Here is a 109,715-nt window from a genome sequence, read left to right as displayed (position 1 = left end):
AGGATCGCGTCGCGCCGGCGCGCCAGCGGGTCGGCGGCGTCGCCCTCCCCCTCGCTCTCGGCGAGCGCGTCGGCGAGGTCGCGCACCAGCGCCTTCACGTCGGGCCGGCCGAGCGCCGCGGGCGTCTCGCGCACGCAGACGGCGCCCGCCCCGAAGCTCTCGAGCGCGAGCCCGACGCTCTCCAGCGCCTCCGCGGCGTCGGCGAGGCGGGCCGCGTCCGCGGGGTCGAGCTCGACGATCTCGGGGATCAGCAGCATCTGCCGAGCGATTCCGGCCCCGGTGCGCTCGCGCTTGAGCCGCTCGTAGACGAGGCGCTCGTGGGCGGCGTGCATGTCGACGAGGACGATTCCGTCGCGGGTCTGGGCGAGGATGTAGGTCTCGTGCAGCTGCGCGCGGGCCGCGCCGAGAGGGTGGTCCTCCCGATCGCCCTCCACCTCGCCCGGGACGGGCGCGTCCGGCTCGCGCCACGCGGCGCGCGCGTCGGCCGAAGGCGTCATCCCGGCGAAGGCGGCCTGCGCCGTCGGCGCGCCGTAGCCGGCCTGGCCCGCCTCGGCGAAGCCTTCGGGCGCCTGCCACGAGCGGTCGAGCGGAAGCGGGCGCGGCGCGGGGGGGCGCGTCCAGGCGTGGACGCTCGCGCCGGAATGCGGGCGCAGGGCCGCGAGCGTACGGTCGGCCACCGTGGTCGAGGCGCGGTGGCCGGCGCGCGCCAGCGCCTCCCGGATCGCCGAGACGACCAGCGCCCGTACGAGGCCCGGATCGCGGAAGCGCACCTCGGTCTTGGCCGGATGGACGTTGACGTCGACGGTCGCCGGATCGCAGGCGATGAAGAGCGCGAGCGCCGGATGCCGGTCGGACGCCATGACGTCGGCATAGGCCCCGCGCACCGCGCCGAGCAGCAGCTTGTCGCGCACCGGTCGTCCGTTGACGACGAAATGGATCGCCTGGCCCGTGCCACGATGATAGGTCGGCAGGCCGACGAGGCCCGACAGCGCGAAGCCCTCCCGCGCCGCCTCGACCGGCGCCGCGTTCTCGGCGAAGTCGCGGCCGATCACCCGGGCGAGCCGCCGGGCGAGGCCCTCCGGGCCGTCGGGCTCCGGCGGGCAGGACAGGCCGGCGACGCCGTCCCCCGTGAGCGAGAAGCGGATCTGCGGATGGGCCACGGCCAGGCGCTTGACCACGTCCGCGACGGCGAGGGCCTCGGCGCGATCGGACTTGAGGAACTTGAGCCGGGCCGGCGTCGCCGCGAACAGGTCGCGGACCTCGACGCGCGTGCCCTGCGCGCCGGGCGCGGGGCGGATCGCGCCCTTGGCGCCGGCGTCGACCACGATCTCGAGCCCGCTCGGCGCGCTCGCCGCGCGTGTGGTGATCGTGAGCCGGCTCACCGCGCCGATCGAGGGCAACGCCTCGCCGCGAAAGCCGAGCGTCGCGATGGCCATCAGGTCGCCGTCGGGCAGCTTCGAGGTGGCGTGGCGCTCGATCGCGAGCGCGAGATCCGCCTCCGACATGCCCCGCCCGTCGTCGGTGACGCGGACGAGCCGGCGCCCGCCGGCCTCGATCTCGACCGCGATCGCCCGCGCGCCGGCATCGATGGCGTTCTCGACGAGCTCCTTCACCGCCGCGGCGGGACGCTCCACCACCTCGCCCGCGGCGATGCGGTCGACCAGCACGGGATCGAGCCGCCGCACGGCGGCGGGGGGCGGGGGCGTGTCGGATCTGAGCGCGTCGGCTGCCGGCATGAGGTGATTCGCTCCGTCCGCGCATCGTAAGGCCGCGGACGGGGCGGGACCAAGGCCGCCGCGCGGGAATCCGCACCATCGTCCACACGCGGCTCACGCGCGGCGGCAGCGCGGCTTCACCTTTCTTCACACACCCCGCGACTCCGCTTCACGTCGCTCCCCCATGGTCTCTCCATCGCAGCCGACACGCTGCAGACCCCCACGGGAGACGACACCATGACCAAAGAGACCGACGCCCCGACCCCGAAGACCCCCCGCTCGCGCCTGTCGCGCACGCTCCTCGCCGGGACCGTCGCGGTCCTGGGCCTGGGCGCGATCGGCGCCGGGCTCGTCGCCGCGCAGGACGCCGCCCCGATGCTCCAGCGCGCCGCGATGGGCGCGGGGCCGATGCACGGCGCCATGAGCGCGGGCCCGGGCGAGGGCCCGCGGGGCGGCATGATGCACGAGGCCCGCTTCGGAGAAGGGCGCGAGCACGGCGGCCGCATGGCCGCGTTCATGCAGTGGCGGCTCGAGCGCACGCTGGAGGACGTCGACGCCAGCCCCGAGCAGATCGAGCGCGTCAAGGCCATCGCCGAGGAGGCGCGGGCCGACATCGCACCGATGATCGGCGAGTTCCGCGGCACCCGCGAGGCGCTCGCCGAGATCCTCGGCGCCGAGACGCTCGATCGCGCCGCGGCGGAGACGCTGCGCGCCGAGCGGGTCGCCACGATGGAGGCGGTCTCCGCCCGCGGCCTCGAGGCGATGCTCGACGCCGCCGCCGTGCTCACGCCCGAGCAGCGGGCGGAGCTCGCCGAGGAGATGGGCGAGCACCGTCGCGGCTGGGGCCGCTGGTGATAGGATGACCGGCGCGCGCGGCGAGCCCGCGCGCGCCGACCCGCCGAGGAGAGAAGACCCCATGGTCAACGCGCACATGCCCGACGAGGTGCTGATCGTGGATGACGACACCCGGCTGTCGGGCATGCTGCGCGACTATCTCGCCGGCAACGGCTTTTCCGCCCGCGCCGAGGCCACCGGCGCCGGCGGCCTCGCCGCTCTCGCCCGGAAGGCCCCCGCCGTCGTCGTGCTCGACGTGATGCTGCCCGATCTCGACGGCTTCGAGATCCTGCGGCGCATCCGCGCCGCCTCCGACGTGCCGGTGGTGATGCTCACCGCCAAGGGCGACGAGCTCGACCGGATCGTCGGGCTCGAGATCGGCGCCGACGATTACGTGCCCAAGCCCTTCAACCCGCGCGAGCTCCTCGCGCGGATCAAGGCCGTGCTGCGCCGGCGCGGCGGCGGGATCGGCGCCCCCGCCGGCCCGGCGCCCCTGCGCTTCGGCCGGCTCGAGATCGACCGCGGGGCGCGGCAGGTGCGCGTCGACGGGACGGAGCGCGGCCTCACCTCCTACCAGTTCGACCTTCTCGTCGCGCTCGCCGAGAACGCCGGCCGCGTGCTCTCCCGCGACCAGCTGATGGATCTCGTCCGCGGGGCGGAGCTCGAGGCCTTCGACCGCTCCATCGACGTCCACGTCTCGCGCATCCGCGCCGCCATCGAGGACGACCCGAAGCATCCGCGCCGGATCATCACCGTGCGCGGGGCGGGCTACGTCTTCGCCCGCGTGCAGGACGAGGGCGCCTGATGGCCCCCCGCGTCCGCCTGCCCCGGGGCCTGAGCCTGTTCTGGAAGATCTACCTCACCGTCGTCGCCGCGGTGGTGATCGTCGCGATCGCGGTCGCCGTCGTGTTCCGCATCGCCAACGCCAACGAGGCGGGCCCCTGGGCCGAGCGCGGGCGCACCTTCTTCGCGCGCACGCTGCCCGCGGAGAATCCGGGCCCGACGCTGGAACGGCTCGCCGGCGCGCTCGGCGCCGATCTCGCCCTCGTCGGCCCCGACGGGCGCATCCTCGCCGGCGATCCGCGCCTTCCGGGCCAGCGGCGCGCCTTCGTCTTCACCCTGCCCGACGGCCGCGTGGTCCACGCCCGCTTCGGCCGCGACGATCCCGACGGCGATCCTCACGACGACGACCGCAACCCGCTGGTCCCCATCGCGATCGTCGCGATCCTGATCGCGCTCGTGGCCTATCCCGTGGTGCGCCACCTGACCCGCCGTCTGGAGCGGCTGCGGAGCGGCGTCGAGGCCTGGGGCGCAGGCGACCTTTCCGCCCGCGTCGGGCTTTCCGGCGCCGACGAGGTCGCGGCCGTGGCGAAGAGCTTCGACGCGGCGGCCGAGACGGTCGAGCGCCTCGTGCGCGCGCACGCCTCCCTCCTCGCCAACGCCAGCCACGAGCTGCGCTCGCCGCTGGCGCGCCTGCGCATGGCGATCGACCTCTACGAGGCGGCGCCGCGGCCGGACCTCAAGCGCGAGATCGTGACGAGCCTCGGCGAGCTCGACGCGCTGGTGGAGGAGATCCTGCTCGCGAGCCGGCTCGACCATGTCGGCGGGCTCGACCGGACGGAGCCCGTGGATCTCCTGGCGCTGGCGGCGGAGGAGGGCGCGGCGGTCGATGCGGCCGTGACGGGGGCGCCGGCCGAATTGATCGGCGATCCCCGTCTCCTGCGCCGGCTCGTGCGCAATCTCTTTCAGAACGCCGCCCGCCACGGCGCCCCGCCGATCGAGGCCGAGGTCGCGCCGCGCGCCGGCGGCGGCGCGACGATCCGGGTTCGCGATCACGGGCCGGGCCTGCCGGACGGTGAGGCCGAGCGGGTGTTCGAGGCCTTCTACCGTCCCGCGGGCCGCTCGGAGGCGGCGGGCGGCTGGGGTCTGGGATTGTCGCTGGTGCGCCAGATCGCGCGGCGGCACGGGGGGGAGGCGCTCTATACGCGGGCGGAGGGCAATGGGGCCTGCTTCGTCGCGGAGCTGCCGGGAGTCCCCGAAGGGGACGCGATGCGCGGTCGATGAGATCTGCGGCTCGGGAACGTCGTCCCGGGATGCGCGTGAGCGCTGAGACCAGTCCGTGATGCGAAATGCGATGGATGAAAGGCAACCGGCCCGAACGGCCGTGGGTGTCGTGAAAAAACGGTCAGGCGAACATGTAGCCGAGGTAGCGCTTGGAATCGATCGGGTCGTAGCCCAGCCGACCGCGCAGCTTCTTGCGCAGCTTCGAGATGTGGCTCTCCACCACGGCCTCGTCGACGTTCTCGTTGAAGACGCCGTAGACGGCCGAGAAGATCTGCTCGCGCTGGACGCGCTTGCCCTTGTTCTTGAAGAGGTACTCGAGGATCCGGCGCTCGCGCCGGGGCAGGGTCAGCACCTCGCCGGCGACGATCGGGTCGCGGCCGTCGAAGAAGACCTGCATGTCGTGCTCGCCCCTGGCGGCCTCGGGCTCCGGCGCGCGCACGACGACGCGGCGGTTGAAGGCCCCGACCCGGGCCATGATCTCCTTCACGTGCACCGGCTTGCGCACGACGTCGTCGACGCCGGCGGCGAAGAGCCCGAGCGTCTGCTCGAGGCAATGGGTGTCGTTCATGGCGATCACGGGCGCCCGGCAGCGGCTCTTGACCATCCGCGGCAGGGTCTCGCGCTCGCGGCAATCCCCGATGAGGATGGCCTCGACGGCGCCGAGATCCTCCTCGGCCGCGCCCGAAATCCACTCGTTGAAGTCCTCCGGCCCGAACCCGACGGCCGACACGCCTTCGCGGTCGAAGCCGGATCGATAGCCGGTCGTGACCAGCTCTCGTTCGTCGACGATGATGTACACGGTTAGCACCCCCGTTTCACGGTACATCTATGGGTATGTCCGTAGCAGCCTGGGAGCAACGGCTAAGTCCATGATCGCGGAAGGCAATCATTAATAAAGTCAAGGGGCTCTTACCCCGTAAAGATCAAAGATGAATTCAATTTAGCGGCGATTCACGGGTGCGAGAAACACTCTGTTAGGCTGCCCGCAAGCGCGGATAATTCGAGTCGAATACGACGAAGCCCGGGCTGGTGACGGCCCGGGCTCGGCACTCGGGGACGCCGGGATCAGCCCTCGCGGACCTGCTCCGGGCTGACGAAATTGAATTCCTCCACCATCAGCTCGCGCACCACGTCCTGGCCGATGCGGGCGTTCACCGCCCCGGTCAGCTCGCCCAGGAAGGCGCGCATGTCGAAGGCGCGCAGGTTCGCGAAATCGATGCTCTCGTCGGCGAACAGGCGCTGGAAGGTCTCGTCGAGGATGAAGCTCTCCGGCGGCACGCGCAGGGTGCGCAGGTCCTCGGAATCGATCGTATAGACGAACTGCGCCATCACGTAGCCGGTGATGGCGCCCTCGCGCAGGATCGGCACGGAGATCGGCCGGGTCTTCTCGTAGGAGACCCCGCGAAAATAGGTCGGCTCGGCAGACGCCTCGGCGAGGCGCTGCGCGCGCCAGTCCGCCGTCAGGTGCGAGGACACGAACACGATGGCGCACAGCCACAGGCCCGCGACGAGCAGGCGGGTCATCGCGCGGCGCTCCGGATGCGGGCGCCCGCGGTATAGGTGCCGTCGTGATCGCGCGCCTCGATGGCCCCGGCGATGGTGCCGGCGATCTCGCGCACGGCCTCCAGATGCGTGGTGACGACGGCCTGGTTGCGCGCGATCGCCCCGCGCAGGCGCTCGAGCCTAAGGCGGAGCGCCTCGGACACGGTCTGCTCGGCGAGCGGCCGCGCGGCGCGGGTGAACTCGAGCAGGCACAGGCTCTTGCGGCGGTTGAGCTCCTTCAGCTCGGCGGTGGAGAGGCGCCCGAGCGCGGCCGTCTCGTGCGCGAGCACGCCCTCCAGCCGGTCGATGGCGGCGATCATCGCGCTCGCGTCGCCATAGGCCGGGTTCAGCGGGGCGGGCTCGGGGAGCGCGACGAGGGCGGTCGTCGGCGGCGCGTCCGGCGCGGGCGCGTCTGACGGATCGAGGTCGGTGGCGAATTCGGTCATGATCGTCCTTGCGTCAGATGCGGTAGAAGCCGGTGAAGTAGCCGCCGCGGGCGTCCTCGGCGGCGGCCTGCGAGGCGTGCTCCGGCCACAGCGTCGCCTTGGCGGCGTTCACCTGGTCGAGCTGGGGATGGGCCGCGGCCACGGCCTGGGCGACGCCGATCCCGCCGGCGCGGGCGAGCTCGGCGCCGATCTCCTGGGCGAGGAAGCCCTTCCAGATCGAGCCGGCGGAGCCGTCGCCGTAGAGCGCCGGCGCGTCCGGCATCAGGGTCTCGACCACCTGGCCGAGGAGCTGCGCCTCGAACTGGACGGCGGGGCTGTCCTGCGCCGGCGCGGGGCGCGCCGCGGGAAGCTCCGCCGCGGGAAGATCCGGCCCGACGCCGATCGGGCGCGGCGGCGGGGCGCCGACCGTCTCGAGATTGGCGAGCCGCACCCGCGCCCGGTCCGGATCGAAGGGCGGCAGCGGGGCCGCCGGGGCGGCCGGCGGGGCCGAGACCTCGGCCACGGCGGCGCCGAAGCCGTCCGTGTCGCGGCCGCGCGACTCGGCGATCTCGCGCAGCCGCTCGGTGGCGGCGGCGAGCTTCGTCGGGTCGGCGGCGCGGGCCACCTCGAGAACGATGTCTGAGGGCGGGCTGATCGTCACGGCTCTGGTCCTCCTCGGCCCAACGGGTCAACTGCGGATCATCGGCGAGGAGGCTAGCGCGAGGCGCTTACGCCAGGCTTGCGCCTAGAGCGGGCCGGGCTCGGCGGCGTCGCGGGCGAGCATGGCCTCGAGGATCTCGAGATCCGCGCGGCGGCGGCGCTCCTCCTCGGCGCGGCGCGCCGCGTCGGCGAGAAGCGCCTCGGCGGCCTTCTCGCGGCGCGCCTCCGCGCGCACGGCCTCGCCCTGGCGTTCGATCGCTCCCTCCAGGCTGCGTCGCTGGCGCCCGAGGCTGTCCAGCCGCTTCGCCGCCTGGGCCACGAAGAGCCCGTGCAGGGCCGAGCCCTCGCCCATGGCCGCGAGCGTCTGCGCCTCGGCCTCCGCGACGGCGCGGGCGCGCCGATGGAAATCGGCGAGCTTCCACTCCTCCAGCCGGCGCTTCTGCGCCTGCACGGCGGCGATGCGGGAGAGCGCTTTCGCGCGCGCGCGGGCGTCGGTCATGGCGCGGCCTTCGGTGGCGCAGGTGCGGTGTCATCCCCGGCCGGAAGTCGCGAAGCGACCGGAGGGGAAGGGGACCCAGCACGACATCTTCGGGGCGAAGCCCCGGCGCTCGGCGGCGTCCAGCCGCCTGGTCGGCGGCGAAGGCGCGCCTTCGGCGCACTGTCTTGCGCTGGGTCCCCTTCCCGGAAACGCCTGGCGGCGTTTCCGCCGGGGATGACGGACGTGCCTGTCGCCATCCCCGTCACCCCGTCCTCAGCCAGTCCGCGAAGCCGGCGACGAAGAGGGCCAGGAACTCGCCGGCGAGGAAGTAGAACACGATCAGCCCGGCGAAGAGCACCGCCGGCAGGGCGACGAAGTAGATCGGGATCTGCTGGGCGAGCTTGTTCATCACCCCGAGCGCGAAATTCGCGAGGAAGGCGAAGACCACGAACGGGCTCGCGATCCGCAGCGCCAGGAGGAAGGCTTCCCCGATCCGATCGGAGAGGCCGACGAGGGCGAGCCGCGGGTCGAAGCCGGTCAGCAGCGGGATCGTCTCGTAGGAGATCACGAGACCGCGGAAGATCTCCCAATGCAGGTTGGTGATGAACAGGAGCGCGGTGGCCGAGAGCATCACCAGCGAGGAGAGCGGCGGGATCGGCTCCATCTCGTCGATCACGGCGCCCGGCATGGGCGCGAAGCCGATCAGCATGGTGCTGGCGTGCGCCATGGTCTGGAGGGCGAGATAGAAGATGCGTCCGATCACGCCGATCTGCGCCCCGATCAATATCTCGGTGAGGACGAGCGCCAGGAGCCCGGGATTCGAGGCGTTCGCGACCACGGGCAGGATCGTCGGCGTCACCACCGGCGCCAGCGCGAAGGTGGCGCCGAGCACCACGAAGAGCCGCACCTGCGTCGGCACGCGCAGCGAGGCGAAGCCCGGCATCAGCATCAGGCACGCCCCGATGCGGCAGAACACCAGGAACACCGAAAGGATCAGGTCCGGAGAGAGCAGGCTCACCCGATCGTCCCCAGGCTCTCGATATCGACGCCGCGGGGGATCTCGACGTGGCTGAGAACCGGCAGGGTCGGGAACAGCCGCTCGATCACCATGCGCACGTAGGGCCGCGCGTCCGGCGCGGTGACGATCGCGAAGGGCCGGCCCTGCTCGAGGCGCTGCTTGATCGCGGCGGAGGCGGCCTGGCCGAACTCCTCGAGCAGGCGCGGATCGATGTCGAACTCGGCGACCTCCCCCTTGGCGTCGCGCTTGACCGACTGGTGGAAGGCGAGATCCCAGCGATTGCCGAGCCGCAGCACCCGCAGGGAGCCGCCCTCGGTGAGGTCGCCGCAGATCTGCTGGGCCATGCGCATGCGCACGTGCTCGACCACCTGCTCGGAGCGGCGCACGTGCGGCGCGATCTCGGCGATGGCCTCGAGGATGAGGTTGAGGTTGCGGATCGAGACGCGCTCGGCGAGCAGCAGCTTGAGCACGCCCTGCAGCCCCGAATAGGAGATCTGCGAGGGCACGATGTCGTCGATGAGGCGCTTGTACTCGGGGTCCAGCCGGTCGATCAGCGCGCGCATGTCCTTGTAGGAGAGGAGCTGCGGCAGGTTGTTGCGGATCACCTCGGAGAGGTGGGTGAGCAGGACCGAGAGGTTGTCGATGGGCGGGAAGCCCTCGCGCTTGGCCTCGGCCGCGTAGCTCTCGGCGATCCACATGGCGGGCATGCCGAAGGCGGGCTCGCGCGCCTCGTCGCCGGGCACGTCCGGCTTGCCGCCCGACGTGATGACCATCACCTCGCCGATGCGCAAGTCGCTCGCGGCGATGGTGGTGCCGTGGATCTTGATCTCGTAGCCCTTGCGCGGGAGGGTGAGCGAGTCGGTCAGCTTGATCTCGGGGACGACGAAGCCGTACTGCTTGGCGAACTTGCGGCGCATCTTGGAGACGCGGTGCGCCAATTCGCCGTGGGCGGTGAGCAGCTCGGCCGAGAGCTGCTTGCCGAGCACGAGCTCGATCTCGGGCGTGCGCAGCTGCTCCTTCACCGAATCCTTCTGCTCCTCCTCGACGCGCGCCTCCTCCTCGAGCTTCAGCATCTCGCGCTCGACCGCCTCGGCCTTGATCCTGCGCGGGATGGCCCAGGCGCCGAAGGCCAGAACGAGGGCCAGCAGCATCAGGGGGAAGAACGGCAGCCCCGGCGTCACGGCGAGCAGCAGCATGACGCCGCCGGCGACGACGAGCGCACGCGGATAGCCCGAGAGCTGGGTGGTCACCGTCTCCTCGGCCGAGCCGCGGGTGCCGCCCTTCGACACGAGGAGGCCCGCGGCGAGCGAGACGATCAGCGCCGGGATCTGGGTGACGAGGCCGTCGCCGACCGACAGCTTGACGAAGGCGTCCGCGGCGTCCCCGAGCTCCATGCCGTGGCGGGTCGTGCCGATGACGATGCCGCCGAACAGGTTGATGGCGGTGATGATCAGCCCGGCGATGGCGTCGCCGCGCACGAACTTGGAGGCGCCGTCCATGGCGCCGAAGAAGGACGATTCCTCCTCGAGCTCGCGCCGGCGGCGCTGCGCCTCCTTGTCGTCGATCAGCCCGGCCGAGAGGTCGGCGTCGATGGCCATCTGCTTGCCGGGGATGGCGTCGAGGGTGAATCGCGCGCCGACCTCGGCGATGCGGGTCGCGCCCTTGGTGATGACGACGAAGTTCACCGTCACCAGGATGAAGAAGATCACGAGGCCGATGACGAAGTCGCCCGACATCACGAGGCGCGAGAAGCCGTCGATGATGTAGCCCGCCGCCGCGCCGCCCTGGTCGCCATCGGAGAGGATCATCCGCGTCGTCGCGATGTTGAGCGACAGCCGCAGCATGGTGGCGATGAGGAGCACGGTGGGGAAGGCCGAGAACTCGAGCGGCTTCTGGATCCACAGCGCCACCATCAGGATCAGCACCGAGAGCGCGATGGAGAGCGCGAGTCCCATGTCGATCAGGAAGGCGGGGATCGGCAGGAAGAGGATCGTCAGGATGACGACGATGCCGAGCGCGAAGCCGATGTCGCGCAGCCCCCGAGTGTTCGACGGCCCCGCGGCCGCGATCGCTTTCGCCATGGCTGATGCGCCCCGTGATGCGTGATCCGTCACGCAGGATGGGGCCGGGAGCTTGTGCGAGGATGGTGGAGCCTGCCGCTCAGGCCCCGCCGAGCTCGACGATGCGGCCGCGCAGCCGGGCGTTCTCCTCCTCGAGCTGCCGAATCCGGGCCTTCAGCGCATCCTCGGTCGGCGTGGTGCGCGGCGTCAGGGCGGCCGGCGCCCCGGTCGCGCCGGCCTGGCCGGTCGCGTCCAGGAAGGCGACGCCCGCCTCGGCGGCGCGGCGCCAGCGCAGCTCGCAGGCATGCACCACGTTCTTCTGCGGGATCACGAGATCGAATCGCTCGGGCAGGACGATGCCCGCCGAGACGTCGATCTTCGCGCCCGTGTCGGAAATGTTGCGCACGACGCAATCCGCCGTCACCGCGCCGCCGGAATAGCGGATCTGCGCGGACATCAGCGTGCGCCGGCGCGGCGCGCCGCGGTGCTCGTCGACGTGGTGGGTCGCAGTGCTCATGCCGAGACCCTACGCCACGCCCGCTAAGAAACGCTAAATGCAATGCAACACCCGCGCGCAGTCAGGGCTGCGGGGGAGTCTCGCGTGGCCATGTGAAGTCGTCCGCCCGCCCGGGAACGGGGGGCGGGGCCACGCCGTCGGCGAGAACGCGCTCGTTCAGGAGCCGGGTCGCGCGGTCCGTGGGCGGGCGCTCGCGGGCGAGCGCCGCGCCCGGCGTCCGCTCGACGCCGGTGAGGGGCAGGACCGGGCCGACCACGGGCGCCGGAGACACAGGACCCGAAATCCCGTCGCCGCCGGGATCCGCCTCTCGCGACAGCCCGATGCCGGTGAGCCGCGCCACGATCTCGTCGACCGTGAGGTCCTCGAGGTCCACCGCCTCGTCGGCGAGCAGGTCGGCGCCGACGGGCAGGGCCGGCGCGACCTCCGCCGGGCCGCGGCCGATCAGGCGGCGAATCTCCACATCGGCGAAATGGGCCGCCTTGCGCGCGCCCGGCGGCGTGAAGTGGATGCCGTCGCCGGCGCGCAGGCGGCCGATCTGGCCCTCGAGCGTCGGCCCGTTCGGGGCGTAGCGGTTGTCGTCGTCGACGAAGCCCTGCCAGATGTCGACGAAGATCCCATCGGCGCGCTGCACGCGGTTGCGCACGATCTCGTTGAGGGCTTGCAGGTCGGTGGAGAGCCGCGACGAGCTCATCGGCGGCAGCCCCACCCAGACGAGCGGGACGTCTGCCGCATCGAAGCGTGCGAGGATGGCGTCGACGCGCGCGGCGTAGGCCTCCTTCCACGGATCGGTGAGACGGTCGAGCCGCTCACCGTCGACGACGAGATCCTGCCGATCGTTGAGGCCCACCATGACCACGCCGATGTCGAAGGGGTCCTCGCCGGCCAGGAACGGCTCGATCGCGGCCTCCCAATCGTGATAGTCGTCGCGCACGAGGCCCGAGGAGCCGCGGGAGCGGGTGACGACCTCGACCTGCGGCTGGTCCTCGAGGACGGCCGCGAGCCCGTCGCCGAGATTGGTGGCGAGCGAATCGCCGAAGACGACGATGCGCGTCGTCACCTCGACCGGGCCGGCGGGCTCGGCGATCTGCGCCGACGGCGCCGGATCCGCCGCCGCCGGGGCTGCGGGACGCGTCGTCCGGCGCTGGCGCTGGCGCTGCGGGCTCGCTTCCGGTTGTTGCTGGGGTGTGGGCGCCGTGAAGATCTCGAGCCAGATCTGCCGGGCCTCGCCCGTATCCTGCGCCGACGCCGCGACCGGCGCGAGCGCGAGCAGGGCGGCCGCGAGCGCGGAGAGGAGGGATCTGGTCGAGAGTCGTGCGATCATCACCCCGATATGGGCCCTCCCCGGCCCGGATCATCCCCGGCTCAGCGTCCTCTCAGCGCCTGCAGGACGGCGACGTCGGCATAGCCGTCCGGCGTGAGCCCGCGCGAGAGCTGGAAACGGCGCACCGCCTCGCGCGTCATCGAGCCGATCTTGCCGTCCACCGTGCCGTCGTAGAGGCCGAGACCGGCGAGACGCGTCTGCAGCTCCTTGCGCTCGGCGGTGTCGAGCATGCGCTCGCTCCGCGGCCATTCGCCGCGCACGCCGCCGCCGCCGGTGAGGCGCTGGCCGAGCAGCGCCACGCCCATGGCGTAGCTGTCGGAGGAGTTGTAGTCCTTGATCGTGTCGTAATTGCCGGTGACGAGGAAGGCCGGCCCGCGTGCGCCGGCGGGCAGGAACAGGCTCGCCTCGCCGCCGGCCGGCAGCGCGCCTCCGGCCGCCGGGCGCACGCCCGCGGCGGCCCAGGCCGAGAGCGGCATCCGGCGCTGGGCGTAGTCGAAGCCCTGCGGCAGCACCACCTCCAGCCCCCAGACCTCGCCCGGGCGCCAGCCGTGCTCGCGCAGGTAATTGGCGGTGGAGGCGAGCGCGTCGGGGATCGAGCGCCAGATGTCGCGCCGGCCGTCGCCGTCGCCGTCCACCGCATAGCGCATGTAGCTCGTCGGCATGAACTGGGTGTGGCCCATGGCGCCGGCCCAGGAGCCCTTCAGGGCGTCGCGGCCGATCTTGCCTTCCTGAAGGATCTCGAGCGCGGTGAGGAGCTCGGTCTCGAAGAAGTCGCCGCGATGGCGGACATGGGCGAGCGTCGCCAGCGAGCGGATCACGTCCATGTCGCCGGTGAAGCCGCCGAAATTGGTCTCCATGCCCCAGACGCCGAGCACGATCGCCTGCGGCACGCCGTAGGCGCGCTCGACCGAGGAGAGCACCGAGGCGTATTGCGCCCGGGCGCGTTCGCCCAGCCGCACGCGCTCGGCGCCGACGGCGTTGTCGAGGTATTCCCAGATCGGCCGGGTGAACTCCGACTGGCGGCGGGTGAGCTCGATGATGCGCGGGTTGGGGCTCACGCCACGGAACGCCGTGTCGAAGGTGGCGCGCGAGACGCCGCGCGCCTGCGCCTTCGGCCAGAGGCTCTCGACGTAGGACCCGAAGTCGACCTGCGGCACGCCCTCCCGGGGGGCGGCCTGGCTCAGGCTCGCGGTCGACACCCCGATCGTCTCGCCGACCCCGCTCTCGGCGCCGGCCATGGCGCAGCCGCCGAGCGGAAGCAGCGCCGCGACGAGGGCCGCGGCTGCGGGTGAGAGACGACGGGCGCGGGCGGTCTTCGGCATGACGGGGGTCGCTTTCGGGAAGGCATCTTAACCAAGTCGGCACAAAGCGACCAGATCATGGTGAAGATGCGCTTAAGGCCCCGCCCCGGCGGATCACGAGACGACGACGATCTCGGCCTCCTCGCGCCGGGACAGGAGCCGCGCCCCGTTGGGCTCGATCAGGCACAGCTCCTCGAGAACGAGCAGCGCCGGGCGGCCGTCCGGGCGGGTGAAGCCGAGGCTCGGCTCCACCGCGACGACCATCCCGGCGCGTAGCGGCGTCTCGTCGTCGGGATGGATCGACGGCGGCTCGGTGTAGTCCAGCCCGACGCCGTGACCGAAGCGGCCGATCGCGCTCGCCGGGACCTCGAGGGCCGCGGCGACGGCGCGCCACACGTCGCAGGCCCGGGTCCCGGGCCGCAGGGCGGCCATGCCGGCCTCGGTCGCGCGATGCAGGCGCCGGTGCAGGGCGCGGACCGCGTCGGAGGCCGCGCCGATCGCGACGTTGCGGTTGAAGTCGCTCCACGCGCCGCCCGACACGACCCCCGTGTCGAGGCCGACGACGTCGCCGGGGCCCAGCGCACGGTCGATCGGGCCACGGGTGAGACTGTCGTAGCCGCCGGGGCCGCTGCCGATCGCGAGATAGGGGACCGCGTCCGCCCCCGCCGCGAGGCAGGCCTGCTGGAAGCGGCGGTGCAGCCCCCGCTCCGTCCGGGCTGCCGGCTCCGCGAGGAGGTCGGGAAGCCCGTCGTAGGCGGCCTGCGCCGCCGCCGCGGCCGCCGAGATCCGGGCGATCTCGTCGGCGTCCTTGGCCGCGCGGACGTCCCAGATCAGCCGGGCCGCGTCGACGATCTCCATGCCGGCGAGGGCGCAGACGAGCACGCGCATGTCGTCGCTCGTCGTGCCGAGCCGCGTCTCGGGGCCGAGCTCGGCGCCGACGCGCCCGAAGCGACGCGGCAGGCCGCGGATCGCCGCCGCGACGAGGTCGACGCCCTCCGGCCGTCCGATCGCCGGGCTCGGCCAGGATTCGAGCCGGGCGCAGCGACCGTCCAGCTGGAAGTCCGCGCGCCCGAGATCCGGGACGATCGCGATCGGCGCGCCGGCGAGAGGCAGGACCGCGTACCACGGCCGCGTGGGCGCGACCGCGATCGGCGGCGCATGGCCGGTCAGGTACCGAAAATTCGCGATGTTGCTCACCAGGAGAGCGTCGAGCCGGGCGGCGTGCATGGCCGCCTGCAGGCGCGCCCAGCGCGCCTCGCGCGGGTCCGGGCCGCCCGTCGGCGGACCGGCGCCTCCGGCGGTGGCGCTCATGGCGCCTCCCGCGCGGCGATGGCCTGGACCTTGACCTTCGCGCCGAAGGGCAGCCGGGCGGCCTGGTAGACGGTGCGGGCCGGGCGCGCCGCGAACAGCTCCCCGTAGAGCACGTTCACCTCCTTGAGATCGTCCAGATCGGCGAAGGCGATGTCGACGTAGACGATGTCCTCGCGCCCGAAACCCGCCTGCGCGGCGATGCGGAAGACGAGATCGAAGGCGCGCGCCGCCTCCTCGCGCGCCGTTCCGGGCCGGTAGCCGTCGTCGTAGACGGCGAGCTGCCCCGAGATCCAGCAGGTGTTCGCCACCACCACGGCGTTGGAGATCGGGGACGGCGAAGGAGGCACGCCGGGGACGTCGACGATGAACTGGCGGGTCTGCATGGTCACGGCTCGATCACTCCTCGGGGTGGGGGGACGGCGCGAGCGCGAGCGCGCGGTTCTCGTGCGCGACGATCGGCGTCCCGGGCGACATGCGGCGGGTCATCAGCACGCCGTCGAGATGGTCGAGCTCGTGCTGGAGCAGCTCGGACAGGTCGGGCGAGGCGCGCTCGAAGGCGGCTTCCCGGCCGGACAGGTCGCGATAGCGCACGGTCACCGAAGCGCGGCGCAGCACGCGCACCGCGATCTCGGGCAGGCTCATGCAGTCGTCCCAGAGCTCGCGGCGCGCGTCGCTGCGCCAGACGATCTCGGGATCGAGCATCACGGTCTCGACGCCGTCGATGGCGAGCGCCACGATCCGCGACAGGATCCCGACCTGGGGCGCGGCGATGGCGCGGCCCCAGCCGTGCCGCGCGCGAAAGGCGTGGATCGTCGCGAGCATCGCCTCTGCCTGCGCGGCGAGGAGGGCCGGGTCCGCGTCCAGGGGAACGGGGGCGCAGACGCGCTCAAGGCGCGGATCGCCGAAGCGCAGGATCGGCAGCGTCGCGGCGGGTGTGGCGGGGCGCATGGCGGCGCTCGGAGGCGGCGGGGCGTCGGAGGTCATCACGCGCGTCCTTCGCTGACGACGACGAGGGCGCGCGCCGCGCCGGGCAGATCGCGCGCGAGCAGTCCGGCGTAGCCGGCCGCGCCGGAGGGCGTCGTGCGCACGTCCAGCGCCTCGAGCGCGGCGCAGGCGGCCTCGGCCGCCGCGTCGTCGACCTGGGCATAGCGCACGCCGGCCTGGCGCAGCAGGTCCACTGCGAGGATCGACGGCTCCTTGCAGTCGAGGCGCCCCATGCACGAGACCGGGCCCTCGGCGCGGACCGGCCGGCCCGCCGCGGCGCTGGCCGTGAGGCAGGCCGCGGCCCGGGGCTCGACGACCACGATCTCCGGCTGGACGGCCCAGCGTCGCCGAACGGCGTCGGCGACCGCGGCGGCCATGCCCCCGACCCCGGCCTGAAGGAACACGTGCGTCGGCCAGACGCCGGACGCCGCGAAGGCGACGCGCAGCTCCTCGGCCATGACGGAATAGCCCTCCATCACCAGAGCCGGCCGCTCGACGTAGCCGGGCCAGGAGCCGTCGGCGAGGTGGACGGCCCCCGTCTCCGCCTCGTCCGCGATCGCGGCCGCGACGCTCTCCTCGTAGGTCTCCCCGGAGCGGACGACGGCGGCCCCCTTCGCGCGCAGGCGCGCCGCGAAGCTCTCGGGCACGGTCGCCGCGAGGTGGACGCGCGCGGCCGCGCCGAACAGGGCGGCCCCGGCGGCGACCGAGAGGCCGTGATTGCCCGCGGAGGCGCAGACGAAGGTGGTCTCCGCCGCGTGCCGCCGGAACGCCGGCGCGGTCGCGGTCTCCGCGTGCGCCGGCAGGCCGGCGCCGTCGGCCAGGATGCGGAAGACGGCGTAGACGCCGCCGAGAGCCTTGAAGGATCCGAGCCCCATCCGGCCGGTCTCGTCCTTGGCCATGGCCGCGGGGCCGGCCCGGCCCGCGAGCCGGCGCAACGGCGTCGGCCCGTAGGCCGGGCAGGCCGCGAGCAGGCTCAGCGGCACGGTAACGTCCGGTGGGAAGGAGGCTTGCATCATGTCCTCAGAGTAGGGCAGAAACCCGATCGCCGTGTGTCGACTCCTGACGGAAGCCGATCGTAGCGGCGCACGAACGCCACCTATTATGATGCAGGACCCGCACCATGCCCATCTCCCCGAGCGACGCGATCATCCTCGAGGCGCTCCAGGAGAACGCGCGCGTGCGCATCGACGTCCTCGCCGAGCGCACCGGCCTCTCCCCCGCCTCGGTGCAGCGGCGGCTCAGGCGCCTGCGCGAGGGGCGCGTCCTCGTCGGCGAGGTCGGCCTGGTCGACCCCGCCAAGGTGGGCCGCCCGCTCACGCTCGTCGTCATGGTCGAGATGGAGGACGAGCGCGCCGACAAGCTCGACGCCTTCCAGCGCGCGGCCCTGCGCGAGCCGCTGGTGCAGCAATGCTACTACGTCACCGGCGCGGCCGATTTCTGCCTCGTGTGCACGGCGCGGGACATGGCGGACTACGAGGCCATGACGCAGCGGCTGTTCTTCGAGGGCGGCAACGTGCGTCGCTTCACCACCTCGGTCGTGATGCGGCGCGCCAAGGTCGGGCTCGCGGTGCCGGCGGCGCCGAGCCGTGACGCCGCGCCTTTGCGTCCCGCTCGGGGCTGAGGCATTGTCGTCGCGCCGGCGAGCCGGCGCGGCGCGCAACCCCCGCCGACCCCTCGCCGTTACGCCCGAGCTCGGACGGCCGCCCCTCGGCCGCCCGAGACACGGACCGAAGACAGACGAATTGCGAGGTATCCGACGCCATGAAGCGCATCCGTAAGGCCGTCCTGCCCGTCGCCGGTCTCGGCACGCGGTTCCTGCCCGCGACCAAGGCCGTCCCCAAGGAGATGCTGACGGTGGTCGACCGGCCCGTGGTGCAGCACGTCGTCGACGAGGCGCGCGCGGCGGGCATCGAGCACTTCGTCTTCGTCACCGGCCGCAACAAGAGCGCCATCGAGGACCATTTCGACATCGCCTACGAGCTGGAGGCGACGCTGGAGGCCCGCGGCAAGAAGCCGGCGCTGGACGGCCTGAAGGCCGACCTGCCGAAGGCCGGCGCGACGAGCTTCACCCGCCAGCAGGCCCCGCTCGGGCTCGGCCACGCCGTCTGGTGCGCCCGCGAGATCGTCGGCGACGAGCCCTTCGCGGTGATCCTGCCAGACATGCTCTCCAAGGGCTGCATGACGCAGATGCTCGAGGCCTACGAGCGCCACGGCGGCAACATCATCGCCGCCGAGGAGGTGCCGATGGAGGAGACCTCCAAGTACGGCATCCTCTCGGTGAAGCAGGATTACGGCCGGACCTTCGAGATCGCCGGCATGGTGGAGAAGCCGAAGGTGGAGGACGCGCCCTCGAACCTGATGATCTCCGGCCGCTACATCCTCCAGCCCGAGATCTTCGAGATCCTGGAGACGCAGGAGACGGGCGCGGGCGGCGAGATCCAGCTCACCGACGCGATGAAGACGCTGATGGGCCGCCAGGACTTCCACGGCATGCGCTACGACGGCACGACCCACGACACCGGCTCGAAGCTCGGGTTCCTGGTGGCGAACCTCGCCTACGGGCTGGAGGATCCGGAGCTCGCCGACGGGCTGCGCGCCGCGATCGCGGCGCTGACCAAGGGCTGAGCCGGCAGGCGGGCCGGGTCGACGCGGGTCCGGCCCTCGCGCAGCGACAGCCTTTCCCGAAACGCCCGCGCGTTGACAGGCCTCGCGCGCGGCGTCATGGGAGGGGCGCCTCGCGCGCGACGCCCCCCTGCGGCCCGCCCGGGGCGCGCGCGGTGCGGACAGCGAGGCGAGGCCCCATGCCCCGGTTGGTGATGAAGTTCGGCGGCACCTCGGTTGCGGATCTGGAGCGGATCCGCAACGTGGCGCGGCATGTCGAGCGGGAGGTGAAGGCGGGCTACGACGTCGCCGTGGTGGTCTCGGCCATGGCCGGCAAGACCAACGAGCTCGTCGGCTGGTGCCGCGAGGCCTCCGCCATCCACGACGCCCGCGAGTACGACGCCGTGGTCGCCTCCGGCGAGCAGGTGACGTCGGGGCTCCTCGCCATCGTCCTGCAATCCATGGGCGTCCCGGCCCGCTCCTGGCAGGGCTGGCAGATCCCCATCGAGGCCTCCGGCGCGCACGGCGCGGCGCGGATCGAGCGCATCGACGGGTCGAAGATCCTCTCCCATTTCGCCGAGCGCGGCGAGGTCGCGGTGGTGGCCGGCTTCCAGGGCGTGCACGCCCCGACGGGGCGGATCGCGACGCTCGGCCGCGGCGGCTCGGACACGAGCGCGGTGGCGCTCGCCGCGGCGCTCGACGCGGAGCGCTGCGACATCTACACCGACGTGGACGGCGTCTACACCACCGATCCGCGCATCGTCCCGAAGGCGCGGCGCCTCGACAAGGTCTCCTACGAGGAGATGCTCGAGATGGCGAGCCTCGGCGCCAAGGTGCTGCAGGTGCGCTCCGTCGAGCTCGCCATGCTCTACGGCGTGAAGACCTACGTGCGCTCCAGCTTCGACGACCCCGCAGACCCCAAGCCCGGCACGCTGATCTGTGACGAGGAGGACATCGTGGAACAGCAGACCGTCACCGGCATCGCCTATTCCAAGGACGAGGCCCAGATCACGCTGCGGCGTGTGGCGGACACGCCGGGCGTCGCCGCCGCCATCTTCGTGCCCCTGGCCGAGGCCGGCATCAACGTCGACATGATCATCCAGGTCGTCTCCCGCGACCAGACCACGACGGACATCACCTTCACCGTCCCGGCCGGCGACTACGCCCGCGCGAGGTCCCTGCTCGAGGAACGCCAACCGGCGATCGGCTACGAGTCGCTCGCGGGCGCCACCGACGTGGTGAAGGTCTCCGCCATCGGGGTGGGCATGCGCAGCCATGCCGGCGTCGCCGCCAAGGCCTTCAAGGCCTTCGCCGAGAAGGGCATCAACATCCGCGCCATCACCACCTCCGAGATCAAGTTCTCCATGCTGATCGACGCGGCCTACACCGAGCTTGCCGTGCGCACGCTCCACTCGCTATACGGGTTGGACGCGGCCTGAGGACGGACGCGACGAACGCGGCGCGCGCCGATCGCGCGCGCATCGACCCCGCCGGGCCGCGCGCCCGGCCGCCGAAGGAGATGTGGCCCTGCCGATGAGGAGTGCTCCCGGCGGTCCGCGCGTTCTGCTCCGCAAGCTCCGCGAGATCATGGCGGAGCCGATCAGCACGCAGGACCGGCTCGACAAGATCGTGGTTCTGATCGCGGCCAACATGGTGGCCGAGGTGTGCTCGGTCTATGTCCTGCGCGCCGACCAGACCCTCGAGCTCTACGCCACCGAGGGCCTCAACCGCTCCGCCGTCCACCTGACGACGATGCGGGCGGGGGAGGGCCTCGTCGGCCTCATCGCGCGCGAGGCGGAGCCGCTGGCCCTCTCCGACGCGCAGACGCATCCCGCCTTCTCCTACAAGCCGGAGACGGGCGAGGAGATCTATCACGGCTTCCTCGGCGTGCCGATCCTGCGCGCGGGCAACACGCTCGGCGTCCTCGTCGTGCAGAACCGCACGATGCGCACCTACACCGAGGAGGAGATCGAGGCGGCCCAGACCACCGCCATGGTGCTGGCGGAGATGGTCGCCTCGGGCGAATTGCAGGCGCTGGCCCAGCCAGGCGCCGACATCGCGCTGCGCCGGCCGCTGTACCTGCAGGGCGTCTCGCTGGCGGAGGGTGTCGGGCTCGGCCACGTCGTGCTGCACGAGCCGCGCGTCGTCGTGAAGAACCTCATCGCCGAGAACCCCGAGGGCGAGGTCGAGCGGCTCGAGACCGCGATCAAGGCCGTGCGCGCCTCGATCGACGCGCTGATCGAGCGCGGCGACGTCGGCGGCGACGGCGGCGAGCACCGGGAGGTTTTGGAGACCGTGCGCATGTTCGCGCACGACCAGGGCTGGCTGCGCCGCATGCGCGAGGCCGTGCTCACGGGCCTCACCGCCGAGGCCGCCGTGGAGCGTGTCCAGTCCGACACCCGCGCGCGGCTGCTGCGCCAGACCGACCCGTATCTGCGCGAGCGCCTGCACGACCTCGACGACCTCGCCAATCGCCTGCTGCACCAGCTCGTCGGGCGCGATTTCGTCGCCGCCGCCTCGCAGCTGCCGGACAACGCCATCATCGTCGCCCGCTCGATGGGCCCGGCCGCGCTCCTCGACTACGACCGCGCGCGCCTGCGCGGCGTGGTGCTGGAGGAAGGCGGGCCGACGAGCCACGTCGCCATCGTCGCCCGGGCGCTGGGCCTGCCCGCCGTGGGCGAGGTCGAGAACGTCACCTCGCTGGTGGAGCCGGGGGACGCCATCATCGTCGACGGCGTCGCCGGCGAGATCCAGGTGCGCCCGCGGCCCGACGTCGAGTCGGCCTATGCCGAGAAGGCGCGGCTTCGGGCCAAGCGCCAGGAGCAGTACCGCGCCCTGCGCGACGTGCCCTGCGTCACCAAGGACGGCGCGGCCATCGACCTGCAGCTCAATGCCGGCCTCCTGGTCGACCTGCCCCATCTCGAGGAGACCGGCGCCAAGGGCGTCGGCCTGTTCCGCACCGAGATCCAGTTCATGGTGGCCGAGCGCATGCCGTCCACCGCCGAGCAGCAGAAGCTCTATCGCGCCGTCCTCGACCAGATCGGCGACGACATGCCCATCGCCTTCCGCACGCTCGACATCGGGGGGGACAAAATCCTGCCCTACATGTCGCAGATCGAGGAGGAGAACCCGGCGCTGGGCTGGCGGGCGATCCGCATCGGGCTCGACCGGCCGGGGCTCCTGCGCAGCCAGGTGCGGGCGCTGCTCAAGGCGAGCGCCGGGCGCGCCTGCGCGATCATGTTCCCGATGGTGGCGACGGTGGACGAGTTCGTCCGCGCCCGCGACATCGTGCGGCGCGAGATCGCCTATCTCGAGCGCCACGGCCACGACCTGCCGACCCGGACCGAGCTCGGCGTCATGATCGAGGTGCCCTCGCTTCTCTTCGAGATCGCGGAGATCTGCCGGGAGGCGGATTTCGTCTCGGTGGGCTCGAACGACCTGCTGCAGTTCCTCTTCGCCGCCGATCGCGAGAACCGTCAGGTGGCGAACCGCTACGATCCGCTGAGCGTCAACGCGCTGCGCGCGCTCAGGAGCATCGTGACCTCGGCGGCCGACGCCTCCTGCCGCGTCTCCGTCTGCGGCGAGGTGGCGAGCCGGCCGCTCGAGGCGCTCGCGCTGATCGGGCTCGGCTATCGCATCCTGTCCATGTCGCCCGCCGCCATCGGGCCGGTGAAGGCCATGCTGCTCGCCACCGACGCCGGCGCCGTCGCGGAGCTGATCGAGACCGAGCTCGCCCGGGCCGCGCCGGACGCCTCCCTGCGCGCCGCCCTGGCGCAGTTCGCGGAGCGACACGATATCCCGGTCTGACATGACACCGTCGCCTCCGACCGAGCGCCTCGACGCAATCGTCGCGCGCCACGCCATCATCACCGACACGCTCGCGTCCGGCCCGGACGCGGACCGGGTCGTCGCGCTCTCGCGCGAGCTCTCCGAGCTCGACCCGGTGGTGGCGGCGATCGCGGCCTGGCGCGCGGCGCGCGACAACCTCGCCGGGATCGAGGCGCTGATGCGCGATCCCGGCACCGACCCGGAGATGCGCGCACTGGCCGAGGAGGAGCGCGAGGAGGCGCAGGCGCGCCTCGAGGCGGCGGCGAAGGCGCTGCAGCTCATGCTCCTGCCCAAGGACGCCGCCGACGAGAAGAGCGCCATCCTCGAGGTCCGCGCCGGAACCGGCGGCGACGAGGCCGCGCTCTTCGCCGGCGACCTGTTCCGGATGTATGCCCGCTACGCCGAGATCCACGGCTGGCGCGTGAGCGTGATGTCGCAGAGCGAGGGCGCGGTCGGCGGCTTCAAGGAGATCGTCGCCGAGATCGCCGGGCGCGGCGTGTTCGCCAGGCTCAAGTTCGAGAGCGGCGTGCATCGCGTCCAGCGCGTGCCGGAGACGGAAGGCGGCGGGCGCATCCACACCTCCGCGGCCACCGTCGCCGTGCTGCCCGAGGCGGAGGACGTCGATCTCGACCTCGACGAGAGCGCGCTGCGCATCGACACGATGCGCTCCGGCGGCGCCGGCGGCCAGCACGTCAACAAGACCGAATCGGCGGTGCGCATCACCCACGAGCCCACCGGCATCGCGGTGGTGGTGCAGGAGGAGCGCTCGCAGCACAAGAACAAGGCGCGCGCCATGCAGCTCCTGCGGGCCAAGCTCTACGATCTCGAGCGCACCCGCTCCGACGCCGCCCGCGCCGCCGACCGCAAGGCGCAGGTCGGCTCCGGCGATCGCTCGGAGCGCATCCGCACGTACAATTTCCCGCAGGGGCGGGTGACCGACCACCGCATCAACCTGACCCTCTACAAGCTCGACGCGGTTTTGTCCGGAGAGGCGCTGGACGAGCTCGTCGACGCGCTGATCGCCGAGCATCAGGCGGCGCTGCTCGCCGCCGACCAGGAATGATCGCCGCCGGGACCGCTCGCGGCGAGGCGCTCGCCGCCCTGCGACGGGCCTTCGCCGAGGCCGGCCTCGACGAGCCCGCGCTCGACGCGCGCATTCTCCTGACCGAGGCCGCCGGCCTTTCCCAGCACGACCTCCTCGCGCGGCCCGAGGCGCCTCTGAGCGCGCAGGCGGCGACGCGGCTCTCGGGCTTCGCCGCGCGCCGGCTCGCGCGCGAGCCGGTCTGGCGCATCCTCGGCCAGGCCGAGTTCTGGGGGCTGCCCTTCCGGCTCTCCGCCGAGACCCTGGTGCCGCGTCCCGACACCGAGACGCTGGTCGAGACGGCGCTCGCCCTGGCGCCGCGGCCCGACCCGGCGATCCTCGATCTGGGCACGGGGACGGGCTGCGTGCTGATCGCGCTTCTCCACGAGCGGCCGAACGCCCGGGGCGTGGGCATCGATCGCGCGGAGGGCGCCTGCCGCACGGCGCGGGACAACGCCCGTGCCAACGGCGTCGGCGCCCGCGCGGCCTTCCTCGCCGGCGACTGGGCGGCGGCGCTCTCGCCCGGCGCGCGCTTCGACCTCGTGGTCTCGAATCCGCCCTACATCCCGCGCGGCGACATCGCGGGCCTCGCCGAGGAGGTGCGCGCTCACGATCCGGCCCGCGCGCTCGACGGCGGCGCCGACGGGCTCGACGCCTATCGCGCCATCCTCGCGCGTGGCGGGGACCTTCTGGCCGCGGACGGCGTTCTCGCCTTGGAGGTCGGGGCCGAGCAGGCCGACGCCGTGGCGCGGATCGGCGAGCGACAGGGGCTCGTCCCGGCGCGGATCGCGCACGATCTCGCAGGAGTTGCGCGGGTCGTGACCTTCACGGCCGAGAGCGCGGCATGACCCTTGTTTTTGTGTGCGGCGCCCTCAAATAACGCTTGGCGGCGCGCCCCGAAGCGTCTAGGGTGCGGCCGCAATCGAACAGACCCCAGAGCGCTGAACACGCCGAATCGTGCGGATCGCGGCGAAGGGGCGATACGATCGACCGCCAGGACGGGGCGTCACACGGTCCGGCGGGCTCGAAACCCGACATCGAGGACGACGCGCGGCGCCACGGCGCCGAGTCGGCCCGGATGATGACGGAGGCGCGCGCCGACGGCGATCTTTCCCGTCCGCGCGGTTTACGCGCGACGTCGTTTGCACGAGAGGCCAGTAAGGGTCGTAAATCATCCATGAGACCGAACCAGAACAGGCGTATGCGGGGCCGCAGCCGCAACAAGGGCCCCAATCCGCTCACGCGGAGCTACGAGTCGAACGGCCCCGACGTGAAGGTGCGCGGCACCGCCCAGCACGTCGCCGACAAGTACAGCCAGCTGGCGCGCGACGCGCTGGCGAGCGGCGACCCGGTGATGGCCGAGAACTATTTCCAGCACGCCGAGCACTACTACCGCATCATCGCGGCCGCCCAGGAGCAGCTGCGCCAGCAGTACGGCTTCCCGCAGCGCGGCTACGATGACGAATCGGACGAGGGCGAGGACGAGGGCGACTATCGCTCCGGCTCCGACCGGCTCGAGGATCTCGATCCCTCGCTCGCGCCGCAGCCCAGCTTCGGCCGCGGCGACGGTCAGCAGCCGCGTCGCGACGATCGCGGCGGGCGTCCGGACCGCCAGGAGCGTCACGATCGCCAGGACCGTCAGGAGCGGCAGGATCGTCCGGAGCGTCGCGACGATCGTCGCGAGCGCTTCCAGCGCGACCGGCGCGACGGCGGCCCGCGCGAGCAATATGCCCGAGGCGGCGAGCAGGACGGCCGGGGAGGCGACCGCTTCGCCGATCGCGGCGAGGCTCCGCAGCCGCGCGCGGCCGAGCCGCCGCCCGTCGAGGGCCGCGAGCCGCGTCAGGAGCCCCGTCAGGACGTCCGCGAGGAGGGCCGTCGCGAGCGTCCGCGCCGCGAGCGCCGCCGCCCGGAGGCCGAGGACGAGAGCGCCGCGGCGAGCCTGCCGGCCTTCGTGACGCGTCCGACCCCGGTGGCGCAGCCCGCCGCCGAGGACGAGGCGCCCGCGCCGAAGGCGACCCGCACCCGCAAGCCTCGCGCCGCGGAGGCCGAGACGGCCGAGGGCGAGGAGGCCGCGAAGCCCCGCCGCCGCACCCGCCGCAAGGCGCCGGAGCCCGGCTCCGGCGACGCCGAGGCGGCCGAGTGAGACGTCTTTTCGCCAGCTGAAACGAGAAGGGCCGCGCGAGCGGCCCTTTTTCGTGGGTGCGGCCGGGCGCGGACCGCTATTCCAGCCGCTCCCCCGGATAGACGCCCCAGAGCCGGTCCTGCGGCAGGAAGCCCGGGATCTCGGAGCGGCCCGGGCCGTCGGCGACGACGCGGCACCAGTCGCCCGAGCAGCTCTCGACCCCCACGACGACGCCCGGCTCGAGCCGCGCCACCACGGGCGCCTCGCCCGCATCGCGCGCACGCAGGTCGAGCGGCGCGCCGCCGCGCTCCCACGGCGAGACGAGGGCGGTGCGCCGGCCCGACAGGAGCGAGTGCCAGACCCAGCCGTCCTCGCCGTCCGAATCGCGGATGCGCCGCCAATTGTCGAACTCGGCGATGATCTCCACCGGCAAGCCGGCCTTCTCGTAGACCCAGCGGGTGGCGTGGTCCTTCGAGGGGCCGGCGCGCATGTTCACCTTGTCCGTCTTCAGCGAGACGAAGCGCGGCAGCGGCAGGTTGGTCTCGGGACCGATCGTGGTCTGGGCGAGGGCGGCGGTGGACGCCGGGCCGAGAACGCAGGCGGCGATGGCGAGAGCCGCGAGAGAGACGGCGATCCGCGTGGACAAGGTCCAACTCCCGTCGGATTGTGTTTGCCGATGCCTCTGCTAGACAGGCACCGTAGGGTTCTCCGCAGGGGCGCCCTGCGGCCATCCTACGGAGCCGGATCTGGGTTAAGGCCCGGTGAACGGCGCCGCGCGAACCCCGGTTGAGGACAGCGATGCCCACGCGCAAGAAGCCCCTCGTCGTCGTGACCCGCAAGCTGCCAGGCGTCGTCGAGACGCGCATGCGCGAATTGTTCGACACGCGGCTGAACCTCGAGGACGCGCCGATGAGCCAGGCGGACCTCGTCGCGGCGGTGAAGGAGGCCGACGTGCTGGTGCCGACCATCACCGACGAGATCGACGCCGCGATCCTCGCCCAGTCGGGGCCCAACCTGAAGCTGATCGCCAATTTCGGCAACGGCGTCGACAACATCGACGTCGGCGCGGCGCTCTCGCGCGGCATCACCGTCACCAACACGCCGGGCGTCCTCACCGAGGACACGGCGGACATGACGATGGCGCTGATCCTCGCGGTCGCGCGGCGCGTCGCGGAGGGCGCGCGGATCATCCCGGAGGAGCGCTTCGAGGGCTGGTCGCCGACCTGGATGCTGGGCCATCGCATCACCGGCAAGAGGCTGGGCATCATCGGCATGGGCCGCATCGGCACCGCGCTCGCCCGCCGCGCCAAGGCCTTCGGCCTGTCGATCCACTACCACAACCGCCGCCGCGTCCCCGCCGCCCTGGAAGAGGAGCTCGAGGCCACCTATTGGGATTCGCTCGACCAGATGCTGGCGCGGATGGACATCGTCTCGGTCAACTGCCCGCACACGCCGGCGACCTACCACCTGCTCTCGGCCCGGCACCTGCGGCTGATGCGGCCCGAGGCGATCATCGTCAACACCGCCCGCGGCGAGATCATCGACGAGAACGCCATGGCGCGGCTCATCGAGCAGGGCTCCATCGCCGGCGCCGGCCTCGACGTGTTCGAGCACGAGCCGGCGGTGAACCCGCGCCTGATCAAGCTCGCCCGGCAGGGCAAGGTTGTGCTCATGCCGCACATGGGCTCGGCCACCTACGAGGGCCGCGTCGACATGGGCGAGAAGGTGATCGTCAACATCCGCACCTTCATGGACGGCCACCGCCCGCCGGACCGGGTGCTGCCGTCGATGCTGTGAGATAGCCCGGGGGCCTCACGCCCCCACCGCGACCCCCAACGCCTCCCGCACCGCCCCCGCGGCGCGCTCGCCCTCGGCCCAGGCGCCGCCGATCGTGCCCCACAGGGTCGAGGAGGTCGCCTCGCCGGCGAGGAAGACGCGCGCGCCGATCGGCACGCGCAGCACGGCGCGGGCGCCGTGGGCGCCCGGCGGCGCGACGGTCCAGGCGCAGCCGGACCAGGGATCCTCGCCCCAGCGGCTCGCGTGCAGCACGGACAGGCCGGCCGTGGCCGCTCCGCCGAAGCGATCGGTCAGCGCCTCGCGCACGAAGGCGGCCCGGGCCTCCGGCGATCCGAGCCGGCCGACGAGGGCGCCGCCGAGATCGGCGTAGTGCATCGCGCCGCCGTCGAAGTTGGCGAGGAGCCCGAGATTGTCGGCCGCATCGCCGTCGAAGGCCACCGTCGTGTTCGCCGCCTCGCGCAGCGGCCCGCCGGGCCAGGCGAGGACGACGTGCTCGTAGGAGGCCGCGCGCAGCGCGCCGAGCGCGTCGCGGGTCGTGGCCGGCAGCGGCGGATCGAAGACGATGTCGCCGCGGGCGAGCAGGGGCGCGGGCACGGTGACGACCAGCGCCCGGGCCGCGAGCACGCCCCGCGGCGTCTCGACGCGGACGCCCGGGCCGGACCAGTCGACCCGCGTCGCGGGGGTTGCGAGCGCGACGGGCAGGCCGTCGGCCAGGGTCGCGACGAGCGCGCCGTAGCCGCCTTCGACGAAGAGGTCGAGGTCGTCCTGCGCGGCGGCGAAATCGGCGGCGCCGATCGTCTCCAACCCGACGCCGCAGGCGAAGGGACCGTGCGCGAAGGCCACCGCGTCGCGAAACCGTGCGGCCTCCGGCCCGAGCCGATCGAGCGCGGCGGCGCAGGGGACGAGGTCCGCGTCCTCGCCGAGGGCGCAGATCGCGGCGAAGAGGTCGCTCCAGGCGGCGTGGAAGGCCGCCGTCTCGCGCCCGTCGGCCTCGCGGTCGCCGAGGATGAGGCGCGGTTCCTGCGGCGCGTCGAACAGGGCGCGGCCCAGCCGCTTCGCCTCCGTCACGAGGCCGTTGGCGTTGGCGGCATGCAGCCAATGCGCGCCGATGTCGACGGCCTGGCCGCCGAGCGACGCGGTCAGCGCCCGGCCGCCGACACGCTCGCGGGCTTCGATCACGACGACCGAGAGGCCCTGCGCCATCAGGCGCCGGGCCGCGGCGATGCCGGCGGCGCCGGCGCCGATCACCGCCACGTCCGCCGCGCGGGGCGGCGGGGCGAGGCGCGCAGGACGGACCGGGGCGGGCTCTGCCGCCGCCGCCTGCGCGCCGAATTTTCGAGAAGGCATGGAGAGAGGTCCGATTCCCCGCCCGAGCGGGGCCACGCATGCTCATGCGCGCGGCCGCGTGCGCGCGCAAGCGCAAACGCGCGCGACGGTTCAACGCAGCGCGGCCGCGACGGCCTCGCCGACGTATATCTCACGGCGCGCATAGTCTAGCTTCATAATGCGAAGCGTGACGGTTGCCATTCGGGACCATTTGTCCTAGGTTGACGCCGAAACGCGGGTTCGATCGCAGCGTCTATCGGCAGATCCAGGCGCTTGTGTTGCTGTGTGCTCATGCGCACCGTCATCGCGAAACCCTTTACGAAGCTCAGTCGATCCGGGATCGACGCAACGCCCGAGGGCGTATCGGGAGCGGCATGACCGAGAAGATCGTCGTCGAGAACCTCTACAAGATTTTCGGGCCGGATCCGCAGGAGGGCCTGGCGTTGATCCGCCAAGGTCTCGACAAGAACGAGATCTTCGCGCGCACGGGCAATACGGTCGGCGTGCGCGACGCGTCGTTCGGCATCCGTGAGGGCGAGATCTTCGTGATCATGGGCCTCTCCGGCTCCGGCAAGTCCACGATGGTGCGGATGTTCAACCGGCTGATCGAGCCCACCGCAGGATCGATCACGGTCGACGGGCGAGACATCACCAAGCTGGACGCCGCCGGCCTGCGCGAGCTGCGCCGCTCCACCATCTCCATGGTGTTCCAGTCCTTCGCGCTGCTGCCGCACCTCAAGGTCGTCGACAACGTCGCCTTCGGCCTCGATCTCGCCGGCATGGACAAGGAGGCGCGCCACGAGCGCGCCCGCGTGGCGCTGGAGCAGGTGGGGCTCGCCGCCAACGCCGAGAGCTATCCCGACGAGCTCTCGGGCGGCATGCAGCAGCGCGTCGGCCTCGCCCGCGCGCTCGCCGCCGACCCGCCGATCCTCCTGATGGACGAGGCCTTCTCCGCCCTCGACCCGCTGATCCGGACCGAGATGCAGGACGAGCTGATCCGCCTCCAGGAGGAGAACAAGCGCACCATCATCTTTATCAGCCACGATCTCGACGAAGCCATGCGCATCGGCGACCGCATCGCCATCATGGAAGGCGGCGTCGTCGTCCAGGTCGGCACGCCCGACGAGATCCTGAAGAACCCGGCGAACGAGTACGTCCGCTCCTTCTTCCGCGGCGTCGACATCTCCAAGGTGCTCACCGCCGCCGACATCGCCAAGCGCACGCAGGTGACGATCATCGACCGGCCCGAGCACGGCGCCCGCGCGGCGCTCAAGCTCCTCACCGATTTCGACCGCGAGTACGGCTACGTCATCGGCCGCGGCCGGCGCTTCTCCGGGGTGGTCTCCGTGGCGAGCCTCGAGCAGGCCCGCGCCGAGAACGCGACCCTCGACAAGGCGCTTCTCGCCGACGCCGCCACCGTGCGGCCCGAGACGCCGCTGCACGAGCTGATGGGCGTGGTCGCCGGCGCGCCGAACCCGGTCCCCGTCGTCGGCGACGACGGGCGCTTCCACGGCGTGATCTCCCGCACCACCCTCCTCCAGGCCCTCGACAACCTGCCCACCGAGACGGGCGCGACGCCTCCCGCCGCCGAAGGCGCGCCGGGCGAGGCCGCGCCCGAGCCGGTCGCGGCGACGGGGAGCTGACCCCATGCAGATCATGTCCTTCAATCCGCTCTATCCGTTCGAGACCCTCGAGATCCCCTTCGACGACTGGGTCGAGGTCGTCTTCGACTGGGTCTCGGGCGCTCGCCCGGTCTTCCAGGCGATCCGCCAGCCGATCGACTGGGTGCTCGACGGCATGACCGACATCCTGCTGTTCCTGCCGCCCGGCGTGATGATCGTGCTGCTCGCGCTGATCGCCTGGCAGGTGGTCGGCGGGCGGCTCGCCATCGGCACGGCCCTGTCGCTGTTCTTCCTGGGCATCATCGGCGCCTACGAGCAGTCCATGGTGACGCTCGCGCTGGTGCTGACGGCCGTGTTCTTCTGCGCGGTCATCGGCGTGCCGCTCGGCATCCTCGCCGCGCGCTCGGACCGCTTCGAGACGGGCCTGCGCCCCGCGCTCGACACGATGCAGACGACGCCCGCCTTCGTCTACCTGGTGCCGATCGTGGTGCTGTTCGGCATCGGCAACGTGCCCGGCGTGATCGTGACGATCATCTTCGCCGTGCCGCCGCTGATCCGCCTGACCAATCTCGGCATCCGCCAGGTGCCCAAGGACGTGATCGAGGCCGCCAACGCCTTCGGCGCCTCCGGCAGCCAGCTTCTGTTCAAGGTGCAGCTGCCGCTCGCGACGAAGACGATCATGGCCGGCGTCAACCAGTCGCTGATGCTCGCCCTGTCGATGGTCGTGATCGCCTCGATGATCTCGGTGGGCGGGCTCGGCCAGATGGTGCTGCGCGGCATCGGGCGCCTCGACATGGGGCTCGCCGTCATCGGCGGCATCGGCATCGTGGTGCTCGCCATCGTGCTCGACCGCATGACCCAGGCGCTGGCCTCGTCCGAGCGCGAGCGCGGTGGTCGGCGCTTCGTCGAGCGCGGGCCCGTGGGCCTCGTGCGCGGCCTCGCGGCCGGGCGCACGGCGAGCGCGGCGGCCGCGGCCACGCAGCGCAAGGGCTGAACATACGAGATCGAACGCAAGCGTCGGCGGCCACTCTCGGGCGCCGTCGCGCGTCGATGCGGCGCGCGCCGCGCCGTCGGCGACGGTATGCGCCCGCCAGCAGGGGAGGGCTCCGGCCCTCGATCCAGTGAGACAAGCGAGAGGAGACACCATGAGAACGACGACGAAGGCCAGCGCCGTTGCGCTGATCGCCGCGCTCGGGCTTTCCGCCCCCGCCCTGGCGCAGGACGCCGCCATGCCCGGCGAGGGCAGGACCGTCCAGCCCATGACCTCCGGCATCGCCGAGGAGATCTTCCAGCACGTGGTTCTCTTCGAGGGCCTGCGTCAGCTCGGCTACGCGGTCGAGGATCCGCTGGAGGGCGAGTACGCGGTGATGCACGTCGCCATCGGCCAGGGCGACGCCGACTTCACCGGCGTGCATTGGAACCTGCTGCACGAGGAGTTCTTCCAGAACGCCGGCGGCGAGGACAGCATGGTCAAGCTCGGCATGTTCATCGAGGACGTGCTGCAGGGCTACCTGATCGACAAGGCGACCGCCGACGAGCATGGCATCACCAGCCTCGAGCAGCTGCAGGATCCCGAGGTCGCGGCCCTGTTCGACGCAGACGGCGACGGCATGGCCGACCTCACCGGCTGCAATCCCGGCTGGGGCTGCGAGCTGGTGATCGAGCACCAGCTTCCCGAGTACGGTCTCGACGAGACGGTCCGGCACAATCAGGGCAGCTACTTCGCGCTCATCGCGGACACCATCGCCCGCCACGAGCGCGGCGAGCCGATCCTGTACTACACCTGGACGCCGCTGTGGGTCTCCGGCGTGCTGACGCCGGGCGAGGACGTCGAGTGGCTGAACGTGCCCTACACCTCCCTGCCCAACAACCCGGACGCCACAGCCGAGGACACCTCCGCCGGCGGCAAGAATCTCGGCTTCGCGGTCGACGACATCCGGGTGCTCGCCAACCGCGAGTGGGCCGAGGAGAACCCGGCCGCGGCGCGCTTCCTCGAGCTCGCCCAGATCCCGATCAACGACGTCTCGGCCCAGAACCTGCTGATGCGCGACGGCGAGGATTCGATGGAGGACATCGAGCGCCACGCCCAGGAGTGGATCCAGGACAACATCGACGAGTTCAATTCCTGGCTCGAAGAGGCCCGCGCCGCGAGCTGAGCCGCGCGCGAGGCGTGACGAAAATCGAGGGCGGCGCCGGACGGCGCCGCCCTTCTTCGTTCCGGGCTCGGGGAGCCGCCGTCAGCGCGTCGCCGCGACGAAGCCGCCGTCGACGACGATCTCGGTCCCGGTGACGTAGCGGGCCTCGTCGCTGGCGAGGTAGAGGACCGCATGCGCGACGTCCCAGGCGTCGCCCATGAAGCCCATGGGGACCTGCGCGTTGCGGGTCTCGACGAAGCCGTCGTAGTCGCCGCCGGCGTACTTGTCGGCGAGGCGGCGCACCAGCGGCGTGCCGATCAGCCCCGGCACCACCGCGTTGAGCCGCACGCCCTTGGGCGCGTAGAGCACGGCGGTGGCGCGGGTGAACTGCAGGAGCGCCGCCTTCGCCGCGGCGTAGGCGACCTGCGGCTTGCCGATGTAGCGCAGCCCCGCCACGGAGGAGACGCTCACCACGGCGCCCTTGCCCTGGCGCTCCATGGCCGGCAGCACCGCCTTGCAGCACAGGTAGGCGCTCTTGAGGTTGACGTCCATCTGCGCGTCCCAGGTCGCCTCGTCCATCTCGACGGGGCCGCCGGGCTCGGAGCGGCCGACATTGTTGACGAGCACGTCGATGCGGCCGTGACGGGTCAGCACGTCGGCGACGAGCGCGTCGACGGCGGCCTTGTCGGTGACGTCGCAGGCATGGACCTCGATGGAGCCGCCCTCGGCGTCGACGATACGGCGGGTGACCTCGGCCGCCTCGGGATCGCGGTCGCAGCCGACGACATGGGCGCCGCGGCGCGCGAGCAGGGTGGCGACGGCTTGGCCGTTGCCCCAGCCCTCGCCCTTCGAGCCGTCGGCCCGCGAGCCGCAGCCGGTGACGAGGGCGATTCGGTCGGTCAGGTCGAGCATGGCGCGGCGTCTCCTCGCGGCGATCGTCCCGCCGACGTAGCGGGAAAACCGCGCGATGGCGAGACGCCGGCCCGTGCGTCAGCGCGGAGCGCGCTTGGCCAGGATGCGCTGGAGCGTGCGGCGGTGCATGTTGAGGCGGCGCGCCGTCTCGGAGACGTTCCGGCCGCACAGCTCGTAGACGCGCTGGATGTGCTCCCAGCGCACGCGGTCGGCGGACATCGGGTTCTCCGGCGGCTCGGCGCGGGCGCCCGGCCTGGCCTGGAGCGCCGCGTCGATCTCGTCGGCGTCGGCCGGCTTGGCGAGATAGTCGAACGCGCCGAGCTTCACCGCCGTCACGGCGGTTGCGATGTTGCCGTATCCGGTGAGCACCACGCCGCGGGCATCCGGGCGCTTCTCCTTCAGGCGGGTGATGACGTCGAGCCCGTTGCCGTCGTTGAGCCGCATGTCGATCACCGCGAAGGCGGGCGGCGCGCCGTCGACGGCGGCGATGCCGTCGGATACGCTCTCCGCTACGCGGACCTCGTAGCCGCGTTGCTCCATCGCCCGGGCGAGCCGGGTGGAGAAGGGGCGGTCGTCGTCGACGATCAGGAGGCTGCGATCCCCCGTGACCTCGGTGAGAACCTCCGGGCTTTGCGCTTCGACCATCGTCCTCGGTCTCCTTCGTGGGCGAGCCGGACCTGCCCGCCTGTGCGGTCGCGTCGCCGCGTGTTGGGGTGTCGACAGGTAATGTAGGGTGCTCCCTGCGCTTATCCACCGCATGCGGCCCGCTCACGCGGTCGTGATCGCGTTATGCTTGACCGAGTATTCGTCAGGCTCCCGACTCGAAGTCGGCGCGCGACCAGTCCACCCGCGCGATCGCGCCGACCTGCGGCGCCGGACCGTTCGTGAGGGTGAGCTGCGCGCCGGTCCGCTCGATCAGCGTCTTCGCGATGAAGACCCCGAGCCCGTGCCCGGCCGCGCCCTCCTCGGGGCCGCGCTTGTCGTGGCCGCGGGTGGTGACGTAGGGCTCGCCGAGCCGCAGCAGCACGTCCGCCGGAAAGCCCGGGCCGTCGTCGCGGATCTCGATCCAGACCGAGCGCTCGTCCCAGCCGGCCTCGACCGCCACCTCGTCCTCGGCGAAGTCCACCGCGTTGTCGAGGAGGTTGGTGAGCCCGTAGACCAGGCCGGCGTTGCGGCGCACGCGCGGCGGCGGGCCCTCGCCGTTGCGCAGGACGCGGATGCCGATGCCGATGCCGCGCATCGGGTCGACCAGCTCCTCGACGAGGTGCATCAGGGTGATTCGCTCGAGGAACTCGCCGTCCTGCTCCTCGCCGCGCGAGGTGAGCTGCCCGAGGATGCCGCGGCAGCGCTCCACCTGCTCGCGCAGGAGGGTGACGTCCTCGGCGAGCTCGTCGTTGCCGGCGAGGCGCTTGGAGAGCTCCTTGGCGACGAGGGTGATGGTGGCGAGCGGCGTGCCGAGCTCGTGCGCGGCCGCCGCCGCGAGGCCGTCGATCTGCGAGATGTGCTGCTCGCGGGCGAGCACCAGCTCGGTGGCGGCGAGCGCCTGGGCCAGCTGGCGCGCCTCCTCGGCCACGCGCCAGGCGTAGATGCCGGTGAAGCCGGTGCCCAGCAGGATCGCCGCCCACACGCCGAGCACGTAGAGGAACGGCAGGCTCAGCTCCTCGCCCGCCCGCCAGGGGAGCGGCAGGTGGAACAGGGCGAGCGCCGTGGCGCAGGCGACGACGAGGAGCCCCAGCGCCAGCGTCCGCGTGGGCGTGAGCGCGGTGGCCGAGATCAGCACCGGCGCGAGGAAGAGCAGCGAAAACGGGTTCTGCAGGCCGCCGGTGAGGAAGAGCAGGGCCGCGAGCTGGGCGATGTCGAAGGCGAGCAGGAAGGTCGCGGCGTTGTCGGACAGGCGGTGCGAGGCCGGGTAGCGTACCCGTAGGGCGAGGTTGAGCCAGGCCGAGGCCGCGATCAGCACGAAGCTCGCCCCGAAGGGCAGCTGGAAGCCGAGCCCGAAATGCACGCCGGCGACGGCGGCGCTCTGGCCGATGACAGCCAGCCAGCGCAGGCGCACGAGCGTATCGAGGCGCAGGCGCCGCGCGCTTCCGGTCAGGCGTTGGGGTTCGATGGCGGTCACGGTCACGGCACGCACGCTAGCACATGCGGCGTAAGCTAGGGCCGCCGCACGGGCTCGAACAGGCGCGACGACGAACGTCGCGTGCGGCCCGCTCTGTTTCACCGGTTGGAAACGTGTTAATCAGGCTTACGTGTTAGTGCTCTCGACCAATGGCCAAGTTGCCGCGAGACTGCGGAACCTTACTGTGACCGGTCAGGTTCGGAACCAGACCCGAGCACCCGGCTCCGCTCGGCGGAGCCTCCGGCGAACCGGGCGTCGATCGCGAAAGGTGGGCTGAAGATGGACCTCGCTTACTTCTGGTACGAAGCCGGGCACATGATGCTGGCGCCGGCCCGCGCGGCGACCGACGCGACGCGGATCGCGTTCAAGAATCCGGTCAACCCGCTGACGCACACGCCCTACGGCAAGGCGATGGCGGCGGGCTGCGAGCTGTTCGAGCGCGTGACGCGGCGCTACGGCAAGCCGGCCTTCATGCTGGACGAGACGCTCGTCGACGGCGCGCCCACCACGGTCGTGGAGCAGGTCGTTTGGGAGCGGCCCTTCTGCCGCCTGATCCATTTCGACCGCAAGATCCGCGACCCGAATCGTCCGGCGGACCCGAAGGTGCTGATGGTGGCGCCGATGTCGGGCCATTACGCCACGCTCCTGCGCGGCACCGTCGAGGCCTTCCTGCCGAATCACGAGGTCTACATCACGGACTGGACCGACGCGCGCGAGGTGCCGCTCGTCGAGGGGGAGTTCGACCTCGACACCTACATCGACTACGTCGTCGCCATGTGCCGCGCGCTCGGGCCCGACGTGCACGTGATGGCCGTGTGCCAGCCCGCGGTGCCGGTCTTCGCCGCCGTGTCGCTGATGGAGGAGGCGGACGATCCCGCGATCCCGCGCTCGATGACGCTGATGGGCGGCCCGATCGACACCCGCCGCTCGCCGACCGCGGTGAACCTCGTCGCCCAGGAGCGCGGCGTCGACTGGTTCCGGCGCAATTGCATCGTCAAGGTGCCGCCGCCGAACCTCGGGTTCTGGCGCGACGTGTATCCGGGCTTCTATCAGCTCTCCGGCTTCATGGCGATGAATCTCGACCGGCACATCTCCGCCCATTGGGAGATGTTCAACCACCTGGTCGAGGAGGACGGCGATTCGGCCGAGAAGCATCGCGAGTTCTACGACGAGTATCTCGCCGTCATGGACCTGACGGCGGAGTTCTATCTCCAGACCGTCGAGACCGTCTTCGTCGAGCACGCTTTGCCGAAGGGCGAGATGATGCATCGCGAGCGCCGGGTCGACCCCTCCGCCATCCGCCGCTGCGCGATCATGGCGGTGGAGGGCGAGCGCGACGACATTTCCGGCGTCGGCCAGACGCTGGCGGCTCTCGAGCTCGCCTCCAATCTCCCGGACGAGAAGAAGCTCTACCACCTCCAGGAGCGCGTCGGGCATTACGGCGTCTTCAACGGCTCGCGCTTCCGCTCGCAGGTCGCCCCGAGGATCGCGGCGTTCATGCGCGAGCAGGACGAGGCGGCGCGGGTCGCGCGGGGCGGCCGGCGCGCCCAGCGTCCCGCCGCGGCGGCGGGCTGACGCGCCCGCCGCAATTTCGCGACGATCGGGGAGCAGGCGGGAGCGATCCCGCCCGCTGCCGCAGAGGTCCCCCATGCTCACCCGCCGTTCGATCCTCGCGGCCCTTTGCGCCGGCGTCCCCGCCGTGCTCGCCGGGCTTCCCCTCGCGCCGCGCGCCCTGGCGCAGCAGGGCCCGGAAGCGGCGCCCCGTCGCGTGCCGGGCGAGCTCGCCGCCGAGGCGCTGGCGCTTCCGGCGGCCGTTCCGCTGGGAGCCGAGGCCGCGGACGTCGTCTTCCTCGAGTTCTTCGACTACAATTGCCCGGTCTGCCGGGCGACCGCCGCCCATCTCGGGCCGCTGCTCGCCATGGAGAACGTCGGCGTGCGGCTCATGAACTACCCGATCCTCTCCGACGCCTCCCGCGAGGCCGCGGCCATCGCCCTCGGCGTCCTGGCCCATGCCGGGCCGGAGACGTACCGCACCTTCCACGCGACCCTGTTCGAGAGCCGCGGCCTCGTCGACGGTGGGCGGGCGCTCCGGGTCGCCGAGGAGACGGGGCTCGACCCGGACGCGATCGGCCGCGCCGCCGCCCTGCCCGGCGTCGCGCCGGCCCTCGACCACATGGTCCGTCTCGGGCGCGTGATGGGCTTCGACGCGACGCCGACGCTCCTCGTCGGCCCCTGGGCCTACGAGGGCTGGGTGTCGCTCGATCGCAAGCAGCGCATCGTGGCGGATCTGCGGGGCTGACGTGGTCGTGCGGCCCTCCGCCCTGCCGGCCACGCTCGCCGTCGCCGGCGCGGCGGGCCTCTCGCGGGTCCTCGGCTTTCTCCGCGACGTGCTGATCGCGGCGGCGCTCGGGGCGGGACCGGCGGCGGACGCCTTCCTGATCGCGTTGCGCATCCCCAACGTCGCCCGCCGGACCCTCGCCGAGGGCGCGCTCACCGCCGGCTTCGCGCCGCTCTACGCCCGCACCCGCGCGGAGGAAGGCGAGGCGGCGGCGGCGCGGCTCGCGGGCGAGGCGCTCGCCGGGCTCGCGGCTCTGCTCGCCGCGATCGTGGCGCTCGGCATGATCGGGGCGGGGCTCCTCGTCCTCGCCGTCGCGGCCGGCCTCGCCGGGGAGGGCGCGACCCGCGCGCTCGCCGCCGACCTGACCCGGCTCGCGCTTCCGGCCGTCGTCGTCCTCGGCCTGGCCGGCCTCCTCTCCGCCGTGCTCGCCGCCCGCGGCCGCGTCGTCGCGCTGGCGCTCGCGCCGCTCGCGACGAACGCGGTGCTGATCGCGGCCCTGCTGGTCGCGCCGGCGCGGGTGGACGATCCCGCGCGGCTCGCGGCCCTGCTCGCCGCGAGCGTCACGGCGGCCGGCCTCGTCCAGCTCGCCGTCGTGGCGCTGGCCGTGCGCCGCGCCGGCGGCGTCGCGCTGGCGCGCCCGCGGCTCGGACCGCGGCTGCGCGCCGTCCTGCGCCTCGCGGGGCCCGCTCTGGTGACGGTCGGAAGCGTCGAGCTGATCCTGCTGGCGGCGACGCAGGTCGCCTCCTTCACGCCGGGCGCGGTGGCGCGGCTCTACTACGCGGAGCGGCTGGTGCAGCTTCCCCTCGGGCTCGTCGCCGCGGCCGCGACGACGGTGCTGCTGCCGCGGCTGGCCGGCCACGTCCGCGCGGCCGACCTCCGCGCCGCCGCCGCCGCGCAGAACCGCGCGCTCGAGGCGGCCTTCCTGCTCGCCGTCCCCGCCGCCGCGGCGCTGGTCGCCCTCGACGCGACGCTGGTGCGGGCCCTGTTCGCGCGCGGGGCGTTCGGCGAGGCCGAGGTCGCGGCGACGGCGGCGATCCTCTCGGGCGTGGCGCTGGGCCTGCCCGCCGCGGCGGCGGGCAAGATCCTGCTGCAGGGCGGCTTCGCCCGCGAGAGCGCGCGGCCCGGGCTTCTCGCGACCGGGGCCGGGATCGCGGCGACCCTCGCCGCCGGCGCGGCCCTCTCCGCCGCCTTCGGTCCGTTCGGCCTCGGCCTCGGCGTCGCGACGGGGCTCGCGACGCAGGCCGGCGTGCTGGCACTCGGCGCCGCGCGCGCGGAGGGCTGGGCGCCCGACGCGCGCCTCGGCGATCGGCTCGCGCGCATTCTCGCCGCCGCCGCCGTCCTGGCCGCCTGGCTCGTGGCGCTGGACGGCCCGGGACTGGACCAGGCGCTCGGCGCCGTCGGCGCGCTCGCGGCCCTTTGCGTGTCCGGCGGCGCGGTCTACGCGCTGGCGGCCGTCCTGCTCGGCGCGGTGCGGCCGGCGGACCTCGCCGCCTGGCGCGCGGCGCGCTGACGCCGCGGTGACGCGCCCGCGCGCCTCGGCTACACCCTCCTCGAAGCCAGAGCCGGAGCCGCGCCCCGTGAAGATCCTCCTCGTCATCGCCGTCGCCCTCGTCGATGCGGACAACCGCGTCCTCATCGCCCAGCGCCCGGAAGGCAAGGCGCTGGCGGGCCTGTGGGAATTCCCAGGCGGCAAGCTCGAGCCGGGGGAGCGCCCGGAGGCGGCCTTGATCCGCGAGCTGGAGGAGGAGCTCGGCATCGTCACGCAGGAGCCCTGCCTCGCCCCGCTCACCTTCGCGAGCCACGCCTACGAGGACTTCCACCTGCTGATGCCGCTCTACATCTGCCGGCGCTGGCAGGGCTTCGCCCAGGCGCGGGAGCACGCCGCCTTGAAGTGGGTCGCGCCGCGAGCCCTGCGCGACTACCCGATGCCGCCGGCGGACGAGCCCCTTGTCGCGACGCTCATCGACACGCTGCTCTGACGGCGGCGGGGACCACGCGCCGCCGCTGCTTGAAAAGCCCGCCGGCCCGGCGCAAGAGGAAGCATGAGCATCGCCGCCCCGGACCGGGTCGCCCCCGGCGCCGCCTCCTTCGGCTTCGTCGCCGGCCACCTGATCGCCGCGGGCCTCTTCTGGGGATCGGGCTTCCTCTTCATCAAGCTCGTCACCGACGACCTCGCGCCGCTGGCGCTGGCCGCCGTGCGCGCGAGCATCGCCGTCGTGGCGCTCGGCCTCGTCTTCGTGGCGACGCGCCGCTCGCTCGTCCCGCGCGGGCGGGAATGGCGCGACTGGGCGTTTCTGGGCGCCTGCAACAGCCTCGTCCCCAACACGCTCACCGCCTACGCCCTGATCGAGATCGGCGCCGGCCTCGCCGCGATGATCCAGGCCGCCGGGCCGATCATGGTCGCGGTGATGGCGCACGGGCTCTACGCGGAGGAGCGTCTCGACCTGCGGCGCGTTCTCGGCGTCCTCGTCGGCTTCGCGGGGATGGGCCTGCTGATCGGGCCCGCGGCGCTGCCGGGGCTGGAGGGCATGAGCCTGCCGCACGCGCTGGCCATGGTCGCCACCGCCTTCTGCTATTCCGTGGGCGCGCTCTACGTGCGGGCGATCCCGAAGGCCGAGCCGATTCGCCTGGCCTTCGGCCAGCAGGTCTTCGGCGCCGTCCCGGGCCTGCTCCTGGCGATCGTGATCATCGGTCCTGCGAGCCTCGCGCCCGCGGCGCAGTCGCCGCTGCCGCTCCTCGCGCTCGGGATCGTCGCCACCGCCGCGCCGATCTTCCTGTTCATGCGGCTCCTGCGCGCGGCCGGCCCGACCCGCGCCTCGATGGTGGGCTATCTCCAGCCCGTCTTCGCCGCCGGTCTCGGCTGGCTCGTGCTGAACGAGACGATCGGCCTGCGCGAGGCCGCGGGCGGCGTCGTCATCCTGATCGGGGTCGCCCTGGTCACGCTGAAGGCGAGGCCGGCGCGCCCCTGAGCCGCTCGAGCGCCGCGCGGGTGTCGGGCGGGATCGGCGTCGGGCGCTGGCTCTCGCGCGCGACGAAGACGTGGGTGAACCGCCCCGCCGCCGCCGCCTCGTCCGCGCCGGCCTTGAAGATGCCGATGGCGTAGGTCACCGAGCTCGTCCCGAGCCGCGCGACGGCGATGCCCGCCTCGAGCGCGTCGGGAAAGGCGACGCTCTCGAAATAGGCGCAGGACGTCTCCACCACGAGCCCGATGGCCGGGCTCGCGGCGATCTCGAGCAGGCCCTCGTCGACGTACCAGCCGTTCACCGCCGTGTCGAAATAGCTGTAATAGACCACGTTGTTGACGTGGCCGTAGACGTCGTTGTCCATCCAGCGCGTCTGCAGCGGGCGGAAGACGCGGAAGGCGGCGCGGCGGGGACGTTCTGGGCGGGACATGGTCGATCTCACCTCGGGCGATCTCAGCGCCGCGCGCGGGCGGCGGCGGCGCGGGCGATGTCGACGACGAGGCGCTCGGTCAGCGCGTCGGCGAGATCCGCCGCGCGCCGCGTGGCGAGCACGGTCTCCTGGATGCGCGCGAGGAGCCGCAGCAGCGCGTCGGGCGTCCACAGGGCGAGATGACGGGTGACCGCCTGCTCCCGCTTGAAATGGAGGCCGCGCCAGCTCTTCACGGCGACGGCCGGCGGGCTGCCGGACGCGACGTCCATGGCGAGCGGCAGCAGCGTCGTGGCGTGGCCCAAGAGCGGCGTGAGGATGCCGGTGGCGCTCGTGCCCTCCTGGCGCAGGCGCCGCAGCGCCTCGTCCGCCTGGCGGGCCTGGCCCGCGAAGGCCGCATCGGTCACGGCGCTCGCCTGCAGGCCCGAGACGTCCGCGAGAACGGCTTCCAGATCCGCCGCGGTGACGGCGCTCTGCCCGTGACAATAGAGGATCAGCTTGTCGAGCTCGGAGCGGGTGGCGAGGCGGTCGCCGCCCAGGCTCTCCACGAGGATCGCGCGCGTGTCGCGGTCGATGGCGAGCCCCGCCTGCTTCAGCGCGTCGTCGACGACCTGGCCGAGATTGCGCCCCTCGTCGGCGTAGCAGGGAACGGCCAGCGCCCGCGGGGCCTTTTCGCAGAGCGTGCGCAGCGGGGCGGACTTGTTCAGGTCCCCGGCCTCGATCACGACGAGCGCCTCGGCGCTCGGCATGTCGAGCACGGCTTCCACCGCTGGCACGAGGGTCTTCGTCGTCGGACGCACCCAGACGGCCCGACGTCCGCCGAACATCGCGACCGTCCCCGCCTCGTCCGCGAGGCGTCCGGGATCGGCGGCGACGACGTCCCCATCGAGCTTCACCAGCTGGAAGGGATCTTCCGGGTCCTCGACCGACCCGCGCGCTGCGCGCCGGGCGCGCTCGGCGACGAGGCCGGTGTCGGGGCCGTAGACGAGGACGACCGCCACACGCGGGTCGAGACGCGCGAGCGCGCCCTCCGCGTCGGCGGCCTTGACGGCGACCATGCCGGGTCAGGTCCCGGTGGCGAGGGTCGCCGTCGGCGGAGCGCTGCGCAGGGCGAGCGCGACCTGCGTCCGGATATCGTCGGCGAGCACCTTGGCGAGGCGGATCTGCGCGTCGCGCTCGGCGCGGACGGTGGCGAAGCGCTGGACCAGCCGTTCGTAGGTGACCGCGCCCTGGACCGAGCCGCGGTCGATCTCCGTGGCGCCGTCGAGCGTGGCGAGGCGATAGCGCGCCGTCCCGGTGAGCGTGGCGACGCTCGCGCGCAGCGTGGTGGCGTCGACGATCGGTGTCCGCGTGGAGACCACCACGTTCGTCTCGAGCCTGTAGGCTTTCGGCCCTTCCGTCGTGGCCCGGCCGGTCCCGTCGAGCGCGAAGACGAGCTCCTGGCGCAGATGATGCGACAGCACCTCCCCGGTCGGCGCGACCGTCACCGGCTCGACCTGGACGGCGCGCAGCGCGTCCTCGAGCCCGACGCCCGACGCGGTGGGCGCGTAGAGCGGCCTCAGGCAGCCGCCGAGCGGCAGCGCGGCGAGACCTGCGATGCCCGCGAGAACCAGGCGGCGGGTCGGGGCGCGATCATCAGGCGACGACATTGACGATCCTCTGCGGGACGACGATGACCTTGCGCACGGGGCGCCCCTCGATGGCGCGCTGCACGTTCTCGATCGCCAGCGCAGCCGCCTCGATGGCGGCGTTGTCGGCGTCGCGCGGGACGGTAACGTCGGCGCGCTTCTTTCCGTTGACCTGCACCGGCAGCACGATCGTGTCCTCGACGAGGAGATCGCGCTCCAGCGCCGGCCAGGGCGCCTCGGCGACGAGCCCCTCGCGACCGAGCGCGGACCAGCTTTCCTCGGCGAGGTGCGGCATCATCGGCGCGATCAGCTGGACGAGGACGCCGAGCGCCTCGCGCAGCGAAAAGCCGAGATCCGGCGCCGGCGTGTCGCCGCCCTTCGGCGCGGCCGCCGAGATCGCGTTGGCGAGCTCGTAGATCTTGGCCACGGCGACGTTGAAGCGCAGCGCCTCGACCGCCTCCTCCACCGCCGCGAGGGTGCGGTGCGTCGCCTTGCGCAGCGCGAGCGCGTCGTCGCCGAAATCCGCGGGACGCGGCGCGCCCGGCGAATCGAGCGGCGTCTCCTTCACGAGCCGCCAGACGCGCTGGACGAAGCGCGCGGCGCCCTGGACGCCCTCCTCCGTCCAGATCACGTCGCGCTCGGGCGGCGAGTCGGAGAGGACGAACCAGCGCGCGGCGTCGGCGCCGACGCTGTCGAGGATGTGCTCGGGGTCGACCACGTTCTTCTTCGACTTCGACATCTTCTCGATGGAGCCGATCGTGACCGGCTCGCCGGTCTTCACGTGGAACGCCCGGCGCTCGCCCTCGGCGGTCTCGAGGCGCACGTCGATGGGCAGAACCCACTTGCCCGCCTGGTCCTTGTAGGTCTCGTGCACCACCATGCCCTGGGTGAACAGGCCGCGGAAGGGCTCGTCCAGGTTCAGGTGACCCACCTTCCGCATGGCCCGCGTGAAGAAGCGCGAATAGAGCAGGTGCAGGATCGCGTGCTCGATGCCGCCGATATACTGGTCGACCGGGAGCCAGGAATCCGCCTGGGCCGGGTCGGTGGGGCGATCCGTCTCGTGCGGGGCCGTGAACCGGGCGAAGTACCAGGACGAATCGACGAACGTGTCCATCGTGTCCGTCTCGCGGCGGGCCGCAGCGCCGCATTTCGGGCAGGGCACGTCGCGCCAGGTGGGGTGCCGGTCGAGCGGGTTGCCCGGCTTGTCGAAGGCGATGTCCTCCGGCAGCTCGACGGGCAGGCTCTCGCGGGGCGCCGGCACCGTGCCGCAGCTCTCGCAGTGGATGATCGGGATCGGGCAGCCCCAATAGCGCTGGCGCGAGATGCCCCAGTCGCGCAGGCGGAAGTTCACCTTGCGCGTCGCCACCGGGCGTCCGTCGCGGGTCTCGCTCTCGAGCCGGCGCGCGACCTCCTCCTTCGCCTCCGGCACGGAGAGCCCGTCGAGGAAGCGCGAGTTGATCAGCCGGCCGTCGCCGACATAGGCCTCGTCCGCGATCGTGAAGGACGACGGCTCGACGTCGGGCGGGCAGACGACCGCGGTGGCGCCGAGCCCGTACTTGTTGGCGAAGTCGAGGTCGCGCTGGTCGTGGCCCGGGCAGCCGAAGATCGCGCCGGTGCCGTATTCCATCAGGATGAAGTTCGCCACGTAGACCGGAAGCGTCCAGGACGGGTCGAACGGATGCACCGCGCGGATGCCGGTGTCGTAGCCGATCTTCTCGGCCGTCTCGATCGCTTCCGCCGAGGTGCCGATGCGGCGGCATTCCTCGGCGAAGGCCGCGAGGCCGGGATCGCGCGCCGCCGCCGCCTTGGCCAGCGGATGGTCGGGGGCGAGCGCCATGAACTTCGCGCCGAACAGCGTGTCCGGGCGCGTGGTGAAGATCTCGAGCTCGGACGCGTGATCCAGGAGACCTTGGGGCGCCGTCGCCGTATCGAGCGGGAAGCGCACCATCAGGCCTTCCGAGCGGCCGATCCAGTTGCGCTGCATCAGGCGCACCTTCTCCGGCCAGCGGTCGAGCCCATCGATGGCCTGGAGCAGGTCCTCGGAATAGTCGGTGATCCGCAGGAACCACTGGGTGAGCTCGCGCTGCTCGACGAGCGCGCCGGAGCGCCAGCCGCGGCCGTCGATCACCTGCTCGTTGGCGAGCACGGTCTGGTCGACGGGGTCCCAGTTCACCTTCGCCGTCTTGCGGTCGACGAGGCCCGCCTCGAGAAAATCGAGGAACATGGCCTGCTGGTGCTTGTAGTAGGACGGGTCGCAGGTCGCGATCTCGCGCGACCAGTCGAGCGACAGGCCCATGGACTTGAGCTGGTCGCGCATGGTGGCGATGTTCTTGTAGGTCCACTCCTTCGGGTGGACCTTGTTCTCCATCGCCGCGTTCTCGGCCGGCATGCCGAAGGCGTCCCAGCCCATCGGGTGAAGCACGTTGAAGCCCCGCGCGCGCTTGTAGCGCGCCACCACGTCGCCCATGGCGTAGTTCCGCACATGGCCGATATGGATGCGCCCGGACGGGTAGGGAAACATCTCGAGCACGTAGTAGCGGGGGCGAGGTTCGGCTCCGGGATCGTCGTTGCGGGCGCGGAACACGTCGGCGCGCGACCATTCCGCCTGCCATTTCGGCTCGGATTCTTTCGGATTGTAACGCTCGGCCTTCATTGCGGGCTCGATCTGGCGACTCGTGTGGGAGATATGGCAGGATGGCGCGCGCCATCGCGACCGGCCGGGGATCCCCGGCGGCGCGCAGGCAATTGGGCATGAATGGGCCCGCCGGTCAACATCGCCGGGGGGCGCCGCAACGTTTCGAGAGGACGGATGACGATGGATGCGGCGGAGTTCGCGCAGGCGCAGGCGCGCGCCGGGGCCGAGACCGTGGCGCGGCTGCGCGCCGTGGAGGCCGGGATCGCCCGCGCCGCGCGGGATTCCGGGCGCGACCCGGCGACGGTGACGCTCGTCGCCGTCTCCAAGACCTACGGCGCCGACGCCATCCGCTCGGTGCTGGACGCCGGCCATCGCGTCTTCGGCGAGAACTACGTGCAGGAGACGAAGGGCAAGTGGCCCGCCTTGCGCGAGGCCCACCCGGACGTCGAGCTCCACCTCATCGGCCCCTTGCAGTCGAACAAGGCCCGCGAGGCGGTGGCGCTCTTCGACGTGATCGAGAGCCTCGACCGGGCCTCGCTCGCCAAGGCGCTGGCCAAGGAGATCGCGCGCGCCCGCGAGGCCGGGGAGCGGGTCCCACGCCTCTACGTGCAGGTGAATACCGGCGAGGAGCCGCAGAAGGGCGGGGTGATCCCCTCGGAGGTCGACGCCTTCCTCGCGGCCTGCCGCGACGAGCACGGGCTCGCCGTCGAGGGGCTGATGTGCATCCCGCCCGCGGACGAGCCGCCCTCGCCGCATTTCGCGCTGCTCGGCGAGATCGCCCGGCGCAACGGGATCTCCGTCCTGTCCATGGGCATGAGCGCCGATTACGAGGCCGCGGTGCAGCTCGGGGCGACGCATGTGCGGGTGGGGAGCGCCATCTTCGGGGCGCGGGGGTGATCCGCCCGTCTCAGATCACCGGCTCGAGCGTCACCTGCGGCACCGGGAACGGGCCGACATAGACGCGCCCGCCTTCGAGCCGCACCGGCGGGAGCGGGCGCAACGCGCCCGCGTCGTCGCCGCCCTGCGCCTGCGCGGGGCCGCCCAAGGCCGCGACGATGGCGTCGGCGACGAAGCCGCCTCGGCCGCCGAGAACCTCCTCGGCGATCGGCCCGAGACCGCGGCCGGAGGCGGCGATGCGGCCTTCGGGCCGGTAGAGGTCGTCGAGGCCGAGCTCGCCGGTGAGCTCGAGCGCGGCGTCGGCGGTCTCGACGGCGACGAGCTGGATGTCGAGCCGTCCGCCGGCCTCGCGCCAGGCGCGGGCCGCGCGCTCCGGATCGCCGCCGCGGCCGGCGGCGAGCGCGAGGAGGCCCGTGGCGCGCAGCTGCGCCTCGACGTCGGCCGGCGCGGCGCTCTCGACGGCCCGATCCAGAGCCGGGATCGTCACGGCGTCGGCGCGCACCACGAGGTCGAGCGCGCCGTCCCGGACGGTGGATCCGGGGCTCGGGCGGGCATAGAGCTCGACACGCTCGGCCTGCGCGTCGACCGTCGTCGGCAGCCCGGGGGCGTCGATCGTGGCCCGCGGCGCGTCCACGACGATCGCGAGCTGCTCGGTGCCGCGCCCGAGATTGCGAATCGACGCCTCCATCAGCGCCCAGTCTCCGCTCAGCGCGCCGTCGCGCGTCTCGACCAGGAAGGGACCGCCGGCGCTGACGATGACGTGACGCGGCTGGTAGACCTGCGCGACCGCCCGGGCCGGGCCGAGATCGAGCGCCAGGCCGTCCTCGGCGCGCAGCCGCAGGGCCGCGCAGGCAATCTCGATGCGGAAGGGGAAACCGGCGATGCTCCGATCCGCGCAGGTCCAGGTCCGTCCCAGCGCCGCCTGGGCGCCGAGCGCGTCGTCGAGCTCCTGGGCGACGCGGTCGCGGATCAGGAACCAGGCGGCGCTCCAGGCGACGACGACGAGGCCGACCAGCACGAAGGGCGCGAGCAGCCAGAACCGCGACGCCCGCCGGGCCGGCGTGGGTCTCGCGCTCTCGTGGTCGCTCGCCCGGTTGCCTGCGTCCATGCCGTGTCCTCCGTGCGCCCTGCCCGCGCCTCGCCCGCCCGCGCGCTCCGCGGCGGCTCTAGCCCGAAACACGCAGCCGGGCAAATGGCGCGCGGGGCGCGATCCGTAAAGGGCGCGGCCCGATGCGGCGTCGGGTTGCCAGAGGCGGGCGCGGCTCGTAAGCCTGCGAGCGTGGAGACGACGGACGCCAGGGAGCGGCGCGTGACGGACGGGATGGCGGCGGGGGCGATCGGCGGCGAGGGCGAGGACCTCTGGGTGTTCGGCTACGGCTCGCTGATGTGGCGGCCGGGCTTCCCGCATCGGGAGCGTCGTCTCGCGCGCATCGCGGGCTATCATCGATCCTTGTGCGTCTATTCGCACGTCCATCGCGGCACGCCGGAGCGACCGGGCCTCGTGCTCGGGCTCGACCGCGGCGGATCGTGCCGGGGCGTCGCGTTTCGCGTGGCGGCGCAGGACGCCGCGGAGACCATCGCCTATCTCCGCGCGCGCGAGCAGGTGACCGCGGTCTACCTGGAACGCCGGGTCGACGCCCGGCTCGCCGACGGCCGCGCCGTGCGGGCCGTGACCTACGTCGTCGATCGCGCCCATCTTCAATATGCCGGCCGGCTCGACGACGCCGAGACGCTGCGCATCGTCCTCCAGGGCGTCGGGCAATCGGGCCGCAACCCGGATTACGTCGTGTCGACCTATGCCCATCTCGTCGAGATCGGCGTCAGCGACCCGCATCTCGCGCGCCTCGCCGCAGCGCTCGCGCGCGGCGCCGACGCGAGCGCGGCCGACGCCGGTCGGCTGAGCGCCTGAGGCCCCTCAGCCGGAGCGCGAGGGCGCCCGCGCCGGCCGCGCCGCCCGCGGCGCCGGATCCGCCTCGCAGCCACCGCGCGGGCGCAGGCGCCGCGACCGGTCGGGCCGCGCCCGCTCGCCCGGCGTGGCGAGATCGGCCCGCGCCGCGAGACGCGCGGCCGGCGTCTCGGCCAGACGATGGACGTGGATCTCGCTCGCGCCGCGGCGCGCCGCGCCCGCGAGCCAGGCGCGACGGCGCGCCTCCGGCGCGTCCCCGCAGGCGGTGGCGACGAGCCGCGCCGCGCCGTCCGGCTCGCGCACGACGGCGAGGACGACGGCGCCGTCCCAGTCCGCCACCTCGGCCTCGGGCAGGGCCTGGACGGCCGCGACGTAGCGCCGACCCGAGCGCCCGCGCCAGGACGTGAGCGCGAGACCGGCCTCGACGCCCGCCGTCGCGCGCAGGCGCGCCTCCCGGACATCGCCCGCGGCCGGCTCGGGGCGGGGCCCGCGCAGGTCCCGAAGGGCGGTTCGCCAGAACAGGGTTCTCTTGTTCCTCATATGTTCCAACCTAGTTCCGCCGACGCGGTTGTCAAGCGCCGGCGCCCGGCCGGGCGCTCGCGCCGGCGCGCCTCACTTGCCGATGCAGAAGGCCCCGAACAGCGCGTCGAGCACGTCCTCGACGTCGACGCGCCCGGAAATCGACCCCACCGCCCGGGCGGCGAGCCGGGCGTCTTCCGCCGCGAGCTCCGTGTCGCCGGCCTCGAGCGCCGCGCGTCCCCGGCGGAGGGCGTCCCGCGCCCGCTCGAGCGCCAGCCGATGCCGTTCGCGGGTGACGACGGCGTCGCCGCCCTCCCCCATGGCGCCGCGCGCCCGCTCCTCGATCGCGGCGAGGAGCGCGTCGACGCCGGCGCCGGTCGCGGCGGAGAGCGCGAGCGCGCCCCTCGATGCGCCGCCGGCGAGATCGGCCTTCGTGCGCACGTGCAGCACCGGCGCCGTCGGGTCGGCCTGCGGCGCCGCCGGCGCGTCGGCCGGATCGAGCCAGACGACGAGGTCGGCGCCCGCGATCTTCGCCCGCGTGCGCGCGACGCCCTCGGCCTCGATCAGGTCCTCGGTCTCGCGCAGGCCGGCGGTGTCGATCAGCGTCACCGGAAGCCCGCCGAGGTCGCAGCGCACCTCGATGGCGTCGCGGGTCGTGCCCGGCACGGCCGAGACGATGGCGACGTCGCGGCGGGCGAGGGCGTTCATCAGGGTGGACTTGCCCGCGTTCGGAGGCCCGGCGAGGACGACGACGTAGCCCTCGCGCAGGCTCTCGCCGCGCCCGGCGCTCGCGAGCGCCGCGGCGATCTCGCCCTCGAGCCCGGCCATGCGCGCGGCCGCCTGCTCCTCGACCTGCGCGGCGACGTCGCCCTCGTCGGAGAAGTCGAGGGCGGCCTCGACGAGCGCCTGCGCCTCGATCAGGCGGCGGCGCCAATCCTCCGCGAGCCGGCCGAGCCCGCCCTCCAGCTGGCGCAGGGCCTGACGTCTCTGGGCCTGCGTCTCCGCCTCGATCAGGTCGGCGAGCCCCTCGACCGCATCGAGATCCATGCGGCCTTCGAGGAAGGCCCGCCGGGTGAACTCGCCGGGCTCGGCGGCGCGCAGGCCCTCGACCCGGCCGAGCGCCGCGAGCACGCCCGCGCGCGTCGCGAGGCCGCCATGGACGTGCAGCTCGGCCTGGTCCTCGCCGGTGAAGGAGTGCGGCGCGGGGAAGAAGGCGACGAGCGCCTGGTCGAGCGCCTCGCCGCGCGCCGGATCGCGCAGGGTGCGCAGGACGAGCCGCCGGGCCTCGGGAACGTCCCCCGCGAGCGCCGCGAGCGCGCGGCGCACGGCCGGGCCGCTGAGCCGGATCACGCAGATCGCGGCCCGGCCGAAGCCGGAGGCGGGCGCATAGATCGTGTCGGTCGGGGCCGAGGGGGGCGCCATGGCGGGTCTCCGAGCCGGCCTCTCCCGCGCGGGCGGCCGTTCCGCCTCGTGTAGCGGATTTCGACGCCCGTGACAGCGCCCCGGCGGTCCACGGCCCGCCGGCGAGGACCGCGGGACGGGGGCTCGCCCTTGCCGCCCGGCACGGCGCTCACTAGGTTGCCCGCAGCCCGAAGACGCGAGCGCGAGAGGCCGGACCACGATGCCGAGCGACGCCGAATACATCGCCGACCGACGCCGGCTGCGGCGCAAGCTGAGCTTCTGGCGTGTCGCCGGCGTGCTGCTCGCCATCGTGGCGGTCGTGGCCATCGGCTGGCGCGTGGCGGACCTCGATCCCTCGCGCCTCCCCGCCGGGCGCGACCATGTCGCGCGGGTGAGCGTCGGCGGGCTGATCACCACGGACCGCGAGGCCGCGGAGATGCTGCGCGAGCTCGCCGAGACCGACAGCGCCCGCGGCGTGATCGTCTCCATCGACAGTCCCGGCGGCACCACCACGGGCGCCGAGGAACTGTTCGCGGCCCTGCGCGATGTGGCGGAGGCGAAGCCGACGGTGGCCTTCATCGACGGCCTCGCCGCCTCGGGCGGCTACATCGCGGCGCTCGGCGCGGATCACATTGTCTCGCGCCAGACCGCGATCGTCGGCTCCATCGGCGTCTTGATCCAGGTGCCCAACGTGGCCGATCTGCTGGAGGAGCTCGGCATCGAGGTGGCGGAGATCAAGTCGACGCCGCTGAAGGCCGCGCCGTCCGCCGTCTCCCCCATCGATCCGGACGCGGTGGAGGCGATCCAGGTCGTGATCGACGACACCTATCGCTGGTTCGTCGATCTCGTCGGCGAGCGCCGGCCGCTCAGCGAGGTCCAGGTGGCGCGCGTCTCGGACGGGCGGGTCTACAACGGGCGTCAGGCGCTCTCGCTCGGTCTCGTCGACGCGCTCGGCGACGAGGAGACGGCGATCGCCTGGCTCGAGGCCGAGCGCGGCGTGCCCGTCGATCTGCCGATCCGCAATTGGGAGCCCGATCGCGACGACGGCGCCTTCGACGTCTTCACCGCCGGCGCCCTCGCCGCGCGCATCGTCGGATTCGACGACCTGGCTGCAACGCTCGCGCGCGCATCGTCCGCCAGGCGCGGTTTGCAGCTTGACGGCCTGCTCGCGCTCTGGCAGCCTCAAATCGAAAACTAAATGTTTTTCAAGCTGCTAGGCGGAAAATGATCAAGTCCGAGCTGGTCATGCGCATTGCGGAGCAGAATCCGCATCTCTATCAGCGCGACGTGGAGAACATCGTCAACGCGATCCTCGACACCATCGCCGATGCGCTCGCGCGCGGGGACCGGGTGGAGCTGCGCGGCTTCGGCGCCTTCTCCGTGAAGAAGCGCGACGCGCGCATCGGGCGCAACCCGCGCACCGGCGAGACCGTTGCCGTCGGCGAGAAGGCCGTGCCCGTGTTCAAGACGGGCAAGGAGATGCGGGTCCGGCTCAATCGCGACGGCGCGGAACCCGACGACGGCGTGGCGCCCATCGCCGCCGCGCGCTAGAGCGCTTCGCGACCTGACGCCGTCGGGTCTGGCGCTCCAGCTCCCTTGCTGAAGCATCATCTGGTTTGCCGACCGGATACCACTCGGCGGGATGATGCTTTAAGCTCGGCCGAACGACGCGCCGATCCTTCGCCGGCGCGCCCCGCTCACGTCCGGAGGTCTCGCCGATGCGGCGCATCATCACGCTCCTGATCCTGATCCCGATCGCGCTCTTCGTGGCGCTGATGGCGATGGCGAACCGCGCGCCGGTCCTGATCAGCTTCGACCCGTTCACCCCGGAAAACCCGGTCTGGTCCGTGTCCGGTCCTGTCTGGATCGTGCTCTTCGCCACGTTCGCGGCCGGCGTGATCGTCGGCGGCATCGCCGCCTGGCTGGTGCAGGGCAAGCACCGCAAGGCGGAGCGCAGCTACAAGCGCGAGGCGCGCGACCTGCGCCGCGAGGTCGATCGCGCCAAGGAGCGCGAGGCCGCGACCGGCCTGCCCGCGCTCGCCGGCCCGCGCTCGTGAGCGGCGAGACCGCTCTGCGTGTCGTCCCGGCCGCGGAGATCGACGGGGCGCTGACCTTTCCCGCCCTCGTCGATGCGCTCGAAGCCGGCTTCCGCGGCGCCATCGTCGCGCCGGTGCGCCACCACCACGAGATCGCGCGGGCCGACGGCGACGCCACGCTGCTGCTGATGCCGGCTTGGACCGGCCACGGGGAGGCGGCGGCCGTCGCCGACGGCTCGGCCGTCGGCGTCAAGATCGTCTCCGTCTTTCCCGGCAACGGCGCGAAGGGCCTTCCCGCGGTCCAGGGCGTCTACTACCTGGCCGACGGCGAGACGGGCGTTCCACGCGCGGTGCTCGACGGCGCGCGGCTCACCCTGTGGCGAACGGCCTGCGCCTCGGCGCTCGCCGCGCGCTATCTGGCGCGGGCCGATGCGACCGAGATGGTGATGGTGGGCGCCGGCGCGCTGGCGCCCTTCCTGATTCGCGCCCATATGAGCCAGCGCCCGATCGCGCGGGTGACGATCTGGAACCGCGATCCCGCCCGCGCTCGCGATCTCGCCGCCCGGCTCGCCGGGGAGGGCCTGCCGGTCGCCGCGAGCGAGGATCTCGAGGCCGCGGTGCGGCGGGCCGATCTGGTCTCCTGCGCGACCCTCTCCCGCGCGCCGCTCGTGCGCGGCGCCTGGCTGCGGGAGGGCGCTCATCTCGATCTCGTCGGCGCCTTCAATCTCGCCATGCGCGAGGCCGACGACGAGGCGCTGCGGCGCGCCGCGGTCTTCGTCGACACGCCGGCCGCGCTCGCGGAGGGCGGCGACGTCGCGGTCGCGATCCGGGACGGCGGGATCGCGCGCGAGCACGTGCGGGGCGACCTCTTCGGCCTGTGCCGCGGGGAGACGGCCGGGCGCGGCGGCGATGCGGAGATCACGCTGTTCAAGTCGGTCGGGGCCGCGCTGGAGGATCTCGCCGCCGCGATGGCGGTGATGCGCGGGCTCTGAAGCGCACCGCCGCGCCGCCATCCCGAAAGCGAAACGCCCGGCTCTCGCGAGCCGGGCGTTTTCACGTCTCGTGTCTGAGGCGACGCTCAGCTGGCGAGGCGGCCGCGGATCTGGGTGAGGCCGTCGCGCAGGAAGCGCTCGCCCTCGGGGCCGCTCGCCTGCTCGCGCAGCACCCGCTCGGAGGCGCCGACGGCGGAGGCGATCGCCGCGTCCCGGACCTCGATCATCGCCTGCTGCTCGGCGGCGGCGATCTTGTCCTCGGCGGCCTTGGTGCGGCGCGCCACGAAGGCGTTCAGCCGCTCCTCGGCCTCGCGGGTCATGCGCTCGGCCTCCTCGCGGGCGGCCGTGACGATCGCCTCGGCCTCCTTCTCCGCGTTGGCGCGCTTGACCTCGTACTCGCGCAGCAGAGCCTCGGCGTCGCCGCGCAGGCGCTTGGCCTCGTCGAGCTCCGCCGCGATGCGCTCGCCGCGCTTGTCGAGCGCCGCGCCCATGCGGTGGAAGACCTTGTAGTGCCAGAGCACCCAGATCAGCGCGATCGTGGAGAGCGCCTGCCAGAAGTAGGTGGAGCCGAGAAAGTCCATGGTCGTCCCTCCTCAGCTCGCCGCGCGGGCGGTGGGCGTCGCGCCGTCGAGCGCCTGGGCGACGCTGCCCGGCGCGGGCGCCGTGCCGGTCACGCGCTCGATGATGGCCGTGGCGGTCTCCTCCGCGATGCCGCGGACGTTGGACATGGCCTCCGCCTTGCGGCCGGCGATCTGCGCCTCGGCGGCGGCGAGCCGCTCGGCGAGATCGTCCTCGAGCGCCTTGCGCTTGGCGTCGGCCTCCGCCTGCATCGCGTCGCGGGTCTTGGCGGCGATCGCTTGCGCGTTCGCCTTGGCCTGGGCCAGCGCCTCGTCGTAGGCGGCGCCGGCCGCCTCCGCGTCGCGCTTGGCGGTGGCCGCCGCATCGAGATCGCGGGCCACCGTGACCTCGCGCGTCTCCACGATGCCGTGGAAGCGCGGCACGATCACGCGGTTCATCACGTAGTAGAGCAGGCCGAACGCGATCGCGAGCCACAGAAGCTGCGAGGGGAACGTGCTCGGCTCGAAGGGCGGGAACGCGCTGCCGCCGTTTGCGACGACCTCGCCCGCCTCTTGCGTCGGAGATGCCATGGCGTCAACGCCCTTTCAAAGCGCGAGCCGGGCGTGTGCGGCCCGGCGCGTCTCGTATGCCGTCGAGGCGGCCTCCCGCGGACGGGAGGCCCCGAACCACGCCCTTCGTCAGGAGACGAAGAGGAGGACCAGCGCGACGACGAGGCAGAAGATGCCCAGGCCTTCGGCGAGGGCCGCGCCGATGAACGCGCGGGCGAACTGGCCGTCGGAGGCCGACGGGTTGCGCAGGGCGCCGGAGAGGAAGTTGCCGAAGATGTTGCCCACGCCCATGGCGGCGAGGCCCATGCCGATGGCGGCGAGGCCGGCGCCCAGATACTTGTAGGCGTCGCCGGCGGCGGTGATGACTTCGGTCTCCATGACGTACTCCTTGAGGGGAAGGCGGAAGGTGGGAGGGGTTCGGACGAGTGCGCCGGCCGGGTCGATCAGTGCCCGGGATGCAGCGCGTCGTTCAGGTAGATGCAGGTGAGCACCGCGAAGACGTAGGCCTGCAGCGCGGCGACGAAGATCTCGAAGCCGACCATGGCGAACGTCATCAGCAGGGGCAGGGGCGACAGCACCGCGACCAGCCCGCCGGCGCCGAGCAGCGAGACGATGAAAGTCGCGAAGACCTTGAGCGCGATGTGGCCCGCCAGCATGTTGGCGAACAGGCGCAGGCTCAAGGAGATCGGGCGGGAGAGGAAGGAGATCACCTCGATCAGCGAGATGAAGGGCAGGAGCCAGGCGGGCACGCCCGACGGCACGAACAGCCCGAAGAAGTGCAGGCCGTGCTTGACGAGGCCGAAGATCACCACCGTGCCGATCACCAGCATCGCCAGGGCGAAGGTGACGATGATGTGGCTCGTGATGGTGAAGGCGCCCGGCACCATGCCGACGAGGTTGCCCACGAGGACGAAGAGGAACAGCGAGAACACGAGCGGGAAGAAGGTCATGCCCTCCTTGCCGGCGGCGTCCCGCAGCATGTTGGCGACGAACTCGTAGAGCGTCTCGCCGAAGCTCTGCCAGCGATTGGGGATCAGCGCGACGTTGCGGGTCGCCACGCTCATGACGCCGAGGATCACGCCGACGACGATCAGCATGTAGAGCCCGGAATTGGTCAGGGCCAGCGGCGCGTCGCCGATCGCCCCGAAGCTGACGATCTCCTTGATCTCGAACTGCTCGACCGGGCTCGCCATGTTCTCTCAGTCCTCGCTGCGCGCCGCGCGCTCGTCTCGGCCTTCGTCGGGCCCGCGATCGTCCGCGCCTTTTCGTTCGCCGTTGTCGCCCGGGGACCTACCCGAGCGCGGCTTGCGATTCAACTCCCCTGCGGCGCGCATGATGTTCAGCATGCCTGCGCCGAAGCCGAGCAGAAGACCGACGATCATCCCCCACGGCGACGTTCCGGCGACCTGGTCCAGCGCCCAGCCGACGCCGACGCCCGCGATCACGCCCGCGATGAACTCCGCGGAAAAGCGCAAAGCCTTTCCGAGGCCGGACATGTCGGACGCCGCACGGGAGCCGGCTCGGGTCTCGTGATCCCGCCGTGACGATGCCTCGCCCAGGCGCGATTCGAGACGTCGGAGCCTCGCGGACAGGTCGGCCTCGTCGCCGGAACCGGACCCCTCGCCGTTCTCGTCGTTCCGCCCCGTGGGATCGCCCATGATCGTGCCGATGCGGACCGAGAAAACGTGAAAAGCCAAGCCCCTGAAGCCGGGCGCACCATATGTGCGGGTCCCTCCCCTGTCAAGGACGCTCGCACTTGCGTTAAGTGTTTGAAATTCCGTAATATTCGCGCTTCGGCGACGATATTCTTACCCGCGTCCGCACGCCTCACGACGCTTCCGCGAGCCGCTCGGCGCGCTCCAGGTCGACCGAGACGAGCTGCGAGACCCCGCGCTCGGCCATGGTGACGCCGAACAGGCGGTCCATGCGCGCCATGGTGATAGGGTTGTGCGTAATGACGAGAAATCGCGTCTGAGTCGTAGCGCGCATCTCGTCCAGCAGGTCGCAATAGCGCTCGACGTTCGCGTCGTCGAGCGGGGCGTCGACCTCGTCGAGCACGCAGATCGGCGAGGGATTGGTGAGGAAGACCGCGAAGATCAGCGCGGTGGCGGTCAGCGCCTGCTCGCCGCCGGAGAGCAGCGTCATGGTCTGCGGCTTCTTGCCCGGGGGGCGCGCCAGGATCTCGAGGCCGGCCTCCAGCGGATCGTCCGAATCGACCAGCGTCAGCTGCGCCGTGCCGCCGCCGAACAAGGTGGTGAAGAGCTTCTCGAAGTGGCCGTTGACCACCGCGAAGGCGGCGAGCAGGCGCTCGCGGCCCTCCTTGTTGAGGCTCGCCACCGCCCCGCGCAGGCGGCGGATCGCCTCGACCAGGTCGTCGCGCTCGGCCGCGAGCGAACCCTTCTTGTCCTCCAGGTCGGCGAGCTCGTCCTCCGCGCGCAGGTTGACCGCGCCGAGCCGCTCGCGATCGCCCTTGAGCGAGAGCAGCTTCGCCTCCGTCCCGGTGGCGTCGGGCAGGGGATCGCCGGGCTCCAGGCCGGCGAGGGCGTGGAGACCCGCGACGTCGGTCTCGAAGCCGTCGCGGATCGCCTGCACGAAGGCGAGGAGGCGCGCCTCCAGCGCCTCGCGCCGGGCTTCCGAGCCGGCGGCGGCCTCGCGGGCCGCGGAAAGCGCGTCGAGCGCCGCGCGCGCGGCGCGGTCGGCGTCCCCCGCGAGCCGCTCGCCCTCGACGAGCCGGTCCGCCGCGGCGCGCCGGGCGGCCTCCGCCGTCTCGATCTCGGAGAGCAGACGGCGGCGGCGCAGCGCGAAGTCGTCGGGCGCCTCGCGCAGCGTCTCCAGCTCCTCGTGCGTCGCCTCGATGCGCTCGGCGATCTCCTCGACGCTCTCGCGGGCGCGGGCGTCGCGGTCGCGCCAGGAGGCGATCTCGCCCTCCAGCGCGCGGCGCCGCTGCCCGGCGAGATCCGCCTCGCGCACCAGGCTCTGCAGGGCCGAGCGCCGCTCCGCCGCCTCCGCCCGCGCCTCCGCGACCCGCGCGCGGGCCTCGGCGAGCTCCGCCTCGAGCTCCGGCGCGGGCGCGAGATCGTCCAGCGCCGCGCGCGCCTCCTCGGCGCGCTCGCGGGCCTCCTCCAGGCTCTCCGCGACCCGCGAGGCGGCGTCGGCGAGGCTCTCGCGCTTGGCCGCGAGATCGGCGGCGCGGCGTTCGGCCGCAGCGGCGCGATCGCGGGCCTCGTCGAGGGCCCGGCGGGCGGCGCGGGCCTCCTCCAGCGTGCGCGCCTCGAGGCCGGCGGCGTTCCGGGCCGCGGTCTGCACCCGGTCGAGATCGCGGCGCAGCTCGTCGGCGACGTCGTGCGCCCGGGCGGCTTCGGTCTCGAGATCGGCCAGACGATTGCGCTCGGCGAGACGCCGCGCCGCGGCGGAGGGCGCCTCGGCCAGCGCGCGATAACCGTCCCAGCGCCAGAGGTCGCCCTCGCGGCTCACCAGCCGCTGGCCCGGCGCGAGCGCCTCCGCGAGGCGCGCGCCGTCCGCGCGGGCGACCACCCCGATCTGCGCGAGACGCCGACCCAGCGCCGGCGGGGCCTCGACGACGGAGGCGAGCGGCGTCGCGCCGCCCGGCAGCGCCGGATCGCCCGCGCCGGCATCGGTCTCGACCCAGTGCGCCGGCGCCTGCGGGTCGCTCGAGGCGTCGAGGTCCTCGCCGAGCGCGGCCGCGAGCGCGGTCTCGTAGCCCTTCTCGACCCGCACCTGATCGAGCATCGCGCGAAAGCGCGCGTTGGCCGCGGGGGCGAACAGCTTGCGCAGGGTCGCCGCCTCGGTGTCGAGCTTCTGCGCCGTGCGCTCGGACTCGGCGAGCGGGCCGCGGGCGCGCGATTCCGCCTCGCGGGCGCGGGCGAGGAGGGCGCGCGCCTCGGCGGCGCGGGTCTCGGCCTCCTCCAGCGCCTCGGCGGCGGCGTCCCGGGCCTCCAGGACGATGTCGAGATCGGCCGGCGCGGCGGCCTCGAGCGCGGCGCGCTCGCGGGCGAGCCGCTCGGCCTCCCCGGCGAATCGGGCGACGCGCGCCTCCTCCTCGCGCGCCGTGCGCTCGAGGGCCGCGCGACGGGCGTTGAGGTCCGACACCCGGGCCTGCAGCTCCGCCATGGCGGCCTCGGCCGCGGCGAGCGCGCGTTCCGCCTCCGCCTGCGCCACGCGCGCGGCCTCCTGCTCGGCCTCGCTGCGGCCGGTATCGGCGAGGGCCGCGTGCTCGGCCTCGAGCCGCGCGATCGACTGCGCCGCGTCGGCCCGCACCGCCTCCTGCCGCGACCGGTCGCGGGCGAGCTCGCCCGCGCGGCGCTCGAGCGCGGCGAGCTTGTCCTTCGTGCGGGTCTCCTCGCCGTCGAGCTCGGCGCGGGCGAGGACGAGCCGCTGAAGCGCCGCCGCCGCCGCGGCCTCCGCCTCGCGCAGGCCGGGGAGCGCATGCGCGGCGATGGCCTGCTCGCGGGCGGTGCGGGCCTGCACCTCGGCCCGCTCCGCCACCTCGGACGCGCGGACCCGCGCCTCGGAGGCCGCCGCGGCCGCCTCGTCCCGCGCCGCCGCGTGGCCGATCAGCTGGATCAGGGCCTCCAGCCGGCGAATCTCCGCCGCGACCGCGCGATAGCGCGCCGCCTGCCGGCTCTGCCGGCGCAGGCCCTCGATCTGCCCGTCGAGCCCGGAGAGCACGTCCTCGACGCGCACGAGATTGTCCTCCGCGGCCTTCAGCCGCAGCTCGGCCTCGTGCCGGCGCGCATGGAGCCCGGCGACGCCGGCCGCGTCCTCCAGGATGCGCCGGCGCGCCTGGGGCTTGGCCGCGATGATCTCGGAGATCTGCCCCTGGCGCACCAGAGCCGCCGAGCGCGCGCCCGTCGCGGCGTCGGCGAAGAGCAGCTGCACGTCGCGCGCGCGCACCTCGCGCCCGTTGATGCGGTAGGTCGAGCCCGCCTCGCGGGCGATCTTGCGGGAGATCTCGAGCAGGTCCGAATCGTTGAACGCGGCCGGCGCGGTGCGGCCGGAATTGTCGACGCTGACCGTGACCTCGGCGGCGTTGCGGGCCGGGCGCCCGCCCGAGCCCGCGAAGATCACGTCGTCCATGCCGGACGCGCGCATCGCCTTGTAGGAATTCTCGCCCATGACCCAGCGCAGGGCCTCGACGAGGTTGGACTTGCCGCATCCGTTGGGCCCGATGACGCCCGTGAGGCCGGGCTCGATCACCACCTCGGTGGGCTCGACGAAGGTCTTGAAGCCCACGATGCGAAGCCGCGTCAGCTGCATGCGGCGCGGCTTTCATGCCCGGGCAACAGAGCGCGGCCCGGCTCAGCCTTCCAGCATCGGGTCGACGATGTCGGCGAACTCGTCAATGGTGAGCGCTCCGCTGCGCATCTCGTCGTTGAAGAAGAAGGTCGGCGTCGCGCGCACGCCGAGCTCCTCCCCGCGGGTCTTCACGTCCTGGATTGCATCGAAGAGCGCCTGGTCGCGCAAGCAGGTCTCGAACTTTTCCTGTGAGAAACCGGCCTGGCGCATCAGCTGGGCCAGCGTGTCGACCGGGCGGTCGGAGAAGGCCCATTGCCGCTGCAGCTCGAACAGCATGTCGACGATCGGCCAGTACATCTCCGGCTCGCAGCGCGCCAGCATGAAGCCCGCGGTCGCCAACGGATCGAGCGGGAACTCGCGCAGGACGAAGCGCACCTTGCCGGTCTCGATGTACTGCTCCTTCACCGCGGGCCAGGTCTGATTGTGGAACGTGGCGCAGTGGCTGCAGGTCAGCGAGGCGTATTCGTAGACCGTCACCGGGGCGTTCTCGTCGCCGAGCGCCATCTCGCCGAGCGGGCCGGACGTCGCGAGGAGCTCGGGATCCGCGGTCTGCGCGAGCGCCGGGCGGCCGACGAGCACGGGCGCCGCGCCGGCGGCGGCGAGGAGGGCGAGGGTCTGGCGGCGCGTGAACATTCTCGTTGTCTCCGTCGGTCGAGGAGCGGCCTTGGACGGCGCGTTTCACGCCAGAACTAGGCCGAGAGTGAGGCGGCGGGCAAGCGCGCGCCGCGCGCGGAGGCTCACGGGCGGCTCAAACTTTCGTGTTCGGCCGGGTCTCGCGCGCCGTGATCTCCCGCCCGAGCCGCGCCAGCGCGGCGCGCAAGGCCTCGTCGGAGACGTCCGAGACCGCGCCCGCGATGACCGCCTCCTCCTGCGGCGCGAGGGGCCGCGCCGGCGGGCGCTTCGGCGGCGGGCGCCGCACCGGTCCCTGCTTGAGCACGATCCGGCCGACGCAGGCCCAGCCGTAGAGCGCGTTGATGCGCTCGATCAGGAGCGGCGCGAGGTGCTGGGCCTCGAGCGCGAAGGCGCTCTCCACGCGCACCACCAGCGTCGCGGGGGGCGGCGGCGCGTCCGGCTCCGGCCGCGCGCGTTTGGGCCATTCCATCTTCACCGGCTGCGAATAGGAGGCGAGCGGCTCGCCGGCGATGTCCGGCCACGCGGCGATCACGTCGGCGGAGGCGAAGCCCTGGCGGGCCAGCGCCTCGCTCATGCAGCTCTCGACCAGCTCGGCGAGAGGGGTCAGGCGCGCCATTTCGACTCGTGTCCCGCGTTTGGCAGCCGACCGCGCGATCGGCTATGTCTCGATGCGCCATCGTAGCCCCGCCGCCCACCGGCCGTCATCTCGATTCGCGTCGATCCCTCGAAGAGTCGCGCATGCCAGAACCCCGCGCCGACGACCTCCTCGCCTGGTACGATCGCCACCGCCGCGCCCTGCCCTGGCGCGCGAGGCCCGGCGAGCGGCCGGACCCCTACCGGGTGTGGCTCTCGGAGGTCATGCTGCAGCAGACCACCGTGATGGCGGTGAAGCCCTATTTCGAGCGCTTCCTCGCCCGCTTCCCCGATGTCGAGGCGCTCGCCGGCGCGCCCTCGGAGGAGGTGATGAGCGCCTGGGCCGGGCTCGGCTACTATTCCCGCGCCCGCAACCTGCACGCCTGCGCCAAGGCCGTCGTCGCCGACCACGGCGGGCGCTTCCCGGACACCGAGGACGGCCTGCGGACGCTCCCCGGCATCGGCGCCTACACCGCCGGCGCCATCGCCGCGATCGCCTTCGACCGGGTCGCGGCGGCGGTGGACGGCAACGTCGAGCGGGTGATGACGCGGCTCTTCGCGATTCGAGAGCCCATGCCCAAGGCCAAGGCCGCCGTGCGCGAGGCGACGCTCGCCCTCGTGCCGCAGGACCGGCCCGGCGATTTCGCGCAAGGACTGATGGATCTCGGCGCGACGATCTGCACGCCCAGGCGTCCCGCCTGCGCGCTCTGCCCCTGGATGGCGCCCTGCGCCGCCCGCCGCGCCGGCGAGGCCGCGCTCTATCCGGTGAAGGCCCCGAAGAAGACCCGCGAGACCCGCCGCGGCGCCGCCTTCGTGGTCGAGCGCGCCGACGGCGCGATCCTGCTGCGCACCCGCCCGCCGGAGGGGCTTCTCGGCGGCATGGCGGAGCCGCCGGGCAGCGCCTGGGAGGTCGGCTACGACCCGAAGCACGCGATCCTGGACGCCCCGCTCGACGCCCGCTGGAAGCGTCTCGACGGCGTGGTGCGCCACGTCTTCACCCATTTCGCGCTGGAAGTCACGGTGCTGGCGGCCCGCGTCGCCCCGGGGACGATCGCGCCGGAAGGCATGCGCTTTTCGCCGCGCGAGACGCTCGCCGACGAGCCGCTGCCGAGCGTGATGAAGAAGATCCTGGCTCACGCGCTCGGGCCTGCGCTCGCGCCCGCCGCCGCGACGCAGGCGGCCGAGGCGAAGCCGAAGCCGAGACGCGGGCGCGCGGCGTGAGCCGGACCGGCTCAGCGGCCCGTCGACATCGGGTCGGACTGCCCCCAATAGGGCGTCGCGTTGTAGTAGCGGTGGACGTGCTCCTCCCACTCGCGGGAGAAGGACGCATCGTGATGCTCCGCCGTCTCGCGCGGGGCCTCGCGGATCTGGTCGTCGGTGAGGTTGAGCTCGTAGCCGCCGAGCTCGGTGTTGTAGTGGAGCACGCCCCAGGGCATCGTGAACTGATGCTGGTTGAGCCCGAACAGGCCGCCGCCGACGCTCATCACGGCATAGGCGACCTTGCCCGAGACCTTGTCGATCATCACGCGCTCGATATGCCCGATCTCGTCGCCGTTGGAGCGCTTCACCGGCGTGCCCTCGACGCGGTCGCTGGCGATGAGATGGTGGTCGGGACGATGTGCGGCGCCGCTGGCCATGCTGGTCTCCTCGGATCGGCGCGGGCGCCGCGTCGCGGCGGCGTTCTCGCGCTGGAAGGTCATGGGCCGTCAACGCGGGGCGCGGCGCGGCCGTTCCGACGGGGCGCCCGACGCCGGGGGATCGGGGCGCCCACGCGCGCGGCAATCTTGACGGGCGGGGTTGTTCCTGTTACGTTCGCATGTGATCGGGGCCGGGGAGGGGCGAGGTGACACGGGTCTTCAGCATTCCCCAGAGCGCGCCGTTTCTCGAGACGCTGGCGCAGGCGCTGGTCGACGGGCGGCTCGCCCCGGAATTTCTCGGGGAGGACGCGCCGACCGCGCTCGCCGCGGCGACGATCTTCCTGCCGACCCGCCGCGCCGCCCGGGCGCTCGGCGCCGAGATCGCGGAGCGGGCCGGAGCCCGCTTCGGCCGCGAGGCGCTGCTCCTGCCGCGCATCGTGCCGCTGGGCGAGGCGGACGACGCCGAGCTCGCGCTGGCCGCCGGCGCGCTCGAGACCGGCGAGGCGGCGCAGGCGCTGGCGCCGCCCATCGCGCCGCTGGAGCGCCGGCTCCTGATCGCGCGGCTGATCCAGCGCTGGTCGCGCGCGCTCGATCCGCGCACGGCGCGGCTCGAGGCGGACACGCCCTTTCTCGTCCCCGCCTCGCCGGCCGACGCCGTGGCGCTCGCCGGCGAGCTCGAGGCCCTGATGGACGACATCGGCTACGAGGGGATCGACTGGCGCGCCATCCCCGCCGCGGTGGACGGAGACTTCTCCCGCTATTTCGAAATCACCCTCGATTTCGTGCGCATCGCCTTCGAGGCCTGGCCGGCGATCCTGGCCGAGCGCGGCGCGAGCGACCCCGCCCGCCGGCTCTCCGCCCTGATCGACGCGGAAGCCGCGCGTCTCGCTGCCGCGCCCCCGCGCGGGCCGGTGATCGCGGCGGGCTCCACGGGCTCGATCCCCGCGACCGCGCGGCTTCTGGCGGCGATCGCGAAGCTGCCCAACGGCGCCGTGGTGCTGCCGGGCCTCGACCGGGATGGCGACGCGGAGGCCTGGCGCGCCGTCTGCGGCGACCGGGAGACGGGCCTCGCCCCGGCCCACGGCCATCCCCAGGCGGTGATGGCGCGGCTCTTGTCGGAGTCGCTGCGCATCGCGCGCGAGGACGTCGCCGTGCTCGGCGAGGCCGACCCTGCCGGCCGGGCCCGCGAGGCGATGCTGTCCGAAGCCATGCGCCCGGCCGAGACCACCGAGGCCTGGGCGGCCCTCGACCCCGCATTCCGCGCGCGGCTCGCCGAGGACGGCTGCGCCGGCCTCGCGCTGGTCGAGGCCGCGGACGAGCGCGAGGAGGCGCTCGCCATCGCGGTGGCGCTTCGCGAGACGCTGGAGACGCCCGGCCGCACCGCCGCCCTCGTCACGCCGGACCGCGGGCTGGCGCAGCGCGTCTGCGCCGAGCTCGCCCGCTGGGGCGTCGCGGTGGACGATTCGGCGGGGACCAGCCTCGCGGAGGCCGAGGCCGGCAAGCTCGCCCGCCTCGCGGCGGAGGCCGCGGCCGAGCGCTTCGCGCCGCTCGCCACGCTCTCGCTCCTGCACCATCCGGCGGTGCGGCTGGGGCTCTGCGCGGAGGATCTCGCCCGCGGGCGCGCGGCGCTGGAGATCGGCGTCCTGCGCGGGCCGGAGCCGCGGCCCGGGCTCGACGGGCTGTCCGCCGCGCTCGCCCTGCGCCGGGTCGAGACGGCGCGCGATCACCGCGCCCCCCGCCCGCGCAAGCGCCTCACGCGTGAGGACTGGGACCTCGCGCAGGCGGTGCTGGACGCCCTCGGCGAGGCCTTCGCCGGCTTCGAGCCGGACATGGCGCGGGGCGTCCGTTCGCTTCCTGCCCTGGCCGCGGCGCATCGCGCAGCGGTGGAAGCGCTGGCGACGCCGGCCCCGGGCGCGGAGCTCGACACCGACCTCTTCGCCGACGGCTCGGACGAGGCGCTCGCCGCCCTGTTCGACGACCTCGCCCTGGTCGACGCCGACGCGGCGCTGGAGGGCGTCTTCCTCGACTATCCCGGCTTCTTCGCCACCCTCGCCCGCCAGCGCCGTGCCCCCGGCCGCGCGGAGGCCACGCATCCCCGGCTGAAGATCCTGGGCCTCCTCGAGGCGCGCCTGATTCGCGCCGACCGGGTCGTGCTCGGCGGGCTCGACGAGGGCGTCTGGCCGCCGCGGGCGAAGACGGACGCCTTCCTCAACCGGCCTTTGCGCGAGGAGATCGGCCTGCCGCCGCCCGAGCGCCGGCTCGGCCAGACGGCGCACGATTTCGTCCAGGCGCTCGGCGCCCACGACGTGGTGATGACCCGCGCGGCGAAGCGCGACGGCGCGCCGACCGTGCCCTCGCGCTTCCTGCAGCGGCTCGAGGCCTTCGCCGGCGCCGAGCGCCACGCCGCCATGGCGGCGCGCGGCGAGCGGCTCCTCGCGTTCGCGGCCCGGCTCGACGCGGCGCCGCCCGCTCCGCCCCTGCCGCAGCCGGCGCCGAAGCCCGACCCCGCGCTCTTCCCCCGCCGCCTTTCGGTGACCGAAATCGAGACGCTCCTGCGCGATCCCTATTCCATCTTCGCCCGGCACGTGCTCGGCCTCGATCCGCTGGAGGAGATCGCCGTCGCGCCGGGCGCAGCCGAGCGCGGCACGCTCATCCACGACACCTTCGCCCAATTCGTCGAGGCCTACCCGTCGGCGCTCCCCGCCCCCGAGATCGCGGCGGCGAAGCTGCGCCAGATCGGCCTCGACCTGTTCGCGCCGCTGGAGGAGGCCTATCCCGAGGTGCGCGCCGAATGGTGGCCGCGCTTCGAGCGCGTGATCGACGGCTACCTCGCCTGGGAATACGCCCGCCGCCCGGCTCTCGCGGCGATCGCGGTGGAGCGCCCGGGCAAGCTTTCGATCCCGATCGGGGCGGAGACCTTCACGCTCTCCGTGCGCGCGGACCGGATCGAGACCGGGCGGGACGGATCGGCCACGATCGTCGACTACAAGACCGGGACGCCGCCCACCTCGAAGATGGTCTTCGCCGGCTTCTCGCCGCAGCTGACGCTCGAGGCGGCGATGCTGGCGCGTCGCGCCTTTGAGGGCGTGGCGCAGCCCGAGGAGCCGCCGGAGCTGCTCTACGTCCACGCGTCCGGCGGCAAGGACCCGTTCAAGCCCTGCCCGATCGCCCCGCCCAAGGACGAGGAGCGCGACGTGGCCGATCTCGTCGAGGAGCATTTCGAGCGGCTCGCGGGCCTCGTCGCCCGCTTCCTTTCCGGCGATTACGGCTACGTCTCGCGGCCCTATCCGCAATACGCGCTGCGCTATTCGAGCTACGACCACCTCGCGCGGGTGAAGGAATGGTCGGCCGCCGGGGCCGAGAGCGGGGAGGGCGAAGCGTGAGCGGCGGGGCCATCATGAAAATCCCGCCGCAGGTGATCGCCCACCAGCGCCGCGCCGCCGATCCCGGCCTCTCGGCCTGGGTCTCGGCGAACGCCGGCTCGGGCAAGACCAAGGTCCTCACCGACCGGGTGATGCGGCTGATGCTGGAGGGCACGCCGCCGGGGCGCATCCTGTGCCTCACCTTCACCAAGGCCGCGGCGGCCAACATGTCGATCCGCATCTTCGACACGCTCTCGCAATGGGTGAGCCTCGACGATTCCGGGCTGTCCGCCCGGCTCGAGGCCCTCGACGGCCGGCGCCCGGACGCGCGCCGCCTCGTCGCCGCCCGCCGGCTGTTCGCGCGGGCGGTGGAGACGCCGGGCGGGCTCAAGATCGAGACGATCCACGCCTTCTGCGAGCGGCTCCTGCACATCGCGCCGTTCGAGGCCAACGTGCCGGCGAGCTTCGTCGTCCTCGACGACGACCAGGCGAACGAGCTGATGCAGGCCGCGAAGAAGGGCGTTCTCGCCGCCGCGGCGCTCGGCGACGGCGCGGCGGCGGAGGCCTTCGCCGCGGTCAACGCCCATGTCGCCGGCGATCGGCTCGACGGCGTCCTGCGCGAGGCGCTCGCCTGCAAGGACGTGCTCGGCGCGCCCGAGAGCCGGGCCGATGCGCTCCGCCGGCTCGCCGCGGCGCTCGGCGTCGCCGAGGGCGAGGACGAGGCGGCGATCGAGGCCGCCATGCTCGCCGGCGCGCTGCCCGCGGGCGAGCGCGCGGAGCTCGCCTCGGCCTTCCTCGCGAGCGGCGCGTCGACCGACGCCAAGCAGGCCGCCTGCCTGCAGGCGATGGCCGAGGCGCGCGACGACGCCGCCCGGCGCGCCGCCTATCGCGGGCTGTTCTTCGGCAAGAGCGGCCCCAAGGCCGACCGCAGCCTCGCCACCAAGGCGCTGGGCGAGGCGGTGAAGGCCCGCCTGATCGGCGAGCGCGACCGGCTCGTCGCCCTCGACGAGCGTCGCCGCGCCGCCGCCGCGCTCTCGCGCACGAGCGCGCTGTTCGCGCTGGCGGGCGCGATCTTCGAGCGGGTCGAGGCGGAGAAGCGCCGGCTCGGCGCGCTCGACTTCGACGACCTGATCCGCAAGACGCTGGAGCTGCTGCGCCGCGGGGAGGCGGCCTGGCTGCTCTACAAGCTCGACCGCGGCATCGACCACGTCCTCGTCGACGAGGCGCAGGACACCAATCCCGAGCAATGGGAGGTCCTGCGCCACATCACGCAGGACTTCCACGCGGGCGCCGGCGCCGCCGGTGAGAGGCCGCGCACGATCTTCGCCGTGGGGGACCCGAAGCAGTCGATCTACTCGTTTCAGGGGGCGGATCCGCGCCGGTTCGAGGAGAGCCGCCGGCACTGGAGGGGCCTCGCCGCGGCGGGCGGCTACCCGTTCGAGGAGGTGCCGCTCACCGTCTCCTTCCGCTCGGCGCCCACCGTGCTGCGTGCCGTCGACACGGTCTTCGCCCTGCCCGCGCATTATCGCGGCCTCGACCCGTCGGACGATGCGGTCGGCACCGTGCACGAGAGCGTGCGGCCCGAGGCGCCGGGCCTCGTCGAGCTCTGGCCCTGCGAGCGGCCGAGCCCCGCGGCCGAGCCCGACGCCTGGACGCATCCGGTCGACGCGGTGGAGGCGCACGCGCCGGCCGTCGTCACGGCGCGGCGCATCGCCAAGGCGGTTTCGACCTGGACGACGACGGGCGATCATTGCGGGCGCGTGCGCCGGCCGGGCGACGTGCTCGTCCTGGTGCGCAAGCGCAACGCCGCCTTCCACGCGGTGATCAAGGCGCTGAAGGACCGCGGCATCCCCGTCGCCGGCGCCGACCGGCTCTCGCTCACCCGCCACATCGCGGTGGAGGACCTGATCGCCGCCGGCCGCGCGGCGCTCCTGCCCGACGACGATCTCACCCTCGCGACCGCGCTGAAATCGCCCCTCGTCGGCCTCGACGACGACGATCTCGTGCGCATCGCCGCGCGCCGCGGCGGGGAGACGAGCCTCGCCGCCGCCCTCGCCCGGGCGGCCGAGGCGGGCGACCCCGCCGCGCGGCGCGGGCGCGAGGCGCTCGACGCCTGGCGCGGGCTCGCCGCCGCGCACGGGCCGTTCGGCTTCTACGCCGCCCTGCTCGGCCCGCGGGGCGGGCGGCGCGCCCTCGTCTCCCGCCTCGGGTCGGAAGCCGGCGACGCCATCGACGCCTTCCTCGGCCTCGCCCGGGAGGCGGAAGCGCCGGAGGCGCCGTCGCTGGCGCGCTTCCTCGCCGGCTTCGAGGGCATCGAGCGCGAAATCAAGCGCGACCTCGAGAGCGTCGCCGACGAGGTGCGCGTGATGACGGTGCACGGCGCCAAGGGGCTCGAGGCCCCGGTCGTGATCGTGCTCGACGACGCGGGCGCGCAGGCGGGCCGGCTCTCGGCCCTGCTCGAGCTGGCCGACGATCGCGACGAGCCGCTGCCGGTCTGGGCCCCGTCGAAGGAGCTCGATTGCGCGCCCCTCGCCACGGCCCGCGAGGCCGCCAAGGCCCGCGCCGCCGAGGAGGCGAACCGCCTCCTCTACGTCGCCCTCACCCGCGCCGAGAGCCATCTCGTGGTCGCGCCCTTCCTCAACCGCGCCGACCGCGACGAGCCGGAGACCGCCTGGTCGACCATGGTCCGCGTCGCGCTCGCGGACGCGCCCGGCCCTGCCGAGGCCGACCTGCCCTATGTCGCGGGCGCCCTCGTCTGGCGCGAGAACGCCGACGTGCCGGCGGGTTCCGGCGCGCCCGGCGCCAGCGAGGCCCCCGCGCCCGCGCCGGCGGAGCCCCCCGCCTGGCTCTTCGCCCCCGCCGCGCAGGAGCGCGAGGCGCCCCCGCCGCTGCGCCCGTCGAACGCGCTCTCCGCCGCCGATCGCCGGCCGCGCCCGGCGGACAAGCCCTTCGTCGCCGCCGCGCGCCTGCGCGGCACGCTGATCCACGCCCTGATCGAACGCCTCCCCGCCCTGCCGGAGGCGGCGCGCGCGCAGGCGGCGCGCGCCTTCGTCGACGCCCGGGCCAGGGGCCTCGACGAAAACACGCGCGGGGCGATCGTCTCCGACGCCTGCGCCGTCATCGCCGACCCCCGGCTCGCGCCCCTGTTCGCCCCCGAGGCCCTGGCGGAGGCGCCGGTGGCCGGCCGGGTGCGCCTGCCGGACGGCGTCGAGATCGCCGTCGCCGGCCAGATCGACCGGCTCGCGATCACGGACGAGGCCGTGTTCTTCGCCGACTTCAAGACCGCCGCGCGCCCGCCCGCGCCCGACGCGCCGCTCCCCGAGACCACGCGCGCGCAGCTCGCCCTCTATGCTGCGCTGCTCGCGCGGATCTGGCCGGAGCGGCGCATCGAGGCCCGCCTCGTCTGGACCGCGGGCCCCACCGTGCGGACCCTCTCGCCGGCGGAGCTGGAGGAGGGCCTCGCCATCGCCGCGCGCCGCCGCCGGGAGGCGGGCGGTTGAGGCCCGCCCGGGACCCGCCGCCCGCCCGCATGCGCAATCCCGCGCGCTTGATCGGCGCGCGGGCGACGCCTACCTTGCGCTCAACACGCGCAGACAGCGGGCGGCGCGCGGCCGCCCCGACAAGCAAGGAACCTATTCCATGGCGACGATGAAGGTGACCGACCAGAGCTTCGAGGCGGACGTGCTGCAGTCCGGCGAGCCCGTGGTCGTGGATTTCTGGGCCGAGTGGTGCGGCCCCTGCCGGATGATCGGCCCGGCCCTCGAGGAGATCGCCGGCGACATGGCCGGCAAGGTCAAGATCGCCAAGATCAACGTCGACGAGAACCCCGGCGTCGCCGGCCAGCTCGGCATCCGCTCGATCCCGACGCTGATGATCTTCAAGGGCGGCCAGCTCGCCTCCCAGAAGGTCGGCGCCGCGCCCAAGGGCGACCTCCAGCGCTGGATCGAGGCGAACGTCTGATCCCGCCCACGCTTGACGGGCCTCTCGCCCCTCTTGCATGAGAGTTCCGCGGCCCGCCCCTCCCCGGCGGGCCGCGCGAGAGACCCGGACCCATGCTCAAGACCCGCCTGATCCCCTGCCTCGACGTCAAGGACGGCCGCGTCGTCAAGGGCGTGCAGTTCGTCGACCTGCGCGACGCGGGCGATCCCGTCGAATGCGCCGTGGCCTACGACCGGGCGGGCGCGGACGAGCTCTGCTTCCTCGACATCACCGCGAGCCACGAGGATCGCGGCATCCTTCTCGACGTCGTCACCCGCACGGCGGAGGCCTGCTTCATGCCGCTCACCGTGGGCGGCGGCGTGCGCACGGTGGACGACATCCGCGCGCTCCTGCTGGCGGGGGCCGACAAGGTCTCGATCAACACCGCCGCCGTCGCGGACCGCGATTTCGTCCGCCGCGCCTCGGAGAAGTTCGGCGCGCAGTGCATCGTGGTGGCCATCGACGCCAAGCGCGTCTCTGCCGAGGGCGAACCGACCCGCTGGGAGATCTTCACCCATGGCGGGCGCAAGGCCACCGGCCTCGACGCGATCGCCTACGCGAAGGAGGTCGTGGCGCTCGGCGCCGGCGAGCTCCTCGTCACCTCCATGGACAAGGACGGCACCAAGTCCGGCTACGACGTCGCGCTGATGCGCACGATCGCCGACGCGGTCTCCGTGCCGGTCATCGCGTCCGGCGGCGTCGGCACCCTCGACCATCTCGTCGCCGGCGTGCGCGACGGCCACGCCAGCGCCGTGCTGGCCGCCTCGATCTTCCATTTCGGCGAGCACACGATCGGCGAAGCCAAGCGCGCCATGGCCGACGCGGGGCTCCCCGTGCGGCTCGACGCCTGACCCCGCCCGGCGAGCGCTTCCGATGACCGGCTTCACCCTCCCCGATCTCGCCCGCATCCTCGCCGCGCGCGCGGCCGCCTCGCCGGACGAGTCCTACACCGCCCGGCTCGTCGCCGATCCGCAGCGCGCCGCCAAGAAGTTCGGCGAGGAGGCGGTCGAGGCCGTCATCGCCGCGACGGCGGGCGACCGCGCGGCGCTCGTCTCCGAGAGCGCCGACGTGCTCTATCACCTGCTCTGCCTGCTCCAGGCCCGCGGCGTCGCGCTCGACGAGGTCATGGCCGAGCTCGAGGCGCGCACCGGCCGTTCCGGCCTCGCCGAGAAGGCCGCGCGTACGGAGGACGGCGTGCGCGCCCCCGATCCGGCCGAGGGAGGCCGCCCGTGAACCCGGTCGATCCCGCCCACCGCGAGACCCTCGCCGAGGCCGCCCAGCGCGGCGACATCTCGCCCTATCGCCGCTTCACCCGCGACGAATGGGCATCCTTGCGCGCCGACACGCCGCTGACCCTCACGGCGGAGGAGGTCGACCGGCTGCAATCTCTCAACGACCCGATCTCCCTCGACGAGGTCATCGCCATCTACCTGCCGCTCTCGCGGCTGCTCTCGCTCTACGTCGCGGCGACCCAGGGGCTGTTCAAGGCGACGCAGCGCTTCCTCTTGGCCGAGAACGAGGTGAAGTCGCCCTACATCATCGGCGTCGCGGGCTCGGTGGCGGTGGGCAAGTCGACCACGGCGCGCGTGCTGGAGGCGCTCCTCGCCCGCTGGCCGAACACGCCCAAGGTGACGCTGGTCACCACGGACGGCTTCCTCCTGCCCAACGCCGAGCTGTCGCGGCTGGGGCTCATGGAGCGCAAGGGCTTTCCGGAGAGCTACGACACGGCGGCCTTGCTGCGCTTCCTCAACGCCATCAAGTCCGGCGAGAGCACCGTGCGCGCGCCGCTCTACTCGCACCTCGTCTACGACGTCGTGCCCGGCGAGGAGGTGGTCGTCGAGCGCCCGGACATCCTCATCGTCGAGGGGCTGAACGTGCTCCAGCCGGCGCGCCTGCCCAAGGACGGCACGGCGATCCCGTTCGTGTCCGACTTCTTCGACTTCTCGATCTATCTCGACGCCGACGAGGCGGATCTGCACCGCTGGTACGTCAACCGCTTCCTGCGGCTGCGCCACACGGCCTTCCGCGACCCGCGCTCCTTCTTTCGCCGCTACGCCGAGCTCGACGAGGCCAAGGCGATGGAGATCGCCGACGGGCTGTGGAACCGCATCAACCTGCCGAACCTGCGCGAGAACATCCTGCCCACCCGCCAGCGGGCGAGCCTGATCCTGAAGAAGGGCGCGAGCCATCGCATCGAGGACGTCTCGCTGCGGCGGCTGTGAGGCGGATCGGCCGCGCGGTCGACCGCCGGGCCGTTGGAAATTCCGGCCGCGCTGCTTAAGTCACCCGAGACGCCGATCCATCCCAACGGAGCCCGCCTCGTGTCGCACGACGATTCCGCCGCCCCACGCATGCACGCCACCACGATCCTGATGGTCCGGAAAGGCGGCACGCTCGTCATCGGCGGCGACGGGCAGGTGAGCCTCGGCCAGACCATCGTGAAGGGCAACGCGCGCAAGGTGCGTACGCTGGCCAAGGGCTCGGTGATCGGCGGCTTCGCCGGCGCCACGGCTGACGCGTTCACGCTGTTCGAGCGGCTCGAGGCCAAGCTCGAGCAATATCCCGGGCAGCTGGTGCGCGCCTGCGTCGAGCTGACCAAGGACTGGCGCACGGACCGCTACCTGCGCCGGCTGGAAGCCATGATGCTCGTCGCCGACAAGGACGTCGGGCTCCTCCTCTCCGGCGCGGGGGACGTGCTGGAGCCGGAGTCGGGCGTCATGGCCATCGGTTCCGGCGGCAACTACGCGCTCGCCGCGGCCCGCGCGCTGGCCGACACCGATCTCGACGCCGAGACCATCGTGCGTCGCTCGCTGCAGATCGCGGCCGACATCTGCGTCTACACCAACGGCAACCTCGTCGTCGAAAGCCTGGAGAGCGCCGTCTGATGCCGGCCGGGCACGCCGCGATCGCGCCCTCACGCCTCCGGGCAGGGCGGCATGGCGTCGAGCGCCTCGGCGAGCGGCGGCGGCAGGCCGGCGGTCTCGCCGCGCAGGGCGATGCAGCCGCCTCGGCCCTCGGCGACGATGGTCGGCCTGGCGTCGGCGGCGAAGACGCGCCACAGATCGGCTTTGCCGGCATAGCTGCCGAAATTCGCGAGCGAGCGCGCCCAGCGGCGGCGCGCCTCGGCCTCGGGCACGTCGTGCCCGCCTTCCGCGACGCGCCGGGCGATGCGGCCGAGGCAGGTCTCCACCCGCGCCACCGCGAAATACAGGATCGCGACCTCCATCCCGGCCGCATGCGCGGCGTCGATCGTGCGCAGATGCGTACGGCCGGCGAGCGTCGTCTCGACCGAGAACGAGCGCCGGGCGGCGATCAGGTCCTCGATCAGGCCGACCGCCGTCCGCGACGCCCGAATTCGGCCCTTCTCGACGTTCAGCGGGGAGATGCCGCGGGCGAGCTCGTCGAGATTCACGAATTCGTCGGAACCCGACACGGCGCGGATATGGCGGAAGGCGTAGGTCGTCTTGCCGACGCCGTTCGCCCCGGCGATCAGCCACAGTTTGGGCGCCATCGCGTTCCCCTCTTCACAGCGCACCGATCATCACAGGATCCGGCATGACCACCTTCTCCCCCCGCGAGATCGTCTCCGAGCTCGATCGTTACATCGTCGGGCAGACGGACGCCAAGCGCGCGGTCGCCATCGCGCTGCGCAACCGCTGGCGTCGCCAGCAGCTCACCGGTCCGATCAAGGACGAGGTGATGCCCAAGAACATCCTGATGATCGGCCCCACCGGCTGCGGCAAGACCGAGATCGCGCGGCGCCTCGCCAAGCTGGCCCGGGCGCCCTTCCTCAAGGTCGAGGCGACGAAGTTCACCGAGGTGGGCTATGTCGGCCGCGACGTCGAGCAGATCGTGCGCGACCTCGTCGAGATCGCCATCGGCCTCGTCAAGGAGGAGCGCCGGCGCTCGGTGAAGGCCAAGGCCGAGATGGCCGCCGAGGAGCGCGTGCTCGACGCCCTCGTCGGGCCGTCCGCCAGCCAGGCGACGCGGGATTCGTTCCGCAAGAAGCTGCGCGAGGGCCTGCTCGACGACAAGGAGATCGAGCTCGAGATGCAGGCGGGCGCGTCGGGCATGCCGATGTTCGAGCTCCCCGGCATGCCCGGCGCGTCGGTCGGCGCGATCTCGCTCGGAGACATGTTCGGCAAGGCCTTCGGCGGGCGCACCAAGCCCCGCCGCATCACCGTGGGGGACGCCTATGAGCCCTTGATCGCCGAGGAGAGCGACAAGCTGCTCGACCAGGAGGCGCTGACCCAGGACGCCATCCGCGAGGTGGAGAACGCCGGGATCGTCTTCCTCGACGAGATCGACAAGGTCTGCGCCCGCGAGGGCCGCCAGGGCGCCGACGTCTCCCGCGAGGGCGTGCAGCGCGACCTGCTGCCGCTCATCGAGGGCACCACCGTCGCGACCAAGCACGGGCCGGTGAAGACCGACCACATCCTGTTCATCGCGTCCGGCGCCTTCCACGTCTCGAAGCCCTCCGACCTCCTGCCGGAGCTGCAGGGGCGCCTGCCGATCCGCGTCGAGCTCTCCCCGCTCGACGTCGACGACTTCCGCCGCATCCTCACCGAGACGGAGGCGAGCCTGATCAAGCAGTCGGTGGCGCTGATGGAGACCGAGGGCGTCACCCTCGCCTTCACCGACGACGGCATCGACGCGCTGGCGCGGATCGCGGTGGAGGTGAACTCCAACGTCGAGAACATCGGCGCCCGGCGGCTCCAGACCGTGATCGAGCGCACCCTCGACGAGATCTCCTTCGCCGCGCCGGAGAAGGCCGGCGACACGGTGACGGTGGACGGGGAGTACGTCCGCTCCCGGGTGGCGGACCTGGCGAAGAACGCGGATCTGAGCCGGTTCATTTTGTGAGGGGAGGCACGACGATGGCAGAAGGTGTGCTTCGCGCTAGCGGCCTACGCGCAATGTTCTGCTGTGCTGCACTTTACACACGATGCGATCCTTCGTTATGTTCGTCGTGGAGCGTATCGATTCTTTGGGGGCATAAATGGCGAAGCGAGCGGCTCGGGGAAAAAGGATCACGGTCGGCGGTGTTAATGTCGTCACCCATCCTCACAGTGCGGATACATACATTGCCTTATTCAACTCAGCTTTTGAGCTCAAGCTCACAGTCGCCGTTTTCGGCGAGCAGAGAATGTTGCTGAGCTCACTTAACTTCAGTCGTGCCGATGAAGGTTTCATTACGGGAACAATTGCCAGGTTTACTGAAATAGACTTTGATCTTCCTTGGTTTGATTCCGAGAATATGGATATTGCGTCTGAGAACGCAACGAAGAGTATTTCGATACCAGCTTCTCTGAAGCCGAACTATGTACCACTGAATTTCGTCTTTTTCACGAACGAACACACATTTGTGTTCGTTCAGAAAGCCGAGCAAGTAACGGTTAGCCCAGGAATTATGTTCCGCTATCTGGAGCGCCTGTTTGCGTCCACTCAACTTGCAGAAAAATATGGACCGGTCGAGATCACCCTCATAGCGGATAAAGAGCGACTCCATGAGATTGTGGGTATAAAGTACCTTCGAGAGCTCAGGATCTTTGTCAAACGTCCGAATCCCGATGACCTCGGCAGCTATGATGATGAGATCGAACGGCGCTTGGCGCGGATGCGGGCTTCTTCAGCCGAAGTAGTATACAAAACCGATCGTAAGGAGTCTCTGGTTGCTGATGATGCAACGATGGAGCTTGCAGATGTTGCGACCAGGAATGGTCGCGTTGAGGCGAGCGGTTATGATGAAGAAGGACTGCCGGTCAGACGATCGACTGCGGAACATCCGCTTCTTGTCAGCGAGTGGTTCGCGGATCGGGGCTCTATCGGAATTGGTGAGCTCCTCGATGCTGGAAAGAAGTTGCTTTCTATTATGACTCGGAAAAACGGAATGGATGAATGAACCTGTATCCGCAACGTTATCGTCGGTTTCAGCGCTCATTTGGGCAATACTGGCGCGCGTATGGCGGTATCAAAGAAGTTTTATCCTCTCCTTATCTTCATGTTTCATTCTTGTGTACAATCCTAGCGCTTGGACTGTGGTCCAAGCCTGGCTGGTGGTCCATTCCGCTTGGGATTTTGCCGAGCCTGCTTGGGTTTACCCTGGGCGGCTATGCGATTCTTATGTCTTTCGGAAACCAAAGATTTCAGGAAATGATAAGGGGCAGTGGCCCGGACGGAACACAGAGCCCATTCATTGGCATCAGTGCTACGTTTGCTCACTTTGTAGTGATGCAGATATTTGCCCTTTTAACGGTAGTAATTCTTTCTACACGGCCACTGAGTTCGTTGGCAATTATCTTTCCTATCATTGACCAAGTACTTCTCCCCGGATCGGCGATGAGAGTAGTTTTTGTGACAATCGCTTGGGGTTTGTCATTTATGATATTCATGTATTCAATAATTTTATCCTTAGCGGCAACTCTAGCAATTTTTCGACTCTCGGCATGGTATGATCAGATGCCGCCCCAGAATGATCAAACGTAATCTCTCGGCCCTACCGGTCCGAAGTGCTTAACCTTGACGCCATATCAAGGTTGATGAATCCCTAACGCTCCGCTCTCCTGCGCCCGTTCTCGAACGCGGGCGGAGGGCGCATGGGACGAGTCGCGGGCATGCTGGCCGGAGCCGCGGCGATGGCGCTCGTCCTCGCCGCCATGCCCGCAGCCGCGAACCCGTTCGCCGACGGCGACGCGACCCTGCGGCCCGGCGACGTCATCGTGACCGTCGACGGCGCGCGGGTGGTGCAGGCGGACGGGTCGCTGCCGGCCTACGACGCGCCCGGCGCGGCCTCGCCCGCCCTGCGGGCGCTGGTCGCCGCGCGGCTCGGGCCCCGCCACGCCGCCTTCTGGCGCGCCTATGTGGCCAGCCGGCCGCGCGTGGAGGCGCGGGTCGCGACGGCGTCCGTCGCGCCCGCCCGTTTCCTGCCGCCGCGACGTCCCGGAGCGACGGTCGTGCTCGCCGCCGCACCCGCGATCACGGGATCGGTCCCGCCCGGGCCCGTCGAGCCGCGCGCGCCCGGGTTCCGCACGGCGGAAGCCGCCCCCCGGCGCGGCGCCTTCCTCGCCCTGAACTGAGGCTCTCACCCCCGCGCCGGCGTGAACAGGGCCCGGATCGTGGTGCGCAGCGTCAGGATCTGCCGCTCGAGCGTGCGCGGCTCGGCCAGCGCCTTCGAGAGCACGATGCCGCCTTCCAGCACGGAGGAGACGAAGTCGGCGAGGTCGTCGAGGTCCACCGGCTCGCGCGGCGGGTGGACGGCGGCGATCTCCTCCAGCATGGCGCGGAAGCGCCGGCGCCAGAGCAGGGCGGCCTCGCGGTTGATCTCGCGCACCGTGCGGTCGAACAGCCGCTCGCCGTAGCAGCTCACCGCGACGAGGCAGCCGGGATGGCCGCTCGGCAGGTCCGCCATGCGCTCGGCCAGCAGCTTGAGGCCGACGAGGAAGCTCTGCAGCGGGTCGTCGGCGAGCTCGCGGGCGCGGCCGAAGACCTCGTCGTAGACCTGCTCGTCCTGGTCGACGTAGCGCAGCAGCAGCGCCCGGGCGAGCTCGTTCTTGTCCTTGAAATGGTAGAAGAAGCCGCTCTTCGTCAGGTCGGTGGCGGCGATCAGCTCGTCGATCGAGGTCGCGCCGAAGCCCTTCTCGAGCACGAGGCCTTCGGCGACGTCCAGGATGCGCCTGCGGGTCTCCTCGCCCTTGCGCATGCGGCCCTCCGTTTCCGTACGGCCGGTGCGGTTCTCGCGCGCGCCGGCGGCGGCGCGCGGCGCGCCCGACGCCTGAGCATGCCCGGCAAGCGCATGCCGCGCCAGCAGAAAGCAGCGTGCGGCACGGTTCCGGACCATGCGTTCCCTCGCGCAGGCCGCCCCACCCCGGCGGCGCGGGGCGCGGGACTCGCCGCAGAAAAAAGCCCCGCGCGAGGATCGCTCGCGCGGGGCTCTTCGTTTCGGTCGGGGCGCGCCGGTCGCCCGGCGCGTGACCTCACTTCTTGTCGCGGGCCTTGAGGGCCGCGCCGAGGATGTCGCCGAGCGAGGCGCCGGAATCGGTCGACCCGTACTGGGCGATCGCCTCCTTCTCCTCGGCCACCTCGAGCGCCTTGATCGACAGCTGGACGCGGCGCGCCTTGCGGTCGAACTGGGTCACGCGAGCGTCGAGCTTCTCGCCGGGGGCGAAGCGCTCGGGGCGCTGGTCGGCGCGGTCGCGCGCGAGCTCGGCGCGACGGATGAAGGTGCCGAGATCGGTGTCGACGATCTTCACCTCGATGCCGGCTTCCTTCACCTCGAGCACCTCGCAGGTGACCACCTGGCCCTTGCGGATCTCGCCGGCGTCCGCGAAGGGGTCGCCCGCGAGCTGCTTGATGCCGAGCGAGATGCGCTCCTTGTCGACGTCGACGTCGAGGACCTGGGCGCGCACCATGTCGCCCTTCTTGAACTCCTCGATCACCTGCTCGCCGGGACGGTTCCAGTCGAGGTCGGAGAGGTGGACCATGCCGTCCACGTCGCCCTCGAGGCCGATGAACAGGCCGAACTCGGTCTTGTTCTTGACCTCGCCCTCGACCACCGAGCCCACCGGATGAGCCTCGGCGAAGGCGTCCCAGGGGTTCTGGAGCGTCTGCTTGAGGCCCAGCGAGATGCGGCGCTTGACCGGATCGACCTCGAGGATCTGGACCTCGACCTCCTGGGAGGTGGAGACGATCTTGCCCGGATGGACGTTCTTCTTCGTCCAGGACATCTCGGAGACGTGGATCAGCCCCTCGATGCCCGGCTCGAGCTCGACGAACGCGCCGTAATCCGTGATGTTGGTCACGCGGCCCTTGAAGCGGGCGTTGACCGGGTAGCGGGCGGCGATGCCCTCCCACGGATCGGCGAGCAGCTGCTTGATGCCCAGCGAGATGCGGTGCGTCTCGTGGTTGATCTTGATGATCTTGACCTTGACGGTCTGGCCGATCTGCACGACCTCGGACGGATGGTTGACGCGACGCCACGCCATGTCGGTGACGTGCAGCAGGCCGTCGATGCCGCCGAGATCCACGAAGGCGCCGTACTCGGTGATGTTCTTCACCACGCCCTCGATAACCTGGCCCTCCTCGAGGTTGGCCACCAGCTCCGAGCGCTGCTCGGCGCGGCTCTCCTCGAGCACGGTGCGGCGCGACACCACGATGTTGCCGCGGCGGCGGTCCATCTTCAGGATCTGGAACGGCTGCGGCACGCCCATCAGCGGGGTGACGTCGCGCACCGGCCGGATGTCGACCTGCGAGCGCGGCAGGAACGCCACGGCGCCGTCGAGGTCGACCGTATAGCCGCCCTTCACCTGGTTGAAGATCATGCCGGAGACGCGCTCGTTGGCCTCGAAGGCCTTCTCGAGCTTCACCCAGCTCTCCTCGCGGCGGGCCTTCTCGCGCGAGATGACCGCCTCGCCGAGCGCGTTCTCGACGCGATCGACGTAGACCTCGACCTCGGAGCCGACGTCGATCGGCTCGTCGCGGCCGGGGCCGACGAATTCCTTGAGGGCGACGCGCCCTTCGGTCTTCGCCCCGATGTCGATGACGGCGACATCCTTCTCGATGGCGACGACCTTGCCCTTGACGACGGAGCCCTCGGCCACCTCGTTCTTCTGGAACGATTCCTCGAGCAGCGCCGCGAAATCCTCACGGCTGGGCGCGGTTTGCATGGAAGCGGACATTCAATCTCCTTGTGCCCTGTCGGGCGTGCGCCGACGGTTGGCGTTGCGGTTCGTCTCCGCTCGCCGCGCCCTCGAGGCTTCCGGTGCGCGAAAGCCGCTCGGGCTGCCGCTCCCCTGAGGAGCGGGCCGGCGCTAGGACGGCGGGCGGTGACGGTCTCGTCCGAACGGCGCGCCGCCGCGTCGCGGCGCAGCCTCGCCCGCGTGCGCACACGCGTGGGTGAGACGGCGCCCGGGGGCGTCCACTCGGATCGGCGCGTGATAGCGGAAAAAGCCTGGACAGGCAAGGCGTCTGCGTGCATTTGGGCGCGCCGGGCGGGTGCGGCGGGCCGGCGCGCGAAAATCGGGCCCGATCCCGACGTTGCGCCGTAGCGCCCGAGGAAGCCTTGCATTAGGAATAATCCGGACTCCGTCCGAGCCGCAGGGAACGGCTCGGCTCGGCGGGGAACCAGAGACGAGGGAGAGAGCGAACATGAAGAAGCTTCTTCTGGCCACGGCGGCCGCGACGCTGGCGGCGTTTCCGGCCACGGCGCAGGACGGCCCCGTGCCCGTGGGGATCATTCTCGGCTTCACCGGACCGATCGAGTCCATCACGCCGAACATGGCGGCCTCCGCCGAGCTCGCCTTCGAGGAGGCGTCCGACAGCGGCCTGCTGCTCGGCGGCCGCACCATCGAGCCGGTGCGCGGCGATTCCACCTGCATCGACGCCGCCGCGGCGACCGCCACGGCCGAGCGCCTGATCACCTCCGACAACGTCGTCGCCATCATGGGCGCGGACTGCTCGGGCGTGACCACCGCCATCGTCAACAACGTCGCCGTCCCCAACGGCGTGCCGATGATCTCGCCCTCGGCCACCTCGCCGGCGCTGTCGACCATCGACGACCAGGGCCTCTTCTTCCGCACGGCCCCGTCCGACGCCCGCCAGGGCGAGGTGATCGCGAACGTGCTCGACGAGCGCGGCATCGACGAGGTCGCCGTCACCTACACCAACAACGACTACGGCAAGGGCCTCGCGGACAGCTTCACCTCGGCGTTCGAGGCGCTGGGCCACGCGGTGCTGATCTCGGCCGCCCACGAGGACGGCCGGGCCGACTACTCGGCCGAGGTCGGCGCGCTCTCGGCCTCGGGCGCCGACACGCTCGTCGTCTTCGGCTATCTCGACCAGGGCGGCCGCGGCATCGTCCAGGCGGCGCTCGATACCGGCGCGTTCGACCAGTTCGTCTTCGGTGACGGCATGCACGGCCAGTCCATCGTCGACGCCATCGGCTCCGAGCTCTACGGCAAGGTCGTCGGCGCGGTGCCGGGCTCCGACAATCCGGGCTCCGAGACCTTCCAGAAGATGGCCGACGAGGCCGGCTTCCAGGGCTCGGCCACCTATACCGGCGAGAGCTACGACGCGGGCGCGTTGCTGGCGCTCGCCATGCAGGCGGCCGGCTCCACCGATCGCGCCGCCATCGCCGAGGCGGTGACCGCCGTCGCCAACGAGCCGGGCGAGGTGATCCTGCCGGGCGAGCTCGCCAAGGGCCTCCAGATCCTCGCCGACGGCGGGGAGATCGACTACGAGGGCGCGACCGGCGTCGAGATGATCGGACCGGGCGAAGCCGCCGGCTCCTATCGCATCTTCGAGATCGAGGACGGCGAGATCGTCACGGTCGGCTTCCGCTGATCGCGTGAACGCGCGCCGGCCCGGGCCCGCCCGGGCCGGCGTCGCACGAGGGATGTGCGTCATGATCCGCGTCGACGACCTGCACTTGAGCTTCGGCGGCATCAAGGCCGTCAACGGGGCGAGCCTGAAGATCGAGAAAGGCTCGATCACCGGGCTGATCGGCCCCAACGGCGCCGGAAAGACGACGCTGTTCAACGTCATCGCCGGCCATTACGCGCCGACGGCGGGGCGCGTCTATCTCGACGGCGAGGACGTCACCGGCTTGCCGCCGCACGCCCTGTTCCGCCGCGGCCTGCTGCGCACCTTCCAGATCGCCCACGAGTTCCCGACGCTCACGGTGCGCGAGAACCTGATGACGGTGCCCGATCGCCAGACCGGCGAGACGCTGTGGAACGCCTGGTTCCGCCGCAAGGAGATCGCCGCCCAGGAGCGGGCGCTCTACGAGAAGGCGGAGGAGGTTCTGCACTTCCTGCACCTCAACCACGTCGCCGACGAGCTCGCCGGCAATCTCTCCGGCGGCCAGAAGAAGCTGCTCGAGCTCGGCCGCACCATGATGGTCGACGCCAAGATCGTCTTCCTGGACGAGGTCGGCGCGGGCGTGAACCGCACGCTGCTCAAGACCATCGGCCACGCCATCGAGCGGCTCAACCGCGAGCGCGGCTACACCTTCTGCATGATCGAGCACGACATGGACTTCATCGGGCGCCTGTGCGACCCCGTCATCGTCATGGCGGAGGGCTCGGTCCTCACCCAAGGGCATCCGGACGCCGTGCGCGCCGACGAGCGCGTGATCGAGGCCTATCTCGGGCGGGGCCTGAAGAAGCGTCGCCCGCGCACGGAGCGGCCCGATGCGCCCGCCGCCCAGCCGGGAGCGTCCGCATGAGCTTCCTCGCGGGCGCGCACATGACCGGCGGCTACGGCGGCGCCGACATCCTCCACGACTGCACGATCGGGGTGGAGAGGGGCGAGATCGCCGTCATCGTCGGGCCGAACGGCGCGGGCAAGTCCACCGCCATGAAGGCGATCTTCGGCATGCTGTCGCTGCGGCTGGGATCGATCACGCTCGACGGGCGCGACATCTCCGCCCTGTCGCCGCAGGAGCGGGTCGTCGCCGGGATGGGCTTCGTGCCGCAGACGAACAACGTGTTTCGCGCCCTCACCGTCGAGGAGAACCTCGAGATGGGCGCCTACATCCGGACCGACGACTATCGGGAGACGATGGAGCAGGTCTTCGCGCTCTTCCCCATCCTGCGCGAGAAGCGCCGCCAGCCGGCGGGCGAGCTCTCCGGCGGGCAGCGCCAGCAGGTGGCGGTGGGCCGCGCGCTGATGACGAAGCCGAAGGTGCTGATGCTCGACGAGCCCACCGCGGGCGTCTCGCCCATCGTGATGGACGAGCTCTTCGACAAGATCCTCGACGTGGCCGCGACCGGCATCGCCATCCTGATGGTGGAGCAGAACGCCCGCCAGGCGCTCGAGATCGCCGACCGGGGCTACGTCCTCGTCCAGGGCCGCAACCGCTACACCGACACCGGCGCCGCGCTGCTCGCGGATCCGGAGGTCCGCCGCACCTTCCTCGGAGGCTGACGACCCGTGGAGAATCTCCTCAACGCCTTCGTGGTGCTGTCGAATTTCGTAATCATCCCGGCCGCCGCCTACGGCGCGCAGCTCGCGCTCGGCGCGCTCGGCGTCACCCTGATCTACGCCGTCCTGCGCTTCTCGAACTTCGCGCACGGCGACCTGATGGCCTTCGGGACCATGGCGACGATCCTGGGAACCTGGTGGCTGCAGGCGATGGGCATCGGCATTCACCCGCTGCCGACGGCGCTCCTCGTCCTGCCGCTCGGCGTCCTCGCCGCCGTGCTGCTGGCGCTCGGCACCGACCGGGTGGTCTATCGCTTCTACCGCCAGCGGCGCTCGGCGCCGGTCGTCTTCGTCATCGTCTCCGTGGGGGTGATGTTCGTCTACAATGCGCTGGTGCGCTTCTTCATCGGCGTCGAGGACCGACGCTTCGAGGACGGCGAGCGCTTCATCATCCGCCCCAACGAGTTCGAGGCCCTCACCGGGCTCGACGAGGGCCTGGCGCTGCGATCGAGCCAGCTCCTGACGGTCGTCGTGGCCATCCTCGCGATGCTGGCGCTGTTCTGGTTCCTGCAGCGCACCCGCACCGGCAAGGCGATGCGCGCCTTCTCGGACAACGAGGACCTGGCGCTGCTCTCCGGCATCGATCCCAAGCGCGTGGTGCTGATCACCTGGGCGCTGGCGGCGACCCTCGCCACCCTCGCCGGCGTGCTCTACGGGCTCGACAAGAGCTTCCGGCCGTTCAACTATTTCCAGTTGCTCCTGCCGATCTTCGCCGCCGCCATCGTGGGCGGCATCGGCAAGCCCTTCGGCGCGGTGATCGGCGGCTTCGTCGTCGCCTTCTCGGAAGTCGGGCTCACCTACGCCTACCGCCGTGTGCTGCAATACGTCGTTCCCGAGCAATGGATGCCGGACGGGCTCGCCCAGCTGCTCTCGACGGACTACAAGTTCGCCATCTCCTTCATCATCCTGGTCCTGGTCCTGCTCATCCGGCCGACCGGCATCCTGCGGGGACGCGTGATATGAGCCCGGCGCTTCGCACTCCCCTCGCCTTCGCCGCGATGGCGGCGGCGCTCCTCGGCGTCGGGTTCTTCCAGAGCTGGACGCTCGCGCTCGCGATCCTGAACCTGTCGCTGATCTCGGCGATCATGGCGCTCGGCGTGAACATGCAATGGGGCTATGCCGGCCTCTTCAACGTCGGCGTCATGGGCTTCGCCGCGCTCGGCGGCGTCGCGGCGGTGATCGTCTCGATGCCCCCGGTCCCGGGCGCATGGGCGGCGGGCTCGTGGAACCTTCTCTTCGCGGCCTTGGCGCTGCTCGCCACGATCGGCGCGGCGCTCCTGGTGCGGGCGAAGCTGCCGAGCGGCCGGCGCACGCTCGCGACCCTGCTCGTCGTCGTGGTCGGGTATTTCGTCATCCGCTTTTTCGGCGACCAGGCGACGGAGGCGATCGAGGGCTACGAGAGCGCGTCGACCGGCTATCTCGGCGGGCTGGGCCTGCCGATCCTGCTCGCCTGGATCGTCGGCGCCTTGTTCGCGGCGGGCGGGGCCTGGCTGATCGGCAAGGTGGCGCTCGGCCTGCGCTCGGATTATCTCGCCATCGCCACGCTCGGCATCTCCGAGATCATCCTCGCGCTTCTCAAGAACGAGGCCTGGCTCACCCGCGGCGTCAAGAACGTCACCGGCCTGCCGCGCCCGGCGCCCTACGAGATCGCGCTGCAGCAGGACCCCGCCTTCGTCGATTTCGCCACCGGGCTCGGCCTGCCGGCGACGACGGCCTCCTCGCTCGCGGTGTCCCTCGTCTACACCGCGCTGTTCGCCGTCGTGCTGATCGTGCTGCTCGTCCTGGCCGAGCGGGCGCTGAACTCGCCCTGGGGCCGGATGATGCGCGCCATCCGCGACAATCGCGACGCGGCCGCCGCCATGGGCAAGGACGTCACCCGCCGGCATCTGCAGGTCTTCGTCATCGGATCGGCCGTGGTCGGCCTCGCCGGCGCGATGCTGGTGACGCTCGACGGCCAGTTCACGCCGGGCACCTACAACCCGCTGCGCTTCACCTTCCTGATCTGGGTGATGGTGATCCTCGGCGGGTCGGGCAACAACATGGGCGCCGTGCTCGGCGCCTTCGTGATCTGGTTCGTCTGGGTGCAGGCGGAGCCGGCGGGCCTGTGGCTGATGAGCACGATCACGGCCGGGATGGAGCAGGGCGACGCGCTGCGCCAGCACCTGATCGATTCCGCGCCGCACCTGCGCCTGTTCCTGATGGGCGCGATCCTGCTCACCGTGCTGCGCTTCTCGCCCCGCGGCATCCTGCCGGAGAAGACCGGCACGGCCCGCCCGCCGGTGTGAGAGGTCGAGCCCCTCGCGCGCCGGCCGGCGTCGTTCAGAGATTGAGCCGGATCGCCACCGAGCGCGCGTGGCCGTCGAGGCCCTCGCTCTTCCCCAGCGCGATCGCCGCGGGCCCCAGCGCCCGCAGGGCGTCGGGCGTGCAGGAGAGGATCGACGAGCGCTTCATGAAGTCGAGCACCGAGAGGCCCGAGGAGAAGCGCGCCGAGCGGGCGGTGGGCAGCACGTGGTTCGGCCCGCCGACATAGTCCCCGATGGCCTCCGGCGTATGGGCGCCGAGAAAGATCGAGCCGGCGTTGCGGACCTTCGCGGCCAGGCGCTCGGGGTCCGCCGTCTCGATCTCGAGATGCTCCGGCGCCAGCCGGTCGACGAGCGGGATCGCGCCGTCCAGATCCGGCACGACGACGATGGCGCCGTAGTCCCGCCAGGAAGCGCGGGCGATCTCGGCGCGGGACATCGTGGCGAGCGCCCGCTCGACGGCGGCCTCCACCGCGTCCGCCAGGGCGGGGCTGTCGGTGACGAGGATCGCCTGCGCCGCCGTGTCGTGCTCCGCCTGGGCGAGGAGGTCGGCCGCGACCCAGTCCGGGTTGGCGTCGCCGTCGGCGAGGATCAGCACCTCGGAGGGGCCGGCGATCATGTCGATGCCCACCTGCCCGAAGACGCGGCGCTTGGCGGCGGCGACGTAGGCGTTGCCCGGGCCGACGATCTTCGCCACCGGCGCGATCGTCGCGGTGCCGAAGGCGAGCGCCGCGATCGCCTGGGCCCCGCCGATGCGGTAGACCTCGTCGACGCCCGCCACCTTGGCGGCGGCGAGCACCAGCGGGTTGACCTTCCCGTCCGGCGTCGGCGCGACCATGACGATGCGCTCGACGCCGGCGACACGCGCCGGCACGGCGTTCATCAGAACGGACGAAGGATAGCTCGCCGTGCCGCCCGGCACGTAGAGCCCGGCCGCCTCGACCGCGGTCCAGCGCCAGCCCATGGTGACGCCGAGGGCGTCTGTGGTGCGCGTGTCCGCCGGCTTCTGGGCGGCGTGGTAGGTCTCGATGCGCTCCTTGGCGAGGTGGAGCGCCGCCAGTGTGTCGGCGTCGCAGGCGGCGGCCGCCGCCTCGAGCTCGCCGTCGGTGACCCGCAGGGTCCCGGGGGTGAGCGAGAGCCGGTCGAAGCGCTGCGTGTAGTCGATCAAGGCCTTATCGCCGCGGGCGACGACGTCGGCGATGATGGCGCGCACGACGTCGTCCACCTCTTCCGAGATCTCGCGCTTCATGCCGAGGAGCGCGTCGAAGGCGCGGCCGAACTCCGCCGCGCGCGCATCGAGACGAACGGGCATCAGGCCTTGCCCCCGGACGCGGGGGCCTGGTCGAGGATCACGGGCGGCGCGTGCTCCGGGCGGCTCTCCACCTCCCAGACCGGGCCCATGTCCTTCATCTGCGCCTCGATGCACTCGACCTCGAGCCGGATCGCGCGATCCTCCGAGAAGATCAACGTCACGACGCCGGAGGGAGCCGTCGTCGGCTCGAAGGTGACGGCGAGGAGGTTGAGCACCTCGTCCTTGCGGCGCGGGTCCATGTTCCTGCAGCGCGCGTTCTGCACGCGGTCGAAATGGATGCCGGTCAGGCGACGGCGCGGGGGCTCGGCCGGGTCGCTCTCCCAGTCGAAGCGGCGCGCGCACAGCGCGAAGCGGCGCTCCTTGGGCAGGAAGGCGACGTCCTCCACGCGCAGAGCGGCGTCCTGGAGGTGGGCCGACAATACGGCGAGGTCTTCCTCGTCGAACGCGACCAGCTTGAGGAGATCCATCGGGTCACACCTTGGCGGAGTGGGGTTTCAGCTGAGATAGAGACCCGAGGGGGCAGGCGCAACGGGGTGGGGCCGGAACCGTTGCCGAGATCGCCCCCGCGCGGCATCATGATGCGGGCGCGCGGCCGCCACACCGCGAACGGCATTCTGCAGGACGCCGGCAGCAGGACGCGGCTGTGAGCCGCCTTACTTCCCGACCCCCATCCCCCGCAGCCATTCCACGATCGCCGAAAAATCCCGCCCGCCGTGGCCCTGGCCGGCGAAGAGCGCGTAGAGCTGCGCGGCTTCCGCGCCGAGCGGGGTCGCGGCGCCGGTCGTATTGGCGGCGGCCTGGGCGAGGCGCAGGTCCTTGAGCATGAGCTCGGCCGAAAAGCCCGGCTCGTAGCCGTTGTTGGCGGGCGAGGTCGGCACCGGGCCCGGCACCGGGCAATAGGTGGTCAGCGACCAGCACTGGCCCGACGAGGTCGAGGCCACGTCGAACAGCGCCTGGTGCGAGAGGCCGAGCGTCTCGCCGAGCGCGAAGGCCTCGGCCACGCCGATCATCGAGATGCCGAGGATCATGTTGTTGCAGATCTTCGCCGCCTGGCCGGCGCCGGGGCCGCCGCAATGGACGATCTTCCTGCCCATCGCCTCGAGCACCGGCTTCGCCTCGGCGAAGGCCGCATCCGATCCGCCGGCCATGAAGGTCAGCGTCCCCGCCGCCGCCCCGCCGACCCCGCCGGAGACCGGCGCGTCGATGGACAGGCAGCCGGCGGCCTCCGCCATGGCGTGCGCGGCCCGCGCGCTGTCGACGTCGATGGTGGAGGAATCGATCAGCAGCGCGCCCGCGGCGCAGGCGGGGAGGATCTCCTCCCACACCGCCTTCACGTGCCTGCCCGCGGGCAGCATGGTGACGACGACGTCCGCCCCGCTCACCGCCTCCGTCGCGCTCGCCGCGACGCTCGCGCCGGCCTCGCGGGCGGCGTCCTGGGCCGCGGGGGAGAGGTCGAAGCCGCGCACGGCGTGCCCCGCCTTCACGAGGTTGGCGGCCATCGGCCCGCCCATGTTGCCGAGCCCGATGAAGGCGATGGTGGTCGTCATGGCGTCTCTCCCGGTGTGCTCTTCCGCGTCCCGCGCGTCTCGACGATCAGCGCGCCGATCAGCGCGAAGCCCGCCACCCACAGCATCCACGAGCCGAAGACCTTGTCGAGGGCCGGATCGAGGGCGGGGAAGAAGACCGCGAAATGCGACGCGACGGCCGCCATGACGAGCAGAAGCGGGGTGAGGATCAAGGCCGCGGCGCGCACGGCCCGCGTGCGCGGACGCCCGGCGATCCAGGGCGTCCCGAGCCCGAGCGCGAGGCCGAGGACCCCGCCCGCGACGAAGTTCGCCTGGAACGACGCCGTCGTGTCGAGGAAGAACAGCGGGCCGGCGGTGTGGAAGACGGCGAAGAGGACGGCTGTGAGGAGGAGGCCGATGAGGAGGGGGCGCATGGGGGCTCCCGTTGCGGAGGAGTCACGGCCGAGGTGACGGGCGGGGGCGGGCGTGTCAAGCTTCGTCCGAAGAGGGGTTCGCGATGGCGGCGGCGTCGAAATACGGCAGTAACCGGCTCCGGTCGGTGCACAAGGCGATGGAAGCGATCCATCGCGTCGGCGGGATCGACGACGCGACCATGCGCCGCTTCCATCGCGCATGCCTGGGGCCCGCGGACGATCAACCGGGTTCGGAGCGCCCGAAGGCGCGCTCGGCGAAGCCGAAGCGCTGCCGCTAGACTGCCCGAACGCCCTTCCCCTCCGCCCGCTCGATCCGCTTGTACAGATGCGTCATCAGCGCGACCCCGAACATCGGCGTCGCCAGGTTGACGATCGGGATCAGCAGGAACCCCGCGATCACCGCCCCTCCCAGGAACACCCGGCCCGCATTGCGGCGGCGCAGCGCGATCGCCTCGGCCCGCGGGCGGTGGCGGCCGGCGGCGAGCTCGAAATATTCGCGCGAGAGCAGGTAGGCGTTGGCCAGGAAGAAGGCCGCGATGTTGACGAGCGGCACCAGCAGGAGCGCGAGCGCGACCAGGTTGACCAGCAGCGTCACGCCGAAGAAGCGCAGGCCGTAGACGATGGAGGGCAGGAGCGGCAGCTCGGTGCCGGGCTTGTCGCCGGGGAAGTCCGTGCGCTCCACCACCGCCGCGGCCTCGTCGGCGAAGACCGAGGCGACCAGCGCCGAGACGCCCGGGATCAGGTAGAGCACGCCGATCAGGAGCCCCGCGCCGGCCAGCACGACGCCGAGCGTATCGATCCACGGATAGGCGTCGGTCCAGGTTTCCTGCGCGAGCAGCCAGTCGACGCCGCGCGTCGCCGCCGCCCACAGGATCGCGAGCAGGAGCAGGGTGAGCCCGATCGACTTCCAAAGGATGCCGCGCAGGCCGGGGGAGGCGACCTGGCGGAGCGCGGCGATGGCGGACGCGAGGATCATCCGGCGGGCTGCGACGCGCCCTCTCCGCGCGCCGTCTGCGCCGCGGCGATCATAGCGAGCGCCTCCGCCGGATCGATCCGCCCGTCGTAGAGCGCCCGGCCGCTGATGGCGCCGGCCAGCGCCGCGCAGTCGGGCTCGAGCAGGCGCGCCACGTCGTCGATCGAGGCGAGGCCGCCGGACGCGATGACCGGGATCGAGACGGCGTTCGCCAGCGCGAGCGTCATCTCGATGTTGAGACCCTTGAGGATGCCGTCGCGGGCGATGTCGGTGTAGACGATGGCCGCGACGCCCGCGTCCTCGAAGCGTCGGCCGAGCTCCTCGGCGGTGAGATGCGAGGTCTGCGCCCAGCCCTCGACGGCGACGTAGCCGTCCTTGGCGTCGATGCCGACCGCGATCTTGCCGGGGTGGCGCCGGGCCGCCTCGCGCACGAAGGCGGGATCGCGCACGGCGGCGGTGCCGATGACGATGCGCGCCACGCCCTTCTCGAGCCAACCCTCGACGGTGCGCATGTCGCGCACGCCGCCGCCGAGCTGCACGGGCAGCGAGACGTCGGTGAGGATGCCGTCGACTGCGGCCGCGTTCATCGGCTTGCCGGCGAAGGCGCCGTCGAGATCGACCACGTGCAGCCAGGAGAAGCCCTGGGCCTCGAAGGCGCGCGCCTGCGCGGCGGGATCGTCGTTGAAGACGGTCGCCTGCTCCATGTCGCCCTGGATCAGGCGCACGCAGCGGCCTTCCTTGAGGTCGATGGCGGGGAAGAGGATCACGGGCGCCACCTCAGGAAGTTGGCGATGAGAGCGAGCCCGAGCGTCTGGCTCTTCTCGGGGTGGAACTGGGTGCCGGCGACGTTGTCGCGGGCGACGATGGCGGTGATGGGGCCGCCGTAGTCCGTCGTCGCGACGACGTCGTCGGGATTGTCCGGCGTCAGCGCGTAGGAATGCACGAAATAGGCGTGCAGCCCGCCATCGCCGGTGGGAATTCCGTCGAGCAGCGGATGGGCGCGGCGCGCCTCGAGCACGTTCCAGCCCATGTGCGGGATCTTCAGGGCCGGGTCGCCCGGGCGGATCGCGGCGACGTCGCCGGGGATCCAGCCGAGCCCGAGCGTCGTGACGTGCTCGAGCCCGCGCGAGGCGAGGAGCTGCATGCCCACGCAGATGCCCAGGAACGGCGCGCCGCGGCCCTTCACCTTCTCGGTGAGCGCCTCGACCATGCCCGGCACCGAATCGAGCCCGCGCCGGCAATCGGCGAAGGCGCCCACGCCGGGGAGCACGACGCGCTCGGCGTCGAGCACGGCGGCGGGATCGCTCGTCACCTGCACCGCCATGGCGAGGCCCGCCTCGCGGGCGGCGCGCTCGAAGGCCTTCTGCGCGGAATGCAGGTTGCCCGAGCCGTAATCGACGATCGCGACGCTCATCGCGCGCCCTCCGCGGAGAAGCCGAACGGCGCGATCTCCTCCCGGCGCGCCGCCCGCGGGGGCAGCGGCGGCGGGACCGGAACGGAGGCCGCGGCGGCGGCGCGGTCCATGAAGCGCCGGCAGGCGAGCGCGTCCGCCGCGTCGTGATCCGGCGCCGAGACCACGTCCACGATCGGCATGCCGCGGCGGGCGTAGGTCCAGCGCCGCAGGGTCGAGGCCTCGAGCCCGATCAGGCTCGCCAGCAGCAGGCTCGCGAGCGCCGCCATGTCCTGGGCGATCCCGAGCGCGTCGAGCGCCATCGAGAAGGCGACGAGCACGATGAGCGTGAGCAGCGCGGCGAGCCAGAGCCGGTGCCAGAGCATCCACAGCACCGAGAAGAAGAACGCCGCCCAGTTGAAGCCGTCCCGCACCAGGGTCGCGCGCTCGTAGGCCGCCGGGTCGCCGGGCTTCGCGTCGCGCGGCAGGTGGACCGTGTAGGTGCGCATGCTAGAGCGCTCCCTTGGTCGAGGGGATGCGGTCCGCCTCGCGCGGGTCGAGGGCGATCGCCGCGCGCAAGGCCCGGGCGAGGCCCTTGAAGCAGCTCTCGGCGATGTGGTGGGAGTTGTCGCCGTACAGCGTCTCGACATGCAGCGTGATGCCGGCGTTCGAGGCGAAGGCCTGGAACCACTCGCGCACGAGCTCGGTGTCGAACGTCCCGATCTTCTGCGTCGGGAAGGCGGTGCGGAAGACGAGGAAGGGCCGGCCGGAGATGTCCACCGACACGCGGGTGAGCGCCTCGTCCATGGGCAGGTGAACGGTCGCGTAGCGGGCGATGCCGCGCTTGTCGCCCAGCGCCTCGCGGAAGGCCTGGCCGAGCGCGATGCCGACGTCCTCCACCGTGTGGTGATCGTCCACGTGCGTGTCGCCCTTGGCGTCGACCTCGAGGTCGAAGAGGGCATGGCGGGCGAGGAGGTCGAGCATGTGGTCGAAGAATCCGACCCCGGTCGCGATCGTCGCCTCGCCCTCGCCGTCGAGGGAAAGGGAGAGGGCGATCTGCGTCTCCGAGGTGCGGCGGTCGACGCGCGCGGCGCGCATGGCGGTTCGTCCCGTTTCGTGGTCGGGCGCGCGTTCTAGCAAGCGCCGGGCCGGAAGGCCAGCGGGCCGCGCCCCGGAATGCGAAACGCCTCCGGACGGCGACGTCCGGAGGCGCTCTCGATCGGCCCGCGCGACGCGCGACGGATCAGGCGTTCTGCGTGCCGCCGGGGGCCCCGCCCTGCGTCGCGGCGGCCTGCTGGGCGGCGGCGACGCGCTGGCGGTAGAGGGCCACGAAGTCGATCGGGTCGATGTAGAGCGGCGGGAAGCCGCCGTTGCGCACCGATTCCGCCACGATCTGGCGGGCGAAGGGGAACAGCAGGCGCGGGCACTCGATCATCACGACCGGATGGAGCTGCTCCTTGGGCACGTTCTTGACGCGGAAGACACCCGCATAGGTCAGCTCGAACTTGAACATGACGGCGTCGTCCGTCTTGGCGTCGCCCTCGAGCTTGAGCTCGACCTCGTAGTCGGTCTCGCTCATCTGCTTGGCGTTCACGTTGACCTGGATGCCGATCTTCGGCTGGGCCTGCTGCGGCGCGAGCGAACGCGGCGCGGTCGGGTTCTCGAAGGAGAAGTCCTTGGTGTACTGCGCGAGCGCGTTCAGCGAGGGGGCGGTGGTCTCGGCTGCGGCGTTGTCCTGCGCGCCATTGGTCGCCGGGGTGTCGGCCATCTCTCGTCTCCGATTTGCTGCGAGGGCGCCCGGCCGGGCGCGGTACGGCCTGGCGGAGCGCCCGCCGGCCCATGCGCACAGCGCGCTAACACGTCTCTCGGATGGGAACAAGCGCGGGCGGCCCCGTCAAAGGCTCGCCACTCTTGCCGGTAGTCTGGGGAGGCGACGTGCGAAAAAGCCGCTCATCGCGGCTGCTTGTCGCCGCGATGGGTGGATGTTACGACGCTCGTTGCCCATATGCGCAGATGGGCGCGGCGCGTGGTGGGGAGCGATCTCCGCCGCCGGCGCGCCGAGACCCGAGGCCCGACTTCCGGGGATTTCCAGGCCGGACCGACGATGCAAGAGTCTTTCGACCTCACGACGCTCATCTTTCTCGCGCTCGCCGTCTTCGTGATCTGGCGGCTGCGGTCCGTGCTCGGCACCAAGACCGGGAACGAGAAACCGCCCCGAGACGCGTTCGGACGCGAAACGCCCGGCTCCCGCGGCGCGCGCTCCGGCGGCGGCGACAATGTCGTGCGCCTGCCGAACGGCTCGGCCGGGGCGCCCTCCTCTCCCGACCGCTGGAAGGGCGTCGCCGCCCCCGGCGCGGCGGTGACGGAGGGCCTCGACGAGATCGCCCGCCAGGAGCCGCAATTCAACGGCCGCGAGTTCCTCGAAGGCGCCAAGATGGCCTACGAGATGATCGTGACCGCCTTCGCCGCCGGCGACCGCAAGACGCTCAAGGACCTCCTCTCGAAGGAGGTCTACGACGGCTTCGAGGCGGCCATCGCCGACCGGGAGACCCGAGGCGAGAAGGCGGAGACCACCTTCGTCGCCATCGACAAGGCCGAGATCACCGCCGCCGAGGTGAAGGGCAAGACCGCCCAGATCACGGTGCGGATCGTCTCCGAGCTGATCTCGGTGACGCGCTCGGCCGCCGGCGACGTGGTCGAGGGCTCCGCCGATCAGGTGGTCGACGTCACCGACGTGTGGACCTTCGCCCGCCAGCTCGGCGCGCGCGATCCGAACTGGCAGCTGGTGGCGACCGAAGCGGGTCAATGATCCGCGCGGCGTCGCTCGGCCTGTGCGCGCTCGGCGCCGCGATGACCCTCGCCCCCGCTCCCACCCTCGGCGCCGACGCCGTCGGCGGCGCGCGGCTGGAGAGGCTCGCCTTTTCCGACCTGCCGGGCTGGGCGCAGGACGACCACGCCGCCGCTCTCGCCGCCTTTCGCCTCACCTGCCCGCTCGTGATCGAGGGCCGCGCGGCCCTGCGCCCCGCGGCCCTTGCGAGCGGTGACCTCGCCGCGGCCTGCCGCGCCGCGCTGGAGCTTTCGGAAAACGCCCCGGCCGAGACGGCCCGCGCCTTCTTCGAGACCTGGTTCACGCCCCACCGCGTGCGGCCGCCCGGTGGCGCGGGCTTCCTCACCGGCTATTACGAGCCCGAGCTCGCGGGCGCGCTCCACCCCACCGCCCGCTTCGCGACCCCCCTTCGCGCCCGGCCGGCCGCGCTGGTCTCGCTCGCCGAGGGCGAGACGCGTCCCGGCCTCGACCCGATCCTTCGGGCGGCGCTGCCCGACGGCGCGGGCGGCCATCGCCCGGTCCCGACCCGCGCCGCGATCGAGGAAGGCGCGCTCGACGCCGACGCCCCGCCGATCGTGTGGCTGGAGCAGCCCGGCGAGGCCTTCATCGTTCACGTCCAGGGCTCGGCGCGCATCCGGCTCGAGGACGGGCGCGTGCTGCGCGTCGGCTACGCCGGCCGCAACGGCCATCCCTACACCTCGATCGGCCGGCTGCTGGTGGAGCGCGGCGCCATCGACAAGGACGCGATGAGCCTCGAGCGGCTCCTCGCCTGGCTGCGCGACCATCCGAAGGAGGCGCGCGCGCTGATGCGCGAGAACGCCTCCTACATCTTCTTCCGCCTCCTCGAGGACCACGACCCGGCGCTGGGGCCCGTCGGCGGGGCGGGAACGCCGCTCGTGCCGCACCGCTCCCTCGCGGTCGACCGGACGCTGTGGCCCTACGGCCTTCCGGTCTGGCTCGACGGCGCGATCCCGGACGCCGAGGGACGCGAGGCGCCGCTCGCCCGGCTGATGATCGCGCAGGACACCGGCTCGGCCATTCTCGGCCCGGCGCGGGGCGACTACTTCGCCGGATCGGGGGCGCAGGCCGGCACGCAGGCGGGCCTGATCCGCCATCGCGTCTCCTTCGTCGCCCTGCTGCCGCGACCGCGGCCGGAAGCGCTGCCATGAGCCGGCGGCGCAAGCGCGAGCTCACCGAGGAGGAGGAGAGCCTCTGGCGCCACGTGATCCGCCACGTCGCGCCGCTGAAGGGGCGAGACGGCTATCGCGAGGCTGAAAGCGCGACGTCCGCGCCCCCGAAGGTGACGCCGGCCGCGCCGCCGCCGCCGCGCCCCCCCACGCAGGCGCCCCCGCAGAAGCCCCGGGCGCCGACGGCGGCGCCCTATCGTCCGCGGCCGCCCGCGCCGCCGCCCATCCCCCCGCTCGCCGCCCTCGCCCGCAAGGAGCGCACCGCCCTCAACCGCCGCGCCCGGCGCCCCGACGCCACGCTCGACCTGCACGGCATGCGCCAGGCCGAGGCGCATTTCGCGCTGCTCGGCTTTCTGCGTCGCCAAGCGGCGGAGGGCGCGAGCATCGTCCTCGTGGTCACCGGCAAGGGCGGACCGCCGGGGGAGGGCAGCCTGTTCGACGAGCGCGGCGTGCTGCGCCGGGTCGTGCCGCACTGGCTGCGCGAGCCGGACCTGAGGGGCGTCGTGGTGGGCTTCGAGCCGGCGGCGCCGCATCACGGCGGGGAGGGCGCGCTCTACGTGCGCCTGCGCCGCCGCAACGGCCGCTGAGGAGGGCGCGCCCGCATGCCCCGCCGCTCCCGCGATCCGGACGGCGACGCCCGCGCGCTGACCCCGTTCGGCCGGCGCGTGCGCGCGCTGCGCGCCGCGCGCGGGCTCCAGCTCAAGCACATGGCCGCGCATCTGGGCGTCTCCAGCGCCTATCTCTCGGCGCTGGAGCGCGGCGAGCGCGGGCGGCCGACCTTCACCCTGGTCCAGGGCACGATCCAGTATTTCGGGGTGATCTGGGACGAGGCGGACGAGCTGCAGCGGCTCGCCGAGCTGTCCGACCCGGCCCCGCGGATCCCCGCCGCCGGCTGCGGACCGGACGCCGTCCTCCTCGCCAACCGTCTCGCGCGCGAGATCGACGGCCTCGGCGAGGCCCGGATCGCCGCCTGCCTTGCTATTCTGGATGGCGACGACCCGAGCGCCGGGGCGGTCCGCGACCTTGACGGATCGACGAGAAGCCGTTCTAACCTCGACCCGCCGCCAGCCGAAGACGCTCCATCCGATCCCGAACACAATTGAGGATTTTATGCCCGCGCTCGATGTCCTGACCCTCGGCAACGCCATCATCGACGTCATCGCCCATACCGACGAGGGCTTCCTCGTCGCCGAGAAGCTGCACAAGGGCTCGATGAACCTGATCGACGAGGCGCGCGCGGAAGACCTGTATTCCCGCATGGGCCAGGCGGCGATCATCTCCGGCGGCTGCGCCGCCAACACCGCCGTCGGCGCCGCCTCGCTCGGCGCGCGCGCCGGCTTCATCGGCAAGGTGAAGGACGACGAGCTCGGCCGGATCTACCGGCACGACATGAACGCCACGGGCGTGCGCTTCGACACCGGCTACGCCGATCCCGCCGGCCCGGCGACCGCGCGCTCCTTCATCCTGGTGACGCCCGACGGCGAGCGCACCATGAACACCTATCTCGGCGCCTGCCAGAACCTCTCCCCCGACGACATCGACGAGGAGACGGTGGCGAGCGCCCGGATCATCTATCTCGAGGGCTACCTCTGGGATCCGCCGGCGGCGAAGGAGGCCTTCCGCAAGGCCTCGACCATCGCCCATGCCGCGGGCGCCAAGGTGGCGCTCAGCCTCTCCGACTCCTTCTGCGTCGACCGTTATCGCGACGAGTTCCTCGAGCTCGCCCGCAACGGCCTGATCGACGTGCTCTTCGCCAACACCCACGAGATCAAGGCGCTCTACCAGACCGCCGACGAGGACGAGGCGGTGCGGGCGCTGCGCGAGGAGGGCTTCGCCCAGGGCCGCTTCGTCGGCGTGATCACCCGCTCGGAGCGCGGCTCGCTGATCGTCACCCGCGAGGGCACGCAGACGGTGGCCGCCCATCCGGTGGACCGGATCGTCGACCTCACGGGCGCCGGCGACCTCTATGCCGGCGGCTTCCTCGCCGGCGTGGTCCAGGACCGCGATCTCGTCGATTGCGGGCGCCTCGGCGCTCTCGCCGCCGCGGAGGTGATCGGCCATATCGGCGCCCGCCCGCAGCGCAGCCTGAAGGACATGGCGCAGGAAGAGGGGCTGATGTGACGTCCGCCGCTGGTCGCGAGCGTTTCGGGCGGGCATGATCGCCCCTCGACGAGAGGAGAGCGCCCCATGACCGCCGACGCACCCGCCCCGATTCCGGTCGACTGGTCGACGCTGCCCACGCCCGTGGACGACGGCGCGGCGGCGCATCTTCCCGGGATGCGCCTGCCGGACGTCACCCTGCCCGCCACCGACGGCGAGCCGGTGCGCCTCTCCGATCTCGGCGGGACGGTGGTGCTCTACGTCTATCCGATGACCGCCGAGCCGGGCGTGGAATTGCCTCCGGACTGGGGCGAGATCCCCGGAGCGAAGGGCTGCACGCCGCAATCCTGCGCCTTCCGCGACCATTTCGCGGAGCTGCGCGCGGCGGGCGCCGACGCGGTGTTCGGCGTCTCGACGCAGACGCGAGAGGCCCAGCAGGAGGCGGCCTCGCGGCTCGCCTTGCCCTTCCCGCTCCTCTCCGACGCCGACCTCGCGCTCGCGGACGCCCTGCAGCTTCCCACCTTCGCGGCGGGCGGCCGCACGCTGCACAAGCGCGTCACCCTGATCGCCCGCGACGGCGTGATCGAGACGGTGTTCTACCCGGTCTTTCCGCCGGACCGGAACGCCGCGGACGTGATCGCCTGGCTCCTCGCCCACCCCTGAGACGTCCTCACCGCCGTGCGCGCCGGCGCTGAAGCGTCTTCCAGCGCCGGGTCGCCGCGAGCACCAGTCGCGCCACCGGGCGGCGCAGGACGGGGACGTCGGTGGCGACGAGGATCAGGCCGAGCGGCAGCATCCAGATGCCGAGCACGGGCAGGAAGGAGAAGATCCCGCCGACCGTCAAGGCGAGCCCGAGGGGCAGCCGGACCCAGCGGCCCTCCGGCCGCCGCAGCCGCCGCACGGCCGGCGTCGCCCGCTCCGGCGCGATGGTCTCGACGCGGCGCAGCGCGTCCTCCAGGATCTTCTCGTCGTCCGCCATGAAGACTCGCTCGGTTGGACGTACCGAATCCAACCGCGCACCCGGGGGCGGCGTTCCGCCCGCAGCCGCCGGCGGGCAGCAGGCGAGCGCCGTGCGGCGCGCCCTATTCGGCCGCTTCGGCGGCGGGCAGGTAGTCGCGCCACACGGTCTCGCCCTTGAAGCCGGCGAGGAAAGCGGCATGCGCCGCGCGCTCGGCATCGGTGAGGCGGGAGGCGGCAGGGCGGCGCTCGGCGCGCGGTGCGGCGGCGACGAGGGCCGGACCGCGGCCGGCGCTCGGGGCGGAAAAGCCGAGATCGACCTGCTTGCCGCCGATCAGCTCGATATAGACCTCGGCCAGGATCTCGGCGTCGAGGAGCGCGCCGTGCTTGGTGCGCTTCGAATTGTCGATGCCGTAGCGGCTGCACAGCGCGTCGAGGCTCGCCGGCGCGCCGGGATGCTTGCGCCGGGCCATCATCAGCGTGTCGAGCACCTGGTCCGCCGGCCAGCGGGGCCGGCCGAGGCGCTCGAGCTCCATGTCGATGAAGCCCATGTCGAAGGGCGCGTTGTGGATCACGAGCCGCGCACCCTCGATGAAGGCGAGGAACTCCTCGCAGATCGCGGCGAAGACCGGCTTGTCGGCGAGGAACTGGTCGGAGAGCCCGTGCACCCGGAAGGCGCCCTCCGACATCTCCCGCTCGGGGTTGACGTAGCAGTGGAAGCTGCGCCCCGTCGGGATGTGGTTGAGGAGCTCGACGCAGCCGATCTCGACGATGCGGTCGCCGAGATCCGCGTCGCGGCCGGTGGTCTCGGTATCGAGGACGATCTCGCGCAAGGCTCGGGCTCCGGCAGGTTCTCTCGGCCGCTCTATCGGCGACGCGCCGCGCGGCCTTCGCGGCCGGCGAGCGCGCGCAGGATATCGCGCACCTGCCGCTCGGCGGAAGGGAAGCCGCGGCTCGTATCCACCAGGAAATGCGCGCGGGCGCGCTTCTCGGCGTCGGGAATCTGCCGCGCGAGGATGCCGGCGAGCTTCTCCTGCGTCATGCCGGCCCGCGCGAGGACCCGCTCGCGCTGGACCTCCGCCGGCGCTGTGACGACGCAGACCGCGTCGCAGAAGCGCTCGCCCCCGGTCTCGAAGAGAAGGGGAATGTCGAGAACGGCGATGGGCGCGCCGGAGGCCCGGGCGCGCTCCAGGAAGCGTTCGCGCTCGGCGGTGACGAGGGGGTGCACGATGGCCTCGAGCCGCGCCATGGCCTCGGGCTTGCCGATCACCATCGGCCCCAGAGCCGTGCGATCGACGACGCCCTCCCGGGTGGCGCCCGGGAAGGCCGCCTCGATCGCCGCCGCGGCCTCGCCGGCGTAAAGCGCGTGGACCGTCGCGTCCGCATCGTGGACCGGCGCGCCGGCGCGGCGGAACATGGCGGCGGTGGCCGACTTGCCCATGCCGATCGAGCCGGTGAGGCCGAGGACGAAGGTCATCGCGCGGCGCGCTCCAGGTCGGCCTCGACCAGCGCCCGCAGCTCCGGCGTCACCTCCGGGCGCACGCCGAACCAGCGCTCGAAGCCCGGCGCGGCCTGATGCAGCAGCATGCCGAGCCCGTCCACCGCCGCGAGGCCACGCGCGCGCGCGTCGCGCAGGAGATCGGTCTCGAGCGGCGCGTAGACGATGTCCGCGACGGCGGCGTGCTCCGGCAGCGGCGCGAGGTCGATCTCGAGCGGCGGCTTTCCGGTCATGCCCAGCGGCGTGGTGTTGACGACGAGGTCGGCGCGCGCCAGCGCCCGGTCGATATCGCCGATGGGGATGGCGGTCGTGCGCGTCGGCGCGAAGGCGAGGATCGGCGTCGCCTTGTCGACGTCGCGGGCGGCGACGATGACGCGCTCGAGCCCGCGGTCGAGGAGCCCCGCGACCACCGCCCGTCCGGCGCCCCCGGCGCCGAGCACGAGCGCGCAGCGCAACCGCTCCTCCCACCTGGACCCGAGGGCGGCGTCGAGGCTCGCGACGAAGCCGGTGACGTCGGTGTTGTCGCCGTGGAGGACGCCGTCCTCGAGCCACACCGTGTTGACCGCCTGCAGCCGCTGCGCCCGGCTCGACAGGGCGTCGACGAGACGGAAGGCCACCTCCTTGTGCGGAATCGTGACGTTGCCGCCCACATAGCCGCCCCGCGCGAGCCCGCGCAGGAAGCCGGGGAACTCGGCCGGGGGCACGTCCACCTTCTCGTAGACGCCCGCGATCCCGTAGCGCGCGAGCCAGTAGCCGTGGATCATCGGCGAGCGGGAATGGGCGATCGGGTGCCCGGCGACGAAGGCTTTGGGGTCTGGCATCGGGTTCTACATCTCGTCTCGTGCTCAGAGCGCCAACACGCCCAGATCCCGCAACGCGGCGAGGAGCGGGAAGATCGGCAGGCCGAGGATGGTGGAATGGTCGCCCTCGACCCACTCGAACAGATGCGCGCCGACGCCTTCGAGCTGATATCCGCCGACGCTCGTCGTGACGACGTCGCCGGCGAGGTCGAGATAGAGGTCGATGGCGGCGGCGTCGAGCCGGCGCATGGTGAGCCGGGCGCTCGCGAGATACTCGGCGACGATCGCGCCCTCGCGCGCGATCGCGACGCCGGAATGCAGCGCGTGCGTGCGCCCGGCGAGAGCGGCGATCTGCTCGCGCGCCGCCTCCCGCGAGGTCGGCTTGTGGAACAACCGGCGCTCGAGGGCGAGCGTCTGGTCCGCGCCGATCACGAGCGCCCGCGGCCGCGCGGCGGAGACGGACAGCGCCTTCTCGCGCGCGAGCGTGACGGCGAGCGTCTCCGGGCTCGCGCCGCCCGCGAGGGCCTGCGCCTCGATCGCCCGCTCGTCCACCTCGGGCCGCGCGGTCTCGAAGGCCAGCCCCGTCGCCGCGAGCAGCGTCTTGCGCGTCGCGGAGGTGGAGGCGAGGACGAGCGGCGCGGGATCGCGCCAGAGGCCGGGGACGGTCATGGCGCGCTCACGTGGCGATGAACTGCATGCGGTGGGCGCGGTAATGCTCGAGGATCGCCGCCGCGGTCTCCTCGATGGAGCGGCGGGTCACGTCGATCACCGGCCAACGCTTGCGGGCGAACAGCTTGCGGGAATAGGCGATCTCCTCGGCCACGCGCTCGCGGTCGGTGTAGTCGGTCTCCTCGTCGCCCGCATTGAGGGAGAGGAGCCGGTTCTGGCGGATCTGCACGATGCGCTCGGGGCTGGCGACGAGGCCGACGAAGAGCGGCTTCCTGGCGTCCTCGATCTGGGGCGGCAGCGGCACGTTCGGAACGAGGGGGATGTTCGCGGTCTTCAGCCCGCGATTGGCGAGATAGATGGCGGTCGGCGTCTTGGAGGTGCGCGAGACCCCGATGAGCACCACGTCCGCCTCCTCGATGTCGGCAGGGAGCTGCCCGTCGTCATGGAAGAGGGTGAAGTTCATCGCGTCGATGCGCTTGAAATAGTCGGCGTTGAGCATGTGCTGCGCCCCGGGGCGCGCCGTGGAATGGGCGCCGAGATAGGATTGCAGCAGGTTGTGCACCGGCGAGAGCACGGCGAGCGCCGGCGAGGCGTTCTCCCGGCAGGATTCCTCGAGCCGCTGGGCGAGATCCTGCTCGACGAGCGTGTAGAGCACGATGCCGGGCGCCGCCTCGATCTCGGCGATGACGCGCTCGAGCTGCGTCGCCGAGCGCACCAGCGGGTAGACGTGCTCGATGGCGGAAACGCCCTCGTACTGCGCCGCCACCGCGCGCGCCACCGTGATCAGGGTCTCGCCGGTCGAGTCCGAGACGAGGTGCAGGTGGAAGTAGCTGCGGGCCAAGATCGCCTCCTTCGCCGCGTCCTTCGCGAGCCGCGCTCTCCCCAGCCCGGCGGCCGGCGGAGTCGATCAGTGTGGATAAAGCGGGACGGCGCGCGGGTCCAGCCGGGGGCCTGTGGAGGAGGGCCCCATCCCGTCAACACCGGATTTTCTGGGGAAGCCCGCCGCGGCTATGGTGGGAATCGCGAGCGCGGGTCGTCGCGCCGCCGCGGGCGAGGTCGGGCCGGGATTCGTTAACCTCCTGTTAAGGACTACGGAATCCGATCCGCTACGGGATCGCGTCAAGACTTCCTCAACCATTCCATGGAGGCCGCCTCCGTGTGGAAGGCCTGTGGACGCTCTTGCGGCTCCGCTCTTCCCGCGTCCAGCAGAAACAGGATTCGATTCTAGTTCGATTTTCTGATTTGAGAGGCAGTGGGGAGGACGGCGAATGACCGAGCGAACGTCGCGCAAGCTGATGCGGGTCCTGGACGGCGAGGCGGTGTGGCCGCAGCCGATCTGGCTGATGCGCCAGGCCGGGCGCTATCTGCCGGAATATCGGGAAACGCGCGGCCGGGCCGGCGGGTTCCTGGAGCTCTGCTACAACCCGGATTTCGCGGTGGAGGTCACCCTCCAGCCGATCCGGCGCTTCGGCTTCGACGCCTCGATCCTGTTCTCGGACATCCTCGTCGTCCCGCACGCGCTCGGCCAGAAGGTCTGGTTCGAGGAGGGCGAGGGCCCGCGCCTCGCGCCGATCGCCACGCTCGACGACGTGAAGCGTCTCGGCGCCGACAAGGATCCGCTCGAGCACCTCGCGCCGGTCATCGAGACCGTGCGCCGGCTGCGCGCCGAGCTGCCCTCCGAGACGACGCTGCTCGGCTTCTGCGGCGCGCCCTGGACGCTCGCGAGCTACATGATCGCCGGGCGCTCGACGCCCGAGCAGGCGCCGCTGCGGCTCGCCGTCTATCGCGACCCCGCTTTCGTGATCGGGCTGATCGAGAGGCTCGTCGAGACCTCGATCCGCTACCTCGTCGCGCAGATCGACGCCGGCGCGGACGCGGTGCAGATCTTCGAGAGCATGGGCACGAGCCTGCCTCCTTCCCTCGTCGAGACGGTCTCCCTCGGCCCGCTGCGGCGGATCGTGGAGGGGGTGAAGGCCGAGCGTCCCCAGGCCCGAATCATCGTCTTCGTGCGCGGCGGCGGGCACCTGCATCGCCTGGCCGCCGCCGGCTTCGCGGACGCGGTGGGCGTCGACTGGCAGACGGACATCGCCGCCGCCGTCGCGCGGCTGCCGGAAGGGCTGCCGTCCCAGGGCAATCTCGACCCGCTCGCCCTCGTCGCCGGCGGCCGGGCTCTGGAGGAGGGGATCGACGCGATCCTCGCCGCGACCCGCGGGCGGCCGCACGTGTTCAATCTCGGCCACGGGATCGAGAAGGAAACGCCCATCGCCCATGTCGAGGCGATGATCGCGCGGGTGCGGGGAGCGTGACCACGTTGTTCGACGGGTATCTCTGGCTCAAGAGCCTGCACGTCATCGCCATCATCGCCTGGATGGCGGGCCTTCTCTACCTGCCGCGGCTGTTCGTCTACCACACGAGCGCCGAGGCGGGCTCGCAGCAGAGCGAGACCTTCAAGGTGATGGAGCGGCGGCTGCTCAAGGCGATCACGACGCCGGCGATGATCGTCTCGGTGGCGACGGGGCTCTGGCTCGGCTTTCTCGGCGGTTGGTGGAGCCAGGGCTGGCTGCACTTCAAGCTGCTGCTCGTCCTCGGCCTCCTTATTTCGCATCACCTGATGGCGCGCTACGTGAAGGCCTTCGCCGGGGACGCGAACGCCAAATCGTCCACGTACTACAGGGCCTTCAACGAGGCGCCGACCCTGCTCATGATCGGCATCGTCGTCCTCGTGATCGTGAAACCAATTTTCTGGTGAGCGCGTTTGGGGGTTGAGCGGGGTGCGAAAACGCGATAAGCAGCACCTTACCCTCCCTCTCACGACAGGTCGCGCTTTCGGTCAGGCGAACGAGGACCCGGCACAGCCCCGGCTCTCGACCTCGAAGCGACGTACGCGCCACGGCCTGTCGACCCCCGCCTCCGAGCGAACGTCCTCCCGGCGAACGGCCCATGATCGAAGACGATATCCTGAACGCCCCCATTCGAGAGAATTCTCCCGCTGATCCCGCCATGCGGGAGATCAAGCTGCAGGACCTCAAGTCCAAGACGGCGACCGAGCTGACGACCTTCGCGGAGGAGCTCGAGGTCGAGAACGCCAGCACCATGCGCAAGCAGGAGCTGATGTTCGCGATCCTCAAGCAGCTCGCCACCCGCGACGTCGAAATCATCGGCGAGGGGGTGGTCGAGGTGCTGCAGGACGGCTTCGGCTTCCTGCGCTCGTCGGATTCGAACTACCTGCCGGGCCCGGACGACATCTACATCTCGCCCTCGCAGATCCGCCGCTTCGGCCTGCGCACGGGCGACACGGTGGAGGGGCCGATCCGGGGGCCGAAGGAGGGCGAGCGCTATTTCGCCCTGCTCAAGGTCAACACGGTCAATTTCGAGGATCCCGAGAAGATCCGCCACAAGGTCCACTTCGACAACCTGACGCCGCTCTATCCGACCGAGCGTCTCAAGCTCGAGCAGCAGGACCCGACCCGCAAGGACTACTCGGCGCGGATCATCGACATCGTCTCGCCGATCGGCAAGGGCCAGCGCGGCCTCATCGTCGCCCCGCCGCGCACCGGCAAGACCGTGCTGATGCAGAACATCGCGCAGTCGATCACCACGAATCACCCGGAGTGCTACCTCATCGTGCTGCTCATCGACGAGCGGCCGGAGGAGGTCACGGACATGCAGCGCTCGGTGAAGGGCGAGGTGATCTCCTCGACCTTCGACGAGCCGGCGGTGCGCCACGTCCAGGTGGCGGAGATGGTGATCGAGAAGGCCAAGCGCCTGGTCGAGCACGGCCGCGACGTGGTCATCCTGCTCGATTCGATCACCCGTCTCGGCCGCGCCTACAACACGGTGGTGCCGTCCTCGGGCAAGGTGCTGACCGGCGGCGTCGACGCCAACGCGCTCCAGCGCCCCAAGCGCTTCTTCGGCGCGGCGCGAAACATCGAGGAAGGCGGCTCGCTGACCATCATCGCCACCGCGCTGATCGACACCGGCTCGCGCATGGACGAGGTGATCTTCGAGGAGTTCAAGGGCACCGGCAATTCCGAGATCATCCTCGACCGCAAGGTGGCCGACAAGCGCACCTTCCCGGCCCTCGACATCACCCGCTCGGGCACGCGCAAGGAGGAGCTCTTGGTTCCGCCGGACGTGCTCAAGAAGATGTACGTGCTGCGCCGCATCCTCAACCCGATGGGCACGGTGGACGCGATCGAGTTCCTGCTCGACAAGCTGCGCGCCACGAAGTCGAACGGCGAGTTCTTCGATTCGATGAACACGTGATCGCGGCGCCTGCGCGTCCCGACGAGAAAGCCGCCCTCCTGGGCGGCTTTGTCGCGTCGGGTCACCGATTCCGCATTTCCCGCGCGCGCAGGGCGACCTCTTCCGGCGTCCGGGCCGGGAGCGAGCAGCGGGCGCCGGCGCAGAGGATCGCCTGGGTCGCGTCGGAGAGGGCGGAGCGGGCCGGGTGGTCGGCCGCGAGGCTCTCCGGGTCTGCGACGACGGTGCGGCCGAGATAGGGCAGGCGCAGGGCCGCCCGTGCGAGGCCCTCGCGGTCGGGCCCGGTGGCGACCACCGACAGTCCCGTCAGGTGGAGATCGAGGGCATTGAGCAGCGAGGCGTGGCCGATGGGCGCGGCGCGGGCGGCGCCTGTGGCCCGCGCGAGGAAGGCCTCCGCGCGCTCCCGGTCTTCCGCCGCGCCGGTGATCTGCGCCAGCCGAACCAGGCTCTCGGCGTAGAGCCCGTTGGCGTTGGGGGTCGCCTCGTCGGCGAGCGGCTGCGGGCGCAGCGCCAGCGCCGAGTCGGTCGCGGAGGCGGCGGTCATGGCGAGGAGGCCGGTCTCGGCCACGCGATACTCGGCCTCGAGCGCGTCCCGCCAGTTCCGCGCCTGCGCGAGATACGCGCCCTCCCCCGTCGCCTCGTGCAGGACGAGTGCGGCGCGCATCATCGCGGCGTGATCCGTGGCGAAGCCCGGATGGACGAGCCGGCCGGCGCGCCAGGCGTGACCGAGAAGGCCGTCGCGGCTCATCGCGCCCGCGACGAAGCCGAAGGCCGCGCGCGCCCGCTCGATCCAGCCGGGCGCGTCCATGAGGATGCCCGCCCGGACGAGCGCGGCGATGGCGAGCCCGTTCCAGTCCGCCAGAACCTTGTCGTCGAGCCCCGGCCGCACCCGCGTCTCGCGCCGGGCGAGGAGCGCCTCGCGCATCGTCTCGAGGCGGTGGGCGGTCTGCGGGTCCGGATCGGGCGTGTCGAGCCGGTTGGGAATCGCGACGCCCTCCCAGTTGCCCTGCGGCGTCACGTCGTAATGGCGGGCGAACAGGGCCGCGTCCGGCTCGCCCAGAACCTCGCGGATCTCGTCCAGCCGCCAGACGGTGAACTTCCCCTCCTCGCCCTCCGAATCGGCGTCGAGGCTGGCGGCGAAGGCGCCCTCGGGCGTCGTCATCTCGCGGGCGAGCCAGGCGACGATCCCGCGAGCGGACGTCTCGAAGAGCTCCCGACGGACGGGATCCTGCTCCTCGGACGCGGCCAGCGCATAGAGCTCGAGCAGCTGGGCGTTGTCGTAGAGCATCTTCTCGAAATGCGGGACGAGCCAGCGCTCGTCGACGGAATAGCGCGCGAAGCCGCCACCGAGATGATCGCGGATGCCGCCGCGCGCCATGCGCTCCAGCTGGCGAACCGCCTCCCGCTTCGCCTGCGCGTGACCCTGCCGGCGCGCGAAGCGGTCGAGCATCTCGAGGATTGTCGGGTTGGGAAACTTGGGCGCGCCCTTCAGCCCGCCGTCGACCGGATCGAAGGCCTGGACGAGCCGCGCGCCGAGGAGGTCGAGCTCGGCCACGCCCATCCCAGGCGCGTCCTCGGCGGCCTGCGCGTCCGCCAGCGCCTGCGCGATCGCCTCGCGGTTGGCGGCGACCTTCGCGCCCTCCTCGCGCCACAGCCGGGCGATCTCGCGCAGGACCTGCACGAAGCCCGGCCGGCCGAAGCGCGGCTCCTTCGGGAAGTAGGTCCCGCCCCAGAAGGGCGCGCCCTCGGGCGTCAGGAACATGGTCAGCGGCCAGCCGCCGGGCTGGCCCAGAACGTGGAGCGCGGACATGGTGACGTGGTCCACGTCCGGCCGCTCCTCGCGGTCGACCTTCACGTTGACGAAGAGCGCGTTCATCACCGCCGCCACGTCCGGGTCCTCGAAGCTCTCGTGCGCCATCACGTGGCACCAATGGCAGGCGGCGTAGCCGATGGAGAGCAGGACCGGGCGATTGGTCGCCCGCGCCTCGGCGAAGGCCTCCTCGCCCCATTCGCGCCAGTCGACGGGGTTGTCCGCGTGCTGAAGGAGGTAGGGGCTCGTCGCCTGCGCCAGACGGTTCATGGTGCGGCTCCTCTCGCTCGTGTCGCGCCTTGGCATCATGCAGGGCGAACGCCCGGGCGCGAAAGAGGGGGGCCGCGATCCACCGCGAAAACGGCGCTCCTGCCCGCACGCCAGCCACGCGCAAGCTCCCCGGCGTCTCATGCCCTCGAGAGACCTCCAGACCGGAGACGCGGAGATGAGCCTCTACGGAGTGATGCGCACGGGCGTGTCGGGCATGGCGGCGCAGTCGTCGAAGCTCGCGACCGTCGCCGACAACATCGCCAACGCCAACACCAACGGGTACAAGCGCTCGAAGACCGAGTTCTCCTCGCTGATCCTCGGCAACAATTCGGGCCAGTACACCTCCGGCGGCGTCAAGACGCACGTCCAGCACGCGATCTCGCAGCAGGGCGCGCTGACCTTCACCACCTCCGCGACCGACCTCGCGGTGCAGGGCAACGGCTTCTTCGTCGTCTCCGACAACGGCGGCACGCCCTACCTCACCCGCGCGGGCTCCTTCGTGCCCAACGGCGAGGGCGAGCTCGTCAACGCGGCCGGCTTCAAGCTGATGGGCATGCCGCTCGACGGCGGCGCCGGCGGCGTGGTGGTGAACGGCCTCCAGGGGCTCCAGGTCGTGAACATCGGCCAGACCGCGCTCGAGGCGACGCCCTCGACCCAGGGCGGCTTTGCCGCCAACCTCGATTCCAACGCCGCCGCGATCGTCGCGCCGGCGACCCCGCCGTCGGCGAACCTCGCGACGACCGAGTACGAGGCGATGTCCTCCCTCGTCGCCTACGACAATCTCGGCAACCCCGTCGTGCTCGACGTCTATTTCACCAAGACCGGCCCGAACGCCTGGGAGGCGACGGTGTTCGACCGCGCCGACGCGCCCCCCGGCGGCGGCTTTCCCTATGCCAACCCGCCGCTCGACAGCGTCGCCCTCGCCTTCGACCCCGCCAACGGCCGGGTCACCGGCGCGCCGGCGCTGAACGTCGCGGTGCCCAACGGCCAGGCGCTCACCCTCGACCTCTCCGACATGACCCAGGTCGCGGCGGACTACACCGTCATGCAGGCGGCGGTGAACGGCAACGCGCCCTCGGCCATCCGCGACGTCGAGATCGGCGAGGACGGCACCGTCTTCGCGATCTTCGAGAACGGCGAGCGGCGCGCCACCTGGCAGGTCCCGCTCGCCAACGTGACGAGCCCGGACAACCTCCAGCCGGAGGCGGGCAACGTCTACTCGCTCGGGCTGGACTCCGGCGAGGTCCAGCTCGGCCTCGCGGGCCAGGGCGGGCTCGGCGACATCGTTTCCTCGGCGCTCGAGCAATCGAACGTCGATCTCGCCTCCGAGCTCACCTCCATGATCGAGAGCCAGCGCAGCTACACGGCCAATTCCAAGGTCTTCCAGACCGGCTCCGAGCTGCTCGACGTGCTCGTCAACCTGAAGCGCTGAGGCGCCGCGGCCCAACTCCGAGGTCTGATCGATGTCGCTCTCACTCGCGCTCAACTCGGCCCAGTCGGCGCTGTCGACGAACGCGCAGCAGACCGCGCTCGTCGCGCGCAACATCACCGGCGCGAACGACCCCGCCTATGCGCGCAAGAGCGCCGTCGTCGCGACGACGGGGCTGGGCACGACCCACGTCGCCTCGATCTCCCGGGCCCAGGACCAGGCGCTCTACACCCGCATGCTGGAGGCCTCCTCCGACGCCGCGGCCAAGACCGCGCATCTCGACGGGCTCGACCGGCTCTCGCAGACGGTGGGCGACCCGGAGAACGACTGGTCGGTAGCGGGCGCGCTCGGCGCGTTCGAGAACGCGCTCCAGATGCACGCCGACGGGCCGAGCGATCCGATTCTCGCCGCCCAGGCTCTCGACCGCGCGCACGACCTGGCCGGCCGGCTGAACACCGCCACGCAGACGGTCCAGGCGGCGCGGGCGACGGCCGACGGCGAGATGGCGGCCTCGGTCGATCGCATCAACGACCTCCTCGCCCGCTTCGAGACGGTGAACCGGGCGATCGTCGTCGGCACGGCGGCCGGGACCGACGTCACCGACCATCTCGACACCCGCTCGGCGATCCTCACCGACCTGTCCCGGGAGATCGGCGTCACCACGGTGACGCGCGGCGACGCCGACATGGTGATCTACACCGATTCCGGCGTGACCCTGTTCGAGAAGACCGCGCGAACGGTCTCGTTCGAGCGCACCTTCGCCTACGACGCCGGCATCCAGGGCCGTGCGGTCTTCGCCGACGGCGTGCCGA

The 109,715-nt window shown here is 72.2% G+C and carries 109 protein-coding genes (2 of these 109 cut by a window edge); 53 read left to right on the top strand and 56 right to left on the bottom strand.

The features are described from left to right. A protein-coding gene (gene mutL / locus ABL310_RS24510) for a DNA mismatch repair endonuclease MutL (RefSeq protein ID WP_349369604.1) crosses the window boundary here: on the bottom strand, positions 1–1,736 show its 5' portion. Its footprint begins 178 nt before the window's first position; the window shows 1,736 of its 1,914 coding nt (coding positions 1–1,736); the start codon lies at positions 1,734–1,736; its stop codon lies beyond the left edge, outside the window. 216 nt (positions 1,737–1,952) lie between these two features. On the opposite strand from mutL, the gene ABL310_RS24505 reads away from it, so the two are divergent. The 3 genes from ABL310_RS24505 (at position 1,953) to ABL310_RS24495 (ending at position 4,613) form a co-directional block, all read left to right on the top strand. Further along, positions 1,953–2,570: a Spy/CpxP family protein refolding chaperone gene (locus ABL310_RS24505; protein ID WP_349369603.1), complete on the top strand. Its 618-nt coding sequence runs from the start codon at positions 1,953–1,955 to the stop codon at positions 2,568–2,570. 76 nt (positions 2,571–2,646) lie between these two features. Further along, positions 2,647–3,354 (top strand): response regulator, encoded by a 708-nt coding sequence (locus ABL310_RS24500; RefSeq protein WP_349372123.1) that lies wholly within the window; start codon positions 2,647–2,649, stop codon positions 3,352–3,354. Further along, positions 3,354–4,613, top strand: coding sequence for a HAMP domain-containing sensor histidine kinase (locus ABL310_RS24495; protein ID WP_349369602.1), 1,260 nt, complete (start codon positions 3,354–3,356; stop codon positions 4,611–4,613). The genes ABL310_RS24500 and ABL310_RS24495 overlap by 1 nt, the downstream gene beginning before the upstream one ends. 121 nt (positions 4,614–4,734) lie before the next feature. Here the strand turns inward: ABL310_RS24495 and ABL310_RS24490 are convergent, their stop codons facing one another. The 14 genes from ABL310_RS24490 to ABL310_RS24425 all read right to left on the bottom strand — a co-directional run bounded on the left by ABL310_RS24490 (position 4,735) and on the right by ABL310_RS24425 (position 17,213). Continuing rightward, positions 4,735–5,412, bottom strand: coding sequence for a response regulator transcription factor (locus ABL310_RS24490; protein WP_349369601.1), 678 nt, complete (start codon positions 5,410–5,412; stop codon positions 4,735–4,737). Between the two features lie 266 nt (positions 5,413–5,678). Then, complete coding sequence (locus tag ABL310_RS24485) at positions 5,679–6,137, bottom strand: hypothetical protein (RefSeq protein WP_349369600.1); 459 nt, start codon at positions 6,135–6,137, stop codon at positions 5,679–5,681. Continuing rightward, a complete protein-coding gene (locus ABL310_RS24480) occupies positions 6,134–6,601 on the bottom strand; it encodes a hypothetical protein (protein ID WP_349369599.1) in 468 nt (155 codons plus the stop codon). Before ABL310_RS24480 ends, ABL310_RS24485 begins: the two co-directional genes overlap by 4 nt. Positions 6,602–6,614: 13 nt before the next feature. Then, positions 6,615–7,241 carry a rod-binding protein gene (locus ABL310_RS24475; RefSeq protein WP_349369598.1) on the bottom strand — a complete coding sequence of 209 codons (627 nt, stop codon included), beginning with the start codon at positions 7,239–7,241 and terminating at the stop codon, positions 6,615–6,617. A gap of 84 nt (positions 7,242–7,325) precedes the next feature. Continuing rightward, on the bottom strand, positions 7,326–7,739 hold the full coding sequence (locus ABL310_RS24470) for a hypothetical protein (protein ID WP_349369597.1): 414 nt from the start codon (positions 7,737–7,739) through the stop codon (positions 7,326–7,328). A gap of 241 nt (positions 7,740–7,980) precedes the next feature. Further along, positions 7,981–8,736 (bottom strand): flagellar biosynthetic protein FliR, encoded by a 756-nt coding sequence (locus ABL310_RS24465; RefSeq protein ID WP_349369596.1) that lies wholly within the window; start codon positions 8,734–8,736, stop codon positions 7,981–7,983. Next, positions 8,733–10,817, bottom strand: a complete 2,085-nt coding sequence (flhA, locus tag ABL310_RS24460) for a flagellar biosynthesis protein FlhA (RefSeq protein WP_349369595.1) — start codon at positions 10,815–10,817, stop codon at positions 8,733–8,735. Before flhA ends, ABL310_RS24465 begins: the two co-directional genes overlap by 4 nt. A 79-nt stretch (positions 10,818–10,896) precedes the next feature. After that, the gene (locus tag ABL310_RS24455) at positions 10,897–11,313 is read right to left on the bottom strand and encodes a PilZ domain-containing protein (protein WP_349369594.1); all 417 of its coding nucleotides are present in this window, start codon (positions 11,311–11,313) and stop codon (positions 10,897–10,899) included. 61 nt (positions 11,314–11,374) lie between these two features. Further along, positions 11,375–12,634 carry an SGNH family hydrolase gene (locus ABL310_RS24450; RefSeq protein WP_349372122.1) on the bottom strand — a complete coding sequence of 420 codons (1,260 nt, stop codon included), beginning with the start codon at positions 12,632–12,634 and terminating at the stop codon, positions 11,375–11,377. 41 nt (positions 12,635–12,675) lie between these two features. Next, positions 12,676–13,956: a lytic murein transglycosylase gene (locus tag ABL310_RS24445; RefSeq protein WP_349369593.1), complete on the bottom strand. Its 1,281-nt coding sequence runs from the start codon at positions 13,954–13,956 to the stop codon at positions 12,676–12,678. Positions 13,957–14,049: 93 nt separating this feature from the next. Next, a complete protein-coding gene (locus ABL310_RS24440; RefSeq protein WP_349369592.1) occupies positions 14,050–15,246 on the bottom strand; it encodes a M24 family metallopeptidase in 1,197 nt (398 codons plus the stop codon). After that, positions 15,243–15,629 carry a RidA family protein gene (locus ABL310_RS24435; protein WP_349372121.1) on the bottom strand — a complete coding sequence of 129 codons (387 nt, stop codon included), beginning with the start codon at positions 15,627–15,629 and terminating at the stop codon, positions 15,243–15,245. The genes ABL310_RS24440 and ABL310_RS24435 overlap by 4 nt, the downstream gene beginning before the upstream one ends. Positions 15,630–15,642: 13 nt before the next feature. Then, positions 15,643–16,230, bottom strand: a complete 588-nt coding sequence (locus tag ABL310_RS24430) for a peptide deformylase (protein WP_349369591.1) — start codon at positions 16,228–16,230, stop codon at positions 15,643–15,645. Then, the gene (locus ABL310_RS24425; protein WP_349369590.1) at positions 16,230–17,213 is read right to left on the bottom strand and encodes a pyridoxal-phosphate dependent enzyme; all 984 of its coding nucleotides are present in this window, start codon (positions 17,211–17,213) and stop codon (positions 16,230–16,232) included. The genes ABL310_RS24430 and ABL310_RS24425 overlap by 1 nt, the downstream gene beginning before the upstream one ends. Positions 17,214–17,350: 137 nt before the next feature. On the opposite strand from ABL310_RS24425, the gene ABL310_RS24420 reads away from it, so the two are divergent. The 7 genes from ABL310_RS24420 (at position 17,351) to ABL310_RS24390 (ending at position 25,883) form a co-directional block, all read left to right on the top strand. Further along, positions 17,351–17,851 (top strand): Lrp/AsnC family transcriptional regulator, encoded by a 501-nt coding sequence (locus ABL310_RS24420; RefSeq protein ID WP_349369589.1) that lies wholly within the window; start codon positions 17,351–17,353, stop codon positions 17,849–17,851. 140 nt (positions 17,852–17,991) lie between these two features. Continuing rightward, positions 17,992–18,855 carry a UTP--glucose-1-phosphate uridylyltransferase GalU gene (galU, locus tag ABL310_RS24415; RefSeq protein WP_349369588.1) on the top strand — a complete coding sequence of 288 codons (864 nt, stop codon included), beginning with the start codon at positions 17,992–17,994 and terminating at the stop codon, positions 18,853–18,855. Positions 18,856–19,031: 176 nt separating this feature from the next. After that, positions 19,032–20,270 carry an aspartate kinase gene (locus tag ABL310_RS24410; RefSeq protein WP_349369587.1) on the top strand — a complete coding sequence of 413 codons (1,239 nt, stop codon included), beginning with the start codon at positions 19,032–19,034 and terminating at the stop codon, positions 20,268–20,270. A 94-nt stretch (positions 20,271–20,364) separates the two neighbouring features. Further along, entirely contained in the window at positions 20,365–22,638 is a 2,274-nt protein-coding gene (gene ptsP / locus ABL310_RS24405; protein WP_349369586.1) for a phosphoenolpyruvate--protein phosphotransferase, read from the top strand. A gap of 1 nt (position 22,639) precedes the next feature. After that, positions 22,640–23,722, top strand: a complete 1,083-nt coding sequence (gene prfA, locus ABL310_RS24400; RefSeq protein WP_349369585.1) for a peptide chain release factor 1 — start codon at positions 22,640–22,642, stop codon at positions 23,720–23,722. After that, complete coding sequence (gene prmC, locus ABL310_RS24395; protein WP_349369584.1) at positions 23,719–24,588, top strand: peptide chain release factor N(5)-glutamine methyltransferase; 870 nt, start codon at positions 23,719–23,721, stop codon at positions 24,586–24,588. Before prfA ends, prmC begins: the two co-directional genes overlap by 4 nt. 353 nt (positions 24,589–24,941) lie before the next feature. Next, positions 24,942–25,883: a DUF4167 domain-containing protein gene (locus ABL310_RS24390; RefSeq protein ID WP_349369583.1), complete on the top strand. Its 942-nt coding sequence runs from the start codon at positions 24,942–24,944 to the stop codon at positions 25,881–25,883. Positions 25,884–25,959: 76 nt separating this feature from the next. Here the strand turns inward: ABL310_RS24390 and ABL310_RS24385 are convergent, their stop codons facing one another. Then, positions 25,960–26,508, bottom strand: a complete 549-nt coding sequence (locus ABL310_RS24385) for an SH3 domain-containing protein (RefSeq protein ID WP_349369582.1) — start codon at positions 26,506–26,508, stop codon at positions 25,960–25,962. A gap of 152 nt (positions 26,509–26,660) precedes the next feature. Here ABL310_RS24385 and ABL310_RS24380 point away from each other — a divergent pair, with 152 nt between their 5' ends. Next, a complete protein-coding gene (locus tag ABL310_RS24380; RefSeq protein WP_349369581.1) occupies positions 26,661–27,659 on the top strand; it encodes a D-glycerate dehydrogenase in 999 nt (332 codons plus the stop codon). A gap of 15 nt (positions 27,660–27,674) precedes the next feature. On the opposite strand, the gene ABL310_RS24375 is transcribed toward ABL310_RS24380, so the two are convergent. Next, positions 27,675–29,006, bottom strand: coding sequence for an NAD(P)/FAD-dependent oxidoreductase (locus tag ABL310_RS24375; RefSeq protein ID WP_349369580.1), 1,332 nt, complete (start codon positions 29,004–29,006; stop codon positions 27,675–27,677). A gap of 341 nt (positions 29,007–29,347) precedes the next feature. Here ABL310_RS24375 and proV point away from each other — a divergent pair, with 341 nt between their 5' ends. The 3 genes from proV (at position 29,348) to proX (ending at position 32,763) form a co-directional block, all read left to right on the top strand. Next, a complete protein-coding gene (gene proV, locus ABL310_RS24370; RefSeq protein ID WP_374730418.1) occupies positions 29,348–30,628 on the top strand; it encodes a glycine betaine/L-proline ABC transporter ATP-binding protein ProV in 1,281 nt (426 codons plus the stop codon). A 4-nt stretch (positions 30,629–30,632) separates the two neighbouring features. Further along, the gene (gene proW, locus ABL310_RS24365) at positions 30,633–31,601 is read left to right on the top strand and encodes a glycine betaine/L-proline ABC transporter permease ProW (RefSeq protein WP_349369578.1); all 969 of its coding nucleotides are present in this window, start codon (positions 30,633–30,635) and stop codon (positions 31,599–31,601) included. Between the two features lie 151 nt (positions 31,602–31,752). After that, a complete protein-coding gene (gene proX / locus ABL310_RS24360; protein ID WP_349369577.1) occupies positions 31,753–32,763 on the top strand; it encodes a glycine betaine/L-proline ABC transporter substrate-binding protein ProX in 1,011 nt (336 codons plus the stop codon). Positions 32,764–32,844: 81 nt separating this feature from the next. Here proX and ABL310_RS24355 read toward each other — a convergent pair whose 3' ends face one another. The 3 genes from ABL310_RS24355 to ABL310_RS24345 all read right to left on the bottom strand — a co-directional run bounded on the left by ABL310_RS24355 (position 32,845) and on the right by ABL310_RS24345 (position 35,773). Next, positions 32,845–33,654, bottom strand: coding sequence for an SDR family NAD(P)-dependent oxidoreductase (locus ABL310_RS24355; protein ID WP_349369576.1), 810 nt, complete (start codon positions 33,652–33,654; stop codon positions 32,845–32,847). Positions 33,655–33,732: 78 nt separating this feature from the next. After that, complete coding sequence (locus ABL310_RS24350; RefSeq protein ID WP_349369575.1) at positions 33,733–34,299, bottom strand: ActR/PrrA/RegA family redox response regulator transcription factor; 567 nt, start codon at positions 34,297–34,299, stop codon at positions 33,733–33,735. Positions 34,300–34,462: 163 nt separating this feature from the next. Further along, positions 34,463–35,773, bottom strand: a complete 1,311-nt coding sequence (locus tag ABL310_RS24345) for an ActS/PrrB/RegB family redox-sensitive histidine kinase (protein ID WP_349369574.1) — start codon at positions 35,771–35,773, stop codon at positions 34,463–34,465. 279 nt (positions 35,774–36,052) lie between these two features. On the opposite strand from ABL310_RS24345, the gene ABL310_RS24340 reads away from it, so the two are divergent. The 5 genes from ABL310_RS24340 (at position 36,053) to ABL310_RS24320 (ending at position 41,080) form a co-directional block, all read left to right on the top strand. Beyond that, positions 36,053–37,348 carry a polyhydroxyalkanoate depolymerase gene (locus ABL310_RS24340; protein WP_349369573.1) on the top strand — a complete coding sequence of 432 codons (1,296 nt, stop codon included), beginning with the start codon at positions 36,053–36,055 and terminating at the stop codon, positions 37,346–37,348. 73 nt (positions 37,349–37,421) lie between these two features. Beyond that, entirely contained in the window at positions 37,422–38,072 is a 651-nt protein-coding gene (locus ABL310_RS24335) for a thioredoxin domain-containing protein (RefSeq protein ID WP_349369572.1), read from the top strand. Between the two features lies 1 nt (position 38,073). Further along, complete coding sequence (gene murJ, locus ABL310_RS24330) at positions 38,074–39,621, top strand: murein biosynthesis integral membrane protein MurJ (RefSeq protein WP_349369571.1); 1,548 nt, start codon at positions 38,074–38,076, stop codon at positions 39,619–39,621. Positions 39,622–39,688: 67 nt separating this feature from the next. After that, positions 39,689–40,090, top strand: a complete 402-nt coding sequence (locus ABL310_RS24325; RefSeq protein ID WP_349369570.1) for a (deoxy)nucleoside triphosphate pyrophosphohydrolase — start codon at positions 39,689–39,691, stop codon at positions 40,088–40,090. 63 nt (positions 40,091–40,153) lie between these two features. After that, positions 40,154–41,080 (top strand): DMT family transporter, encoded by a 927-nt coding sequence (locus tag ABL310_RS24320; RefSeq protein ID WP_349369569.1) that lies wholly within the window; start codon positions 40,154–40,156, stop codon positions 41,078–41,080. Here the strand turns inward: ABL310_RS24320 and ABL310_RS24315 are convergent. The 4 genes from ABL310_RS24315 to leuS are packed head-to-tail and all read right to left on the bottom strand — an operon-like array spanning position 41,049 to position 45,782. Then, complete coding sequence (locus ABL310_RS24315; protein ID WP_349369568.1) at positions 41,049–41,504, bottom strand: thioesterase family protein; 456 nt, start codon at positions 41,502–41,504, stop codon at positions 41,049–41,051. The genes ABL310_RS24320 and ABL310_RS24315 overlap by 32 nt on opposite strands. A 23-nt stretch (positions 41,505–41,527) precedes the next feature. Continuing rightward, entirely contained in the window at positions 41,528–42,559 is a 1,032-nt protein-coding gene (gene holA / locus ABL310_RS24310) for a DNA polymerase III subunit delta (RefSeq protein ID WP_349369567.1), read from the bottom strand. A 6-nt stretch (positions 42,560–42,565) separates the two neighbouring features. Beyond that, a complete protein-coding gene (gene lptE / locus ABL310_RS24305; protein WP_349369566.1) occupies positions 42,566–43,150 on the bottom strand; it encodes an LPS assembly lipoprotein LptE in 585 nt (194 codons plus the stop codon). Further along, positions 43,137–45,782: a leucine--tRNA ligase gene (leuS, locus tag ABL310_RS24300; protein ID WP_349369565.1), complete on the bottom strand. Its 2,646-nt coding sequence runs from the start codon at positions 45,780–45,782 to the stop codon at positions 43,137–43,139. The genes lptE and leuS overlap by 14 nt, the downstream gene beginning before the upstream one ends. A gap of 162 nt (positions 45,783–45,944) precedes the next feature. Here leuS and ABL310_RS24295 point away from each other — a divergent pair, with 162 nt between their 5' ends. After that, positions 45,945–46,661, top strand: coding sequence for a YggS family pyridoxal phosphate-dependent enzyme (locus ABL310_RS24295; RefSeq protein WP_374730417.1), 717 nt, complete (start codon positions 45,945–45,947; stop codon positions 46,659–46,661). 10 nt (positions 46,662–46,671) lie between these two features. Here ABL310_RS24295 and ABL310_RS24290 read toward each other — a convergent pair whose 3' ends face one another. Next, positions 46,672–47,769, bottom strand: coding sequence for a DUF2125 domain-containing protein (locus tag ABL310_RS24290; protein ID WP_349369563.1), 1,098 nt, complete (start codon positions 47,767–47,769; stop codon positions 46,672–46,674). Positions 47,770–47,982: 213 nt separating this feature from the next. Between ABL310_RS24290 and ABL310_RS24285 the strand changes: the two genes are divergently transcribed. After that, entirely contained in the window at positions 47,983–48,570 is a 588-nt protein-coding gene (locus tag ABL310_RS24285; RefSeq protein ID WP_349372120.1) for a gamma-glutamylcyclotransferase, read from the top strand. Between the two features lie 6 nt (positions 48,571–48,576). Here the strand turns inward: ABL310_RS24285 and ABL310_RS24280 are convergent, their stop codons facing one another. Continuing rightward, a complete protein-coding gene (locus ABL310_RS24280; protein WP_349369562.1) occupies positions 48,577–49,107 on the bottom strand; it encodes a hypothetical protein in 531 nt (176 codons plus the stop codon). Between the two features lie 72 nt (positions 49,108–49,179). Next, a complete protein-coding gene (gene mnmE / locus ABL310_RS24275; protein WP_349369561.1) occupies positions 49,180–50,508 on the bottom strand; it encodes a tRNA uridine-5-carboxymethylaminomethyl(34) synthesis GTPase MnmE in 1,329 nt (442 codons plus the stop codon). A gap of 199 nt (positions 50,509–50,707) precedes the next feature. Between mnmE and sppA the strand changes: the two genes are divergently transcribed. The 4 genes from sppA (at position 50,708) to ABL310_RS24255 (ending at position 53,515) form a co-directional block, all read left to right on the top strand. After that, the gene (gene sppA / locus ABL310_RS24270) at positions 50,708–51,685 is read left to right on the top strand and encodes a signal peptide peptidase SppA (RefSeq protein WP_349369560.1); all 978 of its coding nucleotides are present in this window, start codon (positions 50,708–50,710) and stop codon (positions 51,683–51,685) included. A gap of 26 nt (positions 51,686–51,711) precedes the next feature. Further along, positions 51,712–52,038, top strand: a complete 327-nt coding sequence (gene ihfB, locus ABL310_RS24265; protein WP_349369559.1) for an integration host factor subunit beta — start codon at positions 51,712–51,714, stop codon at positions 52,036–52,038. A 167-nt stretch (positions 52,039–52,205) separates the two neighbouring features. Then, the gene (locus ABL310_RS24260; RefSeq protein WP_349369558.1) at positions 52,206–52,544 is read left to right on the top strand and encodes a LapA family protein; all 339 of its coding nucleotides are present in this window, start codon (positions 52,206–52,208) and stop codon (positions 52,542–52,544) included. Continuing rightward, positions 52,541–53,515: an ornithine cyclodeaminase family protein gene (locus ABL310_RS24255; RefSeq protein WP_349369557.1), complete on the top strand. Its 975-nt coding sequence runs from the start codon at positions 52,541–52,543 to the stop codon at positions 53,513–53,515. Before ABL310_RS24260 ends, ABL310_RS24255 begins: the two co-directional genes overlap by 4 nt. Positions 53,516–53,601: 86 nt before the next feature. Here ABL310_RS24255 and ABL310_RS24250 read toward each other — a convergent pair whose 3' ends face one another. The 8 genes from ABL310_RS24250 to ABL310_RS24215 form a co-directional block, all read right to left on the bottom strand. Next, positions 53,602–54,096, bottom strand: coding sequence for an ATP F0F1 synthase subunit B (locus tag ABL310_RS24250; RefSeq protein WP_349369556.1), 495 nt, complete (start codon positions 54,094–54,096; stop codon positions 53,602–53,604). A gap of 12 nt (positions 54,097–54,108) precedes the next feature. Then, positions 54,109–54,663 carry a F0F1 ATP synthase subunit B' gene (locus ABL310_RS24245; protein ID WP_349369555.1) on the bottom strand — a complete coding sequence of 185 codons (555 nt, stop codon included), beginning with the start codon at positions 54,661–54,663 and terminating at the stop codon, positions 54,109–54,111. A gap of 108 nt (positions 54,664–54,771) precedes the next feature. Next, the gene (locus ABL310_RS24240; RefSeq protein ID WP_349369554.1) at positions 54,772–55,020 is read right to left on the bottom strand and encodes a F0F1 ATP synthase subunit C; all 249 of its coding nucleotides are present in this window, start codon (positions 55,018–55,020) and stop codon (positions 54,772–54,774) included. Between the two features lie 65 nt (positions 55,021–55,085). Beyond that, a complete protein-coding gene (locus tag ABL310_RS24235; RefSeq protein ID WP_349369553.1) occupies positions 55,086–55,835 on the bottom strand; it encodes a F0F1 ATP synthase subunit A in 750 nt (249 codons plus the stop codon). A 6-nt stretch (positions 55,836–55,841) separates the two neighbouring features. Then, the gene (locus ABL310_RS24230) at positions 55,842–56,339 is read right to left on the bottom strand and encodes an AtpZ/AtpI family protein (RefSeq protein WP_349369552.1); all 498 of its coding nucleotides are present in this window, start codon (positions 56,337–56,339) and stop codon (positions 55,842–55,844) included. 130 nt (positions 56,340–56,469) lie between these two features. After that, on the bottom strand, positions 56,470–59,919 hold the full coding sequence (gene smc / locus ABL310_RS24225; protein ID WP_349369551.1) for a chromosome segregation protein SMC: 3,450 nt from the start codon (positions 59,917–59,919) through the stop codon (positions 56,470–56,472). A gap of 42 nt (positions 59,920–59,961) precedes the next feature. Further along, complete coding sequence (locus tag ABL310_RS24220) at positions 59,962–60,591, bottom strand: DsbA family protein (protein WP_349369550.1); 630 nt, start codon at positions 60,589–60,591, stop codon at positions 59,962–59,964. A 115-nt stretch (positions 60,592–60,706) separates the two neighbouring features. Next, the gene (locus ABL310_RS24215; protein ID WP_349369549.1) at positions 60,707–61,207 is read right to left on the bottom strand and encodes a DciA family protein; all 501 of its coding nucleotides are present in this window, start codon (positions 61,205–61,207) and stop codon (positions 60,707–60,709) included. Positions 61,208–61,329: 122 nt separating this feature from the next. Here ABL310_RS24215 and mutY point away from each other — a divergent pair, with 122 nt between their 5' ends. Further along, the gene (gene mutY / locus ABL310_RS24210) at positions 61,330–62,445 is read left to right on the top strand and encodes an A/G-specific adenine glycosylase (RefSeq protein WP_349369548.1); all 1,116 of its coding nucleotides are present in this window, start codon (positions 61,330–61,332) and stop codon (positions 62,443–62,445) included. 11 nt (positions 62,446–62,456) lie between these two features. Here mutY and ABL310_RS24205 read toward each other — a convergent pair whose 3' ends face one another. Next, positions 62,457–62,861 (bottom strand): PRC-barrel domain-containing protein, encoded by a 405-nt coding sequence (locus ABL310_RS24205; RefSeq protein ID WP_349369547.1) that lies wholly within the window; start codon positions 62,859–62,861, stop codon positions 62,457–62,459. 206 nt (positions 62,862–63,067) lie between these two features. Between ABL310_RS24205 and addB the strand changes: the two genes are divergently transcribed. The 7 genes from addB (at position 63,068) to hslV (ending at position 73,086) form a co-directional block, all read left to right on the top strand. Further along, complete coding sequence (addB, locus tag ABL310_RS24200) at positions 63,068–66,244, top strand: double-strand break repair protein AddB (protein WP_349369546.1); 3,177 nt, start codon at positions 63,068–63,070, stop codon at positions 66,242–66,244. 14 nt (positions 66,245–66,258) lie between these two features. After that, positions 66,259–69,723: a double-strand break repair helicase AddA gene (gene addA, locus ABL310_RS24195; protein WP_349372119.1), complete on the top strand. Its 3,465-nt coding sequence runs from the start codon at positions 66,259–66,261 to the stop codon at positions 69,721–69,723. 139 nt (positions 69,724–69,862) lie between these two features. Further along, complete coding sequence (trxA, locus tag ABL310_RS24190) at positions 69,863–70,183, top strand: thioredoxin (RefSeq protein WP_349369545.1); 321 nt, start codon at positions 69,863–69,865, stop codon at positions 70,181–70,183. Between the two features lie 92 nt (positions 70,184–70,275). Then, positions 70,276–71,052: an imidazole glycerol phosphate synthase subunit HisF gene (gene hisF, locus ABL310_RS24185; RefSeq protein WP_349369544.1), complete on the top strand. Its 777-nt coding sequence runs from the start codon at positions 70,276–70,278 to the stop codon at positions 71,050–71,052. A gap of 22 nt (positions 71,053–71,074) precedes the next feature. Next, complete coding sequence (locus tag ABL310_RS24180) at positions 71,075–71,434, top strand: phosphoribosyl-ATP diphosphatase (protein WP_349369543.1); 360 nt, start codon at positions 71,075–71,077, stop codon at positions 71,432–71,434. Next, positions 71,431–72,423 (top strand): type I pantothenate kinase, encoded by a 993-nt coding sequence (coaA, locus tag ABL310_RS24175; RefSeq protein WP_349369542.1) that lies wholly within the window; start codon positions 71,431–71,433, stop codon positions 72,421–72,423. Before ABL310_RS24180 ends, coaA begins: the two co-directional genes overlap by 4 nt. A 129-nt stretch (positions 72,424–72,552) precedes the next feature. Continuing rightward, on the top strand, positions 72,553–73,086 hold the full coding sequence (gene hslV, locus ABL310_RS24170; RefSeq protein ID WP_349372118.1) for an ATP-dependent protease subunit HslV: 534 nt from the start codon (positions 72,553–72,555) through the stop codon (positions 73,084–73,086). Between the two features lie 29 nt (positions 73,087–73,115). Here the strand turns inward: hslV and ABL310_RS24165 are convergent, their stop codons facing one another. Continuing rightward, complete coding sequence (locus tag ABL310_RS24165; RefSeq protein ID WP_349369541.1) at positions 73,116–73,712, bottom strand: AAA family ATPase; 597 nt, start codon at positions 73,710–73,712, stop codon at positions 73,116–73,118. 44 nt (positions 73,713–73,756) lie between these two features. Here ABL310_RS24165 and hslU point away from each other — a divergent pair, with 44 nt between their 5' ends. The 3 genes from hslU to ABL310_RS24150 all read left to right on the top strand — a co-directional run bounded on the left by hslU (position 73,757) and on the right by ABL310_RS24150 (position 77,277). Further along, the gene (gene hslU / locus ABL310_RS24160; protein WP_349369540.1) at positions 73,757–75,064 is read left to right on the top strand and encodes an ATP-dependent protease ATPase subunit HslU; all 1,308 of its coding nucleotides are present in this window, start codon (positions 73,757–73,759) and stop codon (positions 75,062–75,064) included. A gap of 136 nt (positions 75,065–75,200) precedes the next feature. Beyond that, positions 75,201–76,103: a DUF4747 family protein gene (locus ABL310_RS24155; RefSeq protein WP_349369539.1), complete on the top strand. Its 903-nt coding sequence runs from the start codon at positions 75,201–75,203 to the stop codon at positions 76,101–76,103. 694 nt (positions 76,104–76,797) lie between these two features. After that, positions 76,798–77,277, top strand: coding sequence for a hypothetical protein (locus ABL310_RS24150; protein ID WP_349369538.1), 480 nt, complete (start codon positions 76,798–76,800; stop codon positions 77,275–77,277). Positions 77,278–77,282: 5 nt separating this feature from the next. Here ABL310_RS24150 and ABL310_RS24145 read toward each other — a convergent pair whose 3' ends face one another. Together ABL310_RS24145 and rpsA are read right to left on the bottom strand one after the other, a co-directional pair. Further along, positions 77,283–77,900: a TetR/AcrR family transcriptional regulator gene (locus tag ABL310_RS24145; protein WP_349372117.1), complete on the bottom strand. Its 618-nt coding sequence runs from the start codon at positions 77,898–77,900 to the stop codon at positions 77,283–77,285. A gap of 274 nt (positions 77,901–78,174) precedes the next feature. Further along, positions 78,175–79,875: a 30S ribosomal protein S1 gene (rpsA, locus tag ABL310_RS24140; RefSeq protein ID WP_349369537.1), complete on the bottom strand. Its 1,701-nt coding sequence runs from the start codon at positions 79,873–79,875 to the stop codon at positions 78,175–78,177. 469 nt (positions 79,876–80,344) lie between these two features. Between rpsA and ABL310_RS24135 the strand changes: the two genes are divergently transcribed. The 5 genes from ABL310_RS24135 (at position 80,345) to ABL310_RS24115 (ending at position 85,464) form a co-directional block, all read left to right on the top strand. Then, positions 80,345–81,538, top strand: a complete 1,194-nt coding sequence (locus ABL310_RS24135; RefSeq protein ID WP_349369536.1) for an ABC transporter substrate-binding protein — start codon at positions 80,345–80,347, stop codon at positions 81,536–81,538. Positions 81,539–81,599: 61 nt separating this feature from the next. After that, positions 81,600–82,421, top strand: coding sequence for an ABC transporter ATP-binding protein (locus ABL310_RS24130; RefSeq protein ID WP_349369535.1), 822 nt, complete (start codon positions 81,600–81,602; stop codon positions 82,419–82,421). Next, positions 82,418–83,122: an ABC transporter ATP-binding protein gene (locus ABL310_RS24125; protein ID WP_349369534.1), complete on the top strand. Its 705-nt coding sequence runs from the start codon at positions 82,418–82,420 to the stop codon at positions 83,120–83,122. Before ABL310_RS24130 ends, ABL310_RS24125 begins: the two co-directional genes overlap by 4 nt. Before the next feature lie 6 nt (positions 83,123–83,128). Continuing rightward, positions 83,129–84,142, top strand: coding sequence for a branched-chain amino acid ABC transporter permease (locus ABL310_RS24120; RefSeq protein ID WP_349369533.1), 1,014 nt, complete (start codon positions 83,129–83,131; stop codon positions 84,140–84,142). Continuing rightward, positions 84,139–85,464 carry a branched-chain amino acid ABC transporter permease gene (locus tag ABL310_RS24115; RefSeq protein WP_349369532.1) on the top strand — a complete coding sequence of 442 codons (1,326 nt, stop codon included), beginning with the start codon at positions 84,139–84,141 and terminating at the stop codon, positions 85,462–85,464. Before ABL310_RS24120 ends, ABL310_RS24115 begins: the two co-directional genes overlap by 4 nt. Before the next feature lie 34 nt (positions 85,465–85,498). On the opposite strand, the gene hisD is transcribed toward ABL310_RS24115, so the two are convergent. The 4 genes from hisD to ABL310_RS24095 form a co-directional block, all read right to left on the bottom strand. Then, positions 85,499–86,791 carry a histidinol dehydrogenase gene (gene hisD, locus ABL310_RS24110; RefSeq protein WP_349369531.1) on the bottom strand — a complete coding sequence of 431 codons (1,293 nt, stop codon included), beginning with the start codon at positions 86,789–86,791 and terminating at the stop codon, positions 85,499–85,501. Next, on the bottom strand, positions 86,791–87,258 hold the full coding sequence (locus tag ABL310_RS24105) for a DUF2948 family protein (protein WP_349369530.1): 468 nt from the start codon (positions 87,256–87,258) through the stop codon (positions 86,791–86,793). Before ABL310_RS24105 ends, hisD begins: the two co-directional genes overlap by 1 nt. A gap of 186 nt (positions 87,259–87,444) precedes the next feature. Next, a complete protein-coding gene (gene mmsB / locus ABL310_RS24100) occupies positions 87,445–88,419 on the bottom strand; it encodes a 3-hydroxyisobutyrate dehydrogenase (protein WP_349372116.1) in 975 nt (324 codons plus the stop codon). Then, positions 88,335–88,730 carry a DUF5367 family protein gene (locus tag ABL310_RS24095; RefSeq protein ID WP_349369529.1) on the bottom strand — a complete coding sequence of 132 codons (396 nt, stop codon included), beginning with the start codon at positions 88,728–88,730 and terminating at the stop codon, positions 88,335–88,337. The genes mmsB and ABL310_RS24095 overlap by 85 nt, the downstream gene beginning before the upstream one ends. Before the next feature lie 83 nt (positions 88,731–88,813). Between ABL310_RS24095 and ABL310_RS24090 the strand changes: the two genes are divergently transcribed. Beyond that, positions 88,814–89,008 (top strand): hypothetical protein, encoded by a 195-nt coding sequence (locus ABL310_RS24090; protein WP_349369528.1) that lies wholly within the window; start codon positions 88,814–88,816, stop codon positions 89,006–89,008. On the opposite strand, the gene ABL310_RS24085 is transcribed toward ABL310_RS24090, so the two are convergent. The 6 genes from ABL310_RS24085 to secB form a co-directional block, all read right to left on the bottom strand. Next, complete coding sequence (locus tag ABL310_RS24085; protein WP_349369527.1) at positions 89,005–89,706, bottom strand: sulfate transporter family protein; 702 nt, start codon at positions 89,704–89,706, stop codon at positions 89,005–89,007. The two genes, ABL310_RS24090 and ABL310_RS24085, sit on opposite strands and share 4 nt — an antisense overlap. Beyond that, positions 89,703–90,479 carry a 1-(5-phosphoribosyl)-5-[(5-phosphoribosylamino)methylideneamino]imidazole-4-carboxamide isomerase gene (gene hisA, locus ABL310_RS24080; RefSeq protein ID WP_349369526.1) on the bottom strand — a complete coding sequence of 259 codons (777 nt, stop codon included), beginning with the start codon at positions 90,477–90,479 and terminating at the stop codon, positions 89,703–89,705. The genes ABL310_RS24085 and hisA overlap by 4 nt, the downstream gene beginning before the upstream one ends. Beyond that, on the bottom strand, positions 90,467–91,117 hold the full coding sequence (gene hisH / locus ABL310_RS24075; protein ID WP_349369525.1) for an imidazole glycerol phosphate synthase subunit HisH: 651 nt from the start codon (positions 91,115–91,117) through the stop codon (positions 90,467–90,469). The genes hisA and hisH overlap by 13 nt, the downstream gene beginning before the upstream one ends. Then, positions 91,114–91,602 (bottom strand): DUF2628 domain-containing protein, encoded by a 489-nt coding sequence (locus ABL310_RS24070; RefSeq protein WP_349369524.1) that lies wholly within the window; start codon positions 91,600–91,602, stop codon positions 91,114–91,116. The genes hisH and ABL310_RS24070 overlap by 4 nt, the downstream gene beginning before the upstream one ends. Before the next feature lies 1 nt (position 91,603). Further along, the gene (gene hisB, locus ABL310_RS24065; protein ID WP_349369523.1) at positions 91,604–92,191 is read right to left on the bottom strand and encodes an imidazoleglycerol-phosphate dehydratase HisB; all 588 of its coding nucleotides are present in this window, start codon (positions 92,189–92,191) and stop codon (positions 91,604–91,606) included. A gap of 145 nt (positions 92,192–92,336) precedes the next feature. Beyond that, positions 92,337–92,861 carry a protein-export chaperone SecB gene (gene secB / locus ABL310_RS24060; RefSeq protein WP_349369522.1) on the bottom strand — a complete coding sequence of 175 codons (525 nt, stop codon included), beginning with the start codon at positions 92,859–92,861 and terminating at the stop codon, positions 92,337–92,339. Positions 92,862–93,197: 336 nt separating this feature from the next. On the opposite strand from secB, the gene ABL310_RS24055 reads away from it, so the two are divergent. The 6 genes from ABL310_RS24055 to ABL310_RS24030 all read left to right on the top strand — a co-directional run bounded on the left by ABL310_RS24055 (position 93,198) and on the right by ABL310_RS24030 (position 97,870). Then, a complete protein-coding gene (locus ABL310_RS24055) occupies positions 93,198–93,902 on the top strand; it encodes a Tim44/TimA family putative adaptor protein (protein WP_349369521.1) in 705 nt (234 codons plus the stop codon). Beyond that, positions 93,899–95,089 (top strand): MltA domain-containing protein, encoded by a 1,191-nt coding sequence (locus ABL310_RS24050; protein ID WP_349369520.1) that lies wholly within the window; start codon positions 93,899–93,901, stop codon positions 95,087–95,089. Before ABL310_RS24055 ends, ABL310_RS24050 begins: the two co-directional genes overlap by 4 nt. Continuing rightward, positions 95,086–95,694, top strand: coding sequence for a Smr/MutS family protein (locus ABL310_RS24045; RefSeq protein ID WP_349369519.1), 609 nt, complete (start codon positions 95,086–95,088; stop codon positions 95,692–95,694). Before ABL310_RS24050 ends, ABL310_RS24045 begins: the two co-directional genes overlap by 4 nt. 15 nt (positions 95,695–95,709) lie before the next feature. Continuing rightward, positions 95,710–96,210 (top strand): helix-turn-helix domain-containing protein, encoded by a 501-nt coding sequence (locus tag ABL310_RS24040; RefSeq protein ID WP_349369518.1) that lies wholly within the window; start codon positions 95,710–95,712, stop codon positions 96,208–96,210. Between the two features lie 7 nt (positions 96,211–96,217). Then, complete coding sequence (locus ABL310_RS24035; RefSeq protein WP_349369517.1) at positions 96,218–97,228, top strand: adenosine kinase; 1,011 nt, start codon at positions 96,218–96,220, stop codon at positions 97,226–97,228. Between the two features lie 66 nt (positions 97,229–97,294). Next, positions 97,295–97,870, top strand: coding sequence for a peroxiredoxin (locus tag ABL310_RS24030; RefSeq protein WP_349369516.1), 576 nt, complete (start codon positions 97,295–97,297; stop codon positions 97,868–97,870). A gap of 7 nt (positions 97,871–97,877) precedes the next feature. Here ABL310_RS24030 and ABL310_RS24025 read toward each other — a convergent pair whose 3' ends face one another. The 6 genes from ABL310_RS24025 to ABL310_RS24000 form a co-directional block, all read right to left on the bottom strand. Beyond that, positions 97,878–98,186, bottom strand: a complete 309-nt coding sequence (locus ABL310_RS24025) for a hypothetical protein (protein WP_349369515.1) — start codon at positions 98,184–98,186, stop codon at positions 97,878–97,880. Positions 98,187–98,289: 103 nt separating this feature from the next. Continuing rightward, positions 98,290–98,997 carry a DNA polymerase III subunit epsilon gene (dnaQ, locus tag ABL310_RS24020; protein WP_349369514.1) on the bottom strand — a complete coding sequence of 236 codons (708 nt, stop codon included), beginning with the start codon at positions 98,995–98,997 and terminating at the stop codon, positions 98,290–98,292. Positions 98,998–99,029: 32 nt separating this feature from the next. Next, a complete protein-coding gene (coaE, locus tag ABL310_RS24015) occupies positions 99,030–99,641 on the bottom strand; it encodes a dephospho-CoA kinase (protein ID WP_349369513.1) in 612 nt (203 codons plus the stop codon). Next, positions 99,638–100,483 carry a shikimate dehydrogenase gene (locus ABL310_RS24010; protein WP_349369512.1) on the bottom strand — a complete coding sequence of 282 codons (846 nt, stop codon included), beginning with the start codon at positions 100,481–100,483 and terminating at the stop codon, positions 99,638–99,640. Before ABL310_RS24010 ends, coaE begins: the two co-directional genes overlap by 4 nt. A gap of 24 nt (positions 100,484–100,507) precedes the next feature. After that, positions 100,508–101,131, bottom strand: a complete 624-nt coding sequence (locus ABL310_RS24005; protein WP_349369511.1) for a Maf family protein — start codon at positions 101,129–101,131, stop codon at positions 100,508–100,510. Between the two features lie 7 nt (positions 101,132–101,138). Then, complete coding sequence (locus ABL310_RS24000; RefSeq protein ID WP_349369510.1) at positions 101,139–101,972, bottom strand: pyruvate, water dikinase regulatory protein; 834 nt, start codon at positions 101,970–101,972, stop codon at positions 101,139–101,141. A 427-nt stretch (positions 101,973–102,399) separates the two neighbouring features. Between ABL310_RS24000 and hemE the strand changes: the two genes are divergently transcribed. From hemE to rho, 3 genes are all read left to right on the top strand, one after another. Then, positions 102,400–103,437 carry a uroporphyrinogen decarboxylase gene (gene hemE / locus ABL310_RS23995; protein WP_349369509.1) on the top strand — a complete coding sequence of 346 codons (1,038 nt, stop codon included), beginning with the start codon at positions 102,400–102,402 and terminating at the stop codon, positions 103,435–103,437. Next, complete coding sequence (gene hemJ / locus ABL310_RS23990) at positions 103,434–103,880, top strand: protoporphyrinogen oxidase HemJ (RefSeq protein ID WP_374730351.1); 447 nt, start codon at positions 103,434–103,436, stop codon at positions 103,878–103,880. Before hemE ends, hemJ begins: the two co-directional genes overlap by 4 nt. 251 nt (positions 103,881–104,131) lie before the next feature. Further along, positions 104,132–105,397: a transcription termination factor Rho gene (gene rho, locus ABL310_RS23985; RefSeq protein WP_349369508.1), complete on the top strand. Its 1,266-nt coding sequence runs from the start codon at positions 104,132–104,134 to the stop codon at positions 105,395–105,397. 61 nt (positions 105,398–105,458) lie between these two features. On the opposite strand, the gene ABL310_RS23980 is transcribed toward rho, so the two are convergent. After that, complete coding sequence (locus ABL310_RS23980) at positions 105,459–107,474, bottom strand: thioredoxin domain-containing protein (RefSeq protein ID WP_349369507.1); 2,016 nt, start codon at positions 107,472–107,474, stop codon at positions 105,459–105,461. Between the two features lie 175 nt (positions 107,475–107,649). Between ABL310_RS23980 and ABL310_RS23975 the strand changes: the two genes are divergently transcribed. Together ABL310_RS23975 and flgK are read left to right on the top strand one after the other, a co-directional pair. After that, the gene (locus ABL310_RS23975; protein ID WP_349369506.1) at positions 107,650–108,906 is read left to right on the top strand and encodes a flagellar hook protein FlgE; all 1,257 of its coding nucleotides are present in this window, start codon (positions 107,650–107,652) and stop codon (positions 108,904–108,906) included. A 31-nt stretch (positions 108,907–108,937) separates the two neighbouring features. Further along, positions 108,938–109,715, top strand: partial view of a flagellar hook-associated protein FlgK gene (flgK, locus tag ABL310_RS23970; protein WP_349369505.1) — the 5' portion only. 695 nt of this gene lie beyond the right edge of the window; only the first 778 of its 1,473 coding nucleotides appear in the window; it begins with the start codon at positions 108,938–108,940; the stop codon falls past the right edge of the window.

This window comes from Salinarimonas sp. (genome assembly GCF_040111675.1).
In the GTDB taxonomy this organism is placed as follows: Bacteria; Pseudomonadota; Alphaproteobacteria; order Rhizobiales; family Beijerinckiaceae; genus Salinarimonas.
The sequence above is the reverse complement of the archived record's forward strand: the minus strand, read 5'-3'. Positions and strand labels throughout refer to the sequence as shown.

What these genes read in the sequence shown, in the direction of transcription:
- ABL310_RS24090 (WP_349369528.1), top strand. Translation starts at nt 88,814, where the DNA reads ATGGCGGCGGCGTCGAAATACGGCAGTAACCGGCTCCGGTCGGTGCAC.
- ABL310_RS24315 (WP_349369568.1), bottom strand. Translation starts at nt 41,504, where the DNA reads ATGTCCCGCCCAGAACGTCCCCGCCGCGCCGCCTTCCGCGTCTTCCGC.
- ABL310_RS24155 (WP_349369539.1), top strand. Translation starts at nt 75,201, where the DNA reads ATGGCGAAGCGAGCGGCTCGGGGAAAAAGGATCACGGTCGGCGGTGTT.
- flhA (WP_349369595.1), bottom strand. Translation starts at nt 10,817, where the DNA reads ATGGCGAAAGCGATCGCGGCCGCGGGGCCGTCGAACACTCGGGGGCTG.
- ABL310_RS24485 (WP_349369600.1), bottom strand. Translation starts at nt 6,137, where the DNA reads ATGACCCGCCTGCTCGTCGCGGGCCTGTGGCTGTGCGCCATCGTGTTC.
- ABL310_RS24455 (WP_349369594.1), bottom strand. Translation starts at nt 11,313, where the DNA reads ATGAGCACTGCGACCCACCACGTCGACGAGCACCGCGGCGCGCCGCGC.
- ABL310_RS24480 (WP_349369599.1), bottom strand. Translation starts at nt 6,601, where the DNA reads ATGACCGAATTCGCCACCGACCTCGATCCGTCAGACGCGCCCGCGCCG.
- ABL310_RS24245 (WP_349369555.1), bottom strand. Translation starts at nt 54,663, where the DNA reads ATGGCATCTCCGACGCAAGAGGCGGGCGAGGTCGTCGCAAACGGCGGC.
- rpsA (WP_349369537.1), bottom strand. Translation starts at nt 79,875, where the DNA reads ATGTCCGCTTCCATGCAAACCGCGCCCAGCCGTGAGGATTTCGCGGCG.
- ABL310_RS24005 (WP_349369511.1), bottom strand. Translation starts at nt 101,131, where the DNA reads ATGACCGTCCCCGGCCTCTGGCGCGATCCCGCGCCGCTCGTCCTCGCC.
- ABL310_RS24050 (WP_349369520.1), top strand. Translation starts at nt 93,899, where the DNA reads ATGATCCGCGCGGCGTCGCTCGGCCTGTGCGCGCTCGGCGCCGCGATG.
- ABL310_RS24320 (WP_349369569.1), top strand. Translation starts at nt 40,154, where the DNA reads ATGAGCATCGCCGCCCCGGACCGGGTCGCCCCCGGCGCCGCCTCCTTC.
- ABL310_RS23975 (WP_349369506.1), top strand. Translation starts at nt 107,650, where the DNA reads ATGAGCCTCTACGGAGTGATGCGCACGGGCGTGTCGGGCATGGCGGCG.
- ABL310_RS24180 (WP_349369543.1), top strand. Translation starts at nt 71,075, where the DNA reads ATGACCGGCTTCACCCTCCCCGATCTCGCCCGCATCCTCGCCGCGCGC.
- ABL310_RS24115 (WP_349369532.1), top strand. Translation starts at nt 84,139, where the DNA reads ATGAGCCCGGCGCTTCGCACTCCCCTCGCCTTCGCCGCGATGGCGGCG.
- ABL310_RS24205 (WP_349369547.1), bottom strand. Translation starts at nt 62,861, where the DNA reads ATGGCCAGCGGCGCCGCACATCGTCCCGACCACCATCTCATCGCCAGC.
- ABL310_RS24105 (WP_349369530.1), bottom strand. Translation starts at nt 87,258, where the DNA reads ATGGATCTCCTCAAGCTGGTCGCGTTCGACGAGGAAGACCTCGCCGTA.
- ABL310_RS24350 (WP_349369575.1), bottom strand. Translation starts at nt 34,299, where the DNA reads ATGGTCGAAGCGCAAAGCCCGGAGGTTCTCACCGAGGTCACGGGGGAT.
- ABL310_RS23980 (WP_349369507.1), bottom strand. Translation starts at nt 107,474, where the DNA reads ATGAACCGTCTGGCGCAGGCGACGAGCCCCTACCTCCTTCAGCACGCG.
- ABL310_RS24290 (WP_349369563.1), bottom strand. Translation starts at nt 47,769, where the DNA reads ATGGACGCAGGCAACCGGGCGAGCGACCACGAGAGCGCGAGACCCACG.
- addA (WP_349372119.1), top strand. Translation starts at nt 66,259, where the DNA reads ATGAAAATCCCGCCGCAGGTGATCGCCCACCAGCGCCGCGCCGCCGAT.
- ABL310_RS24235 (WP_349369553.1), bottom strand. Translation starts at nt 55,835, where the DNA reads ATGGCGAGCCCGGTCGAGCAGTTCGAGATCAAGGAGATCGTCAGCTTC.
- ABL310_RS24295 (WP_374730417.1), top strand. Translation starts at nt 45,945, where the DNA reads ATGGATGCGGCGGAGTTCGCGCAGGCGCAGGCGCGCGCCGGGGCCGAG.
- ABL310_RS24040 (WP_349369518.1), top strand. Translation starts at nt 95,710, where the DNA reads ATGCCCCGCCGCTCCCGCGATCCGGACGGCGACGCCCGCGCGCTGACC.
- ABL310_RS24010 (WP_349369512.1), bottom strand. Translation starts at nt 100,483, where the DNA reads ATGCCAGACCCCAAAGCCTTCGTCGCCGGGCACCCGATCGCCCATTCC.
- ABL310_RS24380 (WP_349369581.1), top strand. Translation starts at nt 26,661, where the DNA reads ATGCCCACGCGCAAGAAGCCCCTCGTCGTCGTGACCCGCAAGCTGCCA.
- coaE (WP_349369513.1), bottom strand. Translation starts at nt 99,641, where the DNA reads ATGACCTTCGTCCTCGGCCTCACCGGCTCGATCGGCATGGGCAAGTCG.
- lptE (WP_349369566.1), bottom strand. Translation starts at nt 43,150, where the DNA reads ATGTCGTCGCCTGATGATCGCGCCCCGACCCGCCGCCTGGTTCTCGCG.
- proX (WP_349369577.1), top strand. Translation starts at nt 31,753, where the DNA reads ATGAGAACGACGACGAAGGCCAGCGCCGTTGCGCTGATCGCCGCGCTC.
- sppA (WP_349369560.1), top strand. Translation starts at nt 50,708, where the DNA reads ATGCCGAGCGACGCCGAATACATCGCCGACCGACGCCGGCTGCGGCGC.
- prfA (WP_349369585.1), top strand. Translation starts at nt 22,640, where the DNA reads ATGACACCGTCGCCTCCGACCGAGCGCCTCGACGCAATCGTCGCGCGC.
- ABL310_RS24055 (WP_349369521.1), top strand. Translation starts at nt 93,198, where the DNA reads ATGCAAGAGTCTTTCGACCTCACGACGCTCATCTTTCTCGCGCTCGCC.
- mutY (WP_349369548.1), top strand. Translation starts at nt 61,330, where the DNA reads ATGCCAGAACCCCGCGCCGACGACCTCCTCGCCTGGTACGATCGCCAC.
- ABL310_RS24420 (WP_349369589.1), top strand. Translation starts at nt 17,351, where the DNA reads ATGCCCATCTCCCCGAGCGACGCGATCATCCTCGAGGCGCTCCAGGAG.
- holA (WP_349369567.1), bottom strand. Translation starts at nt 42,559, where the DNA reads ATGGTCGCCGTCAAGGCCGCCGACGCGGAGGGCGCGCTCGCGCGTCTC.
- ABL310_RS24390 (WP_349369583.1), top strand. Translation starts at nt 24,942, where the DNA reads ATGCGGGGCCGCAGCCGCAACAAGGGCCCCAATCCGCTCACGCGGAGC.
- leuS (WP_349369565.1), bottom strand. Translation starts at nt 45,782, where the DNA reads ATGAAGGCCGAGCGTTACAATCCGAAAGAATCCGAGCCGAAATGGCAG.
- ABL310_RS24285 (WP_349372120.1), top strand. Translation starts at nt 47,983, where the DNA reads ATGGCGGCGGGGGCGATCGGCGGCGAGGGCGAGGACCTCTGGGTGTTC.
- smc (WP_349369551.1), bottom strand. Translation starts at nt 59,919, where the DNA reads ATGCAGCTGACGCGGCTTCGCATCGTGGGCTTCAAGACCTTCGTCGAG.
- secB (WP_349369522.1), bottom strand. Translation starts at nt 92,861, where the DNA reads ATGGCCGACACCCCGGCGACCAATGGCGCGCAGGACAACGCCGCAGCC.
- ABL310_RS24145 (WP_349372117.1), bottom strand. Translation starts at nt 77,900, where the DNA reads ATGCGCAAGGGCGAGGAGACCCGCAGGCGCATCCTGGACGTCGCCGAA.
- ABL310_RS24150 (WP_349369538.1), top strand. Translation starts at nt 76,798, where the DNA reads ATGGGACGAGTCGCGGGCATGCTGGCCGGAGCCGCGGCGATGGCGCTC.
- hisF (WP_349369544.1), top strand. Translation starts at nt 70,276, where the DNA reads ATGCTCAAGACCCGCCTGATCCCCTGCCTCGACGTCAAGGACGGCCGC.
- ihfB (WP_349369559.1), top strand. Translation starts at nt 51,712, where the DNA reads ATGATCAAGTCCGAGCTGGTCATGCGCATTGCGGAGCAGAATCCGCAT.
- hemE (WP_349369509.1), top strand. Translation starts at nt 102,400, where the DNA reads ATGACCGAGCGAACGTCGCGCAAGCTGATGCGGGTCCTGGACGGCGAG.
- ABL310_RS24220 (WP_349369550.1), bottom strand. Translation starts at nt 60,591, where the DNA reads ATGTTCACGCGCCGCCAGACCCTCGCCCTCCTCGCCGCCGCCGGCGCG.
- ABL310_RS24215 (WP_349369549.1), bottom strand. Translation starts at nt 61,207, where the DNA reads ATGGCGCGCCTGACCCCTCTCGCCGAGCTGGTCGAGAGCTGCATGAGC.
- ABL310_RS24505 (WP_349369603.1), top strand. Translation starts at nt 1,953, where the DNA reads ATGACCAAAGAGACCGACGCCCCGACCCCGAAGACCCCCCGCTCGCGC.
- ABL310_RS24030 (WP_349369516.1), top strand. Translation starts at nt 97,295, where the DNA reads ATGACCGCCGACGCACCCGCCCCGATTCCGGTCGACTGGTCGACGCTG.
- ABL310_RS24430 (WP_349369591.1), bottom strand. Translation starts at nt 16,230, where the DNA reads ATGACCTCCGACGCCCCGCCGCCTCCGAGCGCCGCCATGCGCCCCGCC.
- hslV (WP_349372118.1), top strand. Translation starts at nt 72,553, where the DNA reads ATGCACGCCACCACGATCCTGATGGTCCGGAAAGGCGGCACGCTCGTC.
- ABL310_RS24440 (WP_349369592.1), bottom strand. Translation starts at nt 15,246, where the DNA reads ATGAGCGCCACCGCCGGAGGCGCCGGTCCGCCGACGGGCGGCCCGGAC.
- trxA (WP_349369545.1), top strand. Translation starts at nt 69,863, where the DNA reads ATGGCGACGATGAAGGTGACCGACCAGAGCTTCGAGGCGGACGTGCTG.
- ABL310_RS24125 (WP_349369534.1), top strand. Translation starts at nt 82,418, where the DNA reads ATGAGCTTCCTCGCGGGCGCGCACATGACCGGCGGCTACGGCGGCGCC.
- ABL310_RS24250 (WP_349369556.1), bottom strand. Translation starts at nt 54,096, where the DNA reads ATGGACTTTCTCGGCTCCACCTACTTCTGGCAGGCGCTCTCCACGATC.
- ABL310_RS24470 (WP_349369597.1), bottom strand. Translation starts at nt 7,739, where the DNA reads ATGACCGACGCCCGCGCGCGCGCGAAAGCGCTCTCCCGCATCGCCGCC.
- ABL310_RS24035 (WP_349369517.1), top strand. Translation starts at nt 96,218, where the DNA reads ATGCCCGCGCTCGATGTCCTGACCCTCGGCAACGCCATCATCGACGTC.
- ABL310_RS24095 (WP_349369529.1), bottom strand. Translation starts at nt 88,730, where the DNA reads ATGCGCCCCCTCCTCATCGGCCTCCTCCTCACAGCCGTCCTCTTCGCC.
- ABL310_RS24410 (WP_349369587.1), top strand. Translation starts at nt 19,032, where the DNA reads ATGCCCCGGTTGGTGATGAAGTTCGGCGGCACCTCGGTTGCGGATCTG.
- ABL310_RS24130 (WP_349369535.1), top strand. Translation starts at nt 81,600, where the DNA reads ATGATCCGCGTCGACGACCTGCACTTGAGCTTCGGCGGCATCAAGGCC.
- ABL310_RS24045 (WP_349369519.1), top strand. Translation starts at nt 95,086, where the DNA reads ATGAGCCGGCGGCGCAAGCGCGAGCTCACCGAGGAGGAGGAGAGCCTC.
- ABL310_RS24450 (WP_349372122.1), bottom strand. Translation starts at nt 12,634, where the DNA reads ATGATCGCACGACTCTCGACCAGATCCCTCCTCTCCGCGCTCGCGGCC.
- ABL310_RS24240 (WP_349369554.1), bottom strand. Translation starts at nt 55,020, where the DNA reads ATGGAGACCGAAGTCATCACCGCCGCCGGCGACGCCTACAAGTATCTG.
- ABL310_RS24445 (WP_349369593.1), bottom strand. Translation starts at nt 13,956, where the DNA reads ATGCCGAAGACCGCCCGCGCCCGTCGTCTCTCACCCGCAGCCGCGGCC.
- ABL310_RS24355 (WP_349369576.1), bottom strand. Translation starts at nt 33,654, where the DNA reads ATGCTCGACCTGACCGACCGAATCGCCCTCGTCACCGGCTGCGGCTCG.
- ABL310_RS24165 (WP_349369541.1), bottom strand. Translation starts at nt 73,712, where the DNA reads ATGGCGCCCAAACTGTGGCTGATCGCCGGGGCGAACGGCGTCGGCAAG.
- proW (WP_349369578.1), top strand. Translation starts at nt 30,633, where the DNA reads ATGCAGATCATGTCCTTCAATCCGCTCTATCCGTTCGAGACCCTCGAG.
- rho (WP_349369508.1), top strand. Translation starts at nt 104,132, where the DNA reads ATGCGGGAGATCAAGCTGCAGGACCTCAAGTCCAAGACGGCGACCGAG.
- ABL310_RS24500 (WP_349372123.1), top strand. Translation starts at nt 2,647, where the DNA reads ATGCCCGACGAGGTGCTGATCGTGGATGACGACACCCGGCTGTCGGGC.
- ABL310_RS24260 (WP_349369558.1), top strand. Translation starts at nt 52,206, where the DNA reads ATGCGGCGCATCATCACGCTCCTGATCCTGATCCCGATCGCGCTCTTC.
- ABL310_RS24070 (WP_349369524.1), bottom strand. Translation starts at nt 91,602, where the DNA reads ATGCGCACCTACACGGTCCACCTGCCGCGCGACGCGAAGCCCGGCGAC.
- ABL310_RS24340 (WP_349369573.1), top strand. Translation starts at nt 36,053, where the DNA reads ATGGACCTCGCTTACTTCTGGTACGAAGCCGGGCACATGATGCTGGCG.
- mnmE (WP_349369561.1), bottom strand. Translation starts at nt 50,508, where the DNA reads ATGGCGCCCCCCTCGGCCCCGACCGACACGATCTATGCGCCCGCCTCC.
- prmC (WP_349369584.1), top strand. Translation starts at nt 23,719, where the DNA reads ATGATCGCCGCCGGGACCGCTCGCGGCGAGGCGCTCGCCGCCCTGCGA.
- ABL310_RS24280 (WP_349369562.1), bottom strand. Translation starts at nt 49,107, where the DNA reads ATGAGGAACAAGAGAACCCTGTTCTGGCGAACCGCCCTTCGGGACCTG.
- ABL310_RS24085 (WP_349369527.1), bottom strand. Translation starts at nt 89,706, where the DNA reads ATGATCCTCGCGTCCGCCATCGCCGCGCTCCGCCAGGTCGCCTCCCCC.
- ABL310_RS24335 (WP_349369572.1), top strand. Translation starts at nt 37,422, where the DNA reads ATGCTCACCCGCCGTTCGATCCTCGCGGCCCTTTGCGCCGGCGTCCCC.
- galU (WP_349369588.1), top strand. Translation starts at nt 17,992, where the DNA reads ATGAAGCGCATCCGTAAGGCCGTCCTGCCCGTCGCCGGTCTCGGCACG.
- hisB (WP_349369523.1), bottom strand. Translation starts at nt 92,191, where the DNA reads ATGCGCGCCGCGCGCGTCGACCGCCGCACCTCGGAGACGCAGATCGCC.
- ABL310_RS24135 (WP_349369536.1), top strand. Translation starts at nt 80,345, where the DNA reads ATGAAGAAGCTTCTTCTGGCCACGGCGGCCGCGACGCTGGCGGCGTTT.
- hslU (WP_349369540.1), top strand. Translation starts at nt 73,757, where the DNA reads ATGACCACCTTCTCCCCCCGCGAGATCGTCTCCGAGCTCGATCGTTAC.
- ptsP (WP_349369586.1), top strand. Translation starts at nt 20,365, where the DNA reads ATGAGGAGTGCTCCCGGCGGTCCGCGCGTTCTGCTCCGCAAGCTCCGC.
- ABL310_RS24435 (WP_349372121.1), bottom strand. Translation starts at nt 15,629, where the DNA reads ATGCAGACCCGCCAGTTCATCGTCGACGTCCCCGGCGTGCCTCCTTCG.
- hisD (WP_349369531.1), bottom strand. Translation starts at nt 86,791, where the DNA reads ATGCCCGTTCGTCTCGATGCGCGCGCGGCGGAGTTCGGCCGCGCCTTC.
- hisH (WP_349369525.1), bottom strand. Translation starts at nt 91,117, where the DNA reads ATGAGCGTCGCGATCGTCGATTACGGCTCGGGCAACCTGCATTCCGCG.
- ABL310_RS24025 (WP_349369515.1), bottom strand. Translation starts at nt 98,186, where the DNA reads ATGGCGGACGACGAGAAGATCCTGGAGGACGCGCTGCGCCGCGTCGAG.
- ABL310_RS24495 (WP_349369602.1), top strand. Translation starts at nt 3,354, where the DNA reads ATGGCCCCCCGCGTCCGCCTGCCCCGGGGCCTGAGCCTGTTCTGGAAG.
- ABL310_RS24375 (WP_349369580.1), bottom strand. Translation starts at nt 29,006, where the DNA reads ATGCCTTCTCGAAAATTCGGCGCGCAGGCGGCGGCGGCAGAGCCCGCC.